Below are 109861 nucleotides of genomic sequence, written 5' to 3'. Positions count from 1 at the left end.
CAAGTTCGACGAGGCTCAGCTCCAGCGTGGCTTCAAGGTTTACCGGGAGGTTTGCTCCTCCTGCCACAGCCTGAACTATGTCAACTTCCGCAATCTTTCGCAGCCCGGCGGCCCCGGTTTCTCCGAGGCGCAGGTTCGCGCGCTGGCGGCGGAATACAAAGTGCAGGACGGCCCGAACGACGCCGGCGACATGTTCGAGCGTGCCGGTCGCCCGGCCGACCATTTCCCCGCTCCGTTCCCGAACGAGAACGCGGCGGCGGCGGCGAATGGCGGCAAAGCTCCGCCGGACCTGTCCTTGATGCCGAAGGCGCGCACCTACGAGCGCGGCTTCCCCTGGTTCATCTTCGACGCCTTCACCCAGTTCGCGGAAAATGGCTCGGATTACCTTGTCGCGGTGCTGACCGGCTATCACGAAGCCCCCAAGGGCTTCTCGGTGCCGGAAGGTGGCCACTACAATTCGTACTTCCCGGGCAACGTGATCGCGATGCCGAAGCCGCTGAGCGACGGTCAGGTCGAATACCCGAAGGGCGCCGACGGCAAGTCGCCGGTCCCCGAGACAGTCGACCAATACGCCCGCGACGTCACGGCCTTCCTCATGTGGACGGCCGAGCCGCACCTCGATGCCCGCAAGCGCATCGGCTTCCAGGTGATCCTGTTCCTTCTGGTTCTCTCCGGCCTGCTCTACTTCACGAAGAAGAAGATCTGGTCTCGCATCGAGCACTAAGGCAGAGACGCACGAACCGATTGAGAGAGGCCCCATCCGGGGCCTTTTTCTTTGGATCGTCGTAATGCGGGCATGGCCTCTGCCGGGGCTCTCGCCCTATGGTCCTTCTCACTGAGAAGACGGCTGGTTCTCCGGGAGACCAAGGCAATGACGAAGGCGGTTCTAGGCATCATCGGCGGGTCGGGCGTTTACGATCTGCCGGGTCTCGAAGACGTGCGGGAAGAGCGAATCTCGTCTCCCTTCGGCGAACCGTCGGATGCGCTGCGCATCGGCCGCATCGGCGCGACGAAGGTGGTTTTCCTCGCTCGCCATGGGCGCGGCCATCGCTATTCACCATCGGATATCAATTACCGGGCGAACGTGGACGCGATGAAGCGGGCGGGCGTGACCGATCTGATTTCGGTCTCGGCCTGCGGCTCGTTCAAGCAGGAGTTCTATCCGGGCTTCTTCGTGCTGGTGGATCAGTTCGTGGATCGGACCCACAAGCGCGAGTCCTCGTTCTTCGGAAAAGGCTGCGTGGCCCATGTGCCCATGGCGCATCCGGTTGGCCCCCGGCTCCAGGAGCGCATTGCAGAGGCGGCGAAGGCGGAGGGAATTCCGTTCAGCCGTGGCGGGACGCATGTGACGATCGAGGGGCCGCAATTCTCGACCTATGCCGAATCGATGACCTACAAGGGCCTCGGCTATGATGTCATCGGCATGACGGCCATGCCGGAGGCCAAGCTCGCCCGCGAGGCCGAGATTACTTACGCCATCGTGGCCATGGTGACGGATTTCGATTGCTGGCACCCGGAGCACGACGAGGTGGACGTTGCCGCTGTCGTTGCCGTGGCGCAGCAGAACGCGGCCAAGGTGGCCAAGCTGATCGCCCGCGTGGCGCGGGACTTTCCGGCCGAACACGAGGCCTGTCCTAGCGGGTCCGACCGGGCGCTGGATGGGGCCATCATGACGGCACCATCTGCACGCGATCCCGAGCTTCTCAAGAAGCTCGACGCGGTGGCCGGCCGGGTGCTCTAAAGCCTCACCAACTCATCGTTCCGCTCATGTGGCCGAAGCCGAACACGAGCCGGAATATCCACCCGACGACTGCGAAGATCAGGGCGACGATGAAGGTGGCAGGGATTGCGGCAAGAGCAACCTTGACGAAAAACGCCGCGAGCCTTCCAAAGGGGATGTCGATATCCGTCAGGACGGTCCGAGAGGACGGTTCGGGCATAGCGAAACTCCGCAACAAGTAATCTCAACCTTCCTGACATATGGCAGACTTTCCTATGGACCAGCGCCTCGCGACCGACCTGAAAGCCGCAATTCGCTCGATTCCGGATTACCCGAAGCCTGGAATCATCTTTCGGGACATCACGACCCTGCTGGGGGACGCGCGGGCCTTCCGGCGTGCGGTTGATGAGCTCGTTCATCCCTTCGCGGGCGGGCGCGTCGACAAGGTGGCGGGCATCGAGGCCCGCGGCTTCATCCTCGGCGGAGCGGTGGCGCACCAACTCTCATCAGGCTTCGTGCCGATCCGCAAAAAGGGCAAGCTGCCCCACGAGACCGTGCGCATCGCCTATTCGCTTGAATACGGGGTCGACGAGATGGAAATCCACACGGACGCCATCGGTCAGGATGAGCGGGTTGTTCTCGTCGATGACCTGATCGCCACGGGCGGCACCGCCGTTGCCGCAACGCAGCTCCTGCGCCAGATGGGCGCGAACATCGTCGCCGCCTGCTTCATCATCGACCTGCCCGATCTCGGCGGCGCGCAGAAGCTGCGCGACCTCGGGGTCGAGGTGCGAAGCCTGGTCAGCTTCGAAGGGCACTAGCATCGCATGCGGCCATGGTGGCCCGCATCGCAAGAGAGCCTGAGACAATGCTTGCCGAGGAGATGAAGGGCGTTCTCGCCTTTCTGAAGAGCGCCGAAAAGCTGAAAGACACCCTCCGCAGCGGGCATACGTCCGGTGGGCGGGGGGAGAGCACGGCGGAGCATACCTGGCGGCTCTGCCTGATGGTCCTCGTCTTCGCACGCGAACTGCCCGGCATCGATGTCTTGAAGCTTCTGAAGCTGTGCATCGTGCACGACCTCGGCGAGGCGCTGAGCGGTGATATTCCGGCTATCTTTCAGACAGAGGGCGCCCATAAGAGCGAGCAGGAGCGCTCCGATCTTCAGGTGCTGACTCAGCCGCTGCCTCCCGCGCAGCGCAGCGAAATACTCTCCCTGTGGGAGGAATACGAGGCCGCATCATCCCCCGAGGCCGTGTTGGCAAAAGGGTTCGACAAGCTCGAAACCATCCTTCAGCATAATCAGGGTCTCAACCCCGCAGACTTCGACTACGCCTTCAATCTGACTTATGGGCTCAAGCAGACCTCAGCCCATCCGCTGGTCGCCAGCCTCCGCGCGATCCTCGACGAGGAGACGCGCGCCCACGCGACGGAGCAGGGCCGGATCAGGTAAATCGTCTTACCGCTCCGGCCGCCTTTCCCAGAAAACCGAGCCGTCGAAGGAAATGACCTCCTCGCCGCGCTGGTTCACGCCGCTATTGTGGTGGAAGGCCAGCCCCCAGCCGGGGCGCGAGGCGGAGACGCGCTTGTTCATCAGGGTCGAGCGGTAGGTGATGGTATCGCCGGCATAGACCGGCTTCAGCCATTTCAGATTGCTGAAGCCGGGTGAGGGGCCAAGCCGGGCGGGGCGCTCACCACGGGCCAGGGCCTCGCTGCGCACGCGCTCCCGATAGGCGATCATCAGCTTCATCCAGATGCTCGCCGTGTGCCAGCCCGAGGCGCAGAGGCCGCCGAACAAGCTGCTCTTGGCGGCTTCCGGGTCCACATGGAAGCGCTGCGGATCATATTGCTTTGCGAAGCGTATGATCTCGTCGGAATGGAACGTGAAAGAGCCGAGTTCCTCGATCTCTCCGGCCATGAGATCCTCAAGATAAGGATTAGCGGAGATAGACTGGGTCTCGTGCGTCGGAGCGGCCTCTGTTTGAGGGGGCAAGAGGGCACCCGCGTCATTGGCGGCCATTTCCGCATCCCGACGAGCAAACATGATCCAGTTGCCCTGGGTCATCACGATCTCGTCGTTCTGGTTCAACAATTCGCCTTGAAACTGCACGAGCCCAATGGAGGGGCGGCTTTTCGAAGGCCGGCTGTCGAGGATCGTCAATCGCGAGCGGAGTGTGTCCCCCGGCCGGACCGGGCGCACCCACTTCAGCTCCTCGATTCCCGGCGAGCCCATGGAGGTCGAATCGAGGAGCAGGCCGTCAGCCAGCAAGCGCATGTTGATCGAGCAGGTATGCCAGCCCGAAGCGATCAAGGTGCCGACGAAACTGTCCTTGGCCGCGATCTCATCCACATGGAAGGGTTGCGGATCGAACTCGCGCGCGAAGGAAATGATGTCGTCCTTCGAAACCGAGACGGGGCCGAGCATGTGGGTCGAGCCGGGCGTGAAATCTTCGAAAGCAAAGCGGGGCATCGGGCTTTTTCTGTCCAAGCGGGGAGATGCGGCGGGGAGATAACGGGAACGCATTCCCGCGTTCTCTCAAGGGGCAAAATTTCCAGCGGCGTTGTGCGCCAGACGGATCGGCTCCGGCAATCGATATTTAGGTGAACATTGCAGAACGAGCGCGGCGGCGCTCGAAATATCCGCCAGGTGGCCGGGCGAGATGAACATGGGGTTCTTGGCCGTGCGGGTGCGCAGCGCGACGCCGATCGGCTCCCCCTTGTCGACGAGGGGTGCAGAAGCCCCTTTCTCCTCGGCCAGAGCCTCGTAGCGTCCGCACAGAAGCGTCTTGCCGCAGCCGATGGTGGGGCGATCGAGCCAGAGGCCCATATGGCTGGCGATGCCGATGCGGCGCGGATGGGCGATTCCCATACCGTCGAACAGAAACACGTCGGGCTCGTTGAGCAGCTTCTCGAAGGCCTTCTCCAGCACCGGTCCCTCGCGGAAACTCAGCAGGCCGGGGATGTAAGGAAAGGGGGTCTGCATTGTCGCGAGAACGGTCTCGACCGGCTGGAAATCCGGATAGGTCACAACCACCACGGCCGCCTGCGAGTGTCCATTCTTGACGCTGACATCGACGCCCGCGACGAGCCGCACCCTACCGAGGTCGATCGGCCGGTCGGACACGACCTCGGCGCTCATTTCCTTCTGGTGAGCGATGGCCTGGGACGGGGAGAGATTCCACGAATGGCGATGACGAAGATGCATGGAGCGTATCAAGGACGGCGCTGCCGGTGAGTCAATCACTCACGCTTCCGGCGCGGAACATCAAGGCCACCCTCAAGCTTGATCATATCACTTTGAAACATGATCGAGCTCTCGATTCCTTATTGCATTGCCGCATGATCCTGGCGAACCCGGTTTCCACTTGTTCTGATCATGCTCTAGTGACGCCCTTTCCACTCGGATTCGTCTGTGTCGCTCTTTGCGAAGAGGGCGTGGAGCGCGCTGAACGCGAAGCCGCAGGCCACGAGCAGGGCAATCAGAAGCTCCGCGCTTCCAAGTCCGGGTGATACGAGGGCGCCGCCAACCGTGTAGGCAACCTCTTCAAGCGAGTCCTGCATGGATCAATCCTCCATGCAGGACCAACGCATGATGAGCCTGAACGTCCCGCGAAGCTCGCGTTCACGAATCCGTTAGTTTGCGAAGCGGAAGTGAAGTACGTCGCCGTCCTGGACGGTGTATTCCTTGCCTTCCAGGCGCAATTTGCCGGCCTCGCGCGCGCCTGCCTCGCCCTTCAGGGACACGTAGTCCGGGTAGGCGATGGTCTCGGCGCGGATGAAGCCCTTCTCGAAATCCGTGTGGATGACGCCGGCAGCCTGCGGCGCCCGGGTGCCGGTGGTGATCGTCCAGGCGCGGGCTTCCTTTGGGCCGACCGTGAAGTAGGTGATCAGGCCGAGCAGTTCGTAACCAGCGCGGATGACGCGGTTGAGGCCAGGCTCGGCGAGGCCGATGGCGTCGAGATAATCCTTCTGCTCGTCGGGCGCGAGAACGGCGATCTCGCTCTCAATCTTGGCCGACACCACGACGGCCTTCGCGCCTTCTTCGCGAGCGCGCTCGAAGACCTTGGCTGAGAAGGCATTGCCATGGTCGGCGGACGCCTCCTCGACATTGCAGACGTAAAGCACGGGCTTCGAGGTCAGAAGGCCGAGCATCTGGAACAGGCGCTCCTCTTCCGGCTTGCGCTCGACCGCGCGGGCGGGCTTGCCGTCGCGCAGCAGCACGAGCGAGCGGTTGACGAGGTCCAGGGTTTCCTTGGCTTCCTTGTCGTTGCCCTTGGCCTTCTTCTCAAGCGCGGTGACGCGTTTCTCGAGGCTGTCTAGGTCCGCGAGCATCAGCTCGGTTTCAATGATCTCGATGTCGGCGATGGGATCGATCTTGCCCTCGACGTGGGTGATGTCGGTGTCCTCGAAGCAGCGCACCACATGCGCGACCGCATCGACCTCACGGATGTTGGCGAGGAACTGGTTGCCGAGACCTTCGCCCTTGGATGCACCGCGCACGAGGCCGGCGATGTCGACGAAGGTGAGGCGGGTCGGGATGATCTGGCCCGAGCCGGCGATCCCCGCGAGCTTCTCGAGACGGTCGTCCGGAACGGCCACGTCGCCCACATTCGGCTCGATGGTGCAGAACGGATAGTTCGCCGCCTGCGCCGCCGCCGTCTGCGTCAACGCATTGAAGAGGGTGGACTTGCCCACATTCGGCAGACCGACGATGCCCATCTTGAAGCCCATGGCCTCACTCCTTGTTGCTTTCGGCCTTTTCTCCAGGCCGTTTCACGTCCGTCCAGCCTCTCGCCTCCATGGCGAGATGGACCTTGTTCTGAAAACTTGCGTCTTCGCCTTGAGCGAGGAGCGCTGCACCGTCCGCGATGGCGCGGGTGAGGTCGTCGACCCAGGCCTCCTCGGCCTTGCCGAAATCCCCGAGCACGTACCCCTGTACCAGAGCCTTGTGTCCAGGATGCCCGATGCCGAGCCGGACACGACGATAGTCGTTGCCGCAATGGGCGGTGATCGAGCGCAGGCCGTTATGGCCCGCATTGCCGCCGCCGACCTTGACCCTGAGCTTGGCGGGCGGAAGGTCGAGCTCGTCATAAAAGACGGTCACGTCCGAGAGCGGGATCTTGAAGAAGCGCTGGGCCTCGGCAACCGCGCGGCCGGATTCGTTCATGAAGGTCTGCGGCTTGATGAGCAGCACCTTCTCGCCACCAATGGTCGCCTCGGTCGCCTCGCCCTGAAAGCGCTTCCGCCACGGAGCTGCCCCGTGAGCGCGCGCGATCGCGTCCACGGCCATGAAGCCGATGTTGTGGCGGTTTCCGGCATATCGGGAGCCCGGATTACCCAGGCCGACGAAGAGGCGCATCGCTTGGCACTCTCATAAGAAACGCTCCGGCCTTGCGGTCGGAGCGTCGAAGCCGTTCGATGGGCGCAATGCCCAATCTAAAGAGCTTAGGCCTTGGCCGCAGGCGCTTCAGCCGCCGGAGCCGCTTCCTCTTCCTTCATGCCCGACGGGGCCACGACGGTGACGAGGGTCACGTTCTCAGCGGAGGTCGACTTGGCGCCCTTCGGCAGCTTGACGTCCGAGATGTGGATCGACGAACCGATGTCGAGGTCGGCGACCGAAGCCTCGATGAAGTCCGGGATCGCATCGGAGGGAACGAGCAGCTCCACCGAGTGCTCGACGATCTGGAGCGTGCCGCCGCGCTTCACGCCCGGGCACTTGTCCTGGCCGACGACGTGCACCGGCACGACGACCTTGATCGCCTGGCCCTTGGCAAGACGCAGGAAGTCGACGTGGACCGGGAAGTCCCTGACCGGATCGAGCTGGTAGTCGCGCGGGATCGCGCGGGTCTTCTTGCCGTTCACGTCGATCTCGAAGATCGTGGTGAGGAAGTGGCCGGCGAAAATCAGCTGCTTGGTCTGGTTGAAGTCGAGGGCAATCGCCTCGGCCGGCTGACCGGCGCCGTAGATAACAGCAGGAACTTGGCCTTGGCGACGAACGGCCCGGGCGGCCCCCTTGCCGGCCCGGTCGCGCGCCACGGCCGTGATTTGCTTGATTTCACTCATGGTCGTGGTCCTTTGATGACGTTGTAAAAACCGATGGCCGCCTGAGGGCGGCCATGGGGTTTGCGCCCGTGCCTCCAAGGGTGTCGAGCGGGCGCGAGGCGGCTTATAGCGATAGCGGCCCGGATTTGCAAGAAACGGTGTTAGTCGAACAGGCTCGACACGGAGCTTTCCGTCGCCGTGCGGCCGATGGCCTCGCCGATGAGAGGGGCGATGCCGATGACCCGGATGTTGTGCGCGACCTTCACGGCCTCGGTCGGCTGGATCGAATCCGTGATCACGAGTTCCTTGAGCCGCGAATTGGCGATGCGGGAAACCGCGCCGCCGGAGAGCACGCCATGGGTGATGTAGGCGTAGACGTCCTTGGCGCCGTTGGCGAGGAGCGCGTCGGCCGCGTTCACGAGGGTGCCGCCGGAATCCACGATGTCGTCGAGCAGGATGCAGGACCGGCCCTCGACCTCGCCGATGATGTTCATGACTTCCGACTCACCCGGCCGCTCGCGGCGCTTGTCCACGATGGCCAGCGGCGCGTCGATGCGCTTGGCGAGCGCGCGGGCGCGCACCACGCCGCCGACGTCGGGCGAGACCACCATGCGGTTGCCGCCGTCGAGCCGCTCCTTGATGTCGCGCGCCATGATGGGCGCACTGAACAGGTTGTCGGTCGGGATGTCGAAGAAGCCCTGGATTTGTCCGGCGTGGAGATCGAGGGTCAACACGCGGTCAGCGCCGGCGTTGGTGATGAGGTTCGACACCAGCTTTGCCGAGATCGGTGTGCGGGGACCGGGCTTCCGATCCTGACGGGCATAGCCGAAATAGGGAATCACCGCGGTGATGCGGCGCGCCGAGGAGCGGCGTAGCGCATCGATGATGATGAGAAGCTCCATCAAGTGATCGTTCGCGGGGAACGAGGTCGACTGGATGACGAACACATCCTCGCCGCGTACGTTCTCCTGGATTTCCACGAACACTTCCATGTCCGCGAAGCGCTTCACCTGGCATTTTGCGAGTGGCAAATTGAGATAGGCGGCGATGGCTTCCGCCAGCGGATGATTGGAGTTTCCCGCAACGAGCTTCATGACAGCATCTTCGGTTTTGAGTGACCTGAGGAGCTCGCCGCGTGACGTTGTTGCCCCTGCGCGGCAAGGCGCTTGGGTCTTAGCAGCGATAAGAAACCGTCACAATATGCAACCGTAATTCAATCTGGGTCAGTTCCTTCGGTCAAATGGACGCGCGAGACAATTCTCAGCGCCAGAATTCTCAAGGCCAAGGTCCCGGGAGTCCTTGAGTCGGTAAGCGGCTAATAGTATTGCAGGAGAATGATATAGAGTTGCGTTGCGATGATCATATGGAACGGATGGGGCATCGGAATCGTGCCCATCGCGCTTGTGAGCGCGATTCTCGCCGACAAAATTCCGGCATCTGAAGACCTCAGGACTGCGGGGCTTGCCTTGTTGGCGTCCGTAGGCACTTGGGTTCTTGCTCATTTTCTGAGCAAGAAGGAAGAACGGGTTCTTTTGGATCCGGCGACCGGCGAAAGGGTCGTACTGGGACGTAACGACAGTCTATTTTTCATCCCAGTGCGTTTTTGGCCCTATCTCATTTTGGCAATCGGCCTCGTTTCGATCCTCCTGAGAGCCCTGAAAGGATAGGGCTCCTCACGGGTTCTCGATCATCTCCGAACCTGTCGAGGTATTGCTCGCGACAAGAAATTCCGCAATTTCGTCCATGCTGGTACGGGCCAGCCTGGCGAGCGCCTCCTTGTCGAGGGCGGAGATGGATTTGGCAGCCGCACGCACAGGGCTCGATCCTGCCAGCCGCTGGGCCCGGCGCTTCTGAGAATCGAAGACGTCCCAGACATAAGAAACCTTGGTCTCGCCATCCTCCGTCTCGGTCGACAGATAACCGCGGACCCGGTAGCGCGCCTGCGCGCTCGAGCCGACAAGCTCGACCTTGCGGTCGGACGCGGCGGTGGTGAGTTCTTCCATCAAGGCCGTCCGCATAGGAGCCGGCGCGCCGTCGATGCTTTCCAAGGCGATGGGCACACCTTCGGGCGACCCGTTCAAGGAACCGAATGAACCACCCGAACCCTGGCAGGCTCCCAGAGTGGCCATCATCATCACGGTGGCGATGCGTCCCGCATGCTTCGTTACGGCCATGGAATCTCCCGTTCTTGTTGCTCGAGTTTACGAGATTTTAAGCTTAACGGGCCGCGCCGTCCAGATCAGCTCCGTTTTCGCACCCAAACGGCCAAGGAATCGAGGGCGAGAGCGATGAGACCTGCGGCCAATCCCCAGAAGGCCGAGCCAATTCCGAAGAGGGTGAGGCCGGAGGCCGTGACAGCCAAGGTCAGGACGGCCGGGAAGCGTTTCGCCTCATCGGAAAGAGCCGATGCCAGCGCTCCCAGGAACGCGCCGATCAGGGCCAGACCGGCTACGGTTTTGATCAGCGCGGCCGGAAGGGCCGCGATCAATCCGATCAGGGCCGCACTGAAGGCGGCGAAGATCAGGTACGTGAGGGCATAGAACGGCCCGACCTGCCAGCGTTTGGCGGGGTCGGGATGGGTGTCCGGGCCGGTGCAGATGGCCGCCGAGATCGCCGCGAGATTGCTCGTATGCGCGCCGAACAGGGCGGTTACGAGGGACGAGAGCCCCGTGACAGCGAGAATCGGACGCGTCGGGGGCGAGTAGCCCGAGGCCCGCAGCACCGCAAAACCCGGCAGATTCTGCGAGGCCATGGTCACGATGAAGAGCGGCAGGCCAAGGCCGATCAGCGCAGCCGGCTCCCAGCTCGGCGTGATGAAGGTCAGCGACGAGAGGCTGAGATCAGAGGTGAGCGGCTGCGCGAGCCCGCCGCCAAAGGCGAGCACCAGCCCAAGAAAGAGGACGGCCAGCACGGCGAGGGCCGGATTGACCAGCCGCACCACAAGAAAAACCGCAACGAGGGGCAAAACCAGGCCCGGCGCGCTCTGAGCGCTTTCGAACACCGCCGTCACGAACCTGATGAGGACGCCCGCCAGCATTGCGGCGGCGATGGAGGAGGGGATGCGTTCGATCAGACGCCCGAACGGCTTGACGAAGGCCGTGAGCACGACGAACCCTCCCGCAAGCAGAAACGAACCCACCGCCGCATGGATCGAAATGCCCGTGGAAGCCGCGATCAGCGCGGCACCCGGCGTCGACCATGCCGTGACGACGGGGATGCGATAACGCACGCTCAAGATCCCGCTCGTCGCCGCCATGCTGAGGCACAGGGCCGCGACCCATGAGGTGGTCTGCGCTGCATCCGCGCCCACGGCCTGGGCGGCTGCTATGATGATGGCGATGGTGCTGCCGAAGCCAACCAGGGCCGCGACGACGGCAGAGGTGATGATCGACAGGCGCATCTTAAAGGCTCCAGGTCCTGAAAGTCAGAGCTTAGCCGTTTAAACCGAACGTTATGGCGAGGCTAGTTCGCGGGGCTCTTTCCTGGAAAACCGTGAACCCCTAAATCTCATGCATGAGTCGCAACACCACCAACGACGTTCCGCCGGACATTCTGGACAATGAGGAGGACGAGGACATCGTCGCCGTTGAGAGCGGCTCGGATGTCGAGTTTGACCTGGAGGCCAATCCGAATTCCGTCAAACGCGGAACGGAGGTCATCAAGCATTTCTGGGCCACGCTCCCCCAGGCGCCGGGGGTGTATCGCATGCTCGATGGCAAGAGGGACGTGCTCTATGTGGGCAAGGCGAAGAGCCTGAAGGCCCGCGTCGGGTCCTATGCGCGCGGTCAGGCGCATTCCAACCGCATTGCCCGCATGATCGGTGAAACGACCTCAATGGAGTTCGTCACCACGGCGACGGAGACCGAGGCGCTGCTTCTCGAAGCGAACCTCATCAAGCAACTCAAGCCCCGCTACAACGTGCTGATGCGGGACGACAAGTCGCTCCCCTACATCCTGCTGACGGCGGATCACGAGGCGCCGCAGCTCGTGAAGCATCGCGGAGCGCGCAAGAGAAAGGGCGATTATTATGGCCCCTTCGCCAGTGTCTGGGCGGTCAACCGCACCATCAATGCGCTGCAGCGCGCCTTCCTTCTGCGTTCCTGCAACGACAGCTATTACGAGAACCGGACGCGACCTTGCCTCCTGTTTCAAATCAAACGCTGCTCCGGCCCTTGCACGAAGGAAATCTCAGTCGACGAATATGCGGAACTCGCCGCCGAGGCGCGGGCGTTTTTGTCCGGCAAGTCGAATGCGGTGAAAGCTCGCATCACCGAGGAGATGCAGGAAGCGGCGGAATCGCTTGAATTCGAACGCGCGGCGCGCTGCCGTGACCGGCTTGCGGCTTTGTCCGCGATTCAGGGCGTGCAGGGCATCAACACGCAATCGGTGGAACAGGCGGATGTATTCGCCATCGACGAGCAGGCCGGCCAGTTTTGCGTCGAGGTGTTCTTCTTCCGCAATTGGCAGAACTGGGGCAACCGCGCCTATTTCCCCAAGGCCGACAAGACCATGACGCCGGGCGAGGTTCTCACCTCCTTCATCGCCCAGTTCTATGACGACAAGCCCGCGCCGCGTCTCGTTCTGCTCTCGCACCAGATCGAGGAAGTCGAGCTGATGGCGGAGGCGCTGTCGACGCGTGCCGAATCCAAGGTGGAGATCGTCACGCCTCAGCGCGGCGAGCGGCGACAGCTCATCGATTACGTGATGCGCAACGCCAAGGAAGGGCTCGGGCGGCGGCTTGCCGACACGGCTTCGCAGCAGAAGCTTCTGGTGTCCTTAAGCCAGGCCTTCGGATTGGCGAAGATCCCCCGGCGTGTCGAGGTTTATGACAACTCGCACATCATGGGTACGAACGCGGTCGGCGCGATGATCGTGGCAGGCGCGAACGGCTTCATGAAGCAGCATTACCGCACGTTCAACATGAGGTCGGAGGACCTGAAGCCGGGCGACGATTACGGCATGATGCGCGAAATGCTGCAGCGCCGCTTCGCGCGGCTGGTCAAGGAAGAGCCGCGGTCACCCTCCAACTCCTCCCCACAAGGAGGAGGGGGGGAGCAGGTCGCTGATGGCTCATCTCAGGTCGCGGTAGAGGAGCCTCATGTTGCTGCCGATGACAGCTTCCCATCCTGGCCCGATCTTGTCCTGATCGACGGCGGCAAGGGGCAGCTCGAGGCGGCGCGTCAGGCGCTGGCGGAAGTCGGGGTCGGGGAGGACGATGTGGCCGTGATCGGTATTGCCAAGGGAAGGGATCGAGACGCCGGGCGCGAAACCTTTTTCAAGCCCGGGCAGCCGCCCTTCAAGTTGCCGCCCCGTGATCCAGCGCTTTATTTCGTGCAGCGCCTTCGAGACGAAGCCCACCGCTTCGCCATCGGCGCGCACCGCGCCAAGCGCAAGCGCGAAATGGTGAAGAACCCGCTCGACGAGATTGCCGGCATCGGACCGTCTCGCAAGCGGGCGCTTCTGCATCATTTTGGCACCGTGAAAGCCATTCAGCGGGCGGCACTGGAGGATCTCGTGAAAGCGCCGGGGGTAAACGCGGCGACGGCTCGCGCGATCTACGATTTCTTTCACGATCGAGGATGAGCGGGCGAAAGCCGAGTGGCACGACCTCGCTTGCCAAGGACCGACGGTCCTCCAATTACGGAGATGTCATCCAACTCAGGTTGACGGAGGAACCTCCGGCATGTTTCCTGCCGCCTTATGAGCATCGCCCCATCCATGCGCCGGTCCAAGGCCTTCAATCTTGCCAACCTCCTGACATATGGCCGGCTCGTGGCGGTTCCCGCCGTGGTCGGCCTCCTGTTCTGGCCGGAAGACCATTGGTCGCGATGGGCCGCTCTCGCCATCTTCGCCCTCGCGGCCATCACGGATTATCTCGACGGGTATGTTGCCCGAGCCTATGCGCAGCAATCCTCGCTCGGGCGCATGCTCGACCCCATCGCGGACAAGCTTCTCGTCGCTGCCTGTCTGTTGATGCTCGTGGCCGACAAGACGATCCAGGGCTGGGCCCTTTGGGCGGCCATCGTCATCCTCTGCCGCGAAATCCTGGTTTCGGGCTTGCGGGAATTCCTGGCCGAACTGAAGGTCAGCGTGCCCGTCAGCCGGGTTGCCAAGTGGAAGACGACGCTTCAACTTCTGGCGGTCGGCTTCCTCATCGCCGGCCCAGCCGGTGAAACGGTTCTGCCCGGCACGGTCCTGATCGGGACGATCCTTTTGTGGGCCTCGGCCATTCTGACCATCTATACCGGCTGGGATTATCTCAAGACCGGCATTCACCACATGATTGATGAGGGGTAGCCCTCCCATGAAACTCGTCTATTTCGCCTGGGTGCGCGAGCGGGTCGGCAGGACGGACGAGGACCTGGATCTGCCGGACGGCATTGCTACCGTTGCTGACCTTGTGCGTTGGCTCAAAGGCCGCGGCGAGGAATACGCGTACGCTTTCGAGAACGAAGCCATCGTCCGCGCCGCCATCGACCATGTCCACGTCAAGCCGGATGCCCCGGTTCTTGGGGCACGAGAGATTGCTTTCTTCCCGCCCATGACCGGGGGCTAACTCTCCCAATCGGGGACAGGTTCTTGACCAGCACCATCCGAATTCAAGCCGAGGGTTTCGAGATCGCCGCCGAGGCGGCGGCGCTGACGACAGGCCGGGCAGATATTGGCGCTGTGATCGCCTTCACCGGGTTGTGCCGGGATGAAGGCGGACGGCTGTCGGCGCTGGAGCTTGAGCATTATCCGGGCATGGCGGAGGCGGAACTCGCCCGCATCGCGGCTCAGGCCGAGGAGCGATGGCCTCTAATGGGGCTCACGATCATTCACCGGTTCGGCAAGATTGCACCGGGTGAGGAGATCGTGCTCGTCCTGACGGCCTCCGCCCATCGCCGCGCCGCCTTCGAGGCTGCCGAGTTCCTGATGGACTATCTCAAGACCCACGCGCCCTTCTGGAAGCGCGAGCATCTGAAAGACGGGACGGTCGGGGCATGGGTCGAGGCGAAGAGCGGGGACGATTTGGCCGCCGAGCGCTGGGCCTGATTTTCAGGTCGAATTTTTAGCCCCCACGCCATCTTCACGTGCCTCTATCGATCGATGAACGGTCACGCTTGACGTTATGGCAGGGGAGGAGGAGCATTTCACAGGGCTGACGAGGGGAGGTGCATCATGCGCCGCGTCGTCGTCGTGTTTCTGACCATGCTCGCCGGTGCGCCGGCCAATGCGGGCGCTGAGCCCGGTTCCTCTTATCGTCAGGCCCAAACGCCCGAGCACAATCTGCCGGATTGCTATTGCCGGGCCAACGGGCGGGTTTTCGCCATGGGAGAAAGGGTCTGCCTCAGAACGCCTCGCGGCGCACGGATCGCGCAATGTGGGATGGCGATCAACGTCACGTCCTGGGAGATCACCGAAATTCCATGCCCCGAGTCGTGAACACGGTCTTCGCGCGGATGATCGAGGAATCCCTAGAAAACGCCAGCGACGATCGCGCCGATGAACCCGAGTGAAATGCAGACCGCCGCGATGTTCAGTTTCGACGCCAAGTCCAGATCCGACATCGGGTTCATGATGAGGCCCTCTGAATGGAGAGTTAGCTTAGCAAGCGGATGCGGGATTGGAAAGGCCCAGCCGAAAGTCGATCTGCCGTGGGGTAGTCGCGGGGTAGCGTTGAATTTACTTCTTAAGTGTTAAACGCGCTCCCTACGAAAGAAGAGTTTTCGTAAAATCTCATTCGGAAAGCCTTTTTCAAGTCGCGTTTCTGCCGAAAGTCATGCGGGTCACAGAAAATGATTCTACTCCTTTCGTGACGCTTAAGCGGCAACAAGATGAAGGGCGCAATTGTTCTCCCCGCGCGCTGCTCAACGGACTTTTCCGGTAAGGAGGTGCGTCGTTGACGCGATGTTTACGCAATCCCCGCTAGCCTCACTTCATGCGCCGTGGGTTAGTTGCGTTTTTCGCCCTCTCGCTTGTCGGATTTGGGCTTACAGGTTGCGGGTTGTTTCGGTTCGAGCAACGCGAGCCTTGGCGCGCGCAAGCGGAACAGGCCTGTCTCTCGCAGAGGCTCGTCCAACCCTCTGCTTATATGGCCTTGTCATCGAAGATCGACGGGCCCGGCATCTGCGGCATGGACTATCCTTTCAAGGTCGCGGCTTTCACCAACGGCTCGGTGGGTTTGACGTCAAAAGTGACGCTCGCCTGTCCCATCATTCCCCGGATCGACACCTGGCTCGACGAGATTGTGAGGCCCGCGGCGGAGATGTATTTCGGCGTCCCTGTCGTCGATTTGAAGGCAGGGTCATATTCCTGCCGCCCGCGTAACAATCAGCGGGGCGCGAAACACTCCGAGCACGCCTTCGGCAATGCCCTTGATGTCATGGCCTTCGTTCTCGCCGATGGCCGGGAAATTTCGGTCGTGAAGGGCTGGAAGGGCAATCCGTCGGAGCAGGAATTCCTGCGTGAGGCGTTTGTCGGTGCGTGCCGGTATTTCTCTACCGTTCTCGCTCCGGGTTCGGATGCTTTCCACTACGATCACCTGCATATCGACCTTGCCCGCCACGACCCGCGCGGCGACCGGCGCATCTGCAAGCCGATCATCAAGTTCACGCCCCGCATCGATCCGGATCATGGCCGACCGACGGCTCGGGTGACGCCGCCGCCTTCCGCCGATCTCGCCCCCATCGATATGGAGGAGGACGTGCCGGAGGAGGAGTTCGCCGCCCCGTCGCAGGGGGGTGGGACTTCGCTGATGTCGTCCGCGCCCCGTCCCGCGGTGAGCGTAGGCTTCTCGGCCGATCTGCCGGGGCCGAGCGGAGCCTATTCGAGGACCCAGCAGCTTCAACCCCAGGCCCAGCCGCTGCCCCAGGTCTACGCACCATCGGCATCTTCTCGTCCTTCAGCGGGTGCGCCTCTGGCGTTGAACGGTCATGGAATATATTAAAGCATTCACCTGAGCCTTGACCTTCCCGCGCGTCGCCCACATGGTCCAGGTAAGACATTCGATCTGTTGGAGCATTACAATGAAGTGGCTGGCGGCTTTCATGACTTGTGTACTGCTGAGCACGCCTACGATGGCGCGCGAAGTGACGCCCGCCGAACAACGCGACCGTTCGTACAACGCCAATCTTCCCTCCTGCGAAGATCCGATGGTGCTGCAGGATATTGTCTGGGGATTCGCGCGCAAAGAGAGCCGGTTCTGGGATTCTTCGGCAGAAATCGTTGGATTCGAAAGGGTGGGTGAAGTGGCCTGGCGCCCCTGGGGCCTCGACTACATTCCCCGTCGATTTTGCTCGGGCACGGTGATCGTCTCGGACGGCAAGAAGCGGCGAATCAACTTCTCCATTCGCGAGAAGCTCGGATTCATTGGCATTGGCTGGGGCACCGAGTCGTGCGTGGACGGGTTCGACCGCGACTACTCCTATGCTCCCCATTGCAAGCAGGCGCTGCCTTGATTTCGCGCTGGTGCCTCATCGTTGCAGGCACCTGCTTTCTCGCGGCATTCCCCTCCATCGCGCAAACGATTCGCGAAACGAGGGGAGGTCCGGCCGGCGAGTTTGACTTTTACGTCCTCGCCTTGTCCTGGTCGCCGGGCTTCTGCCAGACCACCGGAAGCGCCCATGGGCGAAAGCAATGCGAGGAAGGCAACGGGCTAGGCTTCGTCGTTCACGGCCTGTGGCCACAAAATGAGCGAGGGTATCCCAGCTTCTGCGAGCCGAGCGGGCGTTTTGTGCCACGCGCGGTCATTGGAGAGGCCCATGGCCTTTTCCCTGATGACAATTTGGCTCGCTATCAATGGCGCAAGCACGGCACCTGCACGGGAGAAAGCCCCAGCGGCTATTTCCGCGCGGTTCAACGGGCCCGGGATCGCGTCCGGATCCCCGAAAGCCTCGCGCGCTTGCAAAGCGATGTGAAGGTCATGCCTATCGAGGTCGAACGGGCCTTCGCGGAAGCCAATCCGGGCCTACGTCCCGAGATGATGTCGGTTGCATGCGGGCGGCGCTTGTTTCAGGAAATCCGTATCTGCCTCGACCGCGATCTTCGCGGCTTTCACCAATGTCCCCAAGTCGACCGCGACGCGTGCCGTGGCGGTGAAATCACGATCCCGGCGATCCGGTAGAGCCTTATGAATTACCGTCACGCATTTCACGCCGGCAATTTCGCCGATGTCATGAAGCACGCGCTCCTCGTGCGCATCATCGCCTATCTCCAGCGCAAGGAGACGCCGATTCGGGTCATCGATACCCATGCCGGAATCGGCCTCTATAATCTCGCCGGAGATGAGGCGGGCCGGACAGGGGAATGGGTCGATGGGATCGGCCGACTCGATGAGGCTTTTGCGCCCGACGTCGAGAACCTGCTCGCTCCCTATCGCAAGGTTGTGGCCGATGTCCGTGCGAGGCATGGCGAGACCACCTATCCCGGCTCGCCTGCAATCGTGCGCGAACTCCTGCGCAGGCAGGATCGCGGCGTCTTCGTTGAGCTTCATCCGGCTGATTACGCGGTGCTGAGCGAGGCCTTCAATGCGGTTACAAATCTGAAGGTCCTGCATCTCGATGGGTGGACCGCGCTTCATGCTTTGATCCCGCCGAAGGAGAAGCGTGGTCTGGTGCTGATCGATCCGCCCTATGAGAAGCCGAACGAGTTGGAGAGGCTCGGCGAGGAACTTCTGGCTGCCGTGAAGAAGTGGCCGACAGGCGTCTATGCGAGCTGGTATCCCATCAAGGCCGTCGAGCCTGTCGATGCGCTGACCGCCAGACTCAATGCGGAATGTCCACGTCCGGGCCTTCGCCTCGAACTCTTTGTCAACGATCCGCGCGACCCGACGCGCCTGAATGGCAGCGGACTCTTCGTTCTCAATCCGCCATGGTCCCTGCGCGCGGAGGCGGAAATCCTCCTGCCGGCGCTCGCGGAGCGCCTGTCGCGGGGCGGCTATGGCGGCTATCGCTGCGAGGCTTTTGGGCCGCCCGCATAAAACCGATTGCCGGCCGGTCTTTCCGGGTTCATGAAGACATCCTTCCCTTGGCAGGATCTCTCGCATGCTCATTCTTCGCACGTCTCCCGCATCGCCTTTCGGACGGAAGGTCAAAATCGCGGCGTCTCTCCTTGGCTTGTCGGATCAGATTGAACTCGTCGATGCCGATACGTCGAGCCCCAACGATTCATTACGGCAGCAAAACCCTCTTGGAAAAATCCCGACCCTGATTCTGGAAAATGGGGAGACGCTCTACGACTCCCGGGTGATCGTGGAGTATCTCGATCATCTGGCAGGCGGTGGGCGAGTGCTCTCGTCGGGGTGGGACCGTTTCGCGGCCCTGCGTCAGCAGGCGCTGGCGGATGGCATCATGGATGCGACTCTGCTCCAGGTTTATGAAGGCCGCTGGCGCGCCGAGGATAAGCGCGAACCGAAATGGGTTGAGCATCAGACCGGGAAGGTACAGCGCGCGCTCGACTACGCGGAGGCTCACCTCTCGACACCGTCAGCCAATGTGCATATCGGCCATATCACGCTCGCTTGCGCTCTCGGTTACCTTGACCTGCGCATGGCTGGGAAGTGGCGCGACACCTATCCCAGATTGGTGGCATGGCTCGCCGATTTCGAAGCGCGTGTGCCGGCCTTCGCCAAAACCAAGTTCACGGCGTGATCATAAAAAAGGCCCGGGTTTCCCCGGGCCTTTTCCCATCGCCGAAGCGACGAAGGCTTAGAACGTGTTGAACTTGTAGTTCAGGCCCGCGCGAACGACGCCGAACTCGTTGTTCTTGTTGTTGGTGAGGCCAACCGTGTTCACCAAGCCGAGAGCAAAGAAATCGTTGTTCTTGTTGCGCTCGAGATTTACATAGAGGCCTTCGAGCCGCGCCGTGATGTTGTTGGTGAAGGCGTACTCGACGCCACCGCCGACGGTCCAACCGCCATTCGACGAGCTGCCGCCAAAGAAGCGATCGCCGCCGCCGACGTCGCCATAAGCGAAACCGCCGGTCAGGTAGACCAGCGTACGATCGAAGGCCACACCCGCGCGAGCACGGACAGTGCCGAAGTAGTTTCCGCTGTTGTTGTTATTCCGGAAGCCGACCAGAGCCGGGTTCAGGAAAAGGAAATCGTTGTTTCTGCTGCGGCCGATATCCGCATACTGGATGTCGGTTTCGGCACCGATGACGAACGAGCCAACCTGATAATTGTAGCCGATCTGGCCACCACCGGTGAACCCGCCGTTGTTGTTGTTGTTGCCTTCCACGAAGCCGACGCCCGGGACGAAAACTCCATGATTGCTGTTGGAGTTCCACGCACCACCGGCGTTCACGCCGACGTAGAAACCGGTCCAGGTGAAGAGCGGAACGATGATCGGGGCGGGCGGGGCGGCCCGAACCGGGAGATCCGCAGCGGCAGCGGCTCCTGCGAAGCCGAAGAGAGCGACACTAGCGAGAAGGAGTTTCTTCATGGTCTCTTTCCTATCGATGTCTTGGTCCACGAGGCCGGAACTCATTTTTCAGGCCGATTCGGACTACGATTTCAATATAGAGCGGAAGCCTCATGAGAGCTGTGACATGACAACCACAGGGCGAGAACGTACTATGGCAGCATTGTGGCGGCAAGGTGTAGAGTATTCCCCTTTGGCATTACGCGCTTTCATAACGCTCAGCTTTTGATTTGGTTCGATTGCGAGTTAAAAAAATGTCTTTTTCTAGGCGAACATACTATCTTATGTAACTAAGTTTCATAAAATCACGAGGGAGACATATGGGGCAGGCGGCATTGATTACTGGAGGCGCTCAGCGGATCGGCCGGAGCATCGTCGAGAGGGTTGCTCGCGAGGGCTACGCGGTCGCGATCCACTGCAATCGGTCGGTCAGTGAGGCCGAGGCTCTCGCGACCCGCATCCGTTCCGAGGGAGGAGCGGCCGGTGTGGTTCAAGCTGATTTGGCCGACGCGTCAGCCGTCAGTGGATTGATGGAGCGGGCCGCGGGAGTGGTCGGCCCTCTGACGCTCCTCGTGAACAATGCCTCGGAATTCGAACCCGATGAGATTCAAACGCTTTCCGAAGCACGATGGGATCGGCATTTTGCCATCAATCTTCGTGCGCCGGCATTCCTTGCGCGGGATTTCGCGCGGCAACTCCCGGCCGGGCAGGATGGCTGCATCATCAATATCGCCGATCAGCGGGTCTGGAAGCCGACGCCACAATTCTTCTCCTACACGCTGACCAAAGCGGCGTTGTTCACCGCGACGCAGACGATGGCCCAGGCGCTTGCGCCGCGAATTCGCGTCAACGCAATCGGCCCTGGGCCCACTTTGGCGAATGAGCGCCAAGGGAGTGAGGACTTCGCCAGACAGAGCGCCGCCATTCTTCTCGGGCATGGCGGCACGCCGGATGAGATCGCGGACGCCGTGATCTTTCTCGCGCGATCGCGCAGCATCACCGGACAGATGATCGCCGTCGATGGCGGGCAGCATCTCGCCTGGCAAACCCCGGACGTTTTTGGCGTCAGGGAGTGAGCGTGATCGCGGAGATCAGCCTGCCGTAATCGGGCTCGTTGCGATGCGTCGTGCGGCGATAGCTGAAGAAGTAATCCTCGTTGGAATAGGTGCAGAGCCCGAGATTGGTGAATTCCGCGATTCCGGCTGCTTCGAGGCGCGTGCCGATGAAGCCGGGGAGATCGAACATCGCGTGATCGGCTCGCTCGCTCGGCTCGAAAAAACGCCGATAGCCGGCGTCCGCGTCCGTGAATCGGGTCACGAAATCCGGGCCGACCTCGTAAGCCGCCTGACTGATCGTCGGGCCAAGCACGGCAACGATCTGCTCGCGCTTCGCTCCAAGCCGCTCCATGGCCTCGATGGTGCCTTCGAGCACGCCCGTCAAAGCGCCGCGCCAGCCGGCATGTGCCGCGCCGATGACACCCGCATGGGGATCGGCAAACAGGATCGGGCCGCAATCCGCCGTGGTGATTCCGAGAGCGATGCCCGGCACCGCCGTCGCCATGCCGTCGGCCTTGGGACGTTCAGCCGCCCATGGCCCTTCCACAATCACCGCATCGGGGGAATGGATCTGGTGAACGCTGATCAAGGCGTTCGGCGCAACGTTCAGATCCTCCGCCATGCGGCGGCGATTCTCGGCGACCTTCGCCGGATCGTCCGATGACCCCAGTCCCCCATTCAAGGATGCATAGATGCCCTCCGACACGCCGCCTTGGCGCGTGAAGAAAGCATGATGCAGATTGGGGTAGCAGGCGAGTTCGGGCGCTTCGATGAACATGGCTTCACATCCTCGCCGGCGTGAGAGGGTGAGGGGGCAATCCGGGCACGGCTTCAAGGCCCGCGTGGCTTATCGCCAAAACCTTAAAGAGCCCACCCATTTCCGTTGGTCCGCGTGCAATCAGGCGGGCAAGGGCGCGGTCGATATCCGCTGCTTGAGCAGGCGTCGCACGTTGTTTCAAGGATGCGGCGCGCGCCTCGATTCCGAGGGCCTGGAGAAACTCGCCCTGTGTCGCCATGCCGTGAATGCGGACCTTGTTGCCCGCTGCCGTCTCGGCAAGACGCTGAAAATCCACATGTGTCGTCAGATCGGCCTCTCCAGGCTCGGACAATGGATCGACATGCTGGTGTTGCTTCAACGCTTGCAGGGTGTCGCCGAAAGCCGGTCCCCAATAGCCGTAATCGATGATCAGCGCGGCCCCGGTTTCGCAAGCGAGCCGGTGGGAGAGGCCCTTCATCAGCGCAATCGAGGTGGCCGGCCATTCGCGAATGGCTCCCGGATGGGGCGGCTTGCCGAGAGGAGCCTCAGGCTCCGCGCGAAGCCCAAAGACGAGGTGTTCGCCCTCGAGGCCGACCAGGCGTTCGCACCAACCGCGATCCGTCGCGACGAACTGGCGGACAGGGAGTGCGTCGAAGAACTCGTTGGCCACGAGAAGGGCAGGTCCCTCCGGCACATCCTCGATCCGGTCATGCCATGCAATCTCGAAACCGGACGTGGCGAGCATTGCTCGTTGCCGCTCGCGCAAGGTCGGGCTCGTCTCTACGAGATGGACGGACACGGCAGACCGGAAATCGGGCAGGAGCCGCGATGCGCGCAGGAGATCGGCCATAAGGGTTCCGCGACCGGGCCCCAGCTCGATCAGCCGGCAGGGGGAAGGGCGTCCCATGGCATGCCAGACTTCCAGCATCCACAGCCCGATCAATTCCCCGAACATCTGGCTGATCTCGGGGGCGGTGGTGAAGTCGCCCACGGCGCCGAGCGGATCGCGGGTGGCATAATAGCGCTCGAGGCACAGACCCATATAGCGCTCGACGGTGATCGGCCCCTCGAAGGCGATCAGGTCGCGCAACTGGTCCTCAAGCGTCCTCACGCGGGTTCGGCCGCAGCAGCAGGGCGCGTGTATCCGCGCGCCGCGATCCAGATGATCGCCAGTCCAAGAATGGCCATCGGAACGGAGAGGAGCATCCCCATGGTGATGCCGCCGCTCAAAGCCTGAATGGAGGAGCCGAACAGGAATCCGAGTTGCTCATCCGGCTCGCGGAAGAACTCGCATACGATACGGGCAATCGCGTAGCCGAGCACGAAAATGCCGCCGAGGAGGCCGGGGCGACGGAAGCCGAGGCGATTGACGGCGAAGGCCATGATGACGAAGAGCACCAATCCCTCGCCGAACGCTTCATAGAGCTGGCTCGGATGCCGAGGCAGGGGCCCGGCGTGAGGGAAGACGACGGCGTAGGGAAAGTCCGGCGCGGGCCGTCCCCACAATTCGCCATTGATGAAATTGGCGAGGCGGCCGAAGAACAGGCCCAGCGGCGCGACCACCGAGGCGAGATCGAGCATCGCCAGCGCGTTGAGCCCGCGCGACCGCGAGAAGAGCATGATGGCGAGCGCCGCTCCGGCGAACCCGCCGTGGAAGGACATGCCGCCGCGCCAGACCGCGAAGATCTCGAGCGGCTGCGCCAGATAGGCGCTGAGGTTGTAGAACAAGACGTAGCCGATACGCCCGCCGAGCACGACGCCGAGCGCCACCCAGACGATGAGATCGTCGATGTCGAGGGGCTTCGGCTGGCGCAGGGGCTCCCAGAGGCGCGCGCTTGCCGCGAGGCGCTTGGCGTAGAACCAGCCCCCCAACAGCCCGGCTACGTAGGCCAGAGCATACCAGCGGATCGCGAAGGGGCCGATGGTGACGGCGACCGGATCGATGACGGGAAAGGATAGGGCAACGAGAGGCATGGGCATCAAGCCTTCAACAACACGCAGCCATTGGACCGGAGGCGGAGGGATCGTCAACCCTGTTGCAGTTCGCTTCGAATGGGCCCACATGTGGGCAACGGCGGCCGCAGGCCCATCCCCTTCATTTTGGACGAATTTTCATGACCCAGTCTTCCAACCGGATCTTCGACGAAATCGCTCGCTTGGCGACGGACGCGGCTGGTGCCGCCCAAGGGGTTCGTCGCGAGATCGAGACCGTGGTGAAGGCCCAGATCGAGCGCCTGATCAAGGATATGGACATCGCCACGCGCGAAGAGGTCGAGGTCCTGCGCGAAATGGTCACCGCCGCGCGCGAAGAGAATGAGCGCCTCGAGGCTCGCATCAAAGCTCTTGAAGAGAAGCGGGGCTGAGCGGCGGCCCGTTCGTCGCCCGCACGCATTCCCCCCATTCCGTCAGCACAGGCCGCCTGCTGTGGACAGGTCATGCCGCTGCATTGTGAGCCGAGCTAAAATCTTAGACTGTCGATTCATGAGCTGATTCGCGTTTGGAACGAATGAAAGTGTCGAATATTCAAGTTATTCGACAGCTTTAGTTCGATCTGCACCTGAGTTTACGTAACGCTATTGCCTGTAAGTGTTGTATTATTTCAGGCGATTGAGTTTTTTGGATTGATATGCCGCAGCTTCACATCGAAATTGACCGCTTGGAGCATCCCCTCGACATCGTCGAGCGGCTCGCTTCGCTCCGCGATTGGATCTTCGATCGGGCGGAGACAGACGAGATGTCGGTCTCCGTCGCGGGGCGGTGGACGGATTATCACGTCGCTTTCACCTGGATCGAGGGTGTGGAGGCGCTGCATGTCGCCTGCGCGTTCGATCTCAAGGTTCCGGAGCGGCGTCGCCAGGACGTGTTGCAGCTCATCTCCCGCATCAACGAACAGCTCTGGGTCGGGCATTTCGACCTCTGGAGTTCGGAAAACGTGGTGATGTTCCGCCACGCCCTGTTGCTCGCGGGTGGCGCGGACCCGACGCACGGACAATGCGAGACGATACTGCGCGTGGCGGTCGAGGCCTGCGAGCGATATTTCCAGGCCTTCCAGTTCGTCGTGTGGGCGGGCAAGTCTCCGCGCGAAGCTCTCGACAGCGCTCTTTTCGAAACCGAAGGCGAAGCCTGACCTAGCCTCGACAGGGCAGGGCGGAGGTGGATAGAGTGCGGCCCCGCATTTATTCCATCCTGCCAGGTTCCCATGACGATCCGCGCTTCCCACCTGCCGTCCTCCCTCACCCTCGTTGGAGCCGGGAAGATGGGCGGCTCCATGCTGGAGGGGTGGCTCGCCGTCGGCCTGCCGGCGTCCGGTGTCACCGTGATCGATCCGCGTCCCTCCGAGGAGATGGCGCGCTTTTGCGCTGATCGCGGGATCGCCCTGAATCCGAGCCGCCCAGCGATTTCCGATGTGCTGGTGCTCGCCATCAAGCCGCAGATGCTGGATGAGGCCGCTGCCCAGCTCAACGGACTTCTGGGGCCCAAAACCGTCATTGTTTCCATTCTGGCCGGTAAGACCATCGGCGATCTGAAAGGCCGCTTGCCCGCCGCCACCGCTATCGTGCGCGCCATGCCGAACCTGCCGGCCAGCATCGGTCGCGGGGCGACGGGAGCGGCCGCCAATGCCGAGGTGACCGAGGCGCAGCGTCTCATGGCGGACGCGCTTCTGCGGTCTAACGGAATCGTCGAGTGGTTATCGTCCGAGGACCTGATCGATGCCGTGACTGCCGTATCGGGCTCGGGTCCGGCCTATGTTTTCCATCTGGTGGAGTGTCTGGCGGAAGCCGGGGCCGCAGCGGGCTTGCCCGCGGATCTCGCCCAGCGCCTGGCGCGGGCGACCGTCACGGGAGCTGGCGAGTTGCTGTTCCAGAGCGATCTATCGCCGGATACGCTTCGCCAGAACGTCACGTCGCCGGGCGGTACGACGGCGGCCGCGCTGCAGGTTCTGATGGCGGAGCCACATGGCCTCAAGGCGCTGATGCGCGATGCCGTGGCTGCGGCAAAGCGGCGTGCGGAAGAACTCTCGGGCTGAGGGGCATGTCCATGGCGCGGCGAGCGCCTAGATTAAACTTCTCAAGCCCATCGAGGAGGACGGCATGACGGCGGAAGCTTCATCCAAGCGCAAGGCGATTGTCGAAGCTCTTATGGAGCTGGCCTCCCGGCGCTCGTGGACCGACATCGAGATCAAGGATATCGCGCAGGCTGCAAACGTATCCCTGGCCGAGTTTTGCGACGCCTTCCCCTCGAAGGGCGCGGTGCTCGGTGCTTTCTCGCGCCAGATCGACCGTCAGGTTCTTGAGAGCGCGACCGATGACCTCGCGCACGAGCCGCCGCGCGAACGCATCTTCGACGTGATGATGCGTCGCCTCGATGCGCTCACACCCTACAAGGCCGCGCTGCGCCGCATTGCCAAGGACTTGCGATACGACCCGCTGTCGCTGGCTGCCCTCAATCGGGCCGCGCTCAATTCCCAGCGTTTCATGCTGGCGGCGGCCAATATCCCGACCGAGGGCCCCTTGGGCAAGCTGAAGCTTCAGGGGGCTGTGGTGGTCTTCACCAAGACGCTCGGCACCTGGCTCGACGAGGATGATCCCGCGTTGGCCAAGACCATGGCGCGGCTTGATCGCGAACTCCGTCGCGGCGAGCGCATTCTGGAACAGGCCGAGGACGTGCGCCGGCTGACGGCACCGTTTCGGGCTTTCGGACGCGCGGTGATGGAAGGGCGCAGGTCCCGGAGACGCGATCGCCGCTCCGACGGAGAAGCAGAAAATCCCGCAGCGACCATTTAAGCTGCGATTTGGGGGCACTATGGATCATACAAGTTCGGGGACGCCGCAGATCGCGTTCGGCGATTTTCTGAAGGTCGACATCCGGGTCGGGCGCATCGTCGCCGCCGAGCCCTTTCCGGAAGCACGCAAGCCAGCATTCAAGCTCACCATCGATTTCGGGCCCGAGATCGGCACGAAGCGCTCGTCGGCGCAGATCACGGTCAATCATGCTTTGGACGACCTCGTCGGCCGTCAGGTCCTCGCGGTCGTGAATTTCCCGCCGCGCCAGATCGGGCCGTTCATGTCGGAGGTCTTGACCCTCGGCGTGCCCGACGGCGATGGCGAGGTGATGCTGATCGGCCCGGATCGGGACGTGCCTGTCGGCGGGAGGCTCTATTGATGAATGATGTTGCGCAGGGCTTGATGATCGGCGAAGGGCAGCGGCTGCTGCTTGGCCTCAGAGCCGGCCATAAGCGGGCCTACCCCCATTGCTGGGACATGTTCGGCGGTCATTTCGAGGTGGGGGAGACGCCTGAACAGGCGCTCGTCAGGGAATTTCAGGAGGAACTCGGCACCACCGTCACGCGGTTTCGCGCGATGGGCACCATGCCCGAGCCGAATCCGCAAGTGAACGGCCCCAAAATTTACCATCTCTTCCTGATCGAAGCATGGGACGGCGAGCCTGCGAATGTCAGCGACGAGCATACCGACATCGATTGGTTCGACGCGGCCCAGGCGCTCGCACTGGACAGGCTGACCGATCCTGCTCGCCACCAGATCGAAACCTGGCGGGGCTTGTCATCAAGCCGGTAGGCGAACCGTCGCGCGCAGGCCCCCTGAAGGGCTTTCGCCCAGAGTGATGTCGCCGCCGTGAGAGCGGGCGATGTCGCGGGCGATCGCCAGGCCGAGCCCCGAGCCGCCTTCATCCTGATTGCGGGCCTCGTCGAGCCGCACGAAGGGCTTGAAGACCTCCTCGCGCATGTCCATGGGGATGCCCGGTCCATCATCGTCAACGTGAAGCACCAGCCAGCGGGTTTCGTGATTGGCGGAGATGCCGATCTTGTCGCCATGCCGAGCGGCGTTGGCGACGAGATTGAAGAGAAGCCGACGAAAGGCGTCGGGGCGAACCGTAATCATCGGGTCGCCGACAATGTCGAGATCCGTCGCCTGCCCCTGCCGCTCCGCGTCGGACTGAACCTCCTCCAGCAACAGACGCAGATCCGTCTCGATAGCTTGCTCGCCGGTGTCACCACGCGCGAAAGCAAGATAGCCCTCCAACATCCGGCTCATCTCATCCACATCGCGCTTCAAGTCCTCGACCTCCGGCGTCTGTTTCAACAGGGCGAGAGAGAGCTTGAAACGGGTGAGGATGGTGCGCAGATCATGGCTGACGCCGTTCAACATGGTCGTGCGCTGTTCCATGTTGCGTTCGATGCGGCGCTTCATCTCGAGGAAGGAATGGCCGGCCTGACGCACCTCGCGCGCCCCGCGTGGGCGGAACTCGATCTCCCGCCCCTTGCCGAGCGCTTCCGCCGCTTCCGCCAAACGCAGGATGGGGCGGATCTGGTTGCGCAGGAAAAGAATGGCGATGCCGAGCAGAACGAAGGACGAGCCGCCCATCCAGACCAGGAAGATGTGGGAGTTCGAAGCATAAGCCTGGCTGCGCCGCGCCAGCACGCGCATGACGTTGTTCTGGTCGAGCTTGACCCGGATTTCGATGTAGTTCGATTTGCCGACCGTATCCATCCAGTACGGGCGGTCGATCTGGCGGCGAAGCTCCTCGGAGAGGGTCTCGTCGAGGATCGAGAAAAAGGGCTTTGGACTGGGCGAGGGCAAGTCCGTGTCGTGGAGAATATCCACGTCGAGCTGCAAGCGGTCCGAGGCGATGCGCGACAGGGTCGTAGCGTCCGCATCCTGCGGGTAGCTCCCATAGATGTCCACGAGCGCCGAGATGTCAGCGGTCACGGCAGCGGACAGGCGACGGGTCACGAGCTGCCAATGGCGCTCCATGAACACGTATGCGACGACCGATTGCAGCAGCACCACCGGCGCGATGATGATGATGAGCGAGCGGGCATAAAGCCCCTTCGGCAGGAATCGGCCAAACCACCGGGTGGCCCGGTCGAGGGGCGAATAGTTCAGGGCTGCGCCAATCTTCATCGATCGACGAGGAGGCGGTAGCCGATACCGCGCACGGTTTGCAGGAAAATCGGATTGGCCGGATCGATCTCGATCTTGCGGCGCAACCGGTTGATCTGGACGTCCACCGTTCGCTCGTTCGCGGCGATCCCATTGCCCGAAAGCGCCTCTCGCGGGACGTTGTCGCCGGCATGGGCGCCAAGGATCGTCAGGATTTCCCGCTCGCGCTCGGTGATGCGCACGATGTCATCCTCGCGTCGAAGCTCGCCGCGCTCGAAGCGGAACGAGAACGGCCCAAAATGGATGATTTCGGGCGGGTCATCGTTTCCATTCCCTGCGACGGGGATGGCGCGCTTGAGGATGTTGCCCAGACGAAGAAGCAGCTCACGCGGCTCGAAAGGCTTCGATAGATAGTCGTCCGCGCCGATTTCCAGCCCTGTGACCCGGTCATCCGCATCGGCGCGCGCGGTGAGCATCAGGATCGGCACCTGGGAGGTCTGCCGGAGGCTGCGCGCATATTCGAACCCGGTCTCGCCCGGCATCATCACATCGAGCACGAGAGCGTCGAAGACGAAGTTTTCCGTCTTCGCCCGCGCTTCCGCCGCGCTCGCCGCCGTCGTCACCCGGTAGCCATTCTCGGTGAGGAAGCGCGCCAGGAGATCGCGCAGGCGTCGATCGTCGTCCACCACCAGGACGTGGGGCGCGTGGTCGGGAATGTCGATGCGTGTGGCTTCCATCAGGCTCGGCGTTTCTATCGGTATCCTGCTTATCAGGTTTCCCCGGCCCCGAATACGAGGCGCTCCACGTGGTCGCGGTCATCAGGATCAATGAGGCGCAGGAGATAACCGCTGATCAATGCCTTCCCCTCCGGTTCCAGATCGGCCAATGCCTGCATGATACGGCGCGTCTGCAATTTGGCGAGCTTCAGGGCCAAATCATGACCTTGAGCGGTTACATAGAGCAGCCGTTGTCGCCGATCAGCCGTGCCCATGCGGCTTTCGACGAAATCCTTCTCGATCAGCTCCTTCAGCACCCGGTTGAGGCTCTGTTTGGTGATGCGCAGAATATCGAGCAGTTCGGCAATCGTCAGACCGGGCTGGCGATCGACGAAATGCAGGACGCGATGGTGCGCGCGGCCAAAACCGTACTCGTCCAGGATCCGGTCTGGATCGCTGACGAAGTCGCGATAGGCGAAAAAGAATAATTCGATGAGGTCATAGGCGGGCACCTCGTCTAAGATGTCCTTACCAAGCCTCTGGGAGCGTACAGCCGGGATCGCGTCAGGCACCGTCCTTGTCCATTTTTAAGTCAGCCTTGTTGACATATCTCAGGACGATTGTTACTCGTCAAGGCGCTTCCGTGAAATGAATGAACTCGAAACTCCACGGACGCACACCGGAAATTACGCGACCCCGGTGAGCCATAAGGTCGATATTCAAGGAGAAGAACGATGTCCGCTACCCCCTTCGATCAACGTGATGGATGGATTTGGTATGATGGGCAGATCGTACCTTGGAAGGACGCCCAGCTCCACGTGCTGTCGCACGGCCTCCATTACGGCTCGAGCGTCTTCGAGGGTGAGCGGGCCTATGGCGGCCAAATCTTCAAATCGACCGAGCATTCCGAACGATTGAAGAAGTCCGCCGAAATCCTCGATTTCGAGATTCCGTATTCGGTTGCGGAGATCGATGCCGCCAAGCACCTCATCTTGCAGAAGAACGGACAGACCGACGCCTACTTGCGTCCGGTCGCCTGGCGCGGCTCCGAGATGATGGGCGTGGCGGCGCAGCACAACAAGATCCACCTCGCGATCGCCAGCTGGGAATGGCCGAGCTATTTCGATCCGGCCCAGAAGATGAAGGGCATTCGCATCGACATGGCGGATTATTGCCGTCCGGATCCGGCGACCGCGCCGTCCACGGCGAAGGCGGCGGGTCTCTATATGATCTGCACCATCTCCAAGCACCGGGCCGAGCGCAAGGGCTATGCCGACGCGCTGATGCTCGATTGGCAGGGCCGCGTCGCCGAGTGCACGGGAGCCAATGTGTTCTTCATCCGCGACGGCGCCGTCCATACGCCCATCGCGGACTGCTTCCTCGACGGCATCACCCGCCGCACGGTGATCGATCTCGCCAAGCGTCGCGGCTTTGAGGTGCAAGAGCGGCGGATCATGCCGGAGGAGCTGTCCAGCTTCAGCGAGTGCTTCATCACCGGAACGGCTGCCGAGGTGACGCCCGTGTCCGAGATCGGACCGCATACCTTCAAGCCGGGCAGCATGACCCAGACGCTGATGGACGATTACACCGCCGAGGTGCAGCCGAAGGCCAAGGCGGCCTAAGCTGTTCCTTTGAAGGCAAGCCAAGCCCGACGCGGACGTCTCAAATTCGTCCGTGTCGGGAACTCGGTTGAAGGTGGGTTTCGCGCCTTCAACGCACTCTTGATCCTCGGCCTCAGTTCAGAGGCCGGAGCTGGCGTTCGGCCGCTCGGCTATGCCGCGAGGGTGGCTCTTCGTAAGCGCCCAGACCTGTCGCCATCTGTGCCCCCAACGCGAAGAGTTCGGCCTAGCGGGTCCGCTAATCGATTTTTGCGGCCTCTTGTTTGCGGAACAAAATGAGAATATCGGATCATGTCGAGGTCCGGTTCGTTCCCTGTGGATAGCGGGGATGATTGAGGCGTCTCGCCTCGAAGATTCGTTGAGGAACAGACCTCCCAGCCTAGACGTTCCTATGGGGAACGTGCCGTGAACATTAAGGGGTCAAATGCCTCCAGATCCGAAAGTCGACGACCGGGCTGCCGGCCGACACGAGGACCCGCCCGAGGTTGTTGACCCGAAGGCTGATCCGGTCTCGTCTGCCGATCAGCCGGACCCTGAGGAATGGGTGATCGGGTTGGAGCCCATGTCCGCGGCTCAGGCCTCCTACCTGAAGGAGCTCTCCGAAAAGGCGCACGAGCCCGAAGCTTACGATCCCGAGCTCGACAAGGCCGAGGCCATAAAGCGCATCGATCAGCTCAAGAACGAGACAGAGTCCTAAACGGGCCTTGGTCCTAAACAGGCCTTGGGGTTGGCGTGGCCTGCGGATCGGCCTTATATCGCACATAATCACGGACCAAGCCTGAGGCCGGACGCCAACATGACGGACCACGTGTCGACTGCTCAGCTCCGCTCATTGAAGCGCATCTTGAACGCGCCGCTCTTGGTGCTCGCGGTTATCGTCGTGCTTATCGACGACGCCTTCCGAGCCCTCGTCGTGCCGGCCGTTCGCGCGCTCTCTCGCCTGGCGCTGTTCAGGCGGATCGAAACGACCATCGCAGGGCTGCCGGCCCACGTCATTCTGCTTCTCTTCATTATTCCGATCGCGATTTTGGAGCCCTTCAAGCTCTACGCCCTCTATCTCTTCAGCCAGGGTAAGCTCGTGGCGGGCGTTTTGACCTTTGTGATCGCGAAGGTCGTGGGGCTCGGTCTGGCCGAGCGGCTCTTCGCTATCGGTCGCGACAAGCTTTTGTCTATTGGCTGGTTCGCCCGGTGCCACGCCAAAGTGCTGGCTCTTCGCGATTTCGTCCATGGCTGGCTCATAAGCACGAGGCTCTGGCAGCAGGCTCTCCAGGTCGTGCGGATTGTGCTGCACATCGCGGCGCGAGGCCGCACGAAACTCGCGGCGCTCCTTCGTGCAACCGACCGTGGCGGCCGTTTCGCGGCCGCCCGTCGTCGCGTGCGCCGTTACTGGGCTGTCTAAAAGCCACTCGCCCCCTCTTTTGAAAGAGCTGTGCCGTCACCACATGCACTCGCGGGGGCTTTCCGCTCCGAGGGATGAAGAACACGATGATTAGAATTGCCTCTCGCCGAAGCCGCGCGATGATCGCCTTGGCGGCTGTGCTGGTCTTCGCAGGAAGCGCAGCCGAGGCGCGCGTCGGTGGGGGAAAAGGAAGCTTCGGTTCGCGCGGCGCGCGGACCTGGAGTGCGCCGCCGAGCACGAACACCACGCCGAGCGCCGCGCCGATCCAACGCTCACAGACGCCTGATCAGGGCTCCGCGATGAATCGTCCGGGCATGGCCTCTCCGGCGGCTGCCCAGCCGCGCCGCTTCGGATTCGGCACCGGCCTGATGGCCGGCCTCTTCGGTGCGGGCCTGCTCGGTATGCTGATGGGCAACGGCTTTTTCGGCGGCTTGGCTGGCCTCGGCTCGGTGATCGGTCTGCTTGTTCAGATCGGCCTTGTCGTGCTGCTCGTCTCGTTTGCGATGAAATGGTTCCGTCGGCGGCAGCAACCGGCCTATGCGGGTCCGGGTCAGGGTTATGCTCGGTCCATGCCTGATGAGCAGCCCCAGCCCGGTGGTGGCCTCGGGGGCGCGCTGGGCGGAGCGCTCGGTGGTCTCGGGCAGCGGGCCCAGCAGCCCTCGGGCGTGCGCGATGAGGTCGGTATCGGCGAGCGGGACTATGCCGCTTTCGAGCAATCGCTCAACGAGGTGCAGGAGGCTTATTCGCGCGGTGACGTTGCCAAGCTTTGGGCGTTAGCGACGCCGGAGATGGCGGGCTACATGCAGGAAGAGCTGAATGACAATGCGGCGCGTGGTTTGGCGAACCAAGTCTCCAACGTGAAACTGCTTCAAGGTGATCTGGCGGAGGCATGGCGCGAAGGAAGCGCGGAATATGCGACCGTTGCCATGCGCTATTCCCTGGTCGATGTCACGACCGAGAAAGCGACGGGCCGGGTGGTCGAAGGCGACGCCTCGCGGCCTGTCGAGGCGACCGAGGTTTGGACTTTCCGGAGAGATCCGGGCGGCTCCTGGAAGCTCTCGGCGATCCAGCAGAGCTAGGGTCCGACGTTTCTTCCAAACATCAAAACGGCCGGCTCTTCGCCGGCCGTTTTCCATACGACTTCAATGCCGTTCAAGGAGGGCTCAGGAGAGCCGTTCAGGTCGCCGATCGCTGCCGCTTCGGCCCATGGGACGCCGACATCTCGGGTTCGAGGCCCAGGTTCCTCCAGATTGCCGATGAATTCGTCTCGAATTGAGCGAGCCGGCGGCTGATTTCCGCAAGGTTCTCCTCCGCGGTTGCCAGGGTCTTGCCGTCCTTGACCAGCCGATGCCCCGCTTGTGTCAGGATGTTCCAAATGAAGCCGGGGATGTCCGCATCTCCAGAACGCTTCGCGAGCCAGATCAACTGATCGATGCGGTCGACGGCGATGCCGCCACCCGTCACGGCCGACGCGAAGTGCCTGAAAGTGTTGCCATGCCGCGCCTGATCCGCGATGGCCATATTCAACTGACTGGCGTGGGCTTGGCGTTCGGCCAGATCGCGTTCCGGCAGGCACGGATGGCAGACACCGAGCGCGCAAAGATGGAGGACGGCCTGCGTCACTCTCTCCGGTCCGACCTTTGCGAGTGTGGGCTCAGACAGCACGTCCCCGATGGAGCGCGGGCCACGCTCCAATATCGCGATGAGCGAGTCATATAGTTCGCCCTGGAAGTCGGCGCTGTAGCGAAGGCCGCGCAATTTTCGCGGAAAATTACCTCCAGCGCGTGAGAGCACGAACCGGGCCTCGAGCCATTTCTCCTTCTGACCGGATGCTGACAATCGCACCGGTCCTTTGATGAAAATATCGCGCCTGAAATGCTGCTCGACGATGTGATCGCGCACGGTCTGGCGCAAGGACACGTCATCGATTTCATCCAGGAATTTGCTTTGCTCCGGAGACAGATGGAGCGCGTCGATCATGTCGAGCGCGGCGGCCGGCCCGACCCAGGTCAGTTTAGCTTCCGACAGTTCGCGCGCGACATCCGAGAAATAGAACGGGTTGAGATCGCGATTGAAGTACTCGTGTGCGAGATAGTCGGAGTTCTGGGTCTTCAGGCGATCCAGCCGAGAAGCGAGGCCGGGGTGGCTCGCAAAATAGCGGCTGTCGAGTTCCTTGATCTTGCTTGCGAAGTCGAGCGAGGCATTGATGCGCGCCGTCAGGGGGAGCGAGCCCTTGCTCGCCGCGTGCTCGACCATGAGCCGCCGCAAAGGCATGATCGAGGCCCAGCCGGGCATCGAATTGTAAGAGATATAGACAACCCCGCCCGGCTTCAGCTTCTTGCGAATGAACCGCACGATCGACTGGCGATTCTCATCCGAAATCCAGCTATAGATGCCGTGCAGATTGATGAAATCGAAGTCGGGAAGGTCGTCGCGGTCGACGAACTCTACGAAGCTGTCGTCCGCGAACTGGACGTTCTTGAGTTTCGCGGATCGCGCCAAAGCGTGGGCGCCGGCGATATGGCCCGGGTTGAAATCGGTCGCGTAGAACTGGATATGCGGGTTCGCGGCGGCCAGAAGATTGACCGAGAAGCCTTGGCCGCATCCAAGTTCGCAATATGTCAGCGGCTCAAGGTCCAGCCCCGGTGCCTGGACGCCTTGCCGAAGGGCGAGCAGCCCCAGCAGGTTCGGGGTCAGCTCGTGATAAAAACCATACGTATAGCCGACATCGACCACGTAACCTGATGACCATTCGGCCATGACCGCTCCCTTTGACCGCCTGCTTTCCAGAGGCGTCTTATCTTAGCGGCATATGTTATATCGGAGCGAAACGAGTTGCAAAGGATGTAAAGCCGCCCTTTCCGATCCGATTGAATCGAAAAGGGTTCGGGAAGCTCCTATTTTGCCGCATTTGTCTCGCGCCTTGCGCGAAAGGGAACGGTTCAGTGCCCGCCGAGGGAAATGCGCACGTCGCGCGGGCTGTTCAGAATTTCCAGGAGGCTGTTGGCAATGTGCCGAGCTTCATCGTCCTTGAGACGAAGCATGAAGGGGGGCAGGAAACCGGCCTGCAGGGCCACGACCGCAAATCCATGCTCGTCCATGCCGATATCGATGGTTGGCGAGGTCACCTCGACCATTTCCTCCAGATCTTCCGCCTCCTCGCCGCTTTCACCGATGGCCATGAGAAGCTGACCCAATGCCTTGACGAGCGACCGGGCGGCGTGTGGGTCCATGACCACAGCCGTCGATTGCTCGCCCTTCTGGAACGCGAGCTGGATGTTGTCGCCCTCGAGCGTGACGGAAATACCTGCCATTCGTGTCCTCAATCCTCCCTGCCAGATATGGGGTTGCAGGCCATCGCGTGAAAGGCAAGGGCCTTGGTGCGAGAAATCAGCCCTATCGGGCAAACATAACTAGAACACTCAACGAGCTGGAGCAGCCCGTCCCCGTCGGTCGCCGACGTTCAGCACCGAGCGGCGAGGGAGCTCTCGCCGGTTGTCCTCTCCGAGGCTTATTTATAAAGCCGGGCCCGCCAGCATGCCGCCCTCAGCATATTGCTTAAGGCGCAGATTGTTCTGTACGTGCCTCACGCCCGACACGGAATCGGCGATATCCTCGGCATGCCGTTTCTCAAATCGGCTATTGACCGTGCCGGCGAGCGTGACCTCGCAGTTGAGGACGGTGACTTCGATCTCGGTCGCGTCGATATTGGGATCGTCCGTGAGACGATCGTTCACATCCTCCAGGATGCGGGCGTCGGACCGCTGGTAGCCCTTTGGCCCGCGCCCGCGATGACCGCCGCCGCCGCGCATATCCATGTCACGACGCCGGTCGGCCTCCTCATCGCCGAACCAGGACCGGATCTCGTCGCCGGCACGCTCAAGGAAGCCGCGCTCCTCGCCATAATCGCGAGAGCCTCTTCCGAAGGCCCCCGTGCCGAAACGTTCGTGATCGTAGTCATAGGAGGAGCCATAGTAGCCGTGGTCTTGGCTTCGCCCATAATCGATGCCGTACGCCGTTTCCCCGCGCCTGCGGTCTTCGCCAACCACGTCACGCCAGTCACGGGTCGATCCGCCCGAGCCATAGCCAGCAGAATCGCCGAAGTCGCGCTCGCTTCCGATGTCATAGCGGTCGTCATATCCGAATTCGCGATCATACCCCGCCGATCGATTCCCGAAGCCGCGCCGGGCGATGTAGCCGTCATCCTCCGGGCGCGGCTGGTCCTCCGCCCCGCGATAGGGGGCGGGTTCAGGGCGAGTTTCGGATCGGTCGCGATAACGGCTCCGATCCTCGTTGCGATAACGATGGGCCATGAGGGCGCTCCTCGGATCTTGCGATCGATGATTGTCGTTGCGGCACCTTCGAAACCAACGTGAATTCGCTCCGCTGGGTTCCTCTCCAAGGGGCAAGGATCGGGGCAAGAATCGGGGTCGCTCGGGTCGCCGCTGCCGGGTTGGAAAAAGGGGGAGGAAATTATTTAGGCGTGCTGTTGCCGCCATCAAGATCCGGTCGTGTAGCCAATGAGGCTAAGTCGAGATGCCTTGCATTTAGCCCATGGTTCCCCTAGTTATTTCGCATCGACATTTGGCCGGACGACTGGGCTACTTCGCTTTGGCACTGCCGGGCGCACGTTCCTTCTCTCTACCAATATCGACTGATGGGTGGTTGGCTGCGGCCCCCACCTACGTGCAAACGACAGTGAAAGGAATTCCCATGGAAACGGGAACCGTGAAGTGGTACAATGAAACCAAAGGTTATGGCTTCATTCAGCCCGACAACGGCGGCAAGGACGTGTTCGTTCATGCGACGGCGCTTGAGCGCGCTGGCATGCGTGGCCTTCGCGAAGGTCAGAAGATCTCCTACGAGCTTCAGACCGACCAGCGCACCGGCCGCGCTTCTGCAGTGAACCTGCAGAACGCGTAAGGTTTTGTGCAGGAGGGCGTGCCCGGCGCGCCCTCTCGCATAGCAGCCGTTCCGCTTGAGGAGCGGCTTTTTTGTTGTGATACGGAAGGCTTTGCATGGCAAAGGAAGAACTGATTACGTTCGAGGGACTTGTGACCGAAATTCTCCCCGATGCACGCTATCGGGTGCAGCTCGACAACGGGCACGAGGTCATTGCCTACACAGCTGGCAAGATGAAGAAGAATCGCATCAAGACCTTGGCGGGTGACCGCGTGACCGTTGAGATGTCGCCCTATGACCTCGAAAAGGGCCGCCTTATCTTCCGTCATAAGGATTCGGGTGCTTCGAGCGGGCCGCGTCCGCCGCAGCGCGGCAATCAGCAGTTCCGGCGGCGCTGAGGCCATCCTGCTTTACGCGACCGCGTGCATGACCGAGAGGGTGACGCGGTCGGGGCCGATATCCTCATCCATATCGGTGAAGTGCATCAGTTCGGCGAGCCGGTTCCGGGCGCGGTTGACCCGGCTCTTGATGGTGCCGACGGCGCAGCCGCAGATCTCCGCAGCCTGCTCGTAAGAGAACCCTGACGCGCCCACAAGCAGCAGCGCTTCGCGCTGATCGTGCGGCAGGCGGGCGAGCGCCCTTTGCAGATCCTCGAAATCGAGATGCGGCAGCTGGTCGGGCTGAACCGAGAGCGTGGCGGCATATTTCCCGTCCGCATCCTCCACCTCGCGGCGGCGCTTCCGGTATTCGGAATGGAACAGGTTCCGCAGAATGGTGAAGAGCCAGGCCTGCATGTTGGTGCCGGGCTGGAAGCGGGTGATGTTGGCGATCGCGCGCATGAGCGTTTCCTGCACGAGGTCGTCCGCCCGGTCGACGTTGTTGGTGAGCGAGATGGCGAAGGCGCGCAGATTCGGCGTTGCCTTGAGCATGGAATCGCGAAGGGAAACGTCGATACTCATGACTGAGCTTTCTCAGGCAACTCTTCACTCAGACGATTGATGATCTCGATGAACCGGTCCGGCACCGGCTGCTCCCCGAGAGCAAGCGACTCGTAGAATTGGCGGAGGCGCAGGCCGAGCTGAGCCTGGACGGCGCGGGAAAGCGCAGGAGAAGACCTCCGGGGACCGGTGACCGATTCCGGATCGCGATAGGGCATACCTTTAAGAGCTTTATTACGCACGGAATTATCCTGATCCATTCGAAGTCGCGACCTTCCACTCGGGTCGCACGAAAGGCGGCACCCGATCGCCCTTGGGTCAACGTCCCGGCCTGACCGATGTTCCCATTCGGATGGGATTCCTTTCGAGGCTCACCTGCTGATTTCGGGGAACTTAATCCTCAGCGCCAAGTTTTCCGCTCAGGCTTCCTTGGCCGCGTGGGGACCTGATCCAAGATGCTCAACGGCCTCGCGCAGAACCGGTCCGCACTTCTGCGAAAAATGCCCTGGCGGCACGGAACGGGGTGGGGCGTCGAAGACGACGATCGAGGAGAAACACCATGGGCCTGAGCACGATTCTGCTCATTATCGTCATTCTGATGCTGCTCGGCGCCGTGCCCACATGGCCCCATAGCCGCAACTGGGGTTACGGCCCAAGCGGCATTCTGGGGGTTGTGCTGATCATCCTGGTCGTGCTGCTGCTGCTTGGCCGGATCTGAGGGCTGAGCAGCCGACCCTTCTCAAAGATGAAGGTGGCATGGGGCACTCGAGGGGCAAGCGAAGCCTTGCGACAGCCCAGCGCGGGGCGGGGCCCAGCGAGCGACCGGTGTGCGGTCGCACATCCGCCGATATGCATGCGTTTTAGTGTTTCGTTTGCCGCTTCCGGAGACGACGCGGGCAGGGGCGAGGGATCGGACGGGTCGTCTCGTTGAAAAAGACCCTTTGGCCCCACTGACCCTCTTCCCGGGACGTCCCGGCACGGTCGTCACCTTGGCTCCTCGCGGGACAGGGATAAACCCCGTCATCCATGCCCCTTGGGTGACGGGGTGGCGTTCCCGGTCCGAAGGCGCCGATGCGTTGCATCCCATCCCAACAGAGCGTGGTGAAACCGCCTCTCAACGTCGCATTCTTCGCTACACCGCGGAATGGGCGGCTCTGTCCTCTGCAAGGATTTGACACTGGGACCCGAATACCGGCACTCTTCATTTCGCAACGTTATTCCAGACTAATTCATTCCAGAGTTCGCCCCTTGCTTACCCGCTATACCAAATTGGTGCCCGCCAATTCCTGCCTCGCTTATGCAATTACAACTGTCATGGTGACGGTCGCGATTGGCGTGCGCATGACCCTTCAGCCACTTCTGGGCGACAACCTTCTCGACATCACGCTCTATCCGGCCGTGCTCCTGGCGGCGGTGCTCGGCGGCGGAAGGGCGGGAATGCTCGCCCTTTTGCTGGGAGCGACCGTTGCCGTTCTTTTCCTGGCCTACAGCGACACACAGCTTCTCGCCCCAGGGACGCTCGCGGATCTAGGGCTGTATCTTTCCGGCGCGGGGCTCTCCGTTCTGGTCGCGGCCGCGCTGCGACGCGCCGTCGAACGGATGGAAGTCGCGCAGGAAAAGCTGGTCACGGCCCTGGAGGCTTCCGGCGCGGGCACATGGCGCTGGGACATCCGCGAGGATTGCATCGAGTGGGACCCGGCGCTGGTGCGTCTGTTCCGCCTCGATCCTTCTTTTACGCCGCGGCACGGGGAGGAATTCGCGCGCCTCATACATCCTGAGGATCTCGCCCATGTCGACGCGGTCATTCGGGATGCGAAGGCACAGGGCAGCGCCGAATACGAGTTTCGCGCCATTCTCCCGGACGGCGCGGTGCGGTGGATGTATGCCCGTTGCCGCATGATCCGCGATCCGAAAACGCATCCCTCTCCCTTGATGGTGGGGGCGTGTCTTGACGTGACCGAGCGCAAGCTGGGACAGGAGCGGCAAAACCTGCTGGTTCACGAGCTGAACCACCGGGTGAAGAACACGCTCTCCGTCGTGCAATCCCTCGCGCTCCAGACCCTGCGCGGCAGCGACAGCCTCGATGCGTTCAAGGAGGCCTTTCAGGCCCGCCTGTTCGCGCTCTCCGCGACCCACAACATCCTGACCCAGGAATTGTGGGAAAGCGCCTGCATGCGCGAAATCCTCTGCGCGGAGCTGGAGCCCTATGGCGGGATCGACGAGCGTCGAGTGTGTGCCGCGGGCGACTCGATCCGCCTCACGCCCCGGCAGGCGCTGACCTTCGGCATGGCCTTCCACGAACTCGCCACCAACGCCGTGAAATACGGCGCGCTCTCCGCGCCGCAGGGCAGCGTCGACATCGCCTGGCGCACCGAACCCGACTCCACCGGCAAGCCGCTTCTCAAGGTCGATTGGGTGGAAAAGAACGGCCCGCCCGTCCGCGAGCCCGCGCGAAAAGGCTTCGGTTCGAAGCTCATCGAACGCGGCATCCGCCACGAGCTGGACGGCTCCCTCGACATGCGCTTCCACCCCGAGGGCCTGCGCTGCTCGTTCGCCGTGCCGTTGTAGGGCGGGACTCGGGGAGAGGAACGAGCACGCCTCCGTTGGTTGGGCTCGTCCCGGCCATTCCGATAAAGCGCAACGCATCCGGGATCGACGTCACGGGACAAGCCCGGTGGTGACAGGGAGAGTCTGGCGCGGTCTACCGCCCCTTCCGATATTTCGGCTTCTGCCCCCCATGCCCCTGGGTGCTTCGCGCCATCGGGCGTTCCTTGTAGTTCATCGGCACTTCGCGGTCCGTCCCCGGTCCCATTTCGTCCAGCGTCGGTTTGCGGATGCGGGTGCCTTCGTCCGAGAGGCCTTTGCCAGTCGGGCCGTAGGCATCGGCATTCTCGTCACCGCCGCTTGTGCCTTCCGGTGAGGGGGCTAAGCCCTTCGGGGGCAGGTTGGCGTTGCGGCCGTATTTGCGGGAGCCCGAATAGCGTCCCGCTTCACGCTCCACCTCAGTCTGACGGGCCAGCGGATCGTCGCTGATGGCGAGTTGCGTCGCCTGCAGGCGCTTGAGTTCGTCGCGAAGCCGCGCGGCTTCCTCGAATTCGAGATTGGCGGCGGCCTCGCGCATGCGCTTTTCCATGTCCGCGATGACGGCCTTGAGATTGTGACCCACCGTCTCGCCGGCTTTCGCGAGGCCGGTATCGACGGAGACGCGGTCGCGCTCGTAGACGCTCTCCAGAATATCCGCGATGTTCTTCTTCACGCTTTGCGGCGTGATGCCGTGTTCGGCGTTATAGGCGAGCTGCTTGTCGCGGCGGCGGTTGGTTTCCGCGATCGCGCGGTCCATCGAGCCGGTCATGTGATCGGCGTAGAGAATGACGCGGCCTTCCGCGTTGCGCGCCGCGCGGCCGATGGTCTGCACCAGCGAGGTTTCCGAGCGCAGAAAACCCTCTTTGTCCGCATCGAGAATGGCGACGAGCGCGCATTCGGGAATGTCGAGACCCTCGCGTAGAAGGTTGATGCCGATGAGTACGTCGAATGCGCCAAGCCGCAGATCGCGGATGATCTCGATGCGTTCCAGCGTGTCGATGTCGGAGTGCATGTAGCGCACGCGTACGCCGTTCTCGTGCAGATATTCCGTGAGGTCTTCCGCCATGCGCTTGGTGAGCGTGGTGACGAGGGTGCGATAACCCCTCGCCGCCATCTCCTTCACCTCGCCCAACAGATCATCGACCTGGGTGCGCGCGGGGCGAATATCCACCACCGGGTCCACGAGGCCCGTGGGACGGATGACCTGCTCCACGAACACGCCGCCGGTCTGCTCCATCTCCCATTTCTGGGGCGTCGCGGAGACGTGCACCGATTGCGGGCGCATGGCGTCCCATTCCTCGAAGCGAAGCGGGCGGTTGTCCATGCAGGAGGGCAGGCGGAAGCCGTATTCCGCGAGTGTCGCCTTGCGGCGGAAGTCGCCGCGATACATGCCGCCGATCTGCGGCACGGTGACGTGGCTCTCGTCGGTGAAGACCAGCGCGTTGTCGGGCAGGTATTCGAACAAGGTCGGCGGCGGCTCGCCGGGTTTCCTCCCGGTGAGATAGCGCGAATAATTTTCGATGCCGTTGCACACGCCGGTTGCTTCGATCATCTCAAGATCGAATTGCGTGCGCTGCTCCAGGCGCTGCGCTTCGAGCAGACGGCCCATGCGGGTCAGCTCCTTGAGCCGCAATTGCAGCTCCTGCTCGATGCCTTTCACCGCCTGTTGCAACGTGGGGCGCGGAGTCACGTAGTGCGAGTTCGCATAGACCTTCACGAAGGCGAGGTCGTTGGTCTTCTTGCCGGTGAGCGGGTCGAACTCGACGATGCTTTCGATCTCGTCGCCGAACAGGCCGATGCGCCAGGCGCGATCCTCCAAGTGTGCGGGAAAGAGTTCGATCACGTCGCCGCGCACGCGAAACGTGCCGCGCGCGAAATCATTTTGGATGCGCTTGTATTGCAGGGCCACAAGATCCGCGATGAGCTGGCGCTGCTCGATGCGATCGCCCACCTTCACGGAGAAGGTCATGGCCGTATAGGTCTCGACTGAGCCGATACCGTAGATGCACGACACGGAGGCGACGATGATGACGTCGTCGCGCTCGATCAGCGCACGCGTCGCGGCGTGGCGCATGCGGTCGATCTGCTCGTTGATGGAGGATTCCTTCTCGATAAAGGTGTCCGAGCGCGGCACATAGGCTTCGGGCTGGTAGTAGTCGTAATACGAGACGAAATATTCCACCGCGTTGTCGGGGAAGAACGATTTGAACTCGCCGTAGAGCTGTGCTGCCAGCGTCTTGTTTGGCGCGAGGATGAGGGCGGGGCGCTGCGTTGCCTCGATCACATGCGCCATGGTGAAGGTCTTGCCTGAACCCGTGACGCCCAGCAGCACCTGATCACGCTCGTTGCGGCGCACGCCGTCAACCAGTTCCGCGATAGCGGTGGGCTGATCGCCGGCGGGTTGAAAATCCGATTTGATCTTGAACGGAATGCCGCCTTCCGACTTGTCCGGCCGGGCCGGGCGATGCGGCACCCAGAGCTTGCCGTTCTTGAAACGCGGATCGCCCTCGGTCAGAAGCTTCGTCAGCGCGTCGACTGTCGCCGAGACGCCCGAGGTGCCAAGTGGCGCATCGTCGCCGAGTTCATCCGCCACGTCCGGCCCGTCATCCGGGCCCGTCATTCCGAGCTTCTTCGCCAGCGCCGGGTCCACATCCGTGAGGTCGCCATGGATGAAGGTTTCCTGCGCGCGCTCCGCAAATCCTTCAGCCGCCTCGCGCTCCCGGTTGACCGCGGGATTCAGAAGATCGGCCAGATAGGTATCCAGCGGCTTTAATTCGGGTTTGGACGCCTTCCCGGTGGAAAGCTTGGGTTTCTTGGGTGCCTTGGCCATAGAACGAATATGGTACAAACGGCCGGATTAGTGAAGGCCCGGCCGGGGCTTCCCACCTCCGTCTTTCCCTCGCCTCGTCACTCGATCGACGCACGACAGCTTCGCTGCCTCACGCCACACGCCGCAGACTGAACGTGCGCCCGCCATCGCTTGTCGCGAGGTGACCGAGACGGGTGAGGGAAGCGAGCAATGCCGCGATCTTTCCTCCCACGCGTTTGCCCTGCCTGAATTCGAGCGCCAGCCTGTCCGAGCCAATGGGACCGGAAGCGGCCGCAAGCGGCGAATATCGCCGCGCTCTGCTCGAAGTCATTCATGGGGAAACTCCGCTTCAGCCTCGTCTCCAGCACGCGCAACGCAAGGTAAGAACTGAAATATCCTGTGCTTCGCGGTGTCTGTCGTCGCAATGAGACGCGGGATCGCGGGCAGCGACTGAAGGCGAAGCTTCCGGCTGGTTACGCATCCCAATGTTTGCGGATGAGGCGGCGTTTCACGTTTCCGTGACATCGCGCGTAAGGCTCAGGCAGAGAACGCCGTGGGGCCTTTGAGGTAGAGTTCGGTGCGGTCTTCTTCGTCGGTGTCGGCGGAAGGTGCGACCGTGCCTGGTTTGCCGATCTGTCGTTCCCGCTTCAGTTCGGCCCATTGTTGAAGGTTCAACGCGTCGCTGGCGGGAAAGGTGTCGGAGAGCGCGGCATCGAGCGCCTCTTCGATGGCGCGCGCTGCATCCTCGTCGAGGGAGGTTGTTGAGGGTTGTCGTCGAACCATGAGGTATCCTCCTTGAATCATTGGGATTCTTGGAGGGATCCGTGTCGCAATTGCGGCACCGTCACCGGGCTATCGCCGCGTTATCTTTCACCCAGTCCGAGAGCCGAGCCTGTGCGTGCCGTGAGGTATTGTCCGATGGGGGCTAGTCGCAGCGGCGATCCAGCGCGCTGAGACCTTCCTCCCACAGGTCTCCGAGGTTTGGAATTCCCAGCAGCCAGTCGGCCGTGGGAAGAGAGCTCGCCGCCTCACGCTCGCGGGCAAGACGGACCGCCGCGCCCCATTCCTCAGGCTCCAGGTCGCCCCGGCCTATATAGACCAGTGCGATCAGGTCGACGCGCTCATCGTCATTGAGGCCCGCGATCACCTCGCGGAACTCGTCTTCGGTCGCGTCGTCCGGCGAGGAGGTCAGGGAGTCGATGCTGCCGTCATCGATCGGGTTCGAGCCGGAGGCGGGGTCCGTCGGCCCTTCCTTCACATCGATGGCCCTCGCGTGGAGAATGAGTTCACAAACCTTGTCGAGGGCGATGTCCATGGAGAACCTCTTGCGGAACCTTTCGGGACAGTTTTTTTCTTGCATCCATGACAACAAAACCCGGAACAATGCTTTCGGTTCGGCTCGATCGCTGCCGTCCTTTCCAGGTCCGCGCCAAGGACATGGTGGCGGGGCCTGAACCCGCCAGAATTTCATAAGGCCGTCTTATGCGGGCGTGATAAAGCTGCATCCTCTCCAAACGCGATTCGATCATGTCCGGCCTTGAAATCCTCGGCTTTGCCGCCGCCATTATGACCACTGTTTGCTGGTTGCCGCAGGCCCTCCGGACCCTTCGGACGAAGGACACGAAGGCGCTTTCCCTCGTTACGCAGAGTGTTTTGACGGTGGGCGTCGCCCTGTGGCTGTTCTACGGCATCCTGGTGGGCGATGCGCCGATCATCCTCGCCAATAGCGTCACATTCATCCTCGTCGCGTTGATCCTAGCTATGAAACTACGATACGGCTAAGCTCCTCGACCAAAGAGGGAAAACGATGCGCCGCTTTGTTGCCTGTGTCCTGGTCGGCCTGGCCCTGTCCTGCGGGCTTTCCTCTGAAGCGCTGGCCCAGAAAGCCGGAGGCGCCGCCGCTTTCACGGTCGAGCCGCACCGTCCGGGCAAGATCGATGTCTATGTCCTGTCCTTTGGCCTCTGGGGGCCTCAGAGTGTCTTCGAGAGCGAAGCGAAGGGCGCTGCGCGCATTCTCGAAGGGCAGTTTGGCTCGAAAGGTCGCACCATCGTCCGCGTCAACACGAAGGCCCGTTCGGAGGCGACGCCCGCTTCCTTGCTTGCGGCATCGCAGGCGGTCGGGCGAGCCCTTGACCCTGATGAGGATGTCATCATGCTCGTCCTCACGTCTCACGGAGCGCCCCAGGGGCTCGGCCTGGTATCTCGGCGCGAGGCGCATATCGTGACGCCAGATGACGTCCGGTATCTTCTTGGTGAGACAAAAGCGCGCCATCGCGTGGTCATCGTCTCCGCGTGCTATTCCGGCATTTTTGCGAATGCCCTGGCCGACGAGCGCACTCTCGTCATCACCGCCGCCGCCGAGGACAAGCCATCCTTCGGCTGCCGCGACGGCGCGACCTGGACCTATTTCGGAGATGCGTTCTTCAACAAGGCGCTGCGGAACGAAAGGCAGCTCGACGTGGCCTTCAAGAAGGCGCACGATCTGGTGACAAAGCGGGAAGAACGGGAGGGATTCGACCCTTCCCACCCGCAAATCGCGGGCGGCGCGCCCGTTCTTGAGCGGCTCAAAGCACGCTGAGCCATTGGCCGGTTTCATCACGGCATCGCGCTCCCGGCCGCGCTTGACAGGCGGACGGAGATGGCTACGGCAAGGCGTATCATTGCCACCTTCCGAGACAGAGCCATGAATCCCTATGTCGCGCCTGTTGTGATGTTGATTGCCTCGAACGTCTTCATGACCTTCGCGTGGTACGGACATCTGAAGTTCAAGATGACCCCTCTCTGGATCGCCGTCATGGTGAGTTGGGGCATCGCCTTTTTCGAATACTGGCTCGCTGTTCCCGCCAACCGTATCGGATCATCGGTCTATTCCGCGGCGCAATTGAAGACCATGCAGGAGGTCATCACGCTCGCGGTCTTCGCGGGCTTCTCGATTTTGTACCTGAAGGAGCCGCTAGGCTGGAACCACCTTATCGGTTTCACGCTGATCGCCGCAGGTGCGGCCTTCATCTTCCAGACACGCTGATCATGAGCACGGGCTATTCGGGCACGCCGATGTGAAGGTCTGCGCCGTCGACGAGACTTGGTCGGGTTTGAAGCTCGTGATCCCGAAAGGCTTGCGCTGACGTGGAAACGCGGGCATCCCATGCCATGATGCGAAGGGGATACGAACGCCCAAAGGGCGTTTCGCGACAAGGGTGGGGCGGATGACGAGCTATTCCGAGCGCACGGGGCGGCTCATCGCATGGTTGCTCATTACGGGGGCCGGCATCACCGCCGTCGCGCGCGGGATGAGCCTCACTTTCCTGGCCCTGAAGCTGCAGCAGGAATTCGGCCTGAACCCGGGCGGTATCGGGGCCCTTCTCGGCACGGGGCCGCTTCTCGGCGCGATCATCGCGCCCTTCGCCGGTTCGCTATCCGATCTGGTCGGGCGAAAGGCCGTCCTGCTGGTCAGCCTGGTCTCCATGTCGTTTGCGCTGCTTGGGCTCGGGCTTGCGAATTCCATCCTGGCGTTCGGAGCGGCGCAGATTGTTTCTGCGATCGCGGAGGCCGTCTATAGCCCGGTTTCGCGGGCATTGATGAGCGACGCGTCTCCGCCTCATCTGCGCTTGCGTGTATTTTCGTGGCGTTACCTCGCATCCAATGCCGGATGGGCCATCGGTCCGATGATCGGAATTGCGATCGGGACCGGAGCCTCGACTCTCTTTGTGGTCGCGGGAGGCGTGTATGCGGCATTCGCGACCCTGGTCGCCTTCGTCGTCCCTTCGCGCATTGCCCAAGAGGAGACACGAGAGGGGAAGCATACGGCGGGCCTGCGCAATCTCGGCGTGGCCTTTCGGGACCATCGTCTGATCTTCTTCCTCGGCGGTGGCACGCTGCTATTTGCCGTCTACGGCCAATGGTCCATCACTCTGTCGCAATATGTCAGCGTCAGCTTCGAAGATGGAGTCAGAGCCTTCGCGATTCTGGTGACGACGAACGCCGTCGCCGTCCTGTTGGCGAGCACGCCCGCGCGCTACGTCATCCAGAAAATCGGCGCGCTGCCGGCGCTCGTTCTGGGATGCGTCCTCTTCCTCGCCGGTGAGGTGGGATTCGGCGCTTCCTCGAGCGTCGAAATGCTTGTCGTGTCGATGATCGTGTTCACGCTCGGCGAGGTTCTGGTCGTTCCCTCGGAATACGTCCTCGTCGATGGCATTGCGACCGAGGCCAATCGCGGCAGCTATTTCGGGGCGCATTCGTTCTCGTCCGTCGGCAATTTCCTTGGGCCGCTGCTGGGCGGCTTGGCGCTCGGTGCCTTCGGCGGAGGGGGAATGTTCTTTCTCTTCGCGCTCTTCGCTGCGGCGAGCGCTCTCATGTTCACGATCGGGCACAGCCTGCCGCCGCCCGCATCGCGCGCACCGCAAGCCCAACGCGCGAACGTCGACGGACTGGACTCTAACGTTCTCTCGTACGGGCAGGCCGTCTAATCCTCAGGTGGCAGGCTTCATCCTCAGGATCCGGCCCTGGCTTGAGTCCGTCAGGAGATAGACAAGCCCGTCCGGTCCCTGGCGCACGTCGCGGATGCGTTCGCCGAGGTTCTGTAGCATGCGCTCCTCGCCCGTTACCTTGTCGCCGTCAATCTCCAGCCGCGAGACGAGCTTACCCGCGAGCGCGCCGACGAGAATGTTGCCGCGCCAGCCGGGGAATTTGTCAGCCGTGTAGAACATCATGCCGGACGGCGCGATGGATGGGTCCCAATAATAGATTGGCTGCTCCATGCCGGCTCTCTTCGTGCCTTTGCCGATCTTCACGCCTGAATAATCGACACCATAGGTGATCACGGGCCAGCCGTAATTCCTGCCTTTACGCGGAATGTTGATCTCGTCGCCGCCGCGCGCGCCGTGCTCGGCGGTCCAGAGTTCGCCGGTCGCGGGATTGAGCGCCGCGCCTTGCACGTTGCGATGGCCGATGGACCAGATTTCCGGCCTCGTGCCCTGAATGTTGAGGAACGGATTGTTTGCCGCTGCGCCGCCTTCCGGCTTGATGTGAATGATCTTGCCGAGATGATTGGCCGGGTTCTGTGCCTGCTCGCGCAAATCGAACCGTTCGCCGAGGGTGATGAAGAGATTGCCGTCGCGATCGAAGACGAGGCGCGAGCCGAAATGGTTTCCACCCGTATGCGCGGGCTCCTGACGGAAGATGACCTGCACATTCTCGAGCGCCGCGCCGTCGTCGTTGAGGCGCGCGCGCGCGACGCTTGTGCCGGCGCGACCTTCGCCCCTCTCCTCCGCGAAACTGAGATAGATCAGGCGATTTTGTTTGAAGTTCGGATCGAGCGCCACATCGAGCAATCCGCCCTGGCCGCGCGCGGCGACGGGCGGCACGTTGTTGACAGGGTCGGAGAGCTTGCCGTCTGCTGCCACGATGCGCAGACGGCCGGGCCTCTCCGTCACGAGCATTCGGCCATCCGGCAGGAAGGCGAGGCTCCAGGGATTTTCCAGACCGCGCGCCACCGTCTCGACGATCACTTCCACCTTATCGGTGCGAACACGCTGAGTGTCCTGCGCAGATGCTGCCGAGGCAACGCCGAGCAACAGCGTGAAGGCGAGGGCGGTTGAAGCGCGCGTCATGAAAATCTCCATCCAAGAATGATCGCAGAGCTAACCCATTGACGCGAGGCGTCAACCTTGTGGCGGGAACGCACACGCGCTCTTGCGTTTCCCCTCGACTGTCATCACCGGGCTTTCCCCGGTGATGACGATGGAAGGGCACCGCCTCAATCAAGATGGCCGGGACAATGCAGCAGCCGTTCCGGGCCTCGCTGCAAGGGGCCCGGAATGGCAAGTTGCACCGACTCACTCAGCCTTGATGTTCGCCGTCTTGATAATCTCGGCCCAGGTCTGAATTTCCTTCGCGAGATACGGCCTGAAGGCTTCAGGATCGCGCACGTTCAGGGTGAAGCCGAGCTTTGTGATCCGCTCCTTGATGTCCGGCTTCTTCAGGATCGCGATGATCGTGCCGGAGAGTTTGTCGAGGATGGGCTTCGGGGTATTCACCGGGGCGAAAAACGCGGCCCAGGATTCCGCGTCCGCATCGGTGATGCCCTGCTCGCGCAAGGTCGGCACGTCCGGCGCCTGTGCGTTGCGTTGCGGGCTCGCGATGCCGATGGCGCGCATCTGACCGGCCTGGAACTGGGCAAGCACACTCGGCAGGGTCGAGTTCGATACGTCGATGCGGCTTGCCATGAGTTCCGTCACCAGTGGCGCTGCGCCGCGGAAGGGCACGTGGGTCATCTGGGTGCCGGTACGAACCATGAAGAGTTCGGTTGCGAGATGCGAGCCCGAGCCGACGCCGGTCGAGCCGTAATTCAGCTTGCTCGGGTCTTTCTTCGCCAACGCGATAAGCTCCTGCATCGATTTGACTGGCAGGTCGTTGCTGACCACGAAGACGTGCTCGAATGCGCCCGCGCCGGCAAGCGGCGCAAAGTCCTTCACCGCGTCGTATCCCGGCTCCTTGAGCAGGAACATGTTGTTCCCGTGGGTCTGGTTGTTGCCGAACACGATGGTGTAACCGTCGGGTTCAGCCTTCGCGACCGCGCGGGTGCCGATCGCGCCCGAGGCTCCGGCCAGGTTCTCGACAATCACGTTCTGGCCCAGTTCTTTGCCCATATCTTCCGCAACGATGCGGGCGATGACGTCGGTGGGGCCGCCCGCCGGATAAGGCACAACCATCTTGACGATACGGTTCGGAAAGGTCTGGGCGCTGGCAGCCGTGGCGAAAAGCGTTGCGCCGGCGACAAGACCGAGCGCGAGGCGGCGGGTGGCGGACATCATCATCGGATCGGGGTCTCCTCAAAAACCCGTCTTCGACGGGCTGTTTTACTTGCTTGGACGGTCTTTGCGGACTAGGGTCCCGCGCGCCGTCGCCGATCCCTTCTAACGCCCCAACCGGAGGTTTCCCATGGGCTTTTTGTCTGACGCCCTTTCCCGCATCAAGCCGTCTGCGACCATCGTCATCACGCAGAAAGCGCGGGATCTCAAAGCCCAGGGCCGGGATGTTATCAGCCTTTCCGTCGGCGAGCCGGATTTCGACACGCCGGAGAATATCAAGGAAGCGGCCATGGCGGCGATCCGCCGCGGCGAGACGAAATACACGCCCGTTCCCGGCATCGTGCCTTTGCGCGAGGCCATCGCCCGCAAATTCAAGCGCGAGAACGGGCTCGACTACACGCCGTCTCAGACCATCGTTTCCACTGGTGGTAAGCAGGTCATCTATAACGCGCTGCTCGCCACCCTGAACCCGGGCGACGAGGTCATCGTCCCGACCCCGTATTGGGTGTCCTATCCCGAAATGGTCGTTCTGTGCGGCGGCAAGGCGGTGTTCGTAGACACCACCATGGAGCACAATTTCAAGCTGCAGCCCGAGCCGCTGGAACGTGCGATCACGCCCAAGACCAAATGGATCATTCTCAACTCGCCGTCGAACCCGACCGGCGCGGCCTATACCCATGCCGAGATGAAGGCCATCACCGACGTGCTGATGCGCCATCCGCATGTGTGGGTGCTCACCGACGACATGTATGAGCATCTGACCTACGGCGATTTCGAGTTCGTCACCCCCGCTCAGGTGGAGCCGGGCCTTTATGGCCGTACGCTCACCATGAACGGCGTGTCGAAATCCTATGCCATGACCGGTTGGCGCATCGGCTACGCGGCCGGGCCCGAGAACCTCATCAAGGCCATGGACTTCGTGCAGGGCCAGCAGACCTCCGGCGCGTGTTCCATCGCTCAATGGGCGGCGGTAGAGGCGCTGAACGGTCCGCAGGATCACCTCAAGGTGTTCAAGAAGGCTTTCGAGGAGCGCCGTGATCTCGTGGTCTCGATGCTCAATCAGTCGAAGTACCTGAAGTGCCCGATGCCGGAAGGCGCGTTCTACGTCTATCCGTCCTGCGCCGAGGCCATCGGCAAGACCGCGCCCTCGGGCAAGGTCTTGCACACGGACGAGGATTTCGTGTCCGAACTGCTCGAGGCCGAAGGCGTCGCGGCTGTTCACGGCTCGGCCTTCGGCCTCGGCCCGAACTTCCGCATCTCCTATGCGACATCGAACGCGGTTCTGGAGGATGCCTGCAACCGCATCCAACGCTTCTGCGGCTCGCTGAGATGAGCGATTGGCCTCGAGTTCTCAATCCGGATCCCGAGGCCCCTCCTTACAGACTTGATCAGCATTCGCCTTGGCGTGTGAAGTCCGACTTCAGGGTCGACTTCACCAATGGCGGTTATGTCGAGGCGCGTGGCTTCATCCTCGATCTTGAAGATGACAGCGTCTCGCCGGAGCGACTGGCGGAGATGATTGTTTCCGCCATGAATCTTCTCCGCGCGGGTCCGGTGACAATTTTCTCCATGCAGATTGTACCGCGAGGCGAGCACCAGGATTCCCAGGCTGCGATTGTTCCCGCCAAGGCGGAGTAACGACGCTATTTTCGGAGCTTTTGCAGCTCGTTGCGGTAAGAGGGACTTGTCATCACAGGCTTGTCTCGGGGATCTCGGTTCTGGAGGCGCTTAACTCAATCGAGATGGCCGACACAAGGCCATGGCGACGTGGGGCTCCGTTCGGCCATCCAACAATGTTAGATTTGCTCTGACGGGGAACGGTTTTTTCTCCTGCCGCTTGTCGTTATTCAGGCAATAAAGCCGGGTCTGTACGCACAAGGGGCAGATGGATTCTTCTCCCTTCTCCCCTTTTCGGAACCTCATCCTCCCTGAGCCGTTGATCGCCAAGTCTAGTCAAGCTTAGGAGATCAGCATGCTTCGGACCTCGACCGCGCTCGCCGCCCTTGCCCTCATCGCATCATCGGGCATCACGGAAGCACAGGCCCAGAACCGGGTTCGGGCTGGCGTGCTGACCTGCAACGTGTCCGGCGGCGTGGGCCTCATTCTTGGGTCGCAGAAGGGCACCGCCTGCACTTTCCAGCCGCGTCGTGGGCGGCCCGAACATTATCTCGGCGTGATCCGCAAATTCGGCCTCGACATCGGCGCGACCTCGCGCGGCGTTCTCACCTGGGCCGTGTTCTCGCAGGGCAGCGCCGCGCCCGGTTCGCTCGCGGGCACCTATGTCGGTGCGACGGCAGAAGCGACCCTCGGCGCGGGGCTTGGGGCCAATGTGCTCGTCGGTGGATCGAACCGCTCCATCGCGCTTCAGCCGATTTCGGTCACGGGCCAGACGGGCCTGAATTTCGCCCTCGGCGTGGGCGATTTCGAGCTGCAACCTGCGCGATAGGAAGCCTTTCAACCTTTAATACGACGGCCGGGCGAAAGCCCGGCCGTTCGCGCTCAAGCCTGCTCTTGCGGATAAGCCGCTTGCCAAAGGCGCGGGACAGGCAGAGCATCTGAAAGAACGCGACCGCCAAGGCCGCGCTGACGGGGGCAGTGAAGGAGACACTCATGGCACCCAACGGCAGAGGACCGGCGGGCCCCCGATGCATTGCCATCGTCGGCCCATTCCAGAGCGGCAAGACCACGCTCCTTGAAGCGATCCTGGAGCGAACCGGCGTGATCTCGCGAGCGGGTCGCGTGACCAACGGCGACAGCGTCGGCGATGCGAGTACGGAGGCCCGTGCACATGGCATGAGCATCGAGCCCAATGTGGCGACGGTGGAGTTCCTCGGCGAGACGATGACCTTCGTCGACTGCCCGGGGTCGACGGAATTCATGCATGAGATGCGCAATGTCACGCCGGTCTGCGATGCCGCCGTCGTCGTGTGCGAGGCGGATGAGCGAAAAATCCCCGCCCTCGAAATCATCTTGAGGGAGCTGGAGGAAGCAGACATTCCGCGCTTCCTTTTCATCAACAAAATCGACACGGCAACGCGGCGCGTGCGCGAAACCTTGTCGGTGCTGCAGCGCGCGTCACGCACGCCGCTGCTCCTGCGCCAGATCCCGATCTGGAAGGACGGCATCGCGGTCGGCTTTATCGATCTGGCGCTGGAACGCGCCTTCATCTATCGCGAGCACGCGCCGAGCGAAGTTGTGGATCTGCCCGATGCTGATGCCCTTCGCGAACGCGAAGCGCGTTTCGCCATGCTGGAACGTCTCGCCGATTACGACGACGACCTGATGGAGAATCTGATCTCCGAGATCGAGCCGCCACGCGACCGGATTTTCGACGATCTCTCGCGCGAATTGAAAGAACGTCATGTGGTGCCCGCCTTTATCGGCTCGGCCGATCGCGGCAACGGTGTCACGCGGTTGTTGAAGGCGTTGCGGCATGAGGCCCCGACACTGGAGGACACCCGCGCCCGTCTCGGCGTTTCGCCTGACGGCGCGCCGCTCGCTCAGGTCATGAAGACCCTGCATATGGGACAGGGCGGAAAGCTCTCGATCGGGCGCGTGCTGCGCGGGGTCTTTCATGAGGGCGACACGGTGCTCGGTTCGCGCGGCGCCGAAGCGCGCATCGGAAGCCTGCTGTCGCCGGTCGGGACCGCTACGACGCGGGTCGCGGAGGCAAAGCCCGGCGAGACGCTCGGCTTTGGACGGCTTGAGGGTATTGCGACCGGCGACAGCTTCGCTGCCGACAAGGCCCGCCCCGAAGCCATCCTGTCCTCTGCTCCGCCCGAGCCGGTCTATGCGGTGGCGGTTAAGGTGAAGGACCGCAGGGACGACGTGCGTCTTTCGAGCGCGTTGTCGAAGATCACGGAAGAGGATCCCTCGCTCGTTGTCGACGCGCGCCCCGACATGGGCGAGATCCGTCTGCTCGGCCAGGGCGAGATGCATTTGCGCGTCGCGGTGGAAAGGCTGGCGTCGCGCTTCCAAGTCGGTGTCGAGACCGGCAGGCCGCGTGTGGCCTATTGCGAGACGATTCGTGCGGCCGCCTCGGCCAGGGGGCGTCACCGCAAGCAGACCGGCGGCCATGGGCAGTTCGGCGATGTGATGATCGAGATCAGGCCCTTGCCGCGTGGGGAGGGCTTTGCGTTTCAGGACAGCATCACCGGAGGCGTGGTGCCGCGCCAATACATCCCTTCCGTGGAAACAGGCGTGCGGGACGCCATCAAGTCGGGTCCGCTGGGCTTTCCGGTGGTTGATCTCGCCGTGGCGCTGACCGATGGGTCTTATCATACGGTCGATTCGTCCGACGCGGCCTTCCAGGCGGCGGCAAGACTGGCCTTGGCGGAAGCCTTGCCGAAGGCCAAACCTGTCCTGCTGGAACCGGTTCTCTCCGTCGAGGTCACCATTCCGACGGAGGCTCTGTCCAAGGCAACCGGGCTTGTGACCGCGCGTCGCGGGCAGATCCTCGGTTATAACGGGCGACCCGGATGGGCCGGCTGGGACGTGATCAGCGCGACCATACCGGAGGCGGAGATCGGCGATCTGATCGTCGAACTGCGTTCCGTGACCGCGGGGGTCGGGACGTTTTCGACGAAGTTCGACCACATGGCCGAACTGAGCGGACGACCCGCCGACATGGTGCTGCACAAGACCCATTGAGTGGCCGGGTGCGATTTGCGGGTGGCCGGTTTTCTGAGGAAAATCGGTCACTTATCCACCGGCGGGCGCCCCCATCGACAAACTGCCTCCGACGCGCCAAGTTACCTTCGACGGAGACGCCATCTCCCATGAAGCAACCGCCGAAAAGCGGAGGAAATGAATGAGCGCAACGATTCCGGCGGCTGCCCCTGCAGGCGCTGCAGAGAACTCTCGAACGAGACCCTGGCTAAATTCCTACCCCGCGCAGGTTCCCAAAACGATTGACGAAGCCAGGATCGGGACGCTCGTCGATATGTTTCGTGACGGGGTCGCTGCCTATCCACAACGTGCAGCCGCCGAAAGCTTCGGCAAGAAGATGACCTACGCTGAACTGGGGCACGCCGCCGATGCGATCGCGTCGTGGCTGCAGGCGCAGGGGCTGAAGAAAGGCGACCGCGTCGCGATCATGATGCCGAATGTGATGGCCTATCCGGCGATCTTGTTTGGGGCCCTGATCGCGGGTGGCGAGGTCGTCAACGTCAACCCGCTTTATACCCACCGGGAATTGGCGCACCAGCTGCAGGATGCCGGTGTGCGGTTCATCTTCGTGCTCGAGAACTTCGCCTGGACGGTGGCCGACACGCTGTCGGAGTTCACGCTCGATCAGGTCGTGATCGTGAAGCCGGGCGATCTCCTGGGCCTGAAGGGCACCATCGTCAATCTCGTGTCCCGGTATGTGAAGAAGGCGGTCAAGCCGTTCAACATTCCAGGTGCGGTTTCCTTCAACGCGGTTCTGACGGAGGGGGCCAAACGACCGCCGCAGCCGACGGTCGTGACGCCGGACGACATCGCCTTCCTGCAATATACGGGCGGAACGACGGGAGTCGCCAAAGGCGCGGTCCTGCTTCATCGCAACGTGGCGGCGAACGTCCTCCAATGCGAAGCCTGGATGCGGCCGTTCTTCGGAGAACGCGAAGATCATGTGATGGTGACGGCGCTGCCACTCTATCACATTTTCGGACTGACCGTCTGCGCTCTGTTGATGACGAAAATCGGCGGCTGCCAGTTGCTGATTGCCAACCCACGCGACATCGCCGGCTTCGTGAAGACGCTCAAATCTCACCGTGTCACCCTGATGTCGGGCGTCAATACGCTCTACAACGCCTTGGCGAATGCGCCTGGCATCGAGGATGTGGACTTCTCGCAGTTGGTCTTCGCGGTGTCCGGCGGCATGGCGACCCAGGCGGCGGTCGCCAAGAAATGGAAAGAGGTTTCGGGCCAGCCCATCGTCGAGGGCTACGGCTTGTCGGAAACCTCCCCGGTGGTCTGCGCCAACAGGCTCGATATCGAGGAGTTTACCGGCACGATCGGCTTCCCACTGCCGTCCACGGACATCGCCATCCGAGGTAACGATGGCGCATCGCTGCCCTTTGGCGAGCGGGGGGAGCTATGCGTCAAGGGGCCGCAGGTGATGGCCGGCTACTGGCAGCGGCCTGATGAGACCGCGAAGGTCATGACGACGGACGGCTACTTCCGTACGGGTGACGTGGCGTTGATGAAGCCCAACGGCGAAGTGAAGATCGTCGATCGGATGAAGGACATGATTCTCGTCTCCGGCTTCAACGTATATCCGAACGAGGTCGAGGACGTGCTCGCCCACCATCCGGGGGTCATGGAAGCCGCCGTGATCGGCGTGCCGGACGAACAATCGGGCGAGGCTGTGGTCGCCTATGTGGTACGCCGTGACCCGAATCTGACCGCGGATGCCTTGCGCGCTTACTGTCGGGAAAACCTGACGGGATATAAGATTCCCCGCCGTATCGAGTTCCGCGAGACCTTGCCGAAGACCAATGTGGGCAAGGTGCTGCGCCGGGTACTCAAGGACGAGGTGCAGCAGCCGGGGTGACCCGGTTTGCGGCCGTCGAGTGAGATCCAAAAAAGAAAAAAGCCGGGCACAGGGCCCGGCTAAGTAGAGGTCTGACAGAAGTCAAAACCTTCCAGAGGGAACGGCCGACACGGCATCGCCGGGAGGAAGAAAGCGAAGCCGCGTTGAAATCAGCCAATGCTCATATCGGCTGCATCGCGCCTTTTTGCAATGCAACACGCCTCATAAAAGGGCTGCGCTGGACGCATAGCTCGCGTGGAAATGCACGGAAACCCTTTCGTGCCATCGAGCTTGGCGGGAATGAAGGGTCTGAAACCTTTTTTGGAGGCGGTGGAACAAGTACAGTCGCGCTTACGCCGCGCACGGCGTTCCTCGATCAGCGGTTCACAGCATGAGGCGTTAGAACGTCCAGCGCTGTGCCTTGGTGATGAGAAAATCGCGGAAAGCCTGGACGCGGGCGACCGAGCGCATCTCCTCAGCATACACGAGATAGCTGTCGAGTGAGGACATTTCCACGTCGCGCAGGATCTGCGTCAGGTTTGCATTGCCGGCGACGGCGTAATCCGGCAGCACGGAGATGCCCGCGCCGGTCTCGACGGCGATCTTCAGCGCCGTGATGTTGTTGACCACGTAATGGTACTGACGCGGCTCCCGCCCCTCGCGGCCGGCGGTCGCAAGCCAGTGCATGGCCAGCAGATAGGACGGCTGGTCGCCGCCGAAGGAGACGATGCGGTGTTCGTCCAGATCTTCCAGCGTCTTCGGCTCGCCGAACCGCTTCAGGTAATCGTTCGAGGCATAGACGTGGAAGTGCACCGTGAAGAGGCGCCGCTGGATCAAGTCCGGCTGGGCCGGGCGACGCAGTCGGATCGCCACGTCGGCTTCACGCATGGCAAGATCCAGCTCCTCATTGCTGAGAATCAGCTCGATGCGCACGTCGGGATAGAGATCCATGAATTCGGCGACGCGCTGGGCAAGCCAGATCGACCCGAGGCCCACGGTGGTCGTGACTTTAAGATCGCCGGAAGGACGCTCGCTGGTTTCCACCAGGCGGGCCTTGGTGGTCTCCAGCCGCATGCGCATGTCCCGCGCGGCGCGGAACAGGAGGTCGCCCTGCTCGGTCAGGATCAGGCCGCGCGCATGGCGATGGAAGAGGGGGGCCTTCAACTCACGCTCAAGCGCGCTGATCTGGCGGCTGACGGCCGATTGGCTCAAGCTCAGATCGTCACCGGCCCGCGTGAAGCTGCCCGCCTCCGCGACCGTATAGAAAATCCGGATCTTGTCCCAATCCACGGCGTTCCCCTAACACCCCGACCTCAACATGAGCGGGCTGTGCTATCTCTGATGAGCCTTCGGCCGGACGCAATAGGAATTCCAACCGAAGGCTAACCAGTTGTTTATAAAATCATTCGGCGGCCTCTTTGGTGACCTCCAAGGCGGCGAGATAACGCTCGGTCTCGAGTGCCGCCATACAGCCCATGCCCGCTGCCGTCACGGCCTGGCGATAAACGTCGTCAGCCACGTCTCCAGCGGCAAAGACCCCGGGAATGTTGGTCGCGGTCGAATCGGGCTTGGTCAAAAGGTATCCGCCGGGCTTCATGTCGAGCTGGCCGGCGAAAAGCTCTGTCGAGGGCTTGTGGCCGATGGCGATGAACACGCCGTCCGTCTTCAATTCCGAGGTCTGGCCGGACACAAGATTCTTCAGGCGCACATGGGTGACGGAATTCGGATTCTCGGTGCCGCAAATTTCCTCCACCGCAGAGTTCCATACCACCTCGACATTCGGGTGCTTGAACAGGCGCTCCTGCAGGATGCGCTCGGAGCGCAAGGAATCCCGCCGGTGGACCAGGGTGACCTTCGAGGCGAGGTTCGCGAGATAGAGCGCTTCTTCGACGGCGGTGTTGCCGCCGCCGACCACCACGACCTCCTTACCCCGGAAGAAGAAGCCGTCGCAGGTGGCGCAGGCCGAGACGCCGAAGCCCTGAAACAGGCCTTCGGACGGCAGGCCGAGCCACTTCGCCTGGGCCCCCGTCGCGACGATCAGCGCGTCGCAGGTATAGGTGTCGCCGGAATCACCCTCCAGGCGGAAGGGGCGCTGGTTCAGGTCGACCTTGACGATGTGGTCCGAATGCATCCGCGTACCCACATGCTCGGCCTGCAGGCGCATCTGCTCCATGAGCCAGGGGCCCTGGATCACGTCGGCGAAGCCTGGGTAGTTCTCCACATCGGTCGTGATCATCAGCTGGCCGCCGGGCTGGAAGCCCGAGATCAGCATGGGCTCGAGAAGGGCGCGTGCCGCATAGATTGCCGCTGTGTAGCCCGCCGGCCCCGAGCCGATGATGATGAGCTTGGCGTGGGTATGGGCCATTAAGAATTCTCCAATGAAAGCGCCGCCTCCGGCAAACCGAGAGCGCGACGATGGCGGGCCAGGCCTTGGGCAATGGCGCTCGCGATCTGAAAGGTTGAATTTAGAGGTGGATAGGCTTGCCCTTCAAGTCGGCCCTCGAAGGGATGCACAGCTCCCTCGGCCTTGAGGCCGTTCATGAAGGTGACGAGCTTCGGGTGCCCCCCGGTGGGCTCGAAGACCAGGATAGGCCGCCCCGTCGCCGCCGCTTCGCCGACCATGTTGAAGGAATCCGCCGTGACCACGATGAAATCCGCCAGCGCCAAAAGTGCCACATAGGGGTTCTCGCCCGACCCGTCCCAGAAGAAGCTCCCATGCTTGCGGGCCAGGCCCTTGAGAGCCTCCCGCAAGGCCGGAGGTGTCCGGCGCGAGGCCGTGATCATCAGGCCGCTTCCGGTCTCGGCCAACGCAGTCAGGTGCCTGATGAAGCGGGCGACGTCCTCGTCCGTGAAACGGTGGTGGCGGCTGTCGCCGCCCGCGACCACGGCCACGCGTGGATGCGGCAAGTGGACAAGGCGTGGATCGGGATGCGCGCGCGCGGCTGCGATGCGCGGTGCCGAGACCCGGTGCGGGGAGGTCAGCGTGTTAAGCACGTTCGGGCCACGCAACCGGTCGTAGGAGGGGGCCCAGATGAAATCCGCAGTCTTCGGTCCTGTGCGGGGGTCCTTCAGGAACACGGTGAAGGTGTGTCCTCCGGAGGCATGCTTGACGAACCGGAGATAGGGCACGGCGCGGCGGCCCGAAGCGATGAGAAGATCCGGGAAGGGCGGGGTGATGGGACTATTGTCCATTTCAGGCCGCTCGCGAGGGTCGATCGGCCCCGACGGCATGAGCCAGTTGAAGGGTGGTTTCGGATGGACGCGCCTGATCTCCGGCTTGAGCCCCAAAGCATCGGTCACGCTCAAAGCCGGCATCTCGTCGCCGGCCTTGCCGTCAGTCAGAACCCAGGATGTAAGGGCCGGATGCTCGGTCGGCCCTTCAGTTTCGCGCAACATTCGATCAATGAGCCTGTGGAGTTCATGAAGTTCGTTGCGACTTAATCGCCAGCCCTTCTTGTGCTGCCTCTCTACACGGTCTACTCAGCCGAGACGAGCCTTTCCCGGAGTTAACGTGCGCGGACGCCTCGATTCCATAGACTGGGCCATCCTGAAGGAACTGCAAGCAGACGGCAGCATCACCAATGTGGAGCTGGCCCGTCGAGTCGGCTTGTCGGCGCCCCCATGCCTGCGCCGTGTGCGTGCGCTGGAGAGCGCAGGCATCATCAAGGCCTATCGCGCCATGCTCGACCCCAAGGCATTAGGCTTCGAGATCGTGTGCTTCGCGATGGTGCAGCTCGATGTGCAGGGAAAGAAAGAGCTCACCGAGTTCGAGCGGCACATCAAGGACTGGTCCATGGTGCGCGAGTGCTGGACCCTGTCGGGCGATATCGACTTCATACTGAAATGCGTTGCCCCGAATCTCGCTGCCTTCCAGAATTTCGTCTCCGATCTCACCTCCCTGACCAATGTGCGCAACGTCCGCACCGCTCTGTCCCTTGACCTTATCAAGGACGAGCCGCTGGTGCCGATCGAGGATGCGTCGGACGCAAACTGATCGTGTCTTCTACAGACATGATCAGACTGCAGCCGCTTGATACCGCATGAACTTATCGGAAATCATGCTCTAACTGATCAGCTGACGTCTGAGCCACTGAACGTAGAACCGCGCCACCTCGACCGCGCGCCCTTGCTCATTGGGCGTGAGAATACTGGTGTTCACCGCCCTGACTGCGAGTTGTGGGTGACGGGCGAGGATCTCGCCCTTCGGACCCACCGCCAGGGCCTCGCCCTCAAGCGAATCCGTGCCGCCGCCGCCACCGTGCCAGCGCCGGTCTCCTCCTCCGCCCTCGGGAAAGGGAGTGAGAAAAATCCCCGTGATGCGTACGACGAGACGCGAGCCGCGCCGGTCGATCCGGTCGGCGAAAGCGCGATTGAGCTCATCGAGGGCCGCCGCGCCGACGAGATCCGCGAACGGGCCGAGGCCCTTTTCTTTCAGGGCGCTCACATCGACGACGAAAGACGAGAAATATTGTGGGAAGGCCTGGGCCGAGGCAGGCCCGGCGCCCGCGCTGAAGCCCGCCACGGCGAGGCCTGTCAGAAAGAAGCGGCGGGACAAGCGAGGGGACATGGCCTGATCTTTCAATCCGATGCCCCCTCGTTCGATATTGGTCAGCCGAAGCGGACGCCAACCACTTCGTAGGATTTTCCGCCGCCGGGGGTCGTGACCTCGACCGTATCGCCGATCGTCTTACCCATGAGGGCCCGCGCGATGGGGGAGGAGACAGACACGCGGCCGGAGCGCACATCCGCTTCCGGGTCACCGACGATCTGGTACGTCTTCTCTTCTTCCGTATCCCCATCCACGAGTTGCACGGTCGCGCCGAATTTGATTCGGTCGCCCGACAACTTCGAGATGTCGATGATTTCCGCACGGGAGATCAGGCTTTCCAGTTCCAGCACCCGGCCCTCGTTGAGGGATTGGGCTTCCTTTGCGGCATGGTATTCGGCGTTTTCCGACAGGTCGCCAAGCGCGCGCGCTTCCGCGATCGCCTGGATGATCCGGGGGCGCTCAACCTGTTGACGGTGCTTGAGTTCTTCTTCAAGCGCCGCGTAGCCCTTGATCGTCAGAGGGACCTTGTCCATCACTCGTCTCGTCCAAAAAGAGGTACGAGGCCGCCGTTCCCGACGCCCTCGCTTATCAACGAAAACTTCCTTGAAGCTTCGCAGTTCCAATGAAGGCCGTATGCCTCAGGCAAAATAATCCTGAAGCGCGCGGACCTCGAGATCGCCGCCGAGATAGGCTTTGATGCCTTCGGCTGCAGCGATCGCCCCTGCAAGAGTGGTGTAGTAGGGTATCTTATGCAAGAGGGCGGCTTGGCGAAGGCTGCGGGAATCTGACAGGGCCCCTGCGCCTTCGGTGGTGTTGAAGACCAGTTGAATGTCCCCGTTCTTGATGGCGTCGACCACGTGCGGGCGGCCTTCGAGCACCTTGTTGATCCGGGTAGCCTTGATCCCGTTTTCCTCAAGATACTTCTGGGTACCTCCGGTTGCAACGATCTGGAATCCGATCTCCTGCAGCATCCGCGCGGTCGGCAGCATGCGCTCCTTGTCCGAGTCGCGGACCGACACGAAGACGGTTCCGGTCTTCGGCACCTGATTGCCGGCGCCGAGCTGGCTCTTGGCGAAGGCGACGCCGAAGCTGCGGTCGAGGCCGATGACCTCGCCGGTCGAGCGCATTTCCGGGCCGAGCAACACGTCCACGCCGGGGAAGCGGGCGAATGGGAAGACCGCTTCCTTGACGCCGATATGGGGCAACTCCTTCGGGGTCAGGCTGAACTTGGCGAGGCTTTCGCCCGCCATGATCCGCGCCGCGATCTTGGCCACCGGCTCGCCGATGACCTTGGCCACGAAAGGCACCGTGCGCGAGGCGCGCGGGTTCACTTCCAGAACGTAGATGACGCCGTCCTTGATGGCGTATTGCACGTTCATCAGGCCGCCGACTTCGAGCGCCAGCGCCAGCGCCTTTGTCTGGCGCTCCAGTTCCGCGATGATCTCCGGCGACAGGGAGCGCGGCGGCAGCGAGCAGGCGGAATCGCCCGAATGGATGCCCGCCTCTTCGATGTGCTCCATGATGCCGGCGATGAACACGTCCTTGCCGTCGGAGAGGCAATCCACGTCCACCTCGATCGCGTCCGAGAGGTAGCGGTCGAACAGGAGCGGGTTCTTGCCGAGCACGGTGTTGATCTGGCCGGTCTTGTCGTTGGGATAGCGAGCCTTCACGTCCGAGGGGATCAGGCTCGGCAGGGTGCCGAGCAGGTAATCCTCGAACTGGGTCTCGTCGCGGATGATCGCCATGGCCCGGCCGCCGAGCACGTAAGACGGGCGCACCACGAAGGGCAGGCCGAGATCGGCGGCGATCAGGCGGCTCTGTTCCACGGAATAGGCGATGCCGTTCTTGGGCTGCTTGAGGTGCAGCTTGTCGAGCAGGCGCTTGAACCGGTCCCGGTCCTCCGCGAGGTCAATGGCGTCTGGTGAGGTGCCGAGAATCGGCACGCCGGCCTCTTCCAGGGCATGGGCAAGCTTCAGCGGTGTCTGGCCGCCGAACTGCACGATGACCCCGTGGAGCGTGCCTTTGGAGCGCTCGGTCTCGATGATTTCGAGAACGTCTTCTTGTGTCAGCGGCTCGAAATAGAGCCGGTCGGAGGTGTCATAGTCGGTCGAGACCGTCTCCGGGTTGCAGTTGACCATGATGGTCTCATACCCGGCATCTTTCAGCGCGAAGCAGGCATGGCAGCAGCAATAATCGAACTCGATGCCCTGGCCGATGCGGTTCGGGCCACCGCCGAGGATGATGACCTTCTTGGTGTCTGAGGGCCTGGCCTCATCAGCCGGTTGACCGGCGAAGGGGGCCGCGTAGGTCGAGTACATGTAGGCGGTGGGAGAGGCGAATTCCGCCGCGCAGGTGTCGATGCGTTTGAAAACCGGGCGGACGGCGAGCGAGCGGCGGAGCGTGCGCACTTCGGCTTCGGTCGTACCTGCGAGCACCGCAAGGCGGGCATCCGAGAAGCCCATGGCCTTGAGGTTGCGGAACGCGCCCGGCGTGTGGGGCAGGCCGTGGGCCTTTACCTTGGCTTCGAGATCGACGATGTGCTGCAGCTGCTCCAAGAACCAGCGGTCGATCTTGCAGCACTCATAGACCTCGTCATGGCTGATGCCGAGGCGAAGCGCCTGAGCGACCTTCAAGAGCCGATCCGGGGTCGGGGTGCCGAGCGCCGCCTTGATGGCGTTCTTATCGTCGCCCTTGCCGAGACCCTCGATCTCGATTTCGTCGAGGCCGGTGAGGCCTGTCTCCAGCGAACGCAGGGCCTTCTGGAGCGATTCCGGCAGGGTGCGGCCGATGGCCATGGCTTCGCCCACCGATTTCATGGCGGTGGTCAGCGTCGGCTCGGCGCCGGGGAACTTTTCGAAAGCGAAACGCGGGATCTTGGTGACCACGTAGTCGATGGTCGGCTCGAACGAAGCCGGAGTTGCGCCGCCGGTGATGTCGTTGGCGATCTCGTCCATCGTGTAGCCGACGGCGAGCTTAGCCGCGACCTTGGCGATGGGGAAACCCGTCGCTTTTGAGGCCAGCGCCGAGGAGCGCGACACACGCGGGTTCATCTCGATCACGATCATGCGGCCGTTTTCGGGGTTGACCGCGAACTGCACGTTCGAACCGCCGGTTTCGACGCCGATCTCGCGCAGCACCGCCAGCGAGGCGTCGCGCATGATCTGATATTCCTTGTCGGTGAGCGTGAGCGCAGGCGCCACGGTGATCGAATCGCCCGTATGCACACCCATCGGATCGATGTTCTCGATGGAGCAGACGATGATGCAGTTATCCGCTTTGTCGCGGACGACCTCCATCTCGTATTCCTTCCAGCCGAGGACGCTTTCCTCGATCAGCACCTCGTTCGTGGGCGAGGCATCGAGGCCGCGCTCGACGATGTCGAGGAACTCTTCGCGGTTATAGGCGATGCCGCCGCCGGTGCCGCCCATGGTGAAGGAGGGGCGGAGAATCGCCGGAAGCCCGACTTCCGAGAGCGCCAGCAGAGCCTCGCCCATGGCGTGCTCCTGATAGCGCTTGCGGCGCTCGTTCTCGGCCGCGTTCCACCTGAGTTCGTAAGCGGCGATCATGCGCTTCTTGTCGCCGGGATGAATGTCGAGCGCTTCCATTCGCGCGAGTTCGGCAAGATAGGCGTCGCGATCGGCTTTCTTGAGAGCCGAGGCGTTGGCGAGGCGGGATTTCGGAGTGTCGAGGCCGATCTTGGTCATCGCCTCGCGGAAGAGGTGGCGGTCCTCCGCCTTGTCGATGGCCTCCGCCGTCGCACCGATCATCTCGACCTTGTACTTCTCGAGCACACCCATCTTCTTGAGCGACAGGGCGCAGTTCAGCGCCGTCTGGCCGCCCATGGTGGGCAGAAGCGCGTCGGGGCGCTCCTTCTCGATGATCTTGGCAACAATTTCCGGGGTGATCGGCTCGACATAAGTTGCGTCCGCGAGATCGGGATCGGTCATGATCGTCGCGGGGTTCGAGTTCACCAGGATAATACGGTAACCCTCTTCCTTCAGCGCCTTGCAGGCCTGAGTTCCCGAATAATCGAATTCGCAGGCTTGTCCGATAATGATCGGACCTGCGCCGATGATGAGAATGGAGGAGATGTCTGTCCGTTTCGGCATGGGCCCACCTAGGCGTAGCCAGCCGCACGGCCGCATAATGCGGCGCTTCGAGCGCAGCTGGCTTGGTATCGGATTGAAGGTTGAGTGAGGCTCTTACACGGCCTTCCTCTTTAAAGGAAGTGCTAAGGAGACGCCGAGCATCCATGAAATGCGTGACCGCGCCGCCCGAAGGCGCTAACGAGAGGATGTGACGACATTTCCATCCTTGCCGCGCCTCGTCCGCCAGTTCCTCGCCTTTTTCGGCGTGGGTCTGGCTGCCGCCGTGGTGCATTACGGCCTTTTGATCGGCTTCGTCGAGGGCGCGGGAGTCGATCCCATTCCTGCGACGCTTGCCGGGTATGTCGCGGGTGGGGTGGTGTCCTACGCCCTCAACCGGCGGCACACCTATGACAGCGACCGCCCGCACCGGGAGGCGACGTGGCGCTTTGCGCTGGTCGCGTTCGTGGGCTTTCTGCTGACCTGGCTGTTCATGCACGTTTTCGTCGACGGGCTCGGCGCGCCCTACATCCCCGCCCAATTGGTGACGACGGGGATCGTGATGCTGTGGAGCTTTCTGGCCCATAAGGCCTGGACGTTCGCTTAGATCGCAGCACCATGATGGTCGGGCGGGGGCAGCCTTAGACCGGCCGTCCCACAAACGTCATCCGGGCCTGGTTGTGCCCGAGATTTCGCTCACGGCGGGCCGCCGCGAAACCGGCATCGCGCAGGATGTCGAGCATGTCTGCTTGGCTGTAATGTGACAGACCAATCTCTTCGCGGATTTTGCGGTAATCGGAAAAGGCGGTGCGTGCGAGGCCAAAGAGGGCGGATTTCAGGAAGCCGCCCTTCCAGGCGAAGGACAAAAGCGCCGTGGCGTCGGTCAGCGGGCTGACATCGGGCGGGATGACATCGGCGATCACGAGCCTGCCATCCGCCTTCAGCTTGCCGTGCCAGAGCTTCAGGATCCCGCGCAACTCGTCGAGGGAGAGATATTGCAGCAGCGAATTCACGACGATCAGATCGAAGGAGCCATCGGCCAGCGCCCCCAGATCTTCCGGCGCGAGAATCGTGATCTTGCCGTTCGTCCCGAACTTGTCCCGCAAGCGGTCCCGAACGAGGGGCGCCGCGTCGCATAGATAGAGCGCGCCGCATTTCGCCGCGACCCGATCCGCGAACAACGCCTCGCCGCAGCCGTAATCGAGCACGGTCGCGCCGGGCGATATGACGAGATCGATGATGTCGTTGGCGACAAGCCGATAATGCAGGAGCTTGTGCCGCTCGCCCGCATAGATCGGCGTGTCTTGGTTCCAGTAATCGCGCCAGTTCATGAAGAGAAGGTCGTCCGGTGGGGTTGAGGTGGGAGAGAACCTGCCCCAGAGCGGGACGCGATGAAAGCCCTTAATTCCTCATGCCGTGGGGATTGGCCGGGACGGGCCCGGCCATCGCGTCTCTTCGGCCTCACCCCTTCAGCGGCAGGTTGACCTCGGTGAGAAGCTCCGAGGGAGGGGTATCGCGCGGGGTGTTGAGGTAGTTCTCGAACGCAGGCTGGTCGCTCGCTTCCTCGCCGCTGCCGGGCAGCCAATCGCGGTAGAGCTGGCGATAAACCTCCTCAAGCCCGGTATGCGGTGAAAATGGTAGGGCGAGAAGCAGGCGATCTCCGCCAGCCGTTCAAGCGAGAGATCGTCGTCCAGATTGTCGGCGATATACGCCATCACCCGCTCGACGCGGCGGCCGTATTCGAGGCGTGTCTGTGGCTTGGTCTGCAGCATGGATCACTCCGAAGCCCGACATTACGGACTTCGATTTGATCATGGTTGCGAACTTTGCGCGAGCCGAGGCGGCTGAAGGAGCGCGTTAGGACGCGATCAAAAGGGCTGCGACCGCCCGGTCGATGGAGAGATAGAACAGGGCGAAGGCGACGGCGGCGGCGATGCCGAACTCGACCTTCTGGTTCTTCAGCATCTTCACGTGGCGCAGGATCTCGCGGCCCGAGAAGGACATGACCCAAGCGACGCTCAGCACGACCGGAAACGCGAACAGGAACGACCAGGTGCTTTCCGCCTGACCCGCGTAGGACGGATCGATCAGGGGGCGGATGTTGCGCACCCAAGGAGCGTAGGTCGCGGCATAGAGCGAGGTTAGCCAGGACAGGGTGACCGCTACGCCGAGATGAAAAGTGAACACCTCATGCAAACGGCTGAAATGGCCCGCATCTTTATCGGCTGTCATCGGAGTAGCCCCCAATTCAAGTTTCGCATCGTCAATTTTAATGGTTAACGACTGGTTAACTTGATTTGCGGAAGGCAGGCAATGATCCGCATTGTCGCGGGATGGAACCTTTGGCGCGATGCGGTTCCGTCATGGCCGGCACGATCTCCGGCGGGGCGGCCATGACGGCGAGAGTCTGACTCTATCGCTGAGCCTTGTTGTCCTCGATCAGCTTCACGAAGCGGTCGAAGAGATAGTGGCTGTCCTGCGGGCCGGGTGAGGCCTCGGGGTGGTACTGCACCGAGAAGGCGGGGCGGTCGGTCAGCGCGATGCCGCAATTGGAGCCGTCGAACAGCGAGACGTGGGTCTCGACGGCGTTTTTCGGCAGGCTGTCCGGGTCCACCGCGAAGCCGTGGTTCATGGAGGTGATCTCGACCTTACCGGTGGTCTTGTCCTTCACCGGATGGTTCGCCCCATGGTGGCCCTGGTGCATCTTTTTCGTTTTGCCGCCGACGGCGAGGCTCATCATCTGGTGGCCGAGGCAGATGCCGAAGGTCGGGATCTTTTCCTCGAGCACCTTCTTGATGACGGGCACCGCATATTCGCCGGTCGCTGCCGGGTCGCCGGGGCCGTTGGAGAGGAAGACACCATCGGGCTTCAGGGCCAGAACGTCCTCCGCCGTCGCGGTGGCGGGCAGGACCGTGACCTTGCAACCGGCGCGGACGAGAAGGCGCAGAATGTTGCGCTTCACGCCGTAATCGAGGGCGACCACGTGGTGCTTGAATTCGGTCTGCTTGCCGTAGCCTTCGCCAAGCGTCCAGGTGGACTCGTCCCAGTCGAAGCGCTGGGCGCTCGTGACCATGGGCACGAGATCGAGGCCGTCCATGGAGGGCAGGGCGGCAGCCTTGGCTTTGAGGGCCGGAATGTCGAAAGCGCCGTTCGGGTCATGGGCGATGACCGCGTTCGGCATGCCCTTTTCGCGGATCAGCGCGGTCAGGGCGCGGGTGTCGATGCCGGTCAGGCCGACGATGTTGCGGGCCTTGAGCCACGCATCGAGATGGCGCGAGGCGCGCCAGTTCGACGGGTCGGTGACGGTGGCCGCCATGACCGCGCCGCGCACGCCGGAGGACGAGGCGGCGTTGACGCTCTCGATGTCTTCCTCGTTCGTGCCGACATTGCCGATATGCGGGAAGGTGAAGGTGATGATCTGGCCGGCGTAGGACGGGTCCGTCAGGATTTCCTGATAGCCGGTCATCGCCGTGTTGAAGCAGACCTCGCCGGTCGCTTCGCCCACCGCGCCGATGCCGAAACCTTCCAGCACCGTACCGTCTTGGAGCACGAGAACAGCCGTTGCGCGCGGCTCCGTCCAGCCACTCGCTGAGTCTTTGTCTTGCAGCATCGTCATGATCTCTTTAAGTCCGAGCCCAATGGGCCGCGCTTGAGCAGGCCACCATGGGCCGCCCTTGAACTATCCCCGTGACTTAAGGGTCCGCTCGCGCCACGTCAACGCTCAAGCGCCTTATAAATAAAAGGAGATGCGCCATGCGCGAACGTTTCACGACGGAAATGAAAGAGGCCATGAAGGCCGGCGACAAGCGCAGGCTCGGCACTATCCGCCTGATTCAGGCTGCCCTCAAGGACAAGGACATCGAGGCTCGCGGCGCGGGCAAAGGCCAGGCCACCGAGGACGAAATTCTCGCGCTCCTGCAGAAAATGATCAAGCAGCGCCAGGAATCCATCACCATGTACGAGCAGGGTGGTCGCCCCGAGCTCGCCCTGCAGGAAAAGGAAGAGGCCGAAATCATCGCCTCCTTCCTGCCCAAGCAGATGGATGACGCCGAGACCAAGGCCGCCATCGAAGCCGCCATCGCGGAAGCGGGTGCCGCTTCCATGAAGGACATGGGCAAGGTCGTCGGCCTGCTGCGCGCGAAATACGCAGGCCGGATGGATTTCGGCAAGGCGAGCGGGATCGTGAAGGACCTGCTGCCGAAGGGGTGAGCTCCTCGTCATCCGGATGCCCAAAAGCGATCCGGGATCGCGTGACGGGAAGGGCGCTTTTCCCGGACAACGATCCCGGGCTCCGCTGACGCGGCCCCGGAGTAACGGCGGAGGGTGTCCATTCCCGGGCGCGCGCCGTCTTCACCTCTCCCGTTGCGGAGAGGTCGAGCGAAGCGAGGGTGAGGGGTTGCGCCTTATCCGCAAGAGGGCGCAACCCCTCACCCCAACCCTCTCCCCCGGGAGAGGGAGCAGGCGCGCGCCTGAACATGGCCTTGCGGGTGCTGGTTTTCAAAGAACAAGCGCCTTTGGGCTCGGGGCTGAAAAAGCCCCAAGCCTGAGAAGCGATCGAGGGTGGCGCGACGTGCGGTCCGGCTCGATGATGGCAATGAGATGTGAGAGCCGGCAGGCACCTCGCGCACGGTTCTTTTAGGCGGACAGGCGGCGTTGGCTCCAACAGCTGCCCGTGGCGGACACCGTCTGCGAGAGACGGGCGGCCCCGGACAAACCTGAGCCCTCGGCACAGCCTGGGCCTCCCGCCGAATGGGGTTGCGTACCCCCACTCGCGGGACCGTGCCCGACCCCACAATCACGACGCCTCGCGAGCGCGCCCCTCGGTGGGTCGGGACAGGAAGAGAGATAGCCAAGGTTGGGACAATTGTCAAGAACAAAAAGGGAACAAATACCTGCTTGCGGCTCAATAGCCTCTGATCGAAACCACCGCTTCTGCCTCTCAGTCCTGCGCCCATAGACAGCGATGGCACTGCCGTGATGCGGATTTGCCGGCTCCCGCTCCAGCTCGATGGCCCAGTCGTCGCCGCGCTGCTCAGAGGCGGAGGCACCCTTCACAAAGGCCAGGACGGCCGCCGCTCTATGGGTGATCCCGACAACGGCAGTGGCCATCTGGAATTGCCGCCATTGACCTGGTGGCCGACGCCTGTCCTTGGGCCTTCATGCCAACCACGCCATCGCATACCCCCTGCTTCATGCATTTTTTTTCGGCAGTTGTTCCGAGTCTTCACATGAAACATGAGGTCTCCGCCAGAGCGGTTTAGACTTGATGTTTACAGAGGGAGTTTTGGGAAATCATCTTCCGAATACGCGGAAACGACATTTTATCCGGTTCCATAAAGGGGCTTATCGGAAATTCGCACACGCCATTCAGGTATGACAGCGCTGCTGTGCGTTGCCCTTCGACGCCCAAGCCAGACGGGAGCCGTATTCCGGTTGCCAGCGCAGCCTCAAGGCGAAGCCGGTCGGACGCCGTCAGGGTAATGGAGATGCCAGTGCGCATGCCCCAGCCTCGCATGGGCCCTCACCAAGGGGAGTCCTCAAACGGAGTCTTTTGTTAGGCCGAGATTGCTAGCCGATATCCTCAGCTTGGCCTCAAGAACTCAAACGAAACTGCTTAGCCCCGTTCCTTCTCGGAATTTACAGTGTGAAATTTGCCGCTTTGCTGGCTTATGTCCGGATAGGAAAGTCATCCTGAGTTGCCAGATTGACGAATTCGATCAGTAGCGCCTCGATGCGATCCCTGTCGATCTCCGAAATGTCAATCTCCAAGCGCTTGGTCTCTTTCGGAAGGTACATGTAAAGATGAACGATCCCGCTTTCCGACAGGTCAGCCTCCATTACACGGGTTGTCCTCTTCCCATCTATGAAAAAATCGAGCCGGCCACGGCCAATGGATGGATAGCCAGGATGAGAGTAATCATGTGGGATGGTCTGGCTTACTCTGATTTCTGCGCCGATTACGGAGAGTCTTTTATTTAAGTCATATAAAATAGGCGGGATGCTGTCGCGGATCTGAAGCCATTTCTTCAGAGAGCCATATTTTCGGGACGCTCTTGCGTCAGCTTCCTGTGCTCTTTTCTCTGCTTCGGCTGCAATGTCGCGGCGCTCGAAAGCCTCGCGGTAAAGGACCCGCTGGAGATTCTTCTCGTTTTCTGCGCTGCTCACGTGCTGTCCCTTAAAATGTCCCAGGAATATTCGGGGTGCCTGCTTCTACCCCTTGTCGAGGGAAAGTGCCCAGATAAGCCTTTATATCTCTCACATTTCTCCGGTGAGAGGGAGATGTGTATCATGCCATCGGGAACCCGGAGAGCAACGCCATCCACGCATTCCGACGGAGAAATGTAGGCAATGTCCCGAAATGGCACATCTCGGAAGTAGATCGACGCCTCTACTTCCTTATCCTCTTCGAGCTGTGCCGCGCCGTGCCGCCAATAGCTGTGAAGCGATATCAAACTCGCCGCTGACCTCGACCTGCCCCATCATCGCCTCGGTTTTGCGCCTGGCCCGAGGTGCGGGGGCTGTGATCCAGGTGGCGCTTGCGACGCCCTGGTCGCGGGGCTAGGCATCCCCGCAGGTGGGCTCTATTGACCGCACGCTGTGAATAGCGGGCGCAAGCCGACGCGTGTCGTTCCCTAGTGTGCCGCTCTAGACTATCCAACATATTTGGAGAATTCGCTTCGTGCGCTACCCGCCCAACGTCCTTGATGAGATCCGCGCTCGGCTGCCGGCTTCGGCGGTCGTGGGCAAGCGCGTGCGTCTAAAAAAGGCGGGGCGGGAGTGGAAGGGGTTGTCGCCGTTCAACGCGGAGAAGACGCCGTCCTTTTATGTGAACGACCAGAAGCAGTTCTATCATTGCTTCTCGTCCGGAAAGCACGGCGACATTTTCACCTTCCTGATGGAAACGGAGGGGCTTTCCTTCCCCGAGGCCGTGGAGCGGCTGGCGGCGGAGGCGGGTGTTCCCTTGCCGACCCTTTCCCAGGAGGACCGGGAACAGGAGGTGAAGCGCAAGAGCCTCTATGACGTCATGGAGCTGGCGGCGGAGTTTTTCCAGGCGGCACTCCAGGGCCGTTCCGGCGCGAAGGCGCGGGATTATCTCGCCGGGCGCTCGTTGAGCGTGGATACCCAGACGCGCTTTGGTATCGGCTATGCCCCGCCGGACCGTTACGCCCTGCGCGACCACCTTGCGGGCAAGGGCGTCTCCATCGAGATGATGGACGAGGCGGGCCTTCTGACCTCCAGCGAAAACGAGACGGTGCTGCGCGACCGATTCCGTGACCGGGTGATGTTTCCGATTTGCGATCTGCGCGGCCGGGTCGTCGCCTTCGGCGGGCGGGCCATGAGCGCGGACGTGCCGGCGAAATACCTCAACTCGCCGGATACGCCGCTCTTCAACAAGGGGCGGCTCCTCTACAATTACCATCTCGCCCGTCAGCCCGCCCACGATCGGGGCACCGTGATCGCGGTCGAGGGCTACGTGGATGTGATTTCGCTGAGCGTCGCGGGCTTTCACAACGCAGTGGCGCCCCTCGGCACCGCACTGACCGAGGATCAGCTTGCGCTGCTCTGGCGTCTGTCCGACGAGCCCATTCTTTGCTTCGACGGCGACAAGGCGGGGCGGCGGGCGGCCTTCCGCGCGCTCGACATTGCTCTGCCGAGCCTGACCCCCGGCAAGTCCCTGCGCTTCGCCATGCTGCCCGAGGGGCAGGACCCGGACGATCTCGCCCGCGCCGGCGGATCCGCTGCCGTCGAGCGGGTGCTCGCCTCCGCCCGGCCGCTGGTCGACATGCTCTGGACGCGGGAGGTCGAAGTCGGGCCGCTCGACACGCCCGAAAGACGGGCGGCCCTGGAGCATCGGTTGCGCGAATCACTTGCACTGATTCGCGACGAAACCCTGAAACGGTATTACCGAGAAGAGGTTCAGGCCCGCATCGCGGCCCAGAATCCCGATCCGCGCGCGGCCCGATTTAATCGCCAGGGCGGCGGCGGAAGGCGGGAGCGTGGGGGGCCTTCCCCAACGACGCCGAGTGCCCGTTTGAGTGTCTCGCCGCTGCTGGCGCGCAGCGCGCTTTTCATGGGCGGATCGGCGGAAAGTCCGCGCGAAGCGATGATCCTATGCGCCTTCCTGGCCCATCCGGAATTGCTGCAAAACCATGCTGAAACCCTTGCGGAGCTTGAGGTTGAGGGGAGGGGGCCGCAGGCGCTCCGGAGCCTTCTGCTCGATGGCGCCGCCAGCGGCGAACCTGCCGATCTTGCCGTCATGCAGGTCCGCCTGGAGCGGGGTGGATTGCTTCCGGTAGCGGACAAATTGACGGCTCTGGTGCGCCCCGGGGACCGCTGGATGCTCGATCCGCATGCCGATCCAATGCGGCTTGAGGACGCATTGAGACAAGCGATCACCTTGCATCGGCGCGCACGCACGTTACATAGCGAACTTCGGGCTGCTGAACGCGCGCTCGCCGAAGAGGACAATGAGGCCAATCTCGCCTGGCTGCGAGAGGTCCAAAACCAGCTGTCCTCCGTCGAGGGTGCCGAGGCCGACCTGGACAACAACGTTGTCCGTCGCGAACAGTGAATGAAGGTCGGTACGCGGCATGGGCAGAGCTGCGGGTTGAGCGGGGGATGGTTAACGGTTAGTCAAGCGACTCACTGTTTTATTGTCGGGAACGGATTTCGGGTGGTGAGGCCGCGGAGCTTTGCCGCCCATTCGCGTATCATCGGGCTTGTTTGGGGGGCCGGTGAGACGCTGGAGTAGTGCAAAGCATGGCGACGAAGGCAACCGAACGGGACGAGGCTGAGACAGCGGCTCCGGAGCAACAGAGCGACGGGCCTTTGCTTGACCTGACCGATGCCGCCGTTCGGCGGATGATCAAGCTCGCGAAAAAGCGCGGCTATGTCACATATGACGAATTGAACGAGGTTCTGCCGTCCGAGGAGTTCTCCTCGGAGCAGATCGAGGACGTGCTTGGCCAGCTCTCCGAGATGGGCATCAACGTCGTCGAGTCCGAAGAGGCGGAAGAGGGCGAGAAGGCGGAAGCCGAGGAAGAGGAAGCCGAGGGCGGCGATCTCGTCGAGGCGTCGCAGACCCGCGCCGTTGCCGTCCGCGAGACGACGGCAAAGGAGCCGACCGACCGCACCGACGATCCGGTTCGCATGTACCTGCGCGAGATGGGCTCGGTGGAGCTTCTCTCCCGCGAGGGCGAAATCGCCATCGCCAAGCGCATCGAGGCTGGCCGCGAAGCCATGATCGCGGGCCTCTGCGAGAGCCCGCTGACCTTCCAGGCCATCATCATCTGGCGCGACGAACTCGTCGAAGGCCGGGTGCTGTTGCGCGACATCATCGATCTGGAAGCCACCTATGCCGGCCCGGACGGCAAGGGCGCGCCCAAGGTGGATGGTCTGGGCGACGGCGAGGGCGAGGAAGAAGCCGGCGCTGAAGACGCCGAGGGCGTGAACCCGCCCGAAGGCGAGATGGACGACGACGACCTCGAGAACAACGTGTCGCTCTCGGCCATGGAAGCCGAGTTGAAGCCGCGCGTTCTCGAAACCTTCGACTCCATCGCCGACAACTACAAGAAACTGCGTCGCCTCCAGGTGGAGCATGTGGAGCAGCGCTTGCAGAACAAGCAGCTGACGCCTGCCCAGGAGCGCAAGTACAAGACGCTCAAGAGCGACATCGTCACGAGCGTGAAGTCGCTCTCGCTCAACAACAACCGCATCGAGGCGCTCGTCGAGCAGCTCTACGACATCAACAAGCGGCTCATCTCGCATGAGGGTCGCCTGATGCGCTTCGCCGAAAGCCATGGCGTCGCTCGCGAGGAGTTCCTGCGGCACTATCAGGGGTGGGAACTCGACCCGAAATGGGTGCTGCGCGTCTCCAAGCTCGGTGGCCGGGGCTGGAAGGACTTCGTCGCCAAGGGCAAGGACCAGATCCACGACCTGCGCGAGCAGATCCACAACCTCGCCTCCGAGACGGGCCTGGAAATCCAGGAATTCCGCCGCATCGTCATGATGGTGCAGAAGGGCGAGCGCGAGGCCCGGCAGGCGAAGAAGGAGATGATCGAGGCGAACCTGCGTCTCGTGATCTCGATTGCCAAGAAGTACACGAACCGCGGCCTGCAATTCCTGGATCTGATTCAGGAGGGCAATATCGGCCTCATGAAGGCGGTCGATAAGTTCGAGTACCGTCGCGGCTACAAGTTCTCGACCTATGCCACCTGGTGGATTCGGCAGGCGATCACGCGTTCCATCGCGGATCAGGCCCGCACGATCCGTATTCCGGTGCACATGATCGAGACGATCAACAAGATCGTCCGCACGTCGCGCCAGATGCTGCACGAGATCGGCCGCGAGCCGACCCCGGAAGAGCTGGCCGAGAAGCTCGCCATGCCGCTGGAAAAGGTGCGCAAGGTTCTCAAAATCGCCAAGGAGCCGATCTCGCTCGAGACGCCGATCGGCGACGAGGAGGATTCACACCTCGGCGACTTCATCGAGGACAAGATGGCGATTCTGCCCATCGACGCCGCGATTCAGTCGAACCTGCGCGAGACCACGACCCGCGTGCTTGCCTCGCTCACGCCGCGCGAAGAACGCGTGCTTCGCATGCGCTTCGGCATCGGCATGAACACCGATCACACGCTGGAAGAAGTCGGCCAGCAATTCTCGGTGACGCGCGAACGTATCCGTCAGATCGAGGCGAAGGCTTTGCGCAAGCTCAAGCACCCCTCGCGGAGCCGGAAGCTTCGGAGCTTCCTGGATAACTAAAGAGCATGATGAGCATGCAAAGATCCAAGGCGGGCCCTCAAGCCCGCCTTTTTCATGCGACGAAGAACGCGTAAGCCGCGCCGCCCGCCGCGACGGCGGCGACACTGACGGCGCCAACGATCCAGCCCGCTTGGCGCGTGCCGACCGCGAAGGTCATGCCGGCTTTGACGATGGTGTTGACTGCTGCCGCGATGCTGATGCCGCCGGCGGCCGCCACCAAGCCGATGCTGCCCTGCGACAGACGGGAGAAGGACAGGGTGATGGCATCCACATCCGCAATGCCCGAGAGCGCTGCGAGGAGGTTCAGGCCGGTTTCGCCCGCATAGGCCGTCACGATCTTGGCCAGGAAGCTGATGGCCGCGACGAGGGCGGCCAGTTGGAACGCGGCGCGCAGATCGAGCGGGTTCTTCAATTGCAGGTCGGGATGCGCCGAATCCGAGCTGCGCCCAAGCAGCAGGAACGCGGCCCCGAACACGAGGACGAGCCCTGCCGTTCCGAGCATCCAGGCAAGCGGAATGAGAAGCGCTGTGTTGATGGCGCTCGCGATAACGAGGATCCGGGCCACCATCACAGAACCCGACAGCAGAATGCCGCCGGCAACCAAGGTGCTTGATGACGGGCTCTGCTTCGCGAGGCGGCTGAGGGTCAGGGTCGTCGCGGTGGATGAGGCAAGCCCGCCCGCGAGCGCCGCCATGGCGACGCCCGCCTGACTGCCCATGATGCGGATGGCGAAGTACCCGACGAAGGAAATGCCGCCGAGAATGATGACGAGGAGCCAGATCGCCGCCGGGTTGATGGCGTCCCACGGATCGATGGTCCGGTTAGGCAATAGCGGCAGCAGCAGGAAGGTCATCGCCAGAAGGATCAGGGCCGACCTGATCTCGGGCCAGGTCAGCATCCTGACCCAGGCATGGAGAGGCTGCTTGAGTGCCAGGACCAGCGTGACCGTGACGGCGGTGGCAATTGCGATCTGCAGATTGCCGAGGACGGTATAGGCACCGAGGGCGAAGGCGATCAGGGCGGCGACGACACCGGTGACGCTGAAATTGCGCTCCGCCTGCGCTTCAAGCCACGAAAAGGCGCTGAAGCCTCCGGCGAAGGCGACGAAGGCGAAGCCGAGGAATGTCGGGCTCGTATAGGTCGCCAGCGCCGCGCAAATCGCTCCCAGCAGGGAGGAGAGGGTGTAGGTGCGCAAGCCCGCCGTGCGTTCTCCCTCGGCCTCCTCGCGAAACTGCCAGCCGCGCTCCAGGCCGATCAGCAGCCCGATCGCAAAGGCGACGGCGAAGCGGTGAAGGAGGGGGTCCTGGATCATGGGCCGACGCCTCGACGTTCCTCGACAAAAGGAGGCACGGGCCCAAGTATGACGCTGGATCGCACGCCTGGATAGGGAGGTGGGTCCCAAGTGTGGAGGGCACCGAAGGATACCGCAGGTTTCTCCTGAGGGCATTGGTGAAAAACGACTTTGTTGTCGGGACGGCGGAGACAGGGAGCGATCACTCTCGGCAGGCTGGGGCGGCATTCATCACAGGATGAACGACGTCCCGATCTGGGAGGTGGTCATCTGTTTGGAAGCGTCGCGATCATCCGTGAGGTGGACGATCACTAAGTCTTTCTGGGGGATCGGTGGTAAGGTGATTGTCCGCTGCCGGGAGCGATCTGCGATGAGCAGACGTTCGGGAGAACGGAGGATGGCATGGCTGAGGTTCGTAACTGGTTGATCGATCATACCGGTATCGGCGTCTCCGATATCGACCGGTCAGCAAAGTTCTACGAAGGTGCATTGAAGCCGCTCGGTGTCGCAGTGGTCATGCGCATATCGCGCAACTTCACTCCGGCGGAGGAGGGAGATGCCGAGCTAGGTGGCGTCGCTTTTGGTATCGATTATCCGATGTTCTGGATCGACGTTTTTCATCCACACGGCCTCAGGCAACATACGGCGTTTCGAGCCAATAGCCGAGAGCAAGTTGAAGCTTTCCACTGCGCAGGTTTAGCAGCTGGTGGGACCGATAATGGAGGCCCTGGCCTGCGATCCGGTGGATACCCACCCGGTTATTACGCGGCTTTTCTCCTTGATCCCGACGGGAACAACATTGAGGCCGTGTTCCGTGAGGAACAGCTGAACGTCCGGCTTTAGAGGCTGGGCACCGATGAGCTGTGTTCGCAAGGGGTTGTGAGCCGACTATCACACCAGGTCCCTGGTTTCTCTCCGAAGCCGGCGCTTTGGCCATTTCATGGTTGGGGCCGACGAGTGGTGGTCTTCACCGAAACGTCCAAGCCGACAAGGACCTCCATCGCTCACCTCCATGATCCGCTCGGCTGTATCGGTGGAGCCGAGAAATGCGTCAGCCACCGCATTGGTGCAACTGACCATCCTATGCGAGCGTCCACACCCATGTCAGCGCGTGAGCTCCAGAAGAACCGGCTGGTGATCCGACGACTGGATGTCCTGATTGTAGACGATCCGGCTGGCGCGTGGCGCGAGGTCCTCCGTCACGAAGACGAAGTCGCAGCAATGTGGCTGCCCGTTGGTCTGGTCGTAGAGGCAGAAGGACGGCGGATGGGCGTCCGCCCCGTTCAGGACCTGCCAGGCGTCCATCAGAGCGGGCACGCCGTTGTCATACGCGTCCGAGAGGCGCAGTTTCGTCGGATCATGCGGCTTCATGTTGAAGTCGCCCGTCAGGACGGCGGAACGCGCCGTCGGGAACCGCGCGTAGGTTCCGGGGCCGTTCTCTCGCGGCAGCGCCACGCGGTCACAAGCCATGCGATGAGCCTCGCGGATGCCCTCCACTTGCGCGCGGCGGATCTTGTCGGAGGAATATTCAAGATGTGTCGTCATCACCCGCACCGGCCCGAAGGGCGCATTGACCACCGCTTCGAGCAGCAGGCGCGGCATGTTGCGTGTGCTGTCGGCTTCCCAGGGCAGGGTGTGGCGCAGCACCTGCGCGACGGGGAGACGGGAGAGGATCATATTGCCGAACCGGCGGCGTCCGCCATTGCCGTCCGGCACATCGAGGGCGACGCCCTCGATGGCGGTGTAGCCGGGGAGCAGGGCGGCAATCTCCGCGAACTGGTTCTCGCCCCCATTGGCTTGGAGCCCTGCGAAATTGTCCGAGACTTCCTGCAGGCAGAGCACATCGAAATCCGCGATGGATTTGGCGTCGTCGATAAGCCGCGCGAGATCGAGGCGGCCATCGACGCCGAGGCCCCATTGGATATTCCAGGTGATGAGTTTCATGTCTTGTCCGAATGACGCGGGAATTATTGGCCGACCTTGCTCAACACGTCCGCTTTCAGGAAACGCTCGATGATGAGCATGAACAGAACCGATGGCACGAGCAGGATCAAGGCCGTGATCGATGCGATCTGGTAATTGCCGCCCATGCTCGCATTGTAGAGCAGCAGCGGAAGCGTCGTGACCTGCGGCACGCCGACGAAGAAGGTGCCGGTGAATTCGTCGAGGGATTCGAGGAACACGAAGATGCCGCTCGCCATGATGCCCGGCGCCGCGAGCGGCAACGTGACGGTCGCGAATGCCCGGAGCGGCGAAGCGCCCATGTTGCGCGCGGCCAATTCCAGATCCCGGTCGACGGCGGCGAAGGCGGCTGCCGCGATCCAGACCGAATAGACGAGGCCGTGCGCCGCGTGCACCAGCACCACGCCGGGAATCGTGCCGGTCAGGCCGAGGCTGTAGAACACGCGTGCGACGTTGATGTAGATCGCGACTGACGGGAACGCCTGCGGCAACAGGAACAGGATCATGATGAATGTGCGCCACGGCAGGCGCAGGCGCGCGAGCGCGTATCCCGCAGGCACCGACACGGCGAGCGCGACGACGACGACGAGGCTTGCAATGCTGACGCTGGTTGCGAGCGACGACATGGCATCGCCCGTCGGCCGGAACACGACCTCCCAGTAACGCATGCCGTAGCTGACGGGCAGCTTGAATGGCGCGTACCAACGTTCCGCGACGGACCAGAGAGCGAGGTTTGCGAGCGGACCGAATAGAAGAAAAGCGAACACGGCCAGTGCGGCTGCCTTCAGCAGGGTTCCGCCGATCTTCGTGCCGCTGGCCAGGAAAGCGGGGATCGAGGGTCGCCCGCGGAGCGCCGCCGCCCGAGAGGACAAAGCAATCGATTGCGATTGATCGTTCACGCCTGGACCTCCCGCTTGACGTTGTGACGGAGATAGATCCAGGCGGCGACGGCCGAGAGCGCATAGGAGATGACGCCGAGCGCGTTCGCGGTGGCGTAATCGCCGTAGGAGTTGATGCGGAAGGCCATGTCCACCGTGAGCATGGTCGGTTGGGAACCGGCGACCATCATCGGCACCGACAGAACCGAGAGCATGGTGACGAAGGACAGGACAAGGCCGACGAGCAGGGTCTGCGCGACCTGCGGCAGCACGAGTTCGCATAGGATGCGCGGTCGCGACGCGCCGAGATTGCGTCCCGCTTCAATCGTCGCCCTGTCGATGGAGGCCATGGCGCCCGCGAGCATCAGCGTCACGAACGGCACCTGCTTCCACACGAAGGTGATGATGATGCCGCGCCAGTCGAGGAAGCTGGTGGCTTGAAGCGGTTCAAGCACGCCCGTGGCGACGAGCGTATTGTTCATCAGGCCGTTCTTGGCGAGGAAGGTGCGCATGCACTGCGCCGCCACGATGAACGGGATGAAAAGCGGCCAGCGATAAAGAGCGCGCAAACCGGCGACCAGCCACGGCGTTTCGCTGAGCGTCAGCACGCCTGCGATCATGATCGAGAAGATCGCGGTCAGGATCGTCGAGACGATGACGACGAAGATCGTGAACAGGATGTCGGTCGAGTAGAGCTCGAAGGCCTTCTCGAAATGCGTCAGCGACAATTGCCCGCCCGCCGTGACGGCGGAGGCGAGCGAAAAGCCGAGCGGGTAGAGGAACAGCACACCGATCATCAAAAGCGCCGGTGCGATGAGAAGAAAGCCGAGGAGCGAAGGTCGCGACATACTGGGGGAACGCCCTGTCTTTACGACTGGTGAAGAGCGGAGAAGGGCGGCTTTCTTGAAAAGCCGCCCCGGATCTTATGAAGAAAATGCGAGGCCTTAGTTGGCGACCTTCTTCTCGTAGGTTTCGAGAATGTCGTTGAAGTAGGGGCCGATCGGGAACGGCTTGCCCTTGGCAGCGAGATCCTCCGGAGAGATGTCGGTGAACAGCGCCTGCCAGGCGGCCTTGTCGAGCTTGCCTTCGAGGTTCTTGGCGTCGATGCCCGGATACCAGTTGAAGCGCTTCACGATGCCTTCGGCCTGCACGTCGGGGCTCGTGGCGAGCGCCACGAACTCGGCGGCGAGCTTGTCCTGCGCGGCCTTGTTCGGGATCGCGTAGTACATCGGCTGACCCGGCATGCCCGGCGAGACGAGCTTGAGGCGCATGTTCGGCGGCAGCTTGCCGTCGGCCTTCCAGGTGTAGAACATGTCGACCCACACCGGACCCATGGCGATTTCGCCACGGTTCAACATGTCGAGCGTGCCCGCGTTGCCGGGGGTGATGATCACGTTCTTGTTGAACTCCTTCAGATCGGTCATCGCCTTGTCCCACGCGGCCTTGGTGGAGGCATCGTAGGGGCCCGACTCGAGCTTGGCGGCATCGCCAGCGAAGGCCGCGACCCAGCCGGTGACGAAGGCAACGCCGGACATGCCGCCCTTGATGCCGTTATAGCCGAACTGCTTCGGGTTCTTGGCCGCCCATTCGCGCAGCTCAGGATAGCTCGACGGCGGGCTTTTCACGAGGTCGGGGTTGTAGGCGATCGCGGTCTGCGAGTGGAACATCGGCATGACGAAGCCGGAGACGTCCGCGCCGAGCGAATTCGTGGCGGTGTCGCGCGTCACAAGAGAACCGGTGGCGATCTTCTCACGATACTTGTTGAGCAGCCCTTCCTGCACCATCGTGCCGGCGGCCTTCTGGTGGATGACGACCACGTCGAAATCGACGGCGGCGGAGCCTGCCTTCTTCTGCGCATCGAGCTTCTCGTAGATCTTCTGCGAGCCGCCATCACCGGGGCCGGTGCCGACGGCCACGACCTTCACGCCGGGATGCGACTTCTCGAACATCGGTCCGAGATAATCCTTGATGTAGTCGACCATGTTCTGGTCGCCGGCGGTGGCGACATTCAAGGTTTGCGCCTGCGCCGGATAGGCCAGCAGGGCAGCAGTGAAGCTCAGCGCCATGACGCTCTTGTGCATGGTTGTCTTCCTTATTGAGCGCTTGGGAAAAGGTGGAGGGATTCCAGTGGCAAGCGCAGCCCGACTGGATTGCCGAGGTCGAGATAGCGATCATCTGTCACGGTAAAGTGACGGTCTCCGGTCGCGACGAGATAGCGGTAGTGTCCGCCCGGATAAGTCCGCTGAGTGATGGTGCCGGGCAGCACAATGGCGTCTTCGCTTTTCGCGCCCAGGTCCTGGATCGTCGCCACGTCGTCGCGAAAGTAAGCGGTCACGGAGCCCATTGGCGCCCTGCCGCTCCAAAGCGTCGGCGCATCTTGTCCGCTTGCTCTCACTTCCAATCCGGACGCTCCCTGACGGACATCGAGATCGATGGTGTTGTCCGCGCCCATGAAGCTCGCGACAAACGGCGAGACCGGGTTGTCGTAGACCTCCTTCGGAGATCCCACTTGCGCGATGCGGCCCTGATCCATCACGACGATTCGGTCGGCCATGGTCATGGCTTCCTCGCGGTCGTGCGTGACCTGGATGGCGGTGAAGCCGAGGCGACTTTGCAGCGATTTGATTTCCGCGCGCACCTGAATGCGCACCTTCGCGTCGAGATTCGAAAGCGGCTCATCGAGGAGCAGCAGATCGGGCTCGATGGCCAGCGCCCGGCCCAGCGCGACGCGCTGGCGCTGTCCGCCTGACAGATTGGTGACCTTGCGATCCTCCAGCCCAGTGAGGTTGAGCATGCGCAGCACGGTTTCGACCCGCGCGCGAACGTCCGCTTTCGACATGCCCCTGAGGCGCAGGCCATAGCCCACATTGCCGAGGACGGTCATATGCGGCCAGAGCGCATAGGATTGGAACATCATTGCGATGCCGCGCTTCTCCGGCGGCGTGTCGACCACGTCCTTGCCGAAGAGCCGAATCGCACCGCCTGAGGCTTTCTGGAAGCCTGCGATTGTGCGCAGGAGGGTGGTCTTGCCGCAGCCCGACGAGCCCAGAATGGCGATGAACTCGCCTGGAACCACATCAAGGTCGACGCCATGCAGCACGCGCTGCGCGCCATAATTGACCTTGAGGTCTTCTATTTCGATAGCAACCGAGGCGGACTTCACGGCTATCTTAACCTCCCTCATCGCACGCTAAAACGTGTCTCTTAAGAACCCATCAGAACACGATTGCCGGCTAAGGAAAAGATGCCTTGAGCATTGCGAGACGGATTTCCTCTAAGGAAGCCGTGTTTCAGTTCTGTGACGATGCGGCGTTCTTTCGGCCTCTCACCTTGTGCCATAGGGTGACAGCGCCGCCCGCGTCCTTCATGATCGCGCGAGTTCGGATAGGAGATTCCATGAGTGAGAAGGTGATCAAGGAAAGCCAGCCGCGCGTGCATTACGACTGCACCAAGTGCCTGGCGTTCTGCTGCTCGATCTATGAGCGCGTGGCGGTCACCAAGCGCGACATCACTCGGCTCGGCAAGCATTTCGGTGTGTCTGCGGCGGAAGCGAAACGACGTTACACGACCGACCGCGACGGCGAGCGCGTTTTGAAGCGCGTGAAAGACGTGGTCTTCGAGGAGACATGCGCCTTTCTCGACCAGAAGACGCGCGGCTGCACGATCTATCATGGCCGCCCGGAAGTGTGCCGGTCCTATCCCGGCCGGTCGCGCTGCGCCTATTACGACGTGCTGCGCTTCGAGCGCACGCAGCAGGACGACGAGAATGTCGTGCCGCAGGTCAAGATCATCTTCCGGGAGGACGAGGCGGAGGCGTAGGAATCGCCGGAGGCGCGGCGGGAGCCGTCTCGTGGGGGTGTGTTGGCGCAACCTGCGTTCCCGGTTCGACGACGATGGTTGCAGTCATGCCCGCGCTTAAGGACACCGTGTCCGGCACATGGTCGAGCGCGATGCGAACCGGAATGCGCTGCGCAAGGCGCACCCAGCTGAAGGTCGGGTTGATGTTGGCGATGAGGTCGCCTGTTCCCTGAATCATTTCGCGATCGACGATGGCGCGTGCGACGCTCTCGACATGCCCGTCGAGATCGTCCGGAAATCCCATCAACCGGATTACGGCCTTGTTGCCTTCGCGCAGGTTGCGAAGCTTGGTCTCCTCGAAATAGCCGGAAACATAGAACGAGTCGCTGTCCACCAGCGCGACCACCGCCTTGCCGGCGGTCGCGTAATCGCCGGGATTGAGACGAAGGTTCGTGACATAGCCGTTGACCGGTGAGCGGACTTCTGTCCGGTCCAGGTTGAGGCGCGCGGTGTTGAAAGCGGCGAGCGCCTGATCATAGGCTGCCGTTGCCGTGGCGGCTGCTGTTTCGGCCTGTTCGATCGCCTCGACCGTGACGGCCAGGCTTGACAGTTGTTTGCGCCGCTCCAGCTCGCGCTGTCGCTGGGCCTGCTGCAGTTCCAGTCCCTCGAGGCTCGCCTGGGCCTGAGCGAGCGCGAAGCGATAGCGCTCGGGATCGATGGTGAAGAGAAGATCCCCTTTCTTGACCACTTGATTGTCCTTCACATGGACCTGTGCGACGGGTCCCGACACGTCGGGGGCGATTTCGATGATGTCGACCCGCACGCGTCCGTCTCGTGTCCAGGGATTGGCCACGTAAATTTGCCAGGCGAACCAACCGGCTGCGACGGCGGCCGAGGCGATCAGGGTTGTGACGACGACGCGGACGGTGCGGGGAACGGGCACGGTTCAACCATCCTACCGAAAGACGATAAAGACGCAGCCAGCAAGAATCAGGACATAGAGCGCAGTGTTGAACAGGGCGGGATGCCACACGAAGCGATAAAATCCGGCCCAGCCGAGGCTCGTGGACACGCCGAACCACAGCACGCCGGCGAGTGCGGCATAGGCCAGGATGGGCGGCACGAAGACGCCGAAAAGATCGATCTCCTTGATCATGCGGGAGCCTCGCTACGAAGCGCATCGGGGACGATATGCGGCCGCGCGACGTCGAAGAAATCCTGATGCCGATGCAACGCGCTGCCCAACGCGACGAGCGCGGTCAGTATATCCTCACCGGCAGGTCCGGCTTCCTCCAGAAGCACCGCTGCTGCGTGGTCGATTTCCGGCAACGTGGTCGTACGGGACACGCCATCCTTGAGGTCGCCGAAATGCGTCGCCAGCGCGGCCAGGACCTGATCAATCGACCTGGACACGGTAGAGGGAAGGGATGCCTTGGTCGCCTTCAGATTCAGGATGTTGAAGCCGATGCGCAAGGCCGAGAGCGCGCTGCGCATCGTCGCGCGCTGATCCGGTTGGCCCATGTCGAGCCGCCAGAAGAGCGCGTTGATGCGGTCGAACATCCGGCTTGCGAAGCGACTGATGTCGACTGGCGCTGTCGTGCCCGCGATTCGCTCGAGGTCTTGCAGGATACCGCGCCGGATGCGGCGCACCGTCCATTCGGTGCCCAGCGGACGCAGGAGACGGAAACTTAAGATGCTCGCCACGATGCCGGCGAGAAGCGCCGAGGCCGAATTGATATAAGCCGCCATGTCGGTCTGCATGCTGATGTTGGAGAGGCTCATCAGCGCGACGAGATTTAAGCCGAGCGGCGTCACCTGCGTGCCGATACGCGGCAGGGCCAGCAGCACGCCGAAGGGGAGGTAGAACGGCAGCAACACCACGACCAATGACGGAAAGTCGTCGATCTTCGGGAAAATCGCGAAAAGATAAATTGCAGCAGCAACGGCAGAGATGAGGGTCATGCGCAGGAAATTCTCGGCTGCCGTCGCCGGGTCGTCGAGGGAGGCGAGAATGCTGCACATGATGCCGCTGTAGATGACTGCGGTGCTGCCATGCGGCCAGCCGGTCGCGACCCAGAAGGCAGAGGCGATGAGAACCGTGACGGTTGAGATCGCGCCGGCGACAAGGGCGAGGGTCACGTCGCGATAACGCGAGGAGGATGGCGCAGCTTCCGGCATCTTCAGCGGGCGCCCCGCATACAGACTGTCCCGCAGGTCGAGGACGCGCTGCCACGTTCCCAGCGCATCGCGCAGGCGTATCAGGATGTTACGCACGAGGATGTTCCGGTGGTCGCGCACGAGCTCGTCGAAGCTCGGCAAGGCTTGCATGATCTTGCGTTGCAGCGCGACGATTTCGGTCGAGAATTCGACGCTCGGTTGCAGCGGATCATCCCGATCGAGCAAATCCGCCGTTTCGCTCAGGAGCGGTTGCAGGGCTTCCTGCTTGGCGGCCGCATTGCTGCGCAGAAGCGCGACGCGATCATTGATGGAAACGAGAAGCGATAGCAACGTCAGGACTTGCCCCTGCAAATGGCGCGCGACGTTTCCTGCGGCGCGAACCGACGGGGTGTCGAAGTTTGCGTAGACCCTAAGCGCATCAAGCGCGATCACATCCGCGATCATCTTGCGTTGGTCGGTGAAGGTCCTCTCCTCCTCTCCCTCGCCGCGCAACACATCGCCGACCCAGCGCGCGGCAGCGACCAAGGTGGCGTCGACCGAAATCCTGAGGGCCTCGCCCGCGCGTCGTGGAAAGACGAGCTGGCTGACAAGAGTAGCGCAGCCGATACCGAGGATGATTTCGAGGCAGCGGCCCACCGCGTAGTCGAAGGCCGTGTCCGGAGCCAGCGCCGCCGGGATGCCGATGATCGCGGCGGTGTAGCCGGACAGCATGGCGCCGTAGGCGGCGGGCGCATCGCGAAGCATCACGGCGACGAAGGTGCACAAGCCGATCCAGAGGGCGAGGGAGGCAAGGAAGAACGGGCCGATCTGCGCAAAAGCGCCGACGAGCACGAGCGCCATGGTCGCCCCCACGACCGTTCCCGTGACGCGGAACAGGGATTTCGCGACCACCATTCCAGTGATGGGCTGGGATACGACGAACACCGTCAGCATGGCCCAGCTTGGCTGGGTCAGCTCAAGAATAAAGGCGATGTAGAGGGCAAGCATCGCCGCGCCGAAGGTCTTGATTGAGAAAACCACTTCTCGCCAGGTCGGCTGTGGCATGGAATTGTGTCTCTCGGGCTCCGGTGGCGACTCACACGCCATTCAGGCGAGGTGCTCGGCCTAAACGATATAAATAGAGTGAGGGCAGCCGAATCCCAGCCTTGCGGCTTCGCTCCTCATATCCTCGGCCCGGCCGGGGAATGCCTATCCGGCAACCCAGCCTTGCGCGTCGAGACGGGGCTTGTGATGATGTTCTGGTCTATAGCCAACTCGGAAAAACCTTAAATGAGTCCAGGCCAGACTGGATTCCCAAAAAAGAACGCCCCATGGACACGAGATCGCCCGCCATTGCCGCCACGCCTGCTAAAATCACGGCGGAAGGTGCGGTCATTCCGATCCTCGCGGCCATCAGTGTTTCGCATCTTCTGAACGACCTGATCCAATCGCTCCTTCCGGCGATCTACCCGATCCTCAAGGCGAACTTTCATCTCGATTTCGGGCAGATCGGCCTGCTGACGCTGACCTTTCAGCTCACCGCCTCGTTGCTCCAGCCGTTGATCGGGCATTTTACCGATGTGAAGCCGCGCCCGTTCTCCCTCGTGGTCGGCATGGGCTTCACGCTGCTCGGATTGCTCACGCTCTCGCAGGCAAGTTCCTATCCGTTGCTTCTTTTGGGAGCAGCACTCGTCGGCATGGGCTCGTCGGTGTTCCATCCGGAATCCTCCCGCGTCGCGCGCATGGCGTCCGGCGGCCGCCATGGGCTCGCGCAATCGGTGTTCCAGGTCGGCGGCAATGCGGGGTCGGCCCTCGGGCCGCTGCTCGCCGCCTTCATCGTCGTGCCGTTCGGCCAGTCGAGCATCGCCTGGTTTTCGGTGGTGGCGTTGCTCGCGATGATCATCCTGTTCAACGTGGGGCGCTGGTACCGGGTCAAGGTCGCCGCTCTCAAGGCGAAACCGCGCGGGGCCGAGACCAAGTCGGCCTTCTCGAGGAGGCGGATCGCGGTCTCAATCACGATTCTGATGCTCCTCGTCTTCTCGAAGAATTTCTACACGGCGAGCATCAGCAGCTATTTCACCTTCTACCTGATCTCGAAGTTCCAGGTCTCGGTGCAGGACGCCCAGCTTTACCTGTTCATTTTCCTCGCGTCGGTGGCGGCGGGCACGGTTCTCGGGGGCGTCATCGGCGACAAGATCGGGCGGCGCTATGTGATCTGGATCTCGATCCTTGGCGTTTTGCCTTTCACGCTGATCCTGCCCTACGCCAACCTGTTCTGGACCGGTGTCCTGAGCGTGCTGATCGGGTTGATCCTCGCCTCCGCCTTCTCGGCCATTCTCGTCTATGCGACGGAGCTCGTGCCCGGACGCGTCGGCATGGTCGCTGGGCTGTTCTTCGGCCTGTCGTTCGGCATGGGCGGCCTGGGAGCTGCGGTGCTCGGCCAGCTCGCCGACCACACGAGCATCGACTTCGTCTATCACGTCTGTTCGTTCCTCCCGGCAATCGGCCTCCTGGCCTATTTCCTGCCGAAGATCGAGCGGCCGCGCGTGCGCTGAGGACGGAGTTATTGGCCGGGAGCGACCTCGACGCTCAGGCGCATCTCCGGGTGAATGCCGCAAATCGCGTCGTAATGGCCGGGCTGGTCGAAGCCGATGGTCACCGTGTCGCCGGGGTTCTGGGCATCCGAATTGTAGCTCATGCCCGGCCCGTCGATCCGCACATTGTGCGTGCGCGTGTCGTCGTTGACGATCCGCAAAACCTCGCCGACCTTCAACAGGATCGCGCCCGGCGTGAAGCGGCGGTCCTTCTGCCCGACGATCGAGGTCGCGACCGCCTCGGGGGGAACCCCAAGCGACATCGTGCGCGGGGGGAGGGAGGTCGCGCGAGGAGGGTCTTCGCTCGACAGGGTGTTTAGGAAGGCGACAAGCTGCGCGCGCTCGGCGGCGCTGAGCGCGACGCTTTGGGGCATGTCCGCTGACAGGGTGGGCCGCTTGATGACCCGGTCGGCATAGTGATCCACCACATCCTCGAAGGAGGCCAGCGAGCCGTCGTGCATATAAGGCGCGCTCCAGACCCGCTCGCGCAGGCTCGGCGTCTTGAAGGCGTGCTCGGCGGCTTTCACACCCAGCACTTTGCCACGGCCCGGATCGTCACCCGGAAGGCCGATGTCGTGGAAGGCCTCGTCGGTGAAGCGCCAGCCCTGATGACAATTCACGCAAGCGCCCTTGCCGACGAACACCTTGAAGCCGGAAAGCTCGTCCGGTTCGAGCGCCTTGTCGTCGCCCTTCACCCAACGGTCGAACCGGGTTTCCGGCGACACCAGCGTGCGCTCGAAAGCGGCAAGCGCCTTGACCAGATTGGCGCGCGTCACCGCCGGATCTTCAGGAAACGCGCCCGCGAAGGCGCGCGTCATCTTCGGGTCGGCTGAAAGCGTTTGCACTGCCCGGTCCAGGTTGCCCCCCATCTCGCGCTTGTTCTCGATGGGCCCCGATGCCTGCGCCTCCAGGCTCGTGGCGCGGCCGTCCCAGAACCAGGACAGACCCCAGGCCATGTTCCAGAGGGGAGGGGTGCGGCGGTCGAGCGCGAGACCGTCGAGGCCGTCATGGGTCGGCACGCCGTCGGAGAAAGACAGTTCCGCCTGATGGCATGTGGCGCAGGCGACATCGCCCGCACCGGACAGGCGCTTGTCCTCGAAGAGCGTCGCGCCCAAAGCCACCTTGCCCGGCGTCGCCGGGTTGCCGGCTGGCATCGGCGTGTGGTCGGGACGCGCGAAGACCTGCCGCCAATGGGCAGCATCGAATGGCGCGGGCCCATCAGTCGCGCCGCCGACGAGCACGACAAGCCCCAGGCTTGCCAGCACCCGGACGGTCGAATGAAGACCCGCGCGCGTCACCGGATTACCGAAAGTTTCCGAGCTGTAGCTCGAACCTGGCAACGCTGCTCAGAAATTGGCCATGATCCTTCGCCGCCTTTTCGGGCGGCGTCACGGTCGGGAAAGTCGATTTCAGATCGTCGAGGCTGGCGCGTAGCGCTTTCGCCGCGTCCGCATTCTTGGCGCTCAGCGCATCGCCCATCGTGCCGATAAGGCGGTCGGCCTCCTGCACGAAGCCGCGCGCGTCCTGATACTCGACCACATTGGCGATGCGGCCGTTTTTGAACGCCTCGCCGTATTCGTCGCTCGCCTGCTGCAGCACTTCGAGCGCTGTCTCCAGCGTGAAATGAAGCTTGTCCGTTTCCTTTTCACGCACAGCCGTCTCGGCGGCGGCCAGCCGCTCGTCGATGGCGGCGCGGGCGCGGGCATAAGCCTCCTTGTTCTTCGCCTTCACGGTTTGAGAGAGCGCCTTCAAGGCGACCTGGAAGGGGGCAATCTTGAATGTCTTCAAGTCCTCCCGCAACGAATTGTAGATCTCTTCCTCCGGGTGCAGGAAATGCGGAAGGGCTTCTGCCCAGCGCCCAGTTTCCACCAGCTCTCCGCCGACGAGAAGATGGCCGCGGATGAGTTCAAGCCCACGGTAGAGGTGCAACTGGGGCGACAGATTGGTGGCGCCGCCACCTTCGCCGCCTTCGCCGTCGCCGCTCGCTGCCGGAGGGGCCGCCTTGATGGCTCCCGCATCGTGGCCCTTGTGCTGCGCCAGCTGGAGCAGACCCTGGTCGGCCTTCGCTTCCACGCTTGCGCGCGGCTGCGCCGGCATAGCCGTGACCTGTGAGGCCGCCGGCGTGGCGACAAGAACGGCGCTGCTCAGGCCCGCCCAGATTTTCCGTCTTTGCATCGGTTTTCTCCCCTCGGCGGGTCAAGGTCGCCGGCGGCTAGTTTGGAAACATTAAAAAGTACCAGTCTTTACAGATACTTAGCTACCCTTTAAGCCTGCGTCTGGCAACCCCGAAAGGTTCTTGTCCCATGCTGCTCACGATTGCCGATGTGCTGCCTCAGGCCGAGCTTGAGGAAATCCGTGCCATGCTCGCCGCCATGCGTTTCGAGGATGGCCGGGCGAGCGCCGGATGGAGTGCCAAGCTCGTGAAGGACAACGAGCAGGCGCGCGAAGGCGCGGCGCTCAGCCTGCTGCGCGAGCGCGTGACGAAGGCCATTCTGGAGAACGAGGTCTTCAGCCTCGCCGTGCGCCCGAAGGCGCTGACACCGCTGATTTTCAGCCGCTACGGCCAGGGCAAGCATTACGGCACCCACGTGGACAATCCGATCATGGACGGCATCCGCACGGATGTGTCGTTCACGCTCTTCCTCGCCGATCCCGAGACCTATGACGGGGGCGAGCTGGTGATCGAAACCATGGCGGGGGAGGAGGAGGTCAAGCTCCCCGCGGGCCATCTCGTGGCTTACGCCTCGACGACCCTGCACCGGGTCGCGCCGGTTACGCGCGGTGAACGGCTGGTCGCGGTGGGATGGGCGCAGAGTTATGTGCGCGATGGGGCGAAGCGGGAGTTGCTCTTCGATCTCGAAACGGCGCGGCGCAATCTCTTCGCGCAATCCGGCAAGACGCCCGAGTTCGATCTTCTCGCGAAAACCGGAGCGAACCTGTTTCGCATGTGGGCCGAGGTGTAGAGCTTCTTACGCCAAATGAGGTGTTCACCTCGGTTACTGCCAGGCGTAATTGAAACTGATGCTGATACGCTCGCCCTCGGCCTCGTTGACGGGCACCTCGTGGCGCAGCCAGCTTTCCCACAAAAGCACCGTGCCCGGGCTTGGCTTCATATAAGCGAATTGCCGGTTTTCCTGCTTCGCCTTGGCCTTGCGGGGCGGGGCCGCCATCATGAAGCCGAGGCGCGGGTCCTCAAGCTTGAGCGCGCTCGCGCCTTCCGGGATCGTCACATAATAAGTGCCGCTGATCACCGAATGCGGGTGGATGTGCGAGGTGTGCACGCCGCCCGGGGGCAGAATGTTGATCCACAGGCTGTCGAGAACGAGCTTGCGGCCCTTCAGATCGAATTCGAGCTCCTTGGCGAAGGCCGCCACATGGCTGTCGAGGGCTTTCAGGAGTTCGCCGAACACCGGCACGCGCCAGGGCAGGTCGTTCAGCGATGCGTAGGACGTGTAGCCCGGATAGCCATTCTTCGCGCACCAGCGCTGACCGGCCTCATCGTCTTCGGCGATGGACAAGCTGGCGGCTTCGAGTTCCGCATTGAGGCGTTCGGCCTTCGCGCCTGCCAGTTCGGCTCGGTAGACCTTGGTGACGAAAAGCGTGTCGATGGTTGCCATAAGCTCGGCTCTAAAACGCAGAACGGGTTCTGTCAAAAATACCGGTCCCGGAGGAAGGCTGCCAGCTTTTTCCCCGCAGATCGCCCCGCGCGGCTTGCAGGACGCATGAGCCTGACCCACCTTGGCTTCATGACCTCATCTCCCGCATCCATTCTTCACGAAGACCTGTTGACCGTCGCCCGGAGCCTCGAGCCCGCACTTCTTTCGCGCATCATGGCGCTGCGGGACTGGCTGGTCACGGTCGCCGCCCGCATCGAGGACACGAACGAGGTGTTGACGGGCTTCGTCGAGGGATTGCGGGACTTGGGCGTTCCTGTCGAGCGCGCCGCCATGGCCATCGAAGCGTTGCATTCGGAATATGCCGGGATCGGCCGATTCTGGACTCCGGAGGAGGGGACGGTCGTGCGCTATCTGCCTCACGGCGCGCGTCGCGATGTGGTCTACCAGAGCAGTCCCTTCGCCCATGTGAACCGTACCGGGGAATGGCTCTTCCTCGATCTCACGGAGACGCCGGACGATCTTTTCCCGATCGTGCCTGAGTTGAAGGAAGCAGGCTTTCGTCACTACATCGTCATCCCGTTCCGCTTCATGAACGGAGCCGAGAACGGCATTTCGTTCGCCACGCGCGCTTCGGAAGGTTTCGGCGAGCAGGGCTTGAAGATCCTGCGCCTCGTCATGCCGTCCTTCGCCCTGGTGACGGAGCTACGCGCCACGAGCAACCGCCTCGATGAGGTGCTGCGCATCTATGTGGGTGATGAGCCGCACCGGGCGATTCTCTCCGGCGCGATCCTGCGTGGACAGGTCACGCGAATCCGCTCGGCCATTCTGTTCGCCGACATGCGTGACTATACGCGTATCTCTTCGACCTTGAGCCCGGAGGACGCGGTCGACCTCTTGAACAATTATTTCGACTGCCTTGTTCCGCCCATCGAGGAGGAGGGCGGCGAGGTGCTCAAGTATCTCGGCGACGGGCTCCTGGCGATCATCCGCGACCGGGGCGACGACACAGGCGGCGCGCCGCAATCGGCGCTCTCCGCCGCGACCAGGGCTCTGCGGCGTATCGAGGCTGCGAACAATGAAGGTCGTTTTCCGGTTTCCATCAATGTGGGCATCGCTCTGCATCACGGAGATGCCGCTTACGGCAATGTCGGCTCAGGCCGTCGCCTCGATTTCACCGTCATCGGGCGGGACGTGAATCTCGCGAGCCGCATCGCGGATTTGAACAAGCGTCTCGGCGAGCCGCTCCTGATGTCGAAGTCCTTCGTCAATCACCTCTGGGGCAATCCGACGTGCCTCGGTTCTCATCGTGTCGAAGGATTCGAAGAGCAGATTGAAGTCTTCAAGCCGTAAGCCTAAGCCTGTCTCTCTGAACGCGTGCGGGAGGGACTTGGACAATGGCGATCCGTAATAATGTTCTTGGTGCAGTGACCTTGCTCGCAAGCGTGGCATCGGTGTCTCTGGCACATGCCGATGACGGCAATTGCGATGGGTTTCAAAGCCTGGATCCCAAGGTCGCAATCGCTATTGGCAAGGTCGATTCAAACACAGACCGGGTGAACTTCGTCAAGAATCGCAGCACCCAGAACAGCTGCCCGAGCAACGATGCCGCTTGCCGCGAGAAGGGCTATCTGGTGCAGGGGGATCAGGTGATCGTCAGCACCATCGGCGAGAATTTCGTCTGCGCCGACTACGTCAACAGCAAGGGACTGACGCGCGCCGGTTGGTTGCCGCGCTCCGCCATCGCCATCGTGCCGAACCAGACAAGCTTTCGCCCGGAGGACTGGGTTGGCCAATGGAAGGGAGGCCCCGAGCAAAAGATCTCGATCGAGAAGACCGCGAAATCGAATTCTGACATCAAGATCTCGGGCGAGGCGACGTTCGGCGCGCTTGATCCGGCCCGCGTGAAACGTGGAGCGGTCAATCTGGGCGAGATCAGTGCGACGACCGTTCCCGATGGAGGGTCTCTCGCCTTCACGATGGGTGACGACAAGACCCTGCCTTATACGCAAGGTGACGATTATGATTGCCGTGTCCGGATGCGCCTTGTCGGCTCATTCCTGCTTGTCGAGGACAACCGGAATTGCGGCGGCATGAACGTTTCGTTCTCAGGGGCCTATCAGCGACGGAAATGATCCGCGAGCGACCGTCGACTCCGCGCACTCGACCTCTCGGACCTCAAGCAGCAGCTTCGGGCTCGGACTGCGCGCGGACCGGTTCGTAGGAGGTCTTCTTCAGGGTCGACTCGATTTCCTCGACGACGGTTTGATCGATCCTTGCCTGCCGTTTGTTCGCGGCGAATTTCAGGAGCCAGAGTATTGCCAATTCGATGATGCCGATGATGGCCCACGACGAGAACGAAAAAGCGAGTTCGGCCTGATACTGAAGCCACAGGATGGTGAGCCCCGACAGCACCAATGCGGCAGCGAAAAGGGTGTAACGCTCAGCCGCCTTCACAAGAGCGAACGGGAAGGGATGTTTGTAATCGACCGGACCCGCGCCTCGTGGGAAGGCCCAGGTCCGACCCGCTGTATGATTGACGATGCCGACGAGCGGGCCGCGTTCATCGATCACCTTGCGGGCATAAAGAAGCGATACGTCATCGTGAGGCGCGACTTTGACCGAATCCGGCAGGGTCACAGTCCGCTTCGAGCCGTCCTCCGAAACGATGCGGACCTCGATAGACTTTTTCGCCTGGGCCGTTTGCGCCGAATCGCCAGATGCTTTCGTCACAACCCACGTGGCATTGACGAAACCTCGCCAGGTCCAGAAGTCGATTTCCTGACCATTAATGGTTTTGACCAGTTCCATGTTGGCCCTCCCGCAAGAATTTAGAGCCCTTTTAGATTAATAGTAACTTTACGTCATCTCAGGCGAAGGGCACGAAGTCAGCCTCGCGAAAGGTAGCTTGCCGCTCGACAGGAGTGAGGTTGGGAATGACGGCGTCGCGTCTGAGAATGGGGCCTTGCCGTCATCCGAGGCCGCTCAACCCGACGCGATGGACTTGCCGATGTCGGTCGGGTCGTATTCAATCAGAACAGCATAGACGTCTGCGAGCTGGCAAAGTCACGAGCGGAGAGTGCGATGTCGAGAAGATCCTGGAAGTTCCTTGTCGCTTATGGGTTTTTCGCCGCATTCCTTGGCGCACAACCCGTTTTGGCGGATTCCATCGACGGCCATTGGTGCAGCAGCGATGGGCGACATCTATCGATCCAGGGCCCGGCGATCGTTACCCCAGCCGGCACGCGTGTTGAAGGCTCTTACACGCGCCACTCGTTTCTTTACTCCGTTCCGGAAAGCGAGCCGGATCGTGGGCAGGAGGTCTCCCTGCGCCTGTTGAGCGAGGTTCAGGTGGAGATCCGGTTCGGCCGCGCCGACCGGCAGTCCGAGACCTGGCGCCGCTGCGCAGCAACGACGAGTTAGTCAAGCATCCCAGCGGTTCGAAGGGCGCTGTTTGATGGCGCCCGGCTCCTCATTCCGGCTCCGCGTGTTTCGAGAGAGCTTTCAAGAGTTCGAGGCACTTTTCCGCCACGGCGTCGGGCACTCTCTTGTCGCCATCGTAATGACGCGTGACAACGGCGCTCGCTTGCTCGAACAGATCGCTAAGATTGCCGGAAATGCCGGGACGGGAACTCGGAAACTCGAGCTTTTTCCCTCCGCCGCGGGGGCGGGTTTTGGATGCGGGCTTGGCTTTGAACAGCACCAAAACTTCGCATTGCTCGGCATCCTTCTTGATGTCCTCGAATGCGATAATTTCGGCCATGCCTTACTCCTGCGCCTACAGATCGTGACAACCATTTACTTGGTTTCGGCACGACGGCTGCTGACTATTCGGGGTTATCCCAGCAGCGCTCCGCAGCCGCTCTAGCGATCGCCTGTGCGCGTTGCAACCGCATTATCGGCTTTGGCGCGCGCTATGCCTTGATGGCGGGAAGCTCCAATTCATCGATCATCGCGGCCCGGCGCGCCTCGTGCGACCTGATGCTGGCGCGGATGTCATCAAGGGTGCTCCTGTTCGATCCATAGAGTGCGATGCCACCGAAGACGGCGGCGATCCCTGCCACCAAAACAAGGGGCTCGACGTGGAACGGCCCGATCATGAATGTCAGAACCGACAGGGCGCCGCCGCCCATCGCCACCTTGGCCACCAGGATGGTTTTTCGGACCCCTTCCGCTGTGTCTGAAAGGGTCTCGATTTCCGCTTCCAGGTCAGCGATCTGTTGATGCAACTCAGACATCCAAGTCTTCCAAAATCTATAGAAGCGAACGAAATTCGCCCGGTTCGAACCGCTTCGCGTTTCCGATGGCATGCTCCTCACGGTCCGCCATACCGGTCCGCCGATCTGATGGGTGGTTAGTGGAGGCGTCAAGATGTCTGAACTGCCTCCGGGCCTCCATCACAAGGAGAACATAAGCGCGGCCCCAGAATCGCGCTGGGCTAGACAGCAGGTCTTCGTCGAACCCGCGCATGAAAGGGCCCGATGTCGGAGAATATCCGCGGCCACCACCCTTCGGACAATCCGATTGGCGGTTGCCGTGCCAAGGTAACCCAGGTCGCCTGTGCACCTCCTCTCCACGTATTTCCTTCCGACCGTCTGGCCTCGGGACGCGGGATGGGCGGCGAAAGGCGAGGGCGTTGGCAAATGCGGCTTGACGGATCAGAATATGTGCCACAAGAACATGACCGGCTCGGACATTCCGAGCCGCTTCCTTTTCCGATCAACCTCTGTTCTAAGGGGCGGATAGGGGACGTGTTCCAGGGTGAACGAAGCATGTGAGGGGGCGAAAGCCTTTCTTATGTAGCTAGAATTCTTGCCCTCCTTGGAAGGGCCTGTAGCTCAATGGTTAGAGCCGGCCGCTCATAACGGTCTGGTTCCCGGTTCGAGTCCGGGCGGGCCCACCAATGTTTTCAATCGGTTGAGCTTGTGGTTCCAGTTTGGTTCTGACCACCCAAGCACCCGGTTGTATCCAGCCTGTTCATCGGAGTAGGCGCGCTGCTCTCAAGATCGGCGACAATCTACAGGGTGAGTGAACGCTATCTCCGAGCTTGAAAAAATCTGATCGCGGCTTAACCTTTCGCGAGAATCTCTCGATCGGCTCAAGAGCATGAAGAAAATATGTGTTCTGCTCGGTGTCCTGGCCGCAGGTCAGGCCGGCGCGCAGGACTTTGAGGCAGGTCGGAGCGGGTGGCAGCTGGAACGCCTGTCTGGCGATTTTGTTCTTCTGCGAACTGACATCGCCATTCCCGTGCAAGGGAGCCGGTCAAGCCGGCAGGGGCTGCTCATCCTGACCTGTGAGCCGGGTGTGCGCCGGGTCAGGTTCCAGATCGGCGATATTCTCCAGCGCCCAAGCATCCACGCGTCGTCCAGCGGTCGAGCTATTGTTCGCGGATGGTTCCAGGACCAGAAAGGTCCATCGTTCCCGATTTATCCAACGGTGCTTTTTTTTGACGATGGGAGCTTCGAGTTCCGGGAAACGTCAGCCTTCAGCGATTCCGTTTTGCAGGGGATTTTGAACCTGCTGCGCAAAAATCCCGCCCGACTGGAGGTCGTTCTGTTCAAAGGCCCCGAGACGCGCGCGTTCCGGCCCGGAACAGCCATGCAATTCAAATTGCACGACCTCGATAACAGCCTGGGTAACATCTACGGGTTCGAGGGGCTCTGTTTCCACGCCCGAGGCTAGGGCCGCGGTACCCTACACTTGGTTCGGCGCAATTCGGGTCTCGCGGTTCAGGCGGGCCCACGGGATTTCAGGAAGAACGCGACCGCGACGGCGATGATCGCCGCCAAGAGCAGGTATCCGATTGTGATGGTGCTGGATCTTGCCGCGCAGCTTGAGTTCAGAACACGAATATCAAGCGCGCTGACCCCAACGCAGACGAGGTCGCCCAGGTTCGACACAATGTTGTTCAAAGCCAGCCCCTCCGCAGTCTTGAGCCTGGGCTAATCTGGTGGATGGGAAGGCCCTAGGCCGGGTCGGCGATCTTGACCTTTCCGAAGTATTGCATCATTATATCATTAAATATTTGGTGTCATGCTACGAGTGATGTTGCATAAGCCCGAGACGCCTTTTCAAGCTGCAGAGACGGCTGGGCGGCAAGGCTGATCAGCAACTTGCAGGTAGGTAACATCGACTTCTCGTCAGAGGAGACTCCCAGTGGCAGCCGCCGCACGCATCGCGCTCATCGCTGACGTCGACGTCTATTTCCGGCTGGCTGTCGGTGGCCTTCTGATGCGCGAATTCGGCTTCTCCGACGTGGTCGAGGCCCAGTCTTTCGATGAGGCGAGGGGGCATCTTCTTGAGCAGGCGGACGTATCCGTCGCCCTTCTGGATCTCTCCACCCTGGGAATGAAAGACGCGGCAAGTCTCCGGATGGTCAGGTCGTGTTTTCCTGAGACAAAGGTGGCCGTCACGTCGGTCTCGAATTCAAGGCGCAGCATTCTGTCAGCGCTGGAATCCGGCGTCCATGGATATATCCCCAAGAGCCTGAGCATTGCAGAACTGACCGCTGCGCTCCGCCTTGTCCTTGGTGGGGGAATTTATGTGCCGCCGTCACTGGCCGAGGTGGCGCCCCAGATTCCGGACGCGGCCATCAGGCTGCCTGACCTGTCCGCTTTCTCCGACGCGATGGCGCGAAGCCCGTTGACCCCGCGCCAAATGGACGTTCTCGAGCTGTTGGTTCAAGGCAAGCCGAACAAAGAGATCGCGTCAGTTCTCAAGCTGGGCGAGGGGACGGTGAAAATCCATGTAGCCGCGATTTTCCGTTACTTGGGCGTGAACAATCGTGCGGCAGTCGCGGCAGCCAGCGCACGTCCAAATCCAAGCCGAAAGCTTTCCCTTTTGAGACGCCCTCCGCATGAGGGGCTCCATGTTGAGTGAACGGCAGCCGCATTCGCCGCCTGCAGCTTTGACTGCACCGAGTTTCCCTGCGTCGGCGCCAAGAATGCTGCTTGTGGAGACACGAGCGAAGGGCGGGTTCGGGGCGCGGAAACAACCAATCATCATAAGGGCGGCAACATGAGATCGCTCGCTTTGGTCCTGGCCAGAGCCGCATATGAAGCAGTCCGGTCCCGCATGGCAGGCTTCGCGGGCGACCGGAGTGGTAGCGTCGCGGTGTTTACCGCGCTGGCTCTGCCGGTGTTGATTGGTGTCACCGGGCTCGGGGTGGAAATCTCCTATTGGTATCTCACTGAGCGTTCCATGCAGAACGCGGCGGACTCCGCGGCGATCGCCGCCGCGACGAACGGGACCATGAACTACGGGGCCGAGGCCAAGGCGGCCGCTGCGAAATACGGTTTTGTTGACGGGGAAAACGACGTTTCAGTTGTCGCGTCGAATAACGCGACCTGTCCATCCGGTGCTGCAAATTGCTACAGTGCTACTGTCACGGGGTATGTGCCTTTGTTCCTGTCACAGGTGGTCGGCTACAAAGGCACCGCGATCGACAGCTCCGGCACACCTCAGACAAAGCTCAGTGCGACTGCTGTTGCGCGCCTCAATCCGATGCCGCGGGAATACTGCGTATTGGCGCTGGGGGACAGCGGCATCGCGATCGGCGCGGACGGCGCTCCAAGGGCAAGTATGTCCGGTTGCAACATCATGTCGAATGCGGGTGCGCGCTGTAACGGCCACAACCTTGGCGCCGACTATGGCGATGCCGCCGACGAAAATGATGGCTGCGGGGCGGTCCAACGCTCGAACGTGGCTCGACTTGCAGATCCCTATGTCGGGTTGAAGCCGAACATTCCGTCTACCGACCCTTGTGGGGGGAAATACCCTCAGAAAGGGACGTTCGATTACCCCGCGGCGAACAAGTGGAAAGACACGATCGTTCTAACGGGAGGGGTCACCCACGTGTGCGGCGACCTAACGGTGACATTCGATGTCACGATCCGGACGCCTCCCGAGGGAGCCGTCATCGTCATCTGGAACGGTCAGCTTTACACCGGCAGATGGCCTCAAGCCCGCACCTTTGCAACCGAGAGCGGCTCCGCCGTCACCGTCGTTTTCGCGGGCGCCAACGGCAGCTACACTCACACTCCGACCGGAGACGGGACCCTCGACATAACCGCGCCGTCCACGGGGCCCTGGAAGGGCATGGCCATTTACCAGGATCCGAACCTGACTTCCGGCGTCGATATCCCCGCGGCGGGCCAGGCCCCGACCTGGAACATCACAGGGATGGTCTATCTGCCGCACGCAGACGTCACGCTGAGCGGTGCGGTCAACAAGTCCAGCACTGGCCAATCTTGCTTTGGCCTGGTGATCGAGAACCTCGCCGTTACTGGCACGGGCTCGATTCTGGCGCATGGTGCCTGCGACGAGGCAGGGCTCGATTTGCCCACCGGTAGCGCGTCAACGGGCCGTGGAGCATTGGTCCGATAATGAGGCGCTCGATGCTCGCGCAGGCGGGTCAAACATCATGAACTTCCCTTCAGGCCGGAGGAAAAACCGCAGTCGCAGGCAAGTCAGCGAGCGCGTCCGGTCTTTCCGCAATGACCATCGTGGTGTGGCCGGAATCGAGTTCGCTCTTGTTGCCGGCGTCCTGTGCTTTCTCCTGTTGAACGGGATTGAAGTGGCTCGCTATGCCTACACGGTCATGCAAGTGCAAAATGCCGCCCAGATGGGGGTGCAGTCGGTATGGAAGGCATGTGATCCAACGAAGGAACTGCCGGCGACGACCAAATGCGCGGCTCTGCGCGCCGCCATTGCCGCCGCGATAAGGAGCACCACGCTGGGCGAGGGCGTCGCGTTGCTGGAGCACTCACCGTCGGAAGCCTATTACTGCCTCAGCAAGGACAACGCCCTGATACCGGACGGCGGGATTGCTCTCGGGAGCAAGCCGGCCAACTGCAGCACAATTCCCGGCGCTCAAGCCGGGCAGCCGGGAGATTATATCAGAGTCGGCGTGACCTACCCGTACCAACCCCTGTTTCTCGATCTGACGGTGGGGCGGTTTTTCGATGGCCCCATTACCAAGACGACCCACATGCGGCTGCTATGAGAATGGCTTTGCGCTGGACAAAGGGAATGCGGGGCGACGAGCGCGGGGCGACTGCGATTGAATTCGCACTGGTAGCGCCGGTTTTCCTGGCGCTTGTCTTCGGCATATTCCATCTCTCGCTGCTCGGGTTCACCGTAGCAAGCCTCAATTATGCCGTCGAAAAAGGAGCGCGGTGCAACGCGATCGCAACGGATTGCCCTGACGCCGCAGCCTATTATTTCGCACCCGAACCCGCTCCGGTGTTTACATCCGACAAGGCGGCAGCTTGCGGTACGTTGGTCAATGCAACTGTGACCTACCAGTTGAATGTTCTGATCTATCAGGCGTCGATTCCGCTGACCGCATCCGCGTGCTTCCCTTGAAGCATCAGCATGTCTTGATGAGGCATGATCGCGTTCACGCTCCCTCCTGCCGCGTGAGCTTGATGGGGAACGGGATTCCTCTTGTCCTGATGATGTTCTAGATCTTCATCATCTGGATGATCGCCGGCGTGAGAATGACGGCGAACAGAACGGGCAGGAAAAACACGATCATCGGAACTGTGAGCTTCGGTGGCAAGGCGGCGGCCTTCTTCTCAGCCTCGTTCATCCTCATGTCCCGGTTCTCCTGCGCCTGAACGCGAAGCGATTGGCTCAGCGCGGTGCCATACTTTTCCGCTTGAATGAGGCTCGTGACGACGCCTTTGACACCGTCGAGGCCCGTGCGTTCAGCGAGGTTCTCGTATGCTTTCCGACGGTCTTGCAGGTAGGACAGTTCGGCCGTCGTCAAGCTCAGCTCTTCCGCGAGCTCTATCGATTGGGAGCCGATTTCTCCGGAAACCTTGCGAAGCGCGCCCTCAATTCCCATGCCGCTTCCGACGCAGATGAGCAAAAGATCAAGGGCGTCCGGCCATGAGCGGCGGATCGAGATTTGCCGCTTCGTGATCTTGTTCCTCACGTAGAGCGCCGGAGCGTAATAGCCGAAGCCTGCCGCAGCCATGACGATCGCCAGCTTCACGAAGAGGGGGTATCCAAGATTCAGAATGACGAAGACGTACAGGGCCGCCAGAGCAGCCATGCCCAAAGGGGCTAGCTGGCGGAGGGCGAGGTAGGCAGTGATCGGTCCCTCGCCGCGATAACCGGCCATCCGCAGCATCTTGACCGTCTCGCTGTCCTCGGTTCCGGCGAGATTGAGATAATCGACGACGAGCTTGTAGAGCCGCTTCGGTTCGCTTCTGAGGATCTGCTTGTTTTGAGCGTTCAGGCGGCCGCGCTCGCGCAGCCGAATACGTTCGCTTTCATTGGCGACCTGGACCATCCGCTCCGCGAGTTCATCACGGACAAAATACGGCCACGCGACCACGATGATCGCAGCGAAAACGGCCACGGTCGCTGACAGCGCGACGAGCATGTCTACATTGCCGGTGAGCAGGCCGGTGTTCATCGCGATCCTCAGAAATCGAAATTGATCATTTTCCGCATCATCAGTACGCCGAACCCCATCCAGACGGCGGCAACCGCAAGGACGATTTTGCCGACGAGGGTGGTAAACAACAGCGAGATGTACTGCGGCGCGGAAAGATAGAGCAAACAGGTGACAATCACCGGCAGCGACCCGATGATGCCGGCAGAGGCCTTGGCCTCGGAGCTCATCGCCCGGATTTTACCCGCTATTTTCTTGCGCTCTCGCAGCACTTTGGAAAGGTTTCCGAGAGCTTCGGAAAGACCGCCTCCCGAACTGCTCTGGAGCGAGATGACGATGGCGAAGAAATTGGCCTCCGCGACCGGGACACGCTCCATGAGCCGCTGAACGGCCTGATCCATCGGGACTCCGAGCGTCTGATCGTCGAGGATGACCCTGAACTCGCTGCGCACCGGCTCATTTGCTTCAGTCGCGATGATCCTGAGGCAGTCAACGAGCGGGAGACCCGCTTTGACACCCCGCACGATCACGTCCACCGCATTGGGAAACTCGGCCGTAAAAGCCTTCAAACGGCTTGCGCGTTTTCTGTCGACATAGAGATGGGGCAGCAGAAGTCCACCGGCGAGTCCGAAGCCCATGGCAGGCAGCGGACTGATACCGAAAATGGCGACGGCAACCGCGAATGAAATGCCGCCGGCGATGAAACACGCGGCGAAATAGGTATTCTTGCTCCAACTCAGACCAGCCTGGCGCATTCGGATGGCGAGCGACGGTTTGACTCCCTGTTTGGCCTTCTGCTGTTCCTCGAGATTGCGCAGCGTGGCTTCAATCGAGCGCTTCCGGCGGCTCTCATCGGAGCTGCCGGTGCGACCGGCCGGACCATCCCAGGCCGCGATCGCTGCGATCCGCCTGTCAGCCTCCGAGCGCTGTCCCACGCGGGCATAGAGCACGGAAACCACGATGCCTCCGACACAAAACGCGGCGAGAACGACTGCCAAGACGAGAGCGAGTTCTGGCGACAGCATCACGAGCCAACTTTCTCGGCAGCATCGAGTGCTGTGGCAAGGCGCTTCTCCTCGCCGTAATAGCGCGCGCGATCCCAGAACCGGGGCCTGCCGACCCCCGTCGAGCGATGCTGTCCGACGATGTTGCCCTGCGGATCCTCGCCAAGAAGATCATAGACGAAGAGATCCTGCGTGGTGATGACGTCTCCCTCGAGACCGAGGACCTCGGTAATGTGCGTGATGCGGCGCGAGCCATCTCTCAGACGCGCGGCCTGAATGATCACGTCGACCGAGGACACGATCATTTCTCGAATTGTCTTCGACGGCAGCGAGTAGCCGCCCATCGTAATCATGGACTCCAGACGGGAGAGAGCCTCTCGCGGGGAGTTGGAATGGAGCGTGCCCATCGAGCCGTCATGGCCCGTATTCATCGCCTGGAGAAGATCGAAGGCCTCCGGGCCGCGCACCTCGCCGACGATGATGCGCTCAGGCCGCATGCGCAGGCAGTTCTTGACGAGGTCGCGCATGGTGATCTGGCCCTCGCCCTCGAGATTGGGCGGTCGCGTTTCCAGACGGACGACGTGCGGTTGCTGCAGCTGAAGTTCAGCAGCGTCCTCGCAGGTAATGACGCGCTCAGTGGGTTCGATATAGGCCGTCAGGCAATTCAGCAGGGTCGTCTTGCCCGAACCGGTCCCGCCGGAGATGAGGACGTTGCAACGGACACGGCCGATGATCTGCAGGATTTCCGCGCCTTCCTTGGAAATCGCGCCGAATTTGACGAGTTGGCCGAGGGTGAGCTTGTCCTTCTTGAATTTGCGGATCGTCAGGCTCGGACCGTCGATAGCCAGCGGGAATGCGATGACGTTCACGCGCGAGCCGTCGGCGAGGCGTGCGTCGCAGATCGGGTTGGATTCGTCCACTCGTCGGCCGACCTGGCTCACGATGCGCTGGCAGATATGGAGCAGCTGCGCGTTGTCGCGGAAATGGATATCCGTCCGCTGCACCTTGCCGCCGACTTCGATGTAGACCGTGTCCGCGCCGTTGACCATGATATCGGCGATGTCATCGCGGGCGAGCAATGGTTCCAGCGGCCCATAGCCGAGGACGTCGTCGCAGATGTCGCGCAGGAGTTCATCCTGCTCCGAGGTCGACATGACGATCTTCTTCGCGTTCACAATATCGGAGACGATTTCGCCGATTGCGTCGCGCGCCTGAGCCACATCCATTTTCGTCAGCTGCGAAACGTCGATCGTTTCGATCAGCGCCGCGAAAACCTGCCCCTTGAGCAGATAATATTCGTCCGATTTCACTGTCTGCGGGCGAACAGTGGCCACCGCATCCGGCAGCCGGGGAGCCGCGGAGCGCACCTTCGCTTCTTGCACCATGGCCGGAGATCGCGTTGACGAGTCAACGCCCGCTGTCCGTTGAAGCACCGAGGTCTCACCGGGCCTTTCACTCGGGAGGCTTCTTTTGCCGAACATGATGGGAGTTCCCTGTCTTCTTGCGCGTTTTAGCGATCCGGCTTGTTGGGCCAAGGGTCGCGGCTTACGCGTTCCTCGAACCGAATTTCATCTTCTTGATCATCGACCCGATATCGAACAGCCCATTGCGACGACGCGGCTTATGCGCTGCGATGACGCCCGCTATGTCGGTGAATATTCTGGACGCGGGCGCTTTCGCGGAGACCTCGGCCACCATTTGACCTTCATTGGAGGCGGTTCCGAACAGGCGCGGATCAAACGGAATACAGGCAAGCAGTTCGAGCTGAACCACCTTGGCAAACTCCGCGGGTTTGATTTCCGGCCGCTTTGGCATGCCGACCTGGTTCAAAATGAGCTTGGGCGGCGGATCATGAGGGCGAGCTTGCCTCAGGAAAGTGATCAGGCCCTTGGCATTCCGCAAATTGGGAAGATCCGGAACGGCCGTGATGATGATTTCGTCGGCGCTGACCAGCGCGTTTCTCGCCCATGAATTCCACACATGCGGCATATCCAGGATCAGATACGGCACACTTGATTGCGCGATCTCAATCAGCGGATCGATGGCGTTCTCGGTCAGGTCATAACACTTGTCGAGCGTGCCGGGCGCGCGAAGCAGACTGAAATGATCGCCGCATTTGGCAAGCAGGCGGTCGAGCAGAACCTCGTCCAGTCGCCCCGCATCTTCGATGGCTTCGGCAACCCCCTGTCCGGGATCAAGCCTGAAATCGAGGCTCGCCGTGCCGAACGCCAGGTCCATATCCGCAAGGACCACGTCGGACGCAGCTTGGCGCGCGATCGTCCACCCCACGTTATGCGCGATGGTCGAGGATCCGACGCCGCCCTTGGCGCCCACGAAAGCGAACGCCTGTCCGAGCTTTCCTGATGCGGGCTCGCTATAGATCCCCGAAACGGCAACGATGAAGGATATGGGGTCGATGGGTGCGAGCAGGTAGTCGCTGATGCCCCGCCTTGTCAGCTCGCGATAGAAAGACACGTCGTTTGCATGTCCGATTGCCATCACCTTGGTGCCGGCGTCACAGACTTCGGCCAGTCTGTCGAGTTCGGCGAGGTAGGCCTCTGGCGTCGCGCGGCTCTCGATCACGATGAGCTGAGGTGTCGATTCCGCCCGGTAGAAAGCGACCGCGGCGGCAATCCCGCCTACCTGAACGGTGACTTGAGTGCGCGACATGAGCCGGTCGGCGGCCGCGCTCCTGATGGTGTCCGCGACATCGGGGCTATCGCAAAAGGCATGAATACGAATGTACGGGATCCGGGTTCCGTCTCGACGAAGCGGATTGTCCGCAGATGCTGCCGCCTCGGGCCACCGCGCGACCAATCGCGGCTCCACCTTGTCTGAATCGAAAGACCCGGATCTCATCGTCGATACAGGGTTGGTCATCCGCACTCACCCGTCCCAATGCCGTCCACGCTGTGCGTCATTGAACGATCGCGCCTTCGCTGCGGACCTTGACCTCTTCGCTCTTCCCTGCACGGAAGACACGCACGTTCACGCTGCTCTCCTCGGCGACATGCTTTTCGTCGAGATCCGCGATGGAGCGGAGGGCGAGAGAAAGTGTGCCGGCGGCCTGCGCGGCTGCGATCATCTCCGCCTCGGTCGGGCTCACCTCCAACGTCGCCGTCTTGCCCACGACGACCAACATGCCTTTGGCTTCATCGGCTTTCTGGTCCACCGCCAGCACGCGGACATTTCTGAGAAGCGTCCGGCTCCTGTTCTCGGCTTTCCCTCCGTCCGAATTGGAGATGTTCTGAATCACATCCACACGGTCATTGGGCAGGATGAAGCCGCCCGCGGTGCTTTCCGCCGAGACGCGGATCGCGACGGCGCGCATGCCGGACGGCAGCATCGTGGCAAGCATGCCGGCGGGGCCGCGAGAAAGCTTTTCTTCCCGGATAGGCTCGCCGGAAACGAAGTGGCTGCGCACGAGCGCTCCGTTGAGGGAGGTCAATGCGTCAGGCTTGGCCTCGCGGCTGATGAAGCCGGGACTGACGGCGTCCTTGGGCCAGGACTGCCAGCGCAGGCTCTTCCCATCGAGCGCTTGCCCCTGGATCAGATCGCTTGCGGCGACCAACACGTCCGTGGTCTGCACGACCGGGGCGCTCGGTGCGACCGCGGCGGCCTCACGCGACCGCGTGGAGAGCACGAGCCAACCGGCGAGCCCGCCGGCCCCCAGGGCAATGACAAGGATGATGACACGCAACATGGTCGAAACCCCCGTCGTTGATCAGGGAAGGAACGCATGGCAGAGCCGCTTCAAGTCAGGGCTTTCATCCAGTGCGTCGCCGGGAAGATGAAGAGCGCCGCACTCGCGATTGCGACTCCGTAAGGAACTCCGGTCTCCGGCGCATGCAACCGCATGATCCAGGGCACGGTAAGACATTGAGCGGGCAATGGTGTTAAGCGAAACTGAAGAATGGCGATCGTGAGAATGCCGCCGAATAGCGCCGTGTAGAGAACGTAGACGAGTGCGTGGTCAGCCCCGAGCCACAACGCGATCACGGCTGCAAGCTTGGCGTCTCCTCCACCGATCCAGCCTAGCCCGAATAAAACGAACATCGCGATCAGAATGCCGACGGCAATCGCAGCGCTCCATCCAATGTGCGCCCAACCAAGGCCGGAGAACGGCGCCAGGACAACATAACTCGCAAGAAGAAAAAGAACGAGTTCGTTCCGGATCTTCATCGTCACGAGATCAGCAGCAGCCGCCCACAATACTGCCGTGCCGAAGCACAGGCTTGCAGCTATCACGATAATAGAAGAAGGCATTCACAAGCTTTGTAAGAAATTTCGCTGACGTGATCGGCTTGTAGAAAACGAAGCGGATAGAATTTCAGCGTCTCCCGCTTCGTTATCGACAGTCAGGCCCGATCGTTATTTCCCATCCGGGAGTGCGTTGCCGATCTTTTGGAAAATCGCGTCGAGTTTGGGCGATGCGATATTCAGTCCCGTTATGATGACCACTGAGATGAGACCGGCGATGAGGCCGTATTCAATGGCGGTTGCGCCGGATTCGTCTTTCACGAAACGCGATACGAGAGACTTCATGGTGTCTGGTCCTTGACCTGGATGCAAGTTGCGCTGCCCGACTCCGCAGCCTTGGCACAAGGCCCAGGACCTGGAAGTGGAACCCAGAGTTCTGGCCCTCGTGTTGGTGCACTATGAGAAACTTTATAACGTTAGTCGATCCAGTTTGATGGCCTAGACCGTTTGTCATAGGGCATCAGCCAAATGGCCTAGACCGTCGCGGGGAGCTAGAAGGGCTTGTTGTAAAAAAGCTAGGTAATATCAGGACTTTACCGCTCTCTGGGCGTTGCGGGATTTCGTCCGAGATCAACGTGGCTGACCGACTTCATTGTTGAGTCCGAAAAATTCGACGGATCGGAAGGGGCGGTGGCCGCCTGAGCCTTCCTGACATCAGTTCAACCGCTGGCGAGGTGCGTCGGGTGGTTGCAATCGTAAGGAATAGTCAAAGTACTCTCACCCTCGCGTCTCGACGAAAGCTTCCAAGGATCTGTCGCTATTCGTGGGATTGTTAACCTTTTGTGAACCATAAAAGAATCATTTGAGGGAATTCAATAACGTTCGCTGGGGGTCGATATGGCCGGGTCGAGAACATTGGTGCTGGCGGCGGCCATCGCCATGCTTGCCCTCGGGCAGGCGGTGTCGATCATGCCCGAAATCGGCCTCATCACCCCCGCGTTGGCGCAGGCTGGAAGCACCGCTCCGCGCGCGAAGCTCATGCGCATCCGGGTGTCCGTGAACAAATCGCAGGCGCTTCGCATCGAGTATCCGTTCTCGGACGTTCTGGTCGGCTCGGCTGAAATCGCCGATGTCATTCCGTTGAGCGACCAGAGCCTTTACATCCTGGGCAAGCGGATCGGCACGACCAACATTTCGGTTCTCGACAATTCGCGGCGCGTCATCGGCGTGGTCGATGTCGAAGTCGGTCCCGACACCGGGATCGTCGAGGAGAAACTTGCCGCCGGCGCCGGCCGGAGCGGCATTCGCGTCCGGAGCAGCGGCGATCAGGTGATCCTCGAAGGCACGGCCCTGGATGCGCCGACGGTCGATCGGGCGGTGGAAATCGCGAGAGCGAATTC

119 protein-coding genes and 1 tRNA gene (1 of these 120 cut by a window edge) are annotated in these 109861 nt (G+C 62.0%); 58 read left to right on the top strand and 62 right to left on the bottom strand.

The annotated features are described in order from the left end of the window. Both I2H38_RS13365 and I2H38_RS13360 read left to right on the top strand, forming a co-directional pair. Positions 1–724: the 3' portion of a cytochrome c1 gene (locus I2H38_RS13365; protein WP_196272356.1), read on the top strand. It extends 116 nt beyond the left edge of the window; 724 of the gene's 840 nt are visible here — the last part of the coding sequence; its start codon lies off the left edge, out of view; the stop codon is at positions 722–724. A 147-nt stretch (positions 725–871) separates the two neighbouring features. Continuing rightward, the gene (locus I2H38_RS13360) at positions 872–1741 is read left to right on the top strand and encodes an S-methyl-5'-thioadenosine phosphorylase (RefSeq protein WP_196272355.1); all 870 of its coding nucleotides are present in this window, start codon (positions 872–874) and stop codon (positions 1739–1741) included. A gap of 4 nt (positions 1742–1745) precedes the next feature. On the opposite strand, the gene I2H38_RS13355 is transcribed toward I2H38_RS13360, so the two are convergent. After that, positions 1746–1940, bottom strand: coding sequence for a hypothetical protein (locus I2H38_RS13355; RefSeq protein WP_196272354.1), 195 nt, complete (start codon positions 1938–1940; stop codon positions 1746–1748). A gap of 55 nt (positions 1941–1995) precedes the next feature. Here I2H38_RS13355 and I2H38_RS13350 point away from each other — a divergent pair, with 55 nt between their 5' ends. Beyond that, positions 1996–2541, top strand: a complete 546-nt coding sequence (locus I2H38_RS13350; protein WP_196272353.1) for an adenine phosphoribosyltransferase — start codon at positions 1996–1998, stop codon at positions 2539–2541. A gap of 14 nt (positions 2542–2555) precedes the next feature. Further along, positions 2556–3170: an HD domain-containing protein gene (locus tag I2H38_RS13345; RefSeq protein WP_229426694.1), complete on the top strand. Its 615-nt coding sequence runs from the start codon at positions 2556–2558 to the stop codon at positions 3168–3170. Positions 3171–3176: 6 nt separating this feature from the next. On the opposite strand, the gene I2H38_RS13340 is transcribed toward I2H38_RS13345, so the two are convergent. The 7 genes from I2H38_RS13340 to I2H38_RS13310 all read right to left on the bottom strand — a co-directional run bounded on the left by I2H38_RS13340 (position 3177) and on the right by I2H38_RS13310 (position 8853). After that, on the bottom strand, positions 3177–4187 hold the full coding sequence (locus I2H38_RS13340) for a MaoC family dehydratase (RefSeq protein WP_196272351.1): 1011 nt from the start codon (positions 4185–4187) through the stop codon (positions 3177–3179). 66 nt (positions 4188–4253) lie between these two features. After that, positions 4254–4922 carry a deoxyribonuclease V gene (nfi, locus tag I2H38_RS13335; RefSeq protein WP_196272350.1) on the bottom strand — a complete coding sequence of 223 codons (669 nt, stop codon included), beginning with the start codon at positions 4920–4922 and terminating at the stop codon, positions 4254–4256. A 176-nt stretch (positions 4923–5098) separates the two neighbouring features. Further along, positions 5099–5278: a hypothetical protein gene (locus tag I2H38_RS13330; protein WP_196272349.1), complete on the bottom strand. Its 180-nt coding sequence runs from the start codon at positions 5276–5278 to the stop codon at positions 5099–5101. Between the two features lie 72 nt (positions 5279–5350). After that, complete coding sequence (gene ychF, locus I2H38_RS13325; protein ID WP_196272348.1) at positions 5351–6448, bottom strand: redox-regulated ATPase YchF; 1098 nt, start codon at positions 6446–6448, stop codon at positions 5351–5353. A gap of 4 nt (positions 6449–6452) precedes the next feature. Further along, positions 6453–7076 carry an aminoacyl-tRNA hydrolase gene (pth, locus tag I2H38_RS13320; RefSeq protein ID WP_196272347.1) on the bottom strand — a complete coding sequence of 208 codons (624 nt, stop codon included), beginning with the start codon at positions 7074–7076 and terminating at the stop codon, positions 6453–6455. A gap of 86 nt (positions 7077–7162) precedes the next feature. Further along, on the bottom strand, positions 7163–7780 hold the full coding sequence (locus tag I2H38_RS13315; RefSeq protein ID WP_196272346.1) for a 50S ribosomal protein L25/general stress protein Ctc: 618 nt from the start codon (positions 7778–7780) through the stop codon (positions 7163–7165). Positions 7781–7920: 140 nt separating this feature from the next. Then, positions 7921–8853 (bottom strand): ribose-phosphate pyrophosphokinase, encoded by a 933-nt coding sequence (locus I2H38_RS13310; RefSeq protein ID WP_196272345.1) that lies wholly within the window; start codon positions 8851–8853, stop codon positions 7921–7923. 294 nt (positions 8854–9147) lie between these two features. Between I2H38_RS13310 and I2H38_RS13305 the strand changes: the two genes are divergently transcribed. Further along, positions 9148–9426 (top strand): hypothetical protein, encoded by a 279-nt coding sequence (locus I2H38_RS13305; protein ID WP_196272344.1) that lies wholly within the window; start codon positions 9148–9150, stop codon positions 9424–9426. A 6-nt stretch (positions 9427–9432) separates the two neighbouring features. Here the strand turns inward: I2H38_RS13305 and I2H38_RS13300 are convergent, their stop codons facing one another. Both I2H38_RS13300 and I2H38_RS13295 read right to left on the bottom strand, forming a co-directional pair. Beyond that, entirely contained in the window at positions 9433–9933 is a 501-nt protein-coding gene (locus I2H38_RS13300) for a hypothetical protein (RefSeq protein ID WP_196272343.1), read from the bottom strand. A 65-nt stretch (positions 9934–9998) separates the two neighbouring features. Then, entirely contained in the window at positions 9999–11159 is a 1161-nt protein-coding gene (locus I2H38_RS13295) for a benzoate/H(+) symporter BenE family transporter (protein WP_196272342.1), read from the bottom strand. Between the two features lie 113 nt (positions 11160–11272). Here I2H38_RS13295 and uvrC point away from each other — a divergent pair, with 113 nt between their 5' ends. The 10 genes from uvrC (at position 11273) to I2H38_RS13245 (ending at position 19389) form a co-directional block, all read left to right on the top strand. Beyond that, positions 11273–13342 carry an excinuclease ABC subunit UvrC gene (uvrC, locus tag I2H38_RS13290; protein WP_196272341.1) on the top strand — a complete coding sequence of 690 codons (2070 nt, stop codon included), beginning with the start codon at positions 11273–11275 and terminating at the stop codon, positions 13340–13342. 135 nt (positions 13343–13477) lie between these two features. Further along, complete coding sequence (gene pgsA / locus I2H38_RS13285) at positions 13478–14056, top strand: CDP-diacylglycerol--glycerol-3-phosphate 3-phosphatidyltransferase (RefSeq protein WP_407664071.1); 579 nt, start codon at positions 13478–13480, stop codon at positions 14054–14056. A gap of 7 nt (positions 14057–14063) precedes the next feature. Next, positions 14064–14315: a molybdopterin converting factor subunit 1 gene (gene moaD / locus I2H38_RS13280; protein ID WP_196272339.1), complete on the top strand. Its 252-nt coding sequence runs from the start codon at positions 14064–14066 to the stop codon at positions 14313–14315. A 23-nt stretch (positions 14316–14338) separates the two neighbouring features. Further along, positions 14339–14794 carry a molybdenum cofactor biosynthesis protein MoaE gene (locus I2H38_RS13275; RefSeq protein ID WP_196272338.1) on the top strand — a complete coding sequence of 152 codons (456 nt, stop codon included), beginning with the start codon at positions 14339–14341 and terminating at the stop codon, positions 14792–14794. A 126-nt stretch (positions 14795–14920) separates the two neighbouring features. Next, the gene (locus tag I2H38_RS13270) at positions 14921–15184 is read left to right on the top strand and encodes a hypothetical protein (protein WP_196272337.1); all 264 of its coding nucleotides are present in this window, start codon (positions 14921–14923) and stop codon (positions 15182–15184) included. Between the two features lie 496 nt (positions 15185–15680). Continuing rightward, the gene (locus tag I2H38_RS13265; RefSeq protein ID WP_196272336.1) at positions 15681–16688 is read left to right on the top strand and encodes an extensin-like domain-containing protein; all 1008 of its coding nucleotides are present in this window, start codon (positions 15681–15683) and stop codon (positions 16686–16688) included. 79 nt (positions 16689–16767) lie between these two features. Next, entirely contained in the window at positions 16768–17199 is a 432-nt protein-coding gene (locus tag I2H38_RS13260; protein ID WP_196272335.1) for a hypothetical protein, read from the top strand. Beyond that, complete coding sequence (locus I2H38_RS13255; protein WP_229426693.1) at positions 17196–17864, top strand: ribonuclease T2; 669 nt, start codon at positions 17196–17198, stop codon at positions 17862–17864. The genes I2H38_RS13260 and I2H38_RS13255 overlap by 4 nt, the downstream gene beginning before the upstream one ends. 6 nt (positions 17865–17870) lie before the next feature. After that, positions 17871–18719: a 23S rRNA (adenine(2030)-N(6))-methyltransferase RlmJ gene (locus I2H38_RS13250; protein ID WP_196272333.1), complete on the top strand. Its 849-nt coding sequence runs from the start codon at positions 17871–17873 to the stop codon at positions 18717–18719. Between the two features lie 64 nt (positions 18720–18783). Then, positions 18784–19389: a glutathione S-transferase gene (locus I2H38_RS13245; protein WP_196272332.1), complete on the top strand. Its 606-nt coding sequence runs from the start codon at positions 18784–18786 to the stop codon at positions 19387–19389. A gap of 57 nt (positions 19390–19446) precedes the next feature. On the opposite strand, the gene I2H38_RS13240 is transcribed toward I2H38_RS13245, so the two are convergent. Then, complete coding sequence (locus I2H38_RS13240; protein ID WP_196272331.1) at positions 19447–20181, bottom strand: outer membrane protein; 735 nt, start codon at positions 20179–20181, stop codon at positions 19447–19449. Positions 20182–20480: 299 nt separating this feature from the next. Between I2H38_RS13240 and I2H38_RS13235 the strand changes: the two genes are divergently transcribed. Beyond that, positions 20481–21236, top strand: a complete 756-nt coding sequence (locus tag I2H38_RS13235; RefSeq protein ID WP_196272330.1) for an SDR family oxidoreductase — start codon at positions 20481–20483, stop codon at positions 21234–21236. Here I2H38_RS13235 and pgeF read toward each other — a convergent pair. From pgeF to lgt, 3 genes are read right to left on the bottom strand one after another with little or no spacing between them, the layout of a single operon-like run. Next, entirely contained in the window at positions 21226–21993 is a 768-nt protein-coding gene (gene pgeF / locus I2H38_RS13230; protein WP_196272329.1) for a peptidoglycan editing factor PgeF, read from the bottom strand. The two genes, I2H38_RS13235 and pgeF, sit on opposite strands and share 11 nt — an antisense overlap. A 4-nt stretch (positions 21994–21997) precedes the next feature. Beyond that, complete coding sequence (locus tag I2H38_RS13225; RefSeq protein ID WP_324617398.1) at positions 21998–23083, bottom strand: class I SAM-dependent methyltransferase; 1086 nt, start codon at positions 23081–23083, stop codon at positions 21998–22000. After that, positions 23080–23946, bottom strand: a complete 867-nt coding sequence (lgt, locus tag I2H38_RS13220) for a prolipoprotein diacylglyceryl transferase (protein ID WP_407664074.1) — start codon at positions 23944–23946, stop codon at positions 23080–23082. The genes I2H38_RS13225 and lgt overlap by 4 nt, the downstream gene beginning before the upstream one ends. Positions 23947–24086: 140 nt before the next feature. Between lgt and I2H38_RS13215 the strand changes: the two genes are divergently transcribed. From I2H38_RS13215 to I2H38_RS13190, 6 genes are all read left to right on the top strand, one after another. Further along, positions 24087–24335 (top strand): accessory factor UbiK family protein, encoded by a 249-nt coding sequence (locus I2H38_RS13215; protein WP_196272327.1) that lies wholly within the window; start codon positions 24087–24089, stop codon positions 24333–24335. A gap of 263 nt (positions 24336–24598) precedes the next feature. After that, on the top strand, positions 24599–25099 hold the full coding sequence (locus tag I2H38_RS13210; RefSeq protein ID WP_196272326.1) for a type III secretion system chaperone family protein: 501 nt from the start codon (positions 24599–24601) through the stop codon (positions 25097–25099). A 72-nt stretch (positions 25100–25171) separates the two neighbouring features. Then, a complete protein-coding gene (proC, locus tag I2H38_RS13205; protein ID WP_196272325.1) occupies positions 25172–25999 on the top strand; it encodes a pyrroline-5-carboxylate reductase in 828 nt (275 codons plus the stop codon). Between the two features lie 64 nt (positions 26000–26063). Then, positions 26064–26756, top strand: coding sequence for a TetR/AcrR family transcriptional regulator (locus tag I2H38_RS13200; protein ID WP_196272324.1), 693 nt, complete (start codon positions 26064–26066; stop codon positions 26754–26756). Positions 26757–26775: 19 nt separating this feature from the next. Continuing rightward, complete coding sequence (locus I2H38_RS13195; RefSeq protein ID WP_196272323.1) at positions 26776–27135, top strand: tRNA-binding protein; 360 nt, start codon at positions 26776–26778, stop codon at positions 27133–27135. Then, positions 27135–27548 carry an NUDIX hydrolase gene (locus tag I2H38_RS13190; RefSeq protein ID WP_196272322.1) on the top strand — a complete coding sequence of 138 codons (414 nt, stop codon included), beginning with the start codon at positions 27135–27137 and terminating at the stop codon, positions 27546–27548. The genes I2H38_RS13195 and I2H38_RS13190 overlap by 1 nt, the downstream gene beginning before the upstream one ends. Here I2H38_RS13190 and I2H38_RS13185 read toward each other — a convergent pair. The 3 genes from I2H38_RS13185 to I2H38_RS13175 are packed head-to-tail and all read right to left on the bottom strand — an operon-like array spanning position 27537 to position 30162. Further along, a complete protein-coding gene (locus I2H38_RS13185; protein ID WP_196272321.1) occupies positions 27537–28895 on the bottom strand; it encodes an ATP-binding protein in 1359 nt (452 codons plus the stop codon). The genes I2H38_RS13190 and I2H38_RS13185 overlap by 12 nt on opposite strands. Then, on the bottom strand, positions 28892–29611 hold the full coding sequence (locus I2H38_RS13180; protein WP_196272320.1) for a response regulator: 720 nt from the start codon (positions 29609–29611) through the stop codon (positions 28892–28894). The genes I2H38_RS13185 and I2H38_RS13180 overlap by 4 nt, the downstream gene beginning before the upstream one ends. 32 nt (positions 29612–29643) lie before the next feature. Continuing rightward, entirely contained in the window at positions 29644–30162 is a 519-nt protein-coding gene (locus I2H38_RS13175; RefSeq protein ID WP_196272319.1) for a MarR family winged helix-turn-helix transcriptional regulator, read from the bottom strand. 162 nt (positions 30163–30324) lie between these two features. Between I2H38_RS13175 and I2H38_RS13170 the strand changes: the two genes are divergently transcribed. From I2H38_RS13170 to I2H38_RS13155, 4 genes are all read left to right on the top strand, one after another. After that, entirely contained in the window at positions 30325–31212 is an 888-nt protein-coding gene (locus I2H38_RS13170) for a branched-chain amino acid aminotransferase (RefSeq protein ID WP_196272318.1), read from the top strand. A 421-nt stretch (positions 31213–31633) separates the two neighbouring features. Beyond that, positions 31634–31906 (top strand): DUF3072 domain-containing protein, encoded by a 273-nt coding sequence (locus tag I2H38_RS13165; protein ID WP_196272317.1) that lies wholly within the window; start codon positions 31634–31636, stop codon positions 31904–31906. 99 nt (positions 31907–32005) lie between these two features. Next, positions 32006–32608, top strand: a complete 603-nt coding sequence (locus I2H38_RS13160; protein ID WP_196272316.1) for a hypothetical protein — start codon at positions 32006–32008, stop codon at positions 32606–32608. A gap of 86 nt (positions 32609–32694) precedes the next feature. Beyond that, positions 32695–33687, top strand: coding sequence for a Tim44 domain-containing protein (locus tag I2H38_RS13155; RefSeq protein ID WP_196272315.1), 993 nt, complete (start codon positions 32695–32697; stop codon positions 33685–33687). Positions 33688–33784: 97 nt separating this feature from the next. Here I2H38_RS13155 and I2H38_RS13150 read toward each other — a convergent pair whose 3' ends face one another. The 3 genes from I2H38_RS13150 to I2H38_RS13140 all read right to left on the bottom strand — a co-directional run bounded on the left by I2H38_RS13150 (position 33785) and on the right by I2H38_RS13140 (position 36921). Further along, positions 33785–35368 carry a class I SAM-dependent methyltransferase gene (locus I2H38_RS13150; RefSeq protein WP_196272314.1) on the bottom strand — a complete coding sequence of 528 codons (1584 nt, stop codon included), beginning with the start codon at positions 35366–35368 and terminating at the stop codon, positions 33785–33787. A 182-nt stretch (positions 35369–35550) separates the two neighbouring features. Beyond that, positions 35551–35922: a hypothetical protein gene (locus I2H38_RS13145; RefSeq protein WP_196272313.1), complete on the bottom strand. Its 372-nt coding sequence runs from the start codon at positions 35920–35922 to the stop codon at positions 35551–35553. Between the two features lie 201 nt (positions 35923–36123). Then, the gene (locus I2H38_RS13140; protein ID WP_196272312.1) at positions 36124–36921 is read right to left on the bottom strand and encodes a BON domain-containing protein; all 798 of its coding nucleotides are present in this window, start codon (positions 36919–36921) and stop codon (positions 36124–36126) included. Positions 36922–37321: 400 nt separating this feature from the next. On the opposite strand from I2H38_RS13140, the gene I2H38_RS13135 reads away from it, so the two are divergent. Next, complete coding sequence (locus I2H38_RS13135) at positions 37322–37531, top strand: cold-shock protein (RefSeq protein ID WP_091138623.1); 210 nt, start codon at positions 37322–37324, stop codon at positions 37529–37531. Positions 37532–37626: 95 nt separating this feature from the next. Then, entirely contained in the window at positions 37627–37908 is a 282-nt protein-coding gene (infA, locus tag I2H38_RS13130; RefSeq protein WP_009494617.1) for a translation initiation factor IF-1, read from the top strand. A 12-nt stretch (positions 37909–37920) separates the two neighbouring features. Here the strand turns inward: infA and I2H38_RS13125 are convergent, their stop codons facing one another. Continuing rightward, a complete protein-coding gene (locus I2H38_RS13125; protein WP_196272311.1) occupies positions 37921–38469 on the bottom strand; it encodes a sigma-70 family RNA polymerase sigma factor in 549 nt (182 codons plus the stop codon). Further along, positions 38466–38690 carry a NepR family anti-sigma factor gene (locus I2H38_RS13120; RefSeq protein ID WP_196272310.1) on the bottom strand — a complete coding sequence of 75 codons (225 nt, stop codon included), beginning with the start codon at positions 38688–38690 and terminating at the stop codon, positions 38466–38468. Before I2H38_RS13120 ends, I2H38_RS13125 begins: the two co-directional genes overlap by 4 nt. A 317-nt stretch (positions 38691–39007) precedes the next feature. Between I2H38_RS13120 and I2H38_RS13115 the strand changes: the two genes are divergently transcribed. Together I2H38_RS13115 and I2H38_RS13110 are read left to right on the top strand one after the other, a co-directional pair. Further along, positions 39008–39166 (top strand): DUF3309 family protein, encoded by a 159-nt coding sequence (locus tag I2H38_RS13115; RefSeq protein ID WP_196272309.1) that lies wholly within the window; start codon positions 39008–39010, stop codon positions 39164–39166. A 530-nt stretch (positions 39167–39696) separates the two neighbouring features. Further along, entirely contained in the window at positions 39697–41016 is a 1320-nt protein-coding gene (locus tag I2H38_RS13110; RefSeq protein ID WP_196272308.1) for a sensor histidine kinase, read from the top strand. A 133-nt stretch (positions 41017–41149) separates the two neighbouring features. Here the strand turns inward: I2H38_RS13110 and uvrB are convergent, their stop codons facing one another. The 4 genes from uvrB to I2H38_RS13090 all read right to left on the bottom strand — a co-directional run bounded on the left by uvrB (position 41150) and on the right by I2H38_RS13090 (position 45155). Next, positions 41150–43861 (bottom strand): excinuclease ABC subunit UvrB, encoded by a 2712-nt coding sequence (gene uvrB / locus I2H38_RS13105; protein WP_196272307.1) that lies wholly within the window; start codon positions 43859–43861, stop codon positions 41150–41152. A gap of 109 nt (positions 43862–43970) precedes the next feature. Continuing rightward, complete coding sequence (locus I2H38_RS13100; protein ID WP_196272306.1) at positions 43971–44171, bottom strand: hypothetical protein; 201 nt, start codon at positions 44169–44171, stop codon at positions 43971–43973. A 206-nt stretch (positions 44172–44377) separates the two neighbouring features. Continuing rightward, positions 44378–44623 (bottom strand): hypothetical protein, encoded by a 246-nt coding sequence (locus I2H38_RS13095; RefSeq protein WP_196272305.1) that lies wholly within the window; start codon positions 44621–44623, stop codon positions 44378–44380. Between the two features lie 142 nt (positions 44624–44765). Continuing rightward, the gene (locus tag I2H38_RS13090; protein ID WP_196272304.1) at positions 44766–45155 is read right to left on the bottom strand and encodes a DUF3775 domain-containing protein; all 390 of its coding nucleotides are present in this window, start codon (positions 45153–45155) and stop codon (positions 44766–44768) included. Positions 45156–45367: 212 nt separating this feature from the next. Here I2H38_RS13090 and I2H38_RS13085 point away from each other — a divergent pair, with 212 nt between their 5' ends. The 4 genes from I2H38_RS13085 (at position 45368) to I2H38_RS13070 (ending at position 48306) form a co-directional block, all read left to right on the top strand. Continuing rightward, entirely contained in the window at positions 45368–45622 is a 255-nt protein-coding gene (locus tag I2H38_RS13085) for a SemiSWEET transporter (protein WP_196272303.1), read from the top strand. Positions 45623–45647: 25 nt separating this feature from the next. Next, on the top strand, positions 45648–46418 hold the full coding sequence (locus I2H38_RS13080) for a C13 family peptidase (RefSeq protein WP_196272302.1): 771 nt from the start codon (positions 45648–45650) through the stop codon (positions 46416–46418). Positions 46419–46523: 105 nt separating this feature from the next. Then, positions 46524–46865 carry a DMT family protein gene (locus I2H38_RS13075; RefSeq protein WP_196272301.1) on the top strand — a complete coding sequence of 114 codons (342 nt, stop codon included), beginning with the start codon at positions 46524–46526 and terminating at the stop codon, positions 46863–46865. A gap of 181 nt (positions 46866–47046) precedes the next feature. After that, positions 47047–48306, top strand: a complete 1260-nt coding sequence (locus tag I2H38_RS13070) for an MFS transporter (protein WP_196272300.1) — start codon at positions 47047–47049, stop codon at positions 48304–48306. A 3-nt stretch (positions 48307–48309) separates the two neighbouring features. Here I2H38_RS13070 and I2H38_RS13065 read toward each other — a convergent pair whose 3' ends face one another. Together I2H38_RS13065 and I2H38_RS13060 are read right to left on the bottom strand one after the other, a co-directional pair. Next, a complete protein-coding gene (locus tag I2H38_RS13065) occupies positions 48310–49449 on the bottom strand; it encodes a PQQ-dependent sugar dehydrogenase (protein ID WP_229426692.1) in 1140 nt (379 codons plus the stop codon). Positions 49450–49674: 225 nt separating this feature from the next. Beyond that, positions 49675–50655 (bottom strand): Bug family tripartite tricarboxylate transporter substrate binding protein, encoded by a 981-nt coding sequence (locus tag I2H38_RS13060; protein ID WP_196272298.1) that lies wholly within the window; start codon positions 50653–50655, stop codon positions 49675–49677. 124 nt (positions 50656–50779) lie between these two features. Here I2H38_RS13060 and I2H38_RS13055 point away from each other — a divergent pair, with 124 nt between their 5' ends. From I2H38_RS13055 to I2H38_RS13035, 5 genes are all read left to right on the top strand, one after another. Next, entirely contained in the window at positions 50780–51982 is a 1203-nt protein-coding gene (locus I2H38_RS13055; protein ID WP_196272297.1) for a pyridoxal phosphate-dependent aminotransferase, read from the top strand. Continuing rightward, a complete protein-coding gene (locus I2H38_RS13050; protein WP_196272296.1) occupies positions 51979–52287 on the top strand; it encodes a hypothetical protein in 309 nt (102 codons plus the stop codon). Before I2H38_RS13055 ends, I2H38_RS13050 begins: the two co-directional genes overlap by 4 nt. Positions 52288–52621: 334 nt before the next feature. Next, positions 52622–53095: a DUF992 domain-containing protein gene (locus tag I2H38_RS13045; protein WP_196272295.1), complete on the top strand. Its 474-nt coding sequence runs from the start codon at positions 52622–52624 to the stop codon at positions 53093–53095. Positions 53096–53259: 164 nt separating this feature from the next. Beyond that, a complete protein-coding gene (locus I2H38_RS13040; protein WP_196272294.1) occupies positions 53260–55299 on the top strand; it encodes an elongation factor G in 2040 nt (679 codons plus the stop codon). A gap of 160 nt (positions 55300–55459) precedes the next feature. After that, positions 55460–57184, top strand: coding sequence for an AMP-binding protein (locus I2H38_RS13035; protein ID WP_196272293.1), 1725 nt, complete (start codon positions 55460–55462; stop codon positions 57182–57184). Between the two features lie 378 nt (positions 57185–57562). Here I2H38_RS13035 and I2H38_RS13030 read toward each other — a convergent pair whose 3' ends face one another. The 3 genes from I2H38_RS13030 to I2H38_RS13020 all read right to left on the bottom strand — a co-directional run bounded on the left by I2H38_RS13030 (position 57563) and on the right by I2H38_RS13020 (position 60559). Next, positions 57563–58453: a LysR family transcriptional regulator gene (locus I2H38_RS13030; protein WP_196272292.1), complete on the bottom strand. Its 891-nt coding sequence runs from the start codon at positions 58451–58453 to the stop codon at positions 57563–57565. Positions 58454–58565: 112 nt separating this feature from the next. After that, on the bottom strand, positions 58566–59528 hold the full coding sequence (trxB, locus tag I2H38_RS13025; protein ID WP_196272291.1) for a thioredoxin-disulfide reductase: 963 nt from the start codon (positions 59526–59528) through the stop codon (positions 58566–58568). Then, complete coding sequence (locus I2H38_RS13020; protein WP_196272290.1) at positions 59528–60559, bottom strand: mitochondrial fission ELM1 family protein; 1032 nt, start codon at positions 60557–60559, stop codon at positions 59528–59530. Before I2H38_RS13020 ends, trxB begins: the two co-directional genes overlap by 1 nt. Positions 60560–60674: 115 nt before the next feature. Here I2H38_RS13020 and I2H38_RS13015 point away from each other — a divergent pair, with 115 nt between their 5' ends. Beyond that, positions 60675–61157, top strand: coding sequence for an Lrp/AsnC family transcriptional regulator (locus I2H38_RS13015; protein WP_196272289.1), 483 nt, complete (start codon positions 60675–60677; stop codon positions 61155–61157). 69 nt (positions 61158–61226) lie between these two features. Here I2H38_RS13015 and I2H38_RS13010 read toward each other — a convergent pair whose 3' ends face one another. The 3 genes from I2H38_RS13010 to carB all read right to left on the bottom strand — a co-directional run bounded on the left by I2H38_RS13010 (position 61227) and on the right by carB (position 65821). After that, positions 61227–61730 (bottom strand): hypothetical protein, encoded by a 504-nt coding sequence (locus I2H38_RS13010; protein ID WP_196272288.1) that lies wholly within the window; start codon positions 61728–61730, stop codon positions 61227–61229. 41 nt (positions 61731–61771) lie between these two features. Continuing rightward, positions 61772–62245, bottom strand: coding sequence for a transcription elongation factor GreA (gene greA, locus I2H38_RS13005; RefSeq protein WP_196272287.1), 474 nt, complete (start codon positions 62243–62245; stop codon positions 61772–61774). 105 nt (positions 62246–62350) lie between these two features. Next, on the bottom strand, positions 62351–65821 hold the full coding sequence (gene carB / locus I2H38_RS13000) for a carbamoyl-phosphate synthase large subunit (RefSeq protein WP_196272286.1): 3471 nt from the start codon (positions 65819–65821) through the stop codon (positions 62351–62353). A gap of 187 nt (positions 65822–66008) precedes the next feature. Here carB and I2H38_RS12995 point away from each other — a divergent pair, with 187 nt between their 5' ends. Continuing rightward, positions 66009–66404, top strand: coding sequence for a GtrA family protein (locus I2H38_RS12995; RefSeq protein WP_324617397.1), 396 nt, complete (start codon positions 66009–66011; stop codon positions 66402–66404). Between the two features lie 34 nt (positions 66405–66438). Here the strand turns inward: I2H38_RS12995 and I2H38_RS12990 are convergent, their stop codons facing one another. The 4 genes from I2H38_RS12990 to carA all read right to left on the bottom strand — a co-directional run bounded on the left by I2H38_RS12990 (position 66439) and on the right by carA (position 69407). Next, positions 66439–67128: a class I SAM-dependent methyltransferase gene (locus tag I2H38_RS12990; RefSeq protein ID WP_196272285.1), complete on the bottom strand. Its 690-nt coding sequence runs from the start codon at positions 67126–67128 to the stop codon at positions 66439–66441. 130 nt (positions 67129–67258) lie between these two features. After that, positions 67259–67378 carry a GyrI-like domain-containing protein gene (locus I2H38_RS21005; protein ID WP_229426707.1) on the bottom strand — a complete coding sequence of 40 codons (120 nt, stop codon included), beginning with the start codon at positions 67376–67378 and terminating at the stop codon, positions 67259–67261. 276 nt (positions 67379–67654) lie between these two features. Further along, positions 67655–68029 carry a hypothetical protein gene (locus I2H38_RS12980; protein ID WP_196272284.1) on the bottom strand — a complete coding sequence of 125 codons (375 nt, stop codon included), beginning with the start codon at positions 68027–68029 and terminating at the stop codon, positions 67655–67657. Between the two features lie 181 nt (positions 68030–68210). Beyond that, the gene (carA, locus tag I2H38_RS12975) at positions 68211–69407 is read right to left on the bottom strand and encodes a glutamine-hydrolyzing carbamoyl-phosphate synthase small subunit (RefSeq protein ID WP_196272283.1); all 1197 of its coding nucleotides are present in this window, start codon (positions 69405–69407) and stop codon (positions 68211–68213) included. 143 nt (positions 69408–69550) lie between these two features. Here carA and I2H38_RS12970 point away from each other — a divergent pair, with 143 nt between their 5' ends. Then, positions 69551–70006, top strand: coding sequence for a GatB/YqeY domain-containing protein (locus I2H38_RS12970; protein ID WP_196272282.1), 456 nt, complete (start codon positions 69551–69553; stop codon positions 70004–70006). A gap of 1458 nt (positions 70007–71464) precedes the next feature. On the opposite strand, the gene I2H38_RS12965 is transcribed toward I2H38_RS12970, so the two are convergent. Further along, positions 71465–71962 carry a hypothetical protein gene (locus I2H38_RS12965; RefSeq protein ID WP_196272281.1) on the bottom strand — a complete coding sequence of 166 codons (498 nt, stop codon included), beginning with the start codon at positions 71960–71962 and terminating at the stop codon, positions 71465–71467. 514 nt (positions 71963–72476) lie between these two features. Between I2H38_RS12965 and dnaG the strand changes: the two genes are divergently transcribed. Both dnaG and rpoD read left to right on the top strand, forming a co-directional pair. Beyond that, positions 72477–74369 (top strand): DNA primase, encoded by a 1893-nt coding sequence (gene dnaG, locus I2H38_RS12960; protein WP_196272280.1) that lies wholly within the window; start codon positions 72477–72479, stop codon positions 74367–74369. A 188-nt stretch (positions 74370–74557) separates the two neighbouring features. Then, positions 74558–76558, top strand: coding sequence for an RNA polymerase sigma factor RpoD (rpoD, locus tag I2H38_RS12955; protein WP_196272279.1), 2001 nt, complete (start codon positions 74558–74560; stop codon positions 76556–76558). 52 nt (positions 76559–76610) lie between these two features. On the opposite strand, the gene I2H38_RS12950 is transcribed toward rpoD, so the two are convergent. Beyond that, complete coding sequence (locus I2H38_RS12950) at positions 76611–77870, bottom strand: MgtC/SapB family protein (RefSeq protein ID WP_196272278.1); 1260 nt, start codon at positions 77868–77870, stop codon at positions 76611–76613. A 381-nt stretch (positions 77871–78251) separates the two neighbouring features. Between I2H38_RS12950 and I2H38_RS12945 the strand changes: the two genes are divergently transcribed. Beyond that, complete coding sequence (locus I2H38_RS12945; protein WP_324617396.1) at positions 78252–78692, top strand: VOC family protein; 441 nt, start codon at positions 78252–78254, stop codon at positions 78690–78692. Positions 78693–78953: 261 nt separating this feature from the next. On the opposite strand, the gene I2H38_RS12940 is transcribed toward I2H38_RS12945, so the two are convergent. The 5 genes from I2H38_RS12940 to I2H38_RS12920 form a co-directional block, all read right to left on the bottom strand. Continuing rightward, positions 78954–79793 (bottom strand): endonuclease/exonuclease/phosphatase family protein, encoded by an 840-nt coding sequence (locus I2H38_RS12940; protein WP_196272277.1) that lies wholly within the window; start codon positions 79791–79793, stop codon positions 78954–78956. A gap of 23 nt (positions 79794–79816) precedes the next feature. Further along, positions 79817–80614, bottom strand: coding sequence for an ABC transporter permease (locus tag I2H38_RS12935; protein ID WP_196272494.1), 798 nt, complete (start codon positions 80612–80614; stop codon positions 79817–79819). A 92-nt stretch (positions 80615–80706) separates the two neighbouring features. Then, positions 80707–81537, bottom strand: coding sequence for an ABC transporter permease (locus tag I2H38_RS12930; RefSeq protein WP_196272276.1), 831 nt, complete (start codon positions 81535–81537; stop codon positions 80707–80709). 96 nt (positions 81538–81633) lie between these two features. Beyond that, on the bottom strand, positions 81634–82770 hold the full coding sequence (locus I2H38_RS12925) for an ABC transporter substrate-binding protein (RefSeq protein ID WP_196272275.1): 1137 nt from the start codon (positions 82768–82770) through the stop codon (positions 81634–81636). Between the two features lie 11 nt (positions 82771–82781). After that, positions 82782–83852, bottom strand: coding sequence for an ABC transporter ATP-binding protein (locus tag I2H38_RS12920; RefSeq protein ID WP_324617395.1), 1071 nt, complete (start codon positions 83850–83852; stop codon positions 82782–82784). A gap of 233 nt (positions 83853–84085) precedes the next feature. Here I2H38_RS12920 and I2H38_RS12915 point away from each other — a divergent pair, with 233 nt between their 5' ends. Continuing rightward, positions 84086–84508, top strand: coding sequence for a YkgJ family cysteine cluster protein (locus I2H38_RS12915; protein ID WP_196272273.1), 423 nt, complete (start codon positions 84086–84088; stop codon positions 84506–84508). Here the strand turns inward: I2H38_RS12915 and I2H38_RS12910 are convergent. Genes I2H38_RS12910 through I2H38_RS12900 form a run of 3 tightly spaced genes read right to left on the bottom strand, consistent with a single transcriptional unit; the run spans position 84477 to position 87709 of the window. Then, positions 84477–85430, bottom strand: coding sequence for an efflux RND transporter periplasmic adaptor subunit (locus I2H38_RS12910; RefSeq protein ID WP_196272272.1), 954 nt, complete (start codon positions 85428–85430; stop codon positions 84477–84479). The two genes, I2H38_RS12915 and I2H38_RS12910, sit on opposite strands and share 32 nt — an antisense overlap. A 12-nt stretch (positions 85431–85442) precedes the next feature. Beyond that, the gene (locus I2H38_RS12905; RefSeq protein ID WP_196272271.1) at positions 85443–85643 is read right to left on the bottom strand and encodes a DUF1656 domain-containing protein; all 201 of its coding nucleotides are present in this window, start codon (positions 85641–85643) and stop codon (positions 85443–85445) included. Further along, positions 85640–87709: an FUSC family protein gene (locus I2H38_RS12900; protein WP_196272270.1), complete on the bottom strand. Its 2070-nt coding sequence runs from the start codon at positions 87707–87709 to the stop codon at positions 85640–85642. Before I2H38_RS12900 ends, I2H38_RS12905 begins: the two co-directional genes overlap by 4 nt. Before the next feature lie 266 nt (positions 87710–87975). Here I2H38_RS12900 and I2H38_RS12895 point away from each other — a divergent pair, with 266 nt between their 5' ends. Next, a complete protein-coding gene (locus tag I2H38_RS12895) occupies positions 87976–89199 on the top strand; it encodes an MFS transporter (RefSeq protein ID WP_196272269.1) in 1224 nt (407 codons plus the stop codon). 8 nt (positions 89200–89207) lie between these two features. Here I2H38_RS12895 and I2H38_RS12890 read toward each other — a convergent pair whose 3' ends face one another. Next, a complete protein-coding gene (locus I2H38_RS12890) occupies positions 89208–90536 on the bottom strand; it encodes a cytochrome c peroxidase (protein ID WP_196272493.1) in 1329 nt (442 codons plus the stop codon). A 4-nt stretch (positions 90537–90540) separates the two neighbouring features. Beyond that, positions 90541–91413, bottom strand: a complete 873-nt coding sequence (locus tag I2H38_RS12885; protein ID WP_196272268.1) for a hypothetical protein — start codon at positions 91411–91413, stop codon at positions 90541–90543. A gap of 128 nt (positions 91414–91541) precedes the next feature. On the opposite strand from I2H38_RS12885, the gene I2H38_RS12880 reads away from it, so the two are divergent. Next, a complete protein-coding gene (locus I2H38_RS12880) occupies positions 91542–92201 on the top strand; it encodes a Fe2+-dependent dioxygenase (protein WP_196272267.1) in 660 nt (219 codons plus the stop codon). A 33-nt stretch (positions 92202–92234) separates the two neighbouring features. Here the strand turns inward: I2H38_RS12880 and I2H38_RS12875 are convergent, their stop codons facing one another. Further along, a complete protein-coding gene (locus I2H38_RS12875) occupies positions 92235–92855 on the bottom strand; it encodes a TIGR02466 family protein (RefSeq protein WP_196272266.1) in 621 nt (206 codons plus the stop codon). Between the two features lie 213 nt (positions 92856–93068). Between I2H38_RS12875 and I2H38_RS12870 the strand changes: the two genes are divergently transcribed. Together I2H38_RS12870 and I2H38_RS12865 are read left to right on the top strand one after the other, a co-directional pair. Further along, complete coding sequence (locus I2H38_RS12870) at positions 93069–94205, top strand: adenylate/guanylate cyclase domain-containing protein (protein ID WP_229426703.1); 1137 nt, start codon at positions 93069–93071, stop codon at positions 94203–94205. Positions 94206–94249: 44 nt separating this feature from the next. Beyond that, entirely contained in the window at positions 94250–94987 is a 738-nt protein-coding gene (locus tag I2H38_RS12865; protein WP_196272265.1) for a hypothetical protein, read from the top strand. A gap of 43 nt (positions 94988–95030) precedes the next feature. On the opposite strand, the gene I2H38_RS12860 is transcribed toward I2H38_RS12865, so the two are convergent. Continuing rightward, the gene (locus I2H38_RS12860) at positions 95031–95663 is read right to left on the bottom strand and encodes a hypothetical protein (protein WP_196272264.1); all 633 of its coding nucleotides are present in this window, start codon (positions 95661–95663) and stop codon (positions 95031–95033) included. 273 nt (positions 95664–95936) lie between these two features. On the opposite strand from I2H38_RS12860, the gene I2H38_RS12855 reads away from it, so the two are divergent. Further along, positions 95937–96275: a hypothetical protein gene (locus I2H38_RS12855; RefSeq protein ID WP_196272263.1), complete on the top strand. Its 339-nt coding sequence runs from the start codon at positions 95937–95939 to the stop codon at positions 96273–96275. A 49-nt stretch (positions 96276–96324) separates the two neighbouring features. On the opposite strand, the gene I2H38_RS12850 is transcribed toward I2H38_RS12855, so the two are convergent. Both I2H38_RS12850 and I2H38_RS12845 read right to left on the bottom strand, forming a co-directional pair. Beyond that, positions 96325–96615: a hypothetical protein gene (locus I2H38_RS12850; protein WP_196272262.1), complete on the bottom strand. Its 291-nt coding sequence runs from the start codon at positions 96613–96615 to the stop codon at positions 96325–96327. A 151-nt stretch (positions 96616–96766) separates the two neighbouring features. Continuing rightward, positions 96767–97090: a hypothetical protein gene (locus I2H38_RS12845; protein ID WP_196272261.1), complete on the bottom strand. Its 324-nt coding sequence runs from the start codon at positions 97088–97090 to the stop codon at positions 96767–96769. Between the two features lie 589 nt (positions 97091–97679). On the opposite strand from I2H38_RS12845, the gene I2H38_RS12840 reads away from it, so the two are divergent. Then, positions 97680–97755, top strand: a tRNA-Ile gene (locus I2H38_RS12840). A 401-nt stretch (positions 97756–98156) separates the two neighbouring features. After that, on the top strand, positions 98157–98534 hold the full coding sequence (locus I2H38_RS12835; RefSeq protein WP_196272260.1) for a hypothetical protein: 378 nt from the start codon (positions 98157–98159) through the stop codon (positions 98532–98534). A 47-nt stretch (positions 98535–98581) separates the two neighbouring features. Here I2H38_RS12835 and I2H38_RS12830 read toward each other — a convergent pair whose 3' ends face one another. Beyond that, the gene (locus I2H38_RS12830) at positions 98582–98764 is read right to left on the bottom strand and encodes a hypothetical protein (protein WP_196272259.1); all 183 of its coding nucleotides are present in this window, start codon (positions 98762–98764) and stop codon (positions 98582–98584) included. A 244-nt stretch (positions 98765–99008) separates the two neighbouring features. Here I2H38_RS12830 and I2H38_RS12825 point away from each other — a divergent pair, with 244 nt between their 5' ends. The 4 genes from I2H38_RS12825 to I2H38_RS12810 all read left to right on the top strand — a co-directional run bounded on the left by I2H38_RS12825 (position 99009) and on the right by I2H38_RS12810 (position 102218). Continuing rightward, on the top strand, positions 99009–99731 hold the full coding sequence (locus I2H38_RS12825; RefSeq protein WP_324617394.1) for a response regulator transcription factor: 723 nt from the start codon (positions 99009–99011) through the stop codon (positions 99729–99731). A 138-nt stretch (positions 99732–99869) separates the two neighbouring features. Further along, a complete protein-coding gene (locus I2H38_RS12820) occupies positions 99870–101237 on the top strand; it encodes a TadE/TadG family type IV pilus assembly protein (RefSeq protein ID WP_196272258.1) in 1368 nt (455 codons plus the stop codon). Between the two features lie 124 nt (positions 101238–101361). Then, positions 101362–101856 carry a TadE family protein gene (locus tag I2H38_RS12815; RefSeq protein WP_196272257.1) on the top strand — a complete coding sequence of 165 codons (495 nt, stop codon included), beginning with the start codon at positions 101362–101364 and terminating at the stop codon, positions 101854–101856. Between the two features lie 26 nt (positions 101857–101882). Further along, positions 101883–102218: a TadE/TadG family type IV pilus assembly protein gene (locus I2H38_RS12810; RefSeq protein WP_196272256.1), complete on the top strand. Its 336-nt coding sequence runs from the start codon at positions 101883–101885 to the stop codon at positions 102216–102218. Between the two features lie 97 nt (positions 102219–102315). Here I2H38_RS12810 and I2H38_RS12805 read toward each other — a convergent pair whose 3' ends face one another. The 7 genes from I2H38_RS12805 to I2H38_RS12775 form a co-directional block, all read right to left on the bottom strand. Beyond that, entirely contained in the window at positions 102316–103278 is a 963-nt protein-coding gene (locus I2H38_RS12805) for a type II secretion system F family protein (protein WP_196272255.1), read from the bottom strand. Between the two features lie 8 nt (positions 103279–103286). Then, positions 103287–104282 carry a type II secretion system F family protein gene (locus I2H38_RS12800; protein WP_196272491.1) on the bottom strand — a complete coding sequence of 332 codons (996 nt, stop codon included), beginning with the start codon at positions 104280–104282 and terminating at the stop codon, positions 103287–103289. Further along, the gene (locus I2H38_RS12795; protein WP_196272254.1) at positions 104282–105742 is read right to left on the bottom strand and encodes a CpaF family protein; all 1461 of its coding nucleotides are present in this window, start codon (positions 105740–105742) and stop codon (positions 104282–104284) included. The genes I2H38_RS12800 and I2H38_RS12795 overlap by 1 nt, the downstream gene beginning before the upstream one ends. A gap of 64 nt (positions 105743–105806) precedes the next feature. After that, complete coding sequence (locus I2H38_RS12790; RefSeq protein WP_229426690.1) at positions 105807–106931, bottom strand: AAA family ATPase; 1125 nt, start codon at positions 106929–106931, stop codon at positions 105807–105809. Between the two features lie 247 nt (positions 106932–107178). Continuing rightward, entirely contained in the window at positions 107179–107964 is a 786-nt protein-coding gene (gene cpaB / locus I2H38_RS12785) for a Flp pilus assembly protein CpaB (protein ID WP_196272253.1), read from the bottom strand. A 50-nt stretch (positions 107965–108014) separates the two neighbouring features. Next, on the bottom strand, positions 108015–108527 hold the full coding sequence (locus tag I2H38_RS12780; RefSeq protein WP_196272252.1) for an A24 family peptidase: 513 nt from the start codon (positions 108525–108527) through the stop codon (positions 108015–108017). A 105-nt stretch (positions 108528–108632) separates the two neighbouring features. Next, positions 108633–108806: a Flp family type IVb pilin gene (locus I2H38_RS12775; RefSeq protein WP_196272251.1), complete on the bottom strand. Its 174-nt coding sequence runs from the start codon at positions 108804–108806 to the stop codon at positions 108633–108635. A 552-nt stretch (positions 108807–109358) separates the two neighbouring features. Between I2H38_RS12775 and I2H38_RS12770 the strand changes: the two genes are divergently transcribed. After that, positions 109359–109861: pilus assembly protein N-terminal domain-containing protein (locus tag I2H38_RS12770; protein WP_196272250.1), on the top strand; the 503-nt coding region annotated here is incomplete at its 3' end.

The organism is Microvirga alba (assembly GCF_015694465.1).
Taxonomy (GTDB): Bacteria; Pseudomonadota; Alphaproteobacteria; order Rhizobiales; family Beijerinckiaceae; genus Microvirga; species Microvirga alba.
The sequence above is the reverse complement of the archived record's forward strand: the minus strand, read 5'-3'. Positions and strand labels throughout refer to the sequence as shown.

What these genes read in the sequence shown, in the direction of transcription:
- I2H38_RS13360 (WP_196272355.1), top strand. Translation starts at nt 872, where the DNA reads ATGACGAAGGCGGTTCTAGGCATCATCGGCGGGTCGGGCGTTTACGAT.
- I2H38_RS13355 (WP_196272354.1), bottom strand. Translation starts at nt 1,940, where the DNA reads ATGCCCGAACCGTCCTCTCGGACCGTCCTGACGGATATCGACATCCCC.
- I2H38_RS13350 (WP_196272353.1), top strand. Translation starts at nt 1,996, where the DNA reads ATGGACCAGCGCCTCGCGACCGACCTGAAAGCCGCAATTCGCTCGATT.
- I2H38_RS13345 (WP_229426694.1), top strand. Translation starts at nt 2,556, where the DNA reads ATGGTGGCCCGCATCGCAAGAGAGCCTGAGACAATGCTTGCCGAGGAG.
- I2H38_RS13340 (WP_196272351.1), bottom strand. Translation starts at nt 4,187, where the DNA reads ATGCCCCGCTTTGCTTTCGAAGATTTCACGCCCGGCTCGACCCACATG.
- nfi (WP_196272350.1), bottom strand. Translation starts at nt 4,922, where the DNA reads ATGCATCTTCGTCATCGCCATTCGTGGAATCTCTCCCCGTCCCAGGCC.
- I2H38_RS13330 (WP_196272349.1), bottom strand. Translation starts at nt 5,278, where the DNA reads ATGCAGGACTCGCTTGAAGAGGTTGCCTACACGGTTGGCGGCGCCCTC.
- ychF (WP_196272348.1), bottom strand. Translation starts at nt 6,448, where the DNA reads ATGGGCTTCAAGATGGGCATCGTCGGTCTGCCGAATGTGGGCAAGTCC.
- pth (WP_196272347.1), bottom strand. Translation starts at nt 7,076, where the DNA reads ATGCGCCTCTTCGTCGGCCTGGGTAATCCGGGCTCCCGATATGCCGGA.
- I2H38_RS13315 (WP_196272346.1), bottom strand. Translation starts at nt 7,780, where the DNA reads ATGAGTGAAATCAAGCAAATCACGGCCGTGGCGCGCGACCGGGCCGGC.
- I2H38_RS13310 (WP_196272345.1), bottom strand. Translation starts at nt 8,853, where the DNA reads ATGAAGCTCGTTGCGGGAAACTCCAATCATCCGCTGGCGGAAGCCATC.
- I2H38_RS13300 (WP_196272343.1), bottom strand. Translation starts at nt 9,933, where the DNA reads ATGGCCGTAACGAAGCATGCGGGACGCATCGCCACCGTGATGATGATG.
- I2H38_RS13295 (WP_196272342.1), bottom strand. Translation starts at nt 11,159, where the DNA reads ATGCGCCTGTCGATCATCACCTCTGCCGTCGTCGCGGCCCTGGTTGGC.
- uvrC (WP_196272341.1), top strand. Translation starts at nt 11,273, where the DNA reads ATGAGTCGCAACACCACCAACGACGTTCCGCCGGACATTCTGGACAAT.
- pgsA (WP_407664071.1), top strand. Translation starts at nt 13,478, where the DNA reads ATGCGCCGGTCCAAGGCCTTCAATCTTGCCAACCTCCTGACATATGGC.
- moaD (WP_196272339.1), top strand. Translation starts at nt 14,064, where the DNA reads ATGAAACTCGTCTATTTCGCCTGGGTGCGCGAGCGGGTCGGCAGGACG.
- I2H38_RS13270 (WP_196272337.1), top strand. Translation starts at nt 14,921, where the DNA reads ATGCGCCGCGTCGTCGTCGTGTTTCTGACCATGCTCGCCGGTGCGCCG.
- I2H38_RS13265 (WP_196272336.1), top strand. Translation starts at nt 15,681, where the DNA reads ATGCGCCGTGGGTTAGTTGCGTTTTTCGCCCTCTCGCTTGTCGGATTT.
- I2H38_RS13260 (WP_196272335.1), top strand. Translation starts at nt 16,768, where the DNA reads ATGAAGTGGCTGGCGGCTTTCATGACTTGTGTACTGCTGAGCACGCCT.
- I2H38_RS13250 (WP_196272333.1), top strand. Translation starts at nt 17,871, where the DNA reads ATGAATTACCGTCACGCATTTCACGCCGGCAATTTCGCCGATGTCATG.
- I2H38_RS13245 (WP_196272332.1), top strand. Translation starts at nt 18,784, where the DNA reads ATGCTCATTCTTCGCACGTCTCCCGCATCGCCTTTCGGACGGAAGGTC.
- I2H38_RS13240 (WP_196272331.1), bottom strand. Translation starts at nt 20,181, where the DNA reads ATGAAGAAACTCCTTCTCGCTAGTGTCGCTCTCTTCGGCTTCGCAGGA.
- I2H38_RS13235 (WP_196272330.1), top strand. Translation starts at nt 20,481, where the DNA reads ATGGGGCAGGCGGCATTGATTACTGGAGGCGCTCAGCGGATCGGCCGG.
- pgeF (WP_196272329.1), bottom strand. Translation starts at nt 21,993, where the DNA reads ATGTTCATCGAAGCGCCCGAACTCGCCTGCTACCCCAATCTGCATCAT.
- lgt (WP_407664074.1), bottom strand. Translation starts at nt 23,946, where the DNA reads ATGCCTCTCGTTGCCCTATCCTTTCCCGTCATCGATCCGGTCGCCGTC.
- I2H38_RS13215 (WP_196272327.1), top strand. Translation starts at nt 24,087, where the DNA reads ATGACCCAGTCTTCCAACCGGATCTTCGACGAAATCGCTCGCTTGGCG.
- I2H38_RS13210 (WP_196272326.1), top strand. Translation starts at nt 24,599, where the DNA reads ATGCCGCAGCTTCACATCGAAATTGACCGCTTGGAGCATCCCCTCGAC.
- proC (WP_196272325.1), top strand. Translation starts at nt 25,172, where the DNA reads ATGACGATCCGCGCTTCCCACCTGCCGTCCTCCCTCACCCTCGTTGGA.
- I2H38_RS13200 (WP_196272324.1), top strand. Translation starts at nt 26,064, where the DNA reads ATGACGGCGGAAGCTTCATCCAAGCGCAAGGCGATTGTCGAAGCTCTT.
- I2H38_RS13195 (WP_196272323.1), top strand. Translation starts at nt 26,776, where the DNA reads ATGGATCATACAAGTTCGGGGACGCCGCAGATCGCGTTCGGCGATTTT.
- I2H38_RS13190 (WP_196272322.1), top strand. Translation starts at nt 27,135, where the DNA reads ATGAATGATGTTGCGCAGGGCTTGATGATCGGCGAAGGGCAGCGGCTG.
- I2H38_RS13185 (WP_196272321.1), bottom strand. Translation starts at nt 28,895, where the DNA reads ATGAAGATTGGCGCAGCCCTGAACTATTCGCCCCTCGACCGGGCCACC.
- I2H38_RS13180 (WP_196272320.1), bottom strand. Translation starts at nt 29,611, where the DNA reads ATGGAAGCCACACGCATCGACATTCCCGACCACGCGCCCCACGTCCTG.
- I2H38_RS13170 (WP_196272318.1), top strand. Translation starts at nt 30,325, where the DNA reads ATGTCCGCTACCCCCTTCGATCAACGTGATGGATGGATTTGGTATGAT.
- I2H38_RS13165 (WP_196272317.1), top strand. Translation starts at nt 31,634, where the DNA reads ATGCCTCCAGATCCGAAAGTCGACGACCGGGCTGCCGGCCGACACGAG.
- I2H38_RS13160 (WP_196272316.1), top strand. Translation starts at nt 32,006, where the DNA reads ATGACGGACCACGTGTCGACTGCTCAGCTCCGCTCATTGAAGCGCATC.
- I2H38_RS13155 (WP_196272315.1), top strand. Translation starts at nt 32,695, where the DNA reads ATGATTAGAATTGCCTCTCGCCGAAGCCGCGCGATGATCGCCTTGGCG.
- I2H38_RS13150 (WP_196272314.1), bottom strand. Translation starts at nt 35,368, where the DNA reads ATGGCCGAATGGTCATCAGGTTACGTGGTCGATGTCGGCTATACGTAT.
- I2H38_RS13145 (WP_196272313.1), bottom strand. Translation starts at nt 35,922, where the DNA reads ATGGCAGGTATTTCCGTCACGCTCGAGGGCGACAACATCCAGCTCGCG.
- I2H38_RS13140 (WP_196272312.1), bottom strand. Translation starts at nt 36,921, where the DNA reads ATGGCCCATCGTTATCGCAACGAGGATCGGAGCCGTTATCGCGACCGA.
- I2H38_RS13135 (WP_091138623.1), top strand. Translation starts at nt 37,322, where the DNA reads ATGGAAACGGGAACCGTGAAGTGGTACAATGAAACCAAAGGTTATGGC.
- infA (WP_009494617.1), top strand. Translation starts at nt 37,627, where the DNA reads ATGGCAAAGGAAGAACTGATTACGTTCGAGGGACTTGTGACCGAAATT.
- I2H38_RS13125 (WP_196272311.1), bottom strand. Translation starts at nt 38,469, where the DNA reads ATGAGTATCGACGTTTCCCTTCGCGATTCCATGCTCAAGGCAACGCCG.
- I2H38_RS13115 (WP_196272309.1), top strand. Translation starts at nt 39,008, where the DNA reads ATGGGCCTGAGCACGATTCTGCTCATTATCGTCATTCTGATGCTGCTC.
- uvrB (WP_196272307.1), bottom strand. Translation starts at nt 43,861, where the DNA reads ATGGCCAAGGCACCCAAGAAACCCAAGCTTTCCACCGGGAAGGCGTCC.
- I2H38_RS13100 (WP_196272306.1), bottom strand. Translation starts at nt 44,171, where the DNA reads ATGACTTCGAGCAGAGCGCGGCGATATTCGCCGCTTGCGGCCGCTTCC.
- I2H38_RS13095 (WP_196272305.1), bottom strand. Translation starts at nt 44,623, where the DNA reads ATGGTTCGACGACAACCCTCAACAACCTCCCTCGACGAGGATGCAGCG.
- I2H38_RS13090 (WP_196272304.1), bottom strand. Translation starts at nt 45,155, where the DNA reads ATGGACATCGCCCTCGACAAGGTTTGTGAACTCATTCTCCACGCGAGG.
- I2H38_RS13085 (WP_196272303.1), top strand. Translation starts at nt 45,368, where the DNA reads ATGTCCGGCCTTGAAATCCTCGGCTTTGCCGCCGCCATTATGACCACT.
- I2H38_RS13080 (WP_196272302.1), top strand. Translation starts at nt 45,648, where the DNA reads ATGCGCCGCTTTGTTGCCTGTGTCCTGGTCGGCCTGGCCCTGTCCTGC.
- I2H38_RS13075 (WP_196272301.1), top strand. Translation starts at nt 46,524, where the DNA reads ATGAATCCCTATGTCGCGCCTGTTGTGATGTTGATTGCCTCGAACGTC.
- I2H38_RS13070 (WP_196272300.1), top strand. Translation starts at nt 47,047, where the DNA reads ATGACGAGCTATTCCGAGCGCACGGGGCGGCTCATCGCATGGTTGCTC.
- I2H38_RS13065 (WP_229426692.1), bottom strand. Translation starts at nt 49,449, where the DNA reads ATGACGCGCGCTTCAACCGCCCTCGCCTTCACGCTGTTGCTCGGCGTT.
- I2H38_RS13060 (WP_196272298.1), bottom strand. Translation starts at nt 50,655, where the DNA reads ATGATGATGTCCGCCACCCGCCGCCTCGCGCTCGGTCTTGTCGCCGGC.
- I2H38_RS13055 (WP_196272297.1), top strand. Translation starts at nt 50,780, where the DNA reads ATGGGCTTTTTGTCTGACGCCCTTTCCCGCATCAAGCCGTCTGCGACC.
- I2H38_RS13050 (WP_196272296.1), top strand. Translation starts at nt 51,979, where the DNA reads ATGAGCGATTGGCCTCGAGTTCTCAATCCGGATCCCGAGGCCCCTCCT.
- I2H38_RS13045 (WP_196272295.1), top strand. Translation starts at nt 52,622, where the DNA reads ATGCTTCGGACCTCGACCGCGCTCGCCGCCCTTGCCCTCATCGCATCA.
- I2H38_RS13040 (WP_196272294.1), top strand. Translation starts at nt 53,260, where the DNA reads ATGGCACCCAACGGCAGAGGACCGGCGGGCCCCCGATGCATTGCCATC.
- I2H38_RS13035 (WP_196272293.1), top strand. Translation starts at nt 55,460, where the DNA reads ATGAGCGCAACGATTCCGGCGGCTGCCCCTGCAGGCGCTGCAGAGAAC.
- trxB (WP_196272291.1), bottom strand. Translation starts at nt 59,528, where the DNA reads ATGGCCCATACCCACGCCAAGCTCATCATCATCGGCTCGGGGCCGGCG.
- I2H38_RS13020 (WP_196272290.1), bottom strand. Translation starts at nt 60,559, where the DNA reads ATGTTGCGCGAAACTGAAGGGCCGACCGAGCATCCGGCCCTTACATCC.
- I2H38_RS13010 (WP_196272288.1), bottom strand. Translation starts at nt 61,730, where the DNA reads ATGTCCCCTCGCTTGTCCCGCCGCTTCTTTCTGACAGGCCTCGCCGTG.
- greA (WP_196272287.1), bottom strand. Translation starts at nt 62,245, where the DNA reads ATGGACAAGGTCCCTCTGACGATCAAGGGCTACGCGGCGCTTGAAGAA.
- carB (WP_196272286.1), bottom strand. Translation starts at nt 65,821, where the DNA reads ATGCCGAAACGGACAGACATCTCCTCCATTCTCATCATCGGCGCAGGT.
- I2H38_RS12990 (WP_196272285.1), bottom strand. Translation starts at nt 67,128, where the DNA reads ATGAACTGGCGCGATTACTGGAACCAAGACACGCCGATCTATGCGGGC.
- I2H38_RS12980 (WP_196272284.1), bottom strand. Translation starts at nt 68,029, where the DNA reads ATGACAGCCGATAAAGATGCGGGCCATTTCAGCCGTTTGCATGAGGTG.
- carA (WP_196272283.1), bottom strand. Translation starts at nt 69,407, where the DNA reads ATGCTGCAAGACAAAGACTCAGCGAGTGGCTGGACGGAGCCGCGCGCA.
- I2H38_RS12970 (WP_196272282.1), top strand. Translation starts at nt 69,551, where the DNA reads ATGCGCGAACGTTTCACGACGGAAATGAAAGAGGCCATGAAGGCCGGC.
- rpoD (WP_196272279.1), top strand. Translation starts at nt 74,558, where the DNA reads ATGGCGACGAAGGCAACCGAACGGGACGAGGCTGAGACAGCGGCTCCG.
- I2H38_RS12950 (WP_196272278.1), bottom strand. Translation starts at nt 77,870, where the DNA reads ATGATCCAGGACCCCCTCCTTCACCGCTTCGCCGTCGCCTTTGCGATC.
- I2H38_RS12945 (WP_324617396.1), top strand. Translation starts at nt 78,252, where the DNA reads ATGGCTGAGGTTCGTAACTGGTTGATCGATCATACCGGTATCGGCGTC.
- I2H38_RS12940 (WP_196272277.1), bottom strand. Translation starts at nt 79,793, where the DNA reads ATGAAACTCATCACCTGGAATATCCAATGGGGCCTCGGCGTCGATGGC.
- I2H38_RS12930 (WP_196272276.1), bottom strand. Translation starts at nt 81,537, where the DNA reads ATGTCGCGACCTTCGCTCCTCGGCTTTCTTCTCATCGCACCGGCGCTT.
- I2H38_RS12925 (WP_196272275.1), bottom strand. Translation starts at nt 82,770, where the DNA reads ATGCACAAGAGCGTCATGGCGCTGAGCTTCACTGCTGCCCTGCTGGCC.
- I2H38_RS12915 (WP_196272273.1), top strand. Translation starts at nt 84,086, where the DNA reads ATGAGTGAGAAGGTGATCAAGGAAAGCCAGCCGCGCGTGCATTACGAC.
- I2H38_RS12905 (WP_196272271.1), bottom strand. Translation starts at nt 85,643, where the DNA reads ATGATCAAGGAGATCGATCTTTTCGGCGTCTTCGTGCCGCCCATCCTG.
- I2H38_RS12900 (WP_196272270.1), bottom strand. Translation starts at nt 87,709, where the DNA reads ATGCCACAGCCGACCTGGCGAGAAGTGGTTTTCTCAATCAAGACCTTC.
- I2H38_RS12895 (WP_196272269.1), top strand. Translation starts at nt 87,976, where the DNA reads ATGGACACGAGATCGCCCGCCATTGCCGCCACGCCTGCTAAAATCACG.
- I2H38_RS12885 (WP_196272268.1), bottom strand. Translation starts at nt 91,413, where the DNA reads ATGCAAAGACGGAAAATCTGGGCGGGCCTGAGCAGCGCCGTTCTTGTC.
- I2H38_RS12880 (WP_196272267.1), top strand. Translation starts at nt 91,542, where the DNA reads ATGCTGCTCACGATTGCCGATGTGCTGCCTCAGGCCGAGCTTGAGGAA.
- I2H38_RS12875 (WP_196272266.1), bottom strand. Translation starts at nt 92,855, where the DNA reads ATGGCAACCATCGACACGCTTTTCGTCACCAAGGTCTACCGAGCCGAA.
- I2H38_RS12870 (WP_229426703.1), top strand. Translation starts at nt 93,069, where the DNA reads ATGGCGCTGCGGGACTGGCTGGTCACGGTCGCCGCCCGCATCGAGGAC.
- I2H38_RS12865 (WP_196272265.1), top strand. Translation starts at nt 94,250, where the DNA reads ATGGCGATCCGTAATAATGTTCTTGGTGCAGTGACCTTGCTCGCAAGC.
- I2H38_RS12860 (WP_196272264.1), bottom strand. Translation starts at nt 95,663, where the DNA reads ATGGAACTGGTCAAAACCATTAATGGTCAGGAAATCGACTTCTGGACC.
- I2H38_RS12855 (WP_196272263.1), top strand. Translation starts at nt 95,937, where the DNA reads ATGTCGAGAAGATCCTGGAAGTTCCTTGTCGCTTATGGGTTTTTCGCC.
- I2H38_RS12850 (WP_196272262.1), bottom strand. Translation starts at nt 96,615, where the DNA reads ATGGCCGAAATTATCGCATTCGAGGACATCAAGAAGGATGCCGAGCAA.
- I2H38_RS12845 (WP_196272261.1), bottom strand. Translation starts at nt 97,090, where the DNA reads ATGTCTGAGTTGCATCAACAGATCGCTGACCTGGAAGCGGAAATCGAG.
- I2H38_RS12820 (WP_196272258.1), top strand. Translation starts at nt 99,870, where the DNA reads ATGAGATCGCTCGCTTTGGTCCTGGCCAGAGCCGCATATGAAGCAGTC.
- I2H38_RS12810 (WP_196272256.1), top strand. Translation starts at nt 101,883, where the DNA reads ATGCGGGGCGACGAGCGCGGGGCGACTGCGATTGAATTCGCACTGGTA.
- I2H38_RS12805 (WP_196272255.1), bottom strand. Translation starts at nt 103,278, where the DNA reads ATGAACACCGGCCTGCTCACCGGCAATGTAGACATGCTCGTCGCGCTG.
- I2H38_RS12800 (WP_196272491.1), bottom strand. Translation starts at nt 104,282, where the DNA reads ATGCTGTCGCCAGAACTCGCTCTCGTCTTGGCAGTCGTTCTCGCCGCG.
- I2H38_RS12795 (WP_196272254.1), bottom strand. Translation starts at nt 105,742, where the DNA reads ATGTTCGGCAAAAGAAGCCTCCCGAGTGAAAGGCCCGGTGAGACCTCG.
- I2H38_RS12790 (WP_229426690.1), bottom strand. Translation starts at nt 106,931, where the DNA reads ATGTCGCGCACTCAAGTCACCGTTCAGGTAGGCGGGATTGCCGCCGCG.
- cpaB (WP_196272253.1), bottom strand. Translation starts at nt 107,964, where the DNA reads ATGTTGCGTGTCATCATCCTTGTCATTGCCCTGGGGGCCGGCGGGCTC.
- I2H38_RS12780 (WP_196272252.1), bottom strand. Translation starts at nt 108,527, where the DNA reads ATGCCTTCTTCTATTATCGTGATAGCTGCAAGCCTGTGCTTCGGCACG.
- I2H38_RS12775 (WP_196272251.1), bottom strand. Translation starts at nt 108,806, where the DNA reads ATGAAGTCTCTCGTATCGCGTTTCGTGAAAGACGAATCCGGCGCAACC.